This window comes from Flocculibacter collagenilyticus, assembly GCF_016469335.1.
In the GTDB taxonomy this organism is placed as follows: domain Bacteria; phylum Pseudomonadota; class Gammaproteobacteria; order Enterobacterales; family Alteromonadaceae; genus Flocculibacter; species Flocculibacter collagenilyticus.
In genome coordinates this window covers 1,383,902-1,499,244 of record NZ_CP059888.1, presented here as the reverse complement: position 1 = coordinate 1,499,244, position 115,343 = coordinate 1,383,902, and the positions used below count along the sequence as shown (strand labels likewise).

100 protein-coding genes, 20 tRNA genes and 2 pseudogenes (1 of these 122 cut by a window edge) are annotated in these 115,343 nt (G+C 39.9%); 56 read left to right on the top strand and 66 right to left on the bottom strand.

Annotation, left to right across the window (positions count from 1 at the left end; genetic code table 11):
* Positions 1 to 41 precede the first annotated feature (41 nt).
* The 9 genes from lon to HUU81_RS06620 form a co-directional block, all read right to left on the bottom strand.
* Entirely contained in the window at positions 42 to 2,390 is a 2,349-nt protein-coding gene (gene lon / locus HUU81_RS06660; protein WP_199611457.1) for an endopeptidase La, read from the bottom strand.
* A gap of 133 nt (positions 2,391 to 2,523) precedes the next feature.
* On the bottom strand, positions 2,524 to 3,804 hold the full coding sequence (gene clpX / locus HUU81_RS06655; RefSeq protein WP_199611456.1) for an ATP-dependent protease ATP-binding subunit ClpX: 1,281 nt from the start codon (positions 3,802 to 3,804) through the stop codon (positions 2,524 to 2,526).
* 74 nt (positions 3,805 to 3,878) lie between these two features.
* A complete protein-coding gene (gene clpP / locus HUU81_RS06650) occupies positions 3,879 to 4,511 on the bottom strand; it encodes an ATP-dependent Clp endopeptidase proteolytic subunit ClpP (RefSeq protein WP_199611455.1) in 633 nt (210 codons plus the stop codon).
* A gap of 88 nt (positions 4,512 to 4,599) precedes the next feature.
* A complete protein-coding gene (tig, locus tag HUU81_RS06645; RefSeq protein WP_199611454.1) occupies positions 4,600 to 5,907 on the bottom strand; it encodes a trigger factor in 1,308 nt (435 codons plus the stop codon).
* 248 nt (positions 5,908 to 6,155) lie between these two features.
* Positions 6,156 to 6,232: transfer RNA gene (locus HUU81_RS06640), tRNA-Pro, on the bottom strand.
* A gap of 18 nt (positions 6,233 to 6,250) precedes the next feature.
* Positions 6,251 to 6,335 (bottom strand) — tRNA-Leu (locus HUU81_RS06635).
* 5 nt (positions 6,336 to 6,340) lie between these two features.
* Positions 6,341 to 6,416 (bottom strand) — tRNA-His (locus HUU81_RS06630).
* Between the two features lie 9 nt (positions 6,417 to 6,425).
* Positions 6,426 to 6,502, bottom strand: a tRNA-Arg gene (locus HUU81_RS06625).
* Positions 6,503 to 6,527: 25 nt separating this feature from the next.
* Positions 6,528 to 6,604 (bottom strand) — tRNA-Pro (locus HUU81_RS06620).
* Positions 6,605 to 6,986: 382 nt separating this feature from the next.
* Here HUU81_RS06620 and folD point away from each other — a divergent pair.
* Complete coding sequence (gene folD / locus HUU81_RS06615) at positions 6,987 to 7,841, top strand: bifunctional methylenetetrahydrofolate dehydrogenase/methenyltetrahydrofolate cyclohydrolase FolD (protein ID WP_199611453.1); 855 nt, start codon at positions 6,987 to 6,989, stop codon at positions 7,839 to 7,841.
* An 87-nt stretch (positions 7,842 to 7,928) separates the two neighbouring features.
* Here the strand turns inward: folD and cysS are convergent, their stop codons facing one another.
* Positions 7,929 to 9,320: a cysteine--tRNA ligase gene (cysS, locus tag HUU81_RS06610; protein WP_199611452.1), complete on the bottom strand. Its 1,392-nt coding sequence runs from the start codon at positions 9,318 to 9,320 to the stop codon at positions 7,929 to 7,931.
* A gap of 278 nt (positions 9,321 to 9,598) precedes the next feature.
* Here cysS and HUU81_RS06605 point away from each other — a divergent pair, with 278 nt between their 5' ends.
* Positions 9,599 to 10,090 (top strand): peptidylprolyl isomerase, encoded by a 492-nt coding sequence (locus HUU81_RS06605; RefSeq protein WP_199611451.1) that lies wholly within the window; start codon positions 9,599 to 9,601, stop codon positions 10,088 to 10,090.
* Between the two features lie 123 nt (positions 10,091 to 10,213).
* On the top strand, positions 10,214 to 10,969 hold the full coding sequence (locus tag HUU81_RS06600) for a UDP-2,3-diacylglucosamine diphosphatase (RefSeq protein WP_199611984.1): 756 nt from the start codon (positions 10,214 to 10,216) through the stop codon (positions 10,967 to 10,969).
* On the opposite strand, the gene HUU81_RS06595 is transcribed toward HUU81_RS06600, so the two are convergent.
* Entirely contained in the window at positions 10,962 to 11,621 is a 660-nt protein-coding gene (locus tag HUU81_RS06595) for a tetratricopeptide repeat protein (RefSeq protein ID WP_199611450.1), read from the bottom strand. The two genes, HUU81_RS06600 and HUU81_RS06595, sit on opposite strands and share 8 nt — an antisense overlap.
* 229 nt (positions 11,622 to 11,850) lie before the next feature.
* On the opposite strand from HUU81_RS06595, the gene HUU81_RS06590 reads away from it, so the two are divergent.
* Positions 11,851 to 12,234: a GntR family transcriptional regulator gene (locus HUU81_RS06590; protein ID WP_199611449.1), complete on the top strand. Its 384-nt coding sequence runs from the start codon at positions 11,851 to 11,853 to the stop codon at positions 12,232 to 12,234.
* A 40-nt stretch (positions 12,235 to 12,274) separates the two neighbouring features.
* Complete coding sequence (locus HUU81_RS06585; protein ID WP_199611448.1) at positions 12,275 to 13,123, top strand: hypothetical protein; 849 nt, start codon at positions 12,275 to 12,277, stop codon at positions 13,121 to 13,123.
* A 123-nt stretch (positions 13,124 to 13,246) separates the two neighbouring features.
* Here the strand turns inward: HUU81_RS06585 and miaE are convergent, their stop codons facing one another.
* From miaE to HUU81_RS06555, 6 genes are all read right to left on the bottom strand, one after another.
* Positions 13,247 to 14,005: a tRNA isopentenyl-2-thiomethyl-A-37 hydroxylase MiaE gene (gene miaE, locus HUU81_RS06580; RefSeq protein WP_199611983.1), complete on the bottom strand. Its 759-nt coding sequence runs from the start codon at positions 14,003 to 14,005 to the stop codon at positions 13,247 to 13,249.
* Between the two features lie 266 nt (positions 14,006 to 14,271).
* Positions 14,272 to 15,555 (bottom strand): ATP-binding protein, encoded by a 1,284-nt coding sequence (locus HUU81_RS06575; protein WP_199611447.1) that lies wholly within the window; start codon positions 15,553 to 15,555, stop codon positions 14,272 to 14,274.
* 3 nt (positions 15,556 to 15,558) lie between these two features.
* Positions 15,559 to 16,296: a response regulator gene (locus tag HUU81_RS06570; protein ID WP_199611446.1), complete on the bottom strand. Its 738-nt coding sequence runs from the start codon at positions 16,294 to 16,296 to the stop codon at positions 15,559 to 15,561.
* Positions 16,297 to 16,335: 39 nt separating this feature from the next.
* Positions 16,336 to 17,520: a serine hydrolase domain-containing protein gene (locus HUU81_RS06565; RefSeq protein ID WP_199611445.1), complete on the bottom strand. Its 1,185-nt coding sequence runs from the start codon at positions 17,518 to 17,520 to the stop codon at positions 16,336 to 16,338.
* A 216-nt stretch (positions 17,521 to 17,736) separates the two neighbouring features.
* Positions 17,737 to 18,132 carry a DUF3019 domain-containing protein gene (locus HUU81_RS06560; RefSeq protein ID WP_199611444.1) on the bottom strand — a complete coding sequence of 132 codons (396 nt, stop codon included), beginning with the start codon at positions 18,130 to 18,132 and terminating at the stop codon, positions 17,737 to 17,739.
* 16 nt (positions 18,133 to 18,148) lie between these two features.
* Positions 18,149 to 18,922, bottom strand: a complete 774-nt coding sequence (locus HUU81_RS06555; RefSeq protein WP_233520588.1) for a MipA/OmpV family protein — start codon at positions 18,920 to 18,922, stop codon at positions 18,149 to 18,151.
* A 609-nt stretch (positions 18,923 to 19,531) separates the two neighbouring features.
* Here HUU81_RS06555 and HUU81_RS06550 point away from each other — a divergent pair.
* The 5 genes from HUU81_RS06550 to HUU81_RS06530 all read left to right on the top strand — a co-directional run bounded on the left by HUU81_RS06550 (position 19,532) and on the right by HUU81_RS06530 (position 25,102).
* Positions 19,532 to 20,128, top strand: a complete 597-nt coding sequence (locus tag HUU81_RS06550; RefSeq protein ID WP_199611443.1) for a Yip1 family protein — start codon at positions 19,532 to 19,534, stop codon at positions 20,126 to 20,128.
* A 216-nt stretch (positions 20,129 to 20,344) separates the two neighbouring features.
* The gene (locus tag HUU81_RS06545) at positions 20,345 to 21,973 is read left to right on the top strand and encodes an AMP-binding protein (protein WP_199611442.1); all 1,629 of its coding nucleotides are present in this window, start codon (positions 20,345 to 20,347) and stop codon (positions 21,971 to 21,973) included.
* 22 nt (positions 21,974 to 21,995) lie between these two features.
* On the top strand, positions 21,996 to 22,295 hold the full coding sequence (locus tag HUU81_RS06540) for a DUF6506 family protein (protein WP_199611441.1): 300 nt from the start codon (positions 21,996 to 21,998) through the stop codon (positions 22,293 to 22,295).
* 28 nt (positions 22,296 to 22,323) lie between these two features.
* Entirely contained in the window at positions 22,324 to 23,583 is a 1,260-nt protein-coding gene (locus HUU81_RS06535; protein ID WP_199611440.1) for an iron-containing alcohol dehydrogenase, read from the top strand.
* 367 nt (positions 23,584 to 23,950) lie between these two features.
* Entirely contained in the window at positions 23,951 to 25,102 is a 1,152-nt protein-coding gene (locus tag HUU81_RS06530) for a putative porin (protein ID WP_233520587.1), read from the top strand.
* 65 nt (positions 25,103 to 25,167) lie between these two features.
* Here the strand turns inward: HUU81_RS06530 and HUU81_RS06525 are convergent, their stop codons facing one another.
* The 7 genes from HUU81_RS06525 to HUU81_RS06495 form a co-directional block, all read right to left on the bottom strand.
* Positions 25,168 to 25,467 carry a DUF6482 family protein gene (locus tag HUU81_RS06525; protein ID WP_199611439.1) on the bottom strand — a complete coding sequence of 100 codons (300 nt, stop codon included), beginning with the start codon at positions 25,465 to 25,467 and terminating at the stop codon, positions 25,168 to 25,170.
* Between the two features lie 239 nt (positions 25,468 to 25,706).
* A complete protein-coding gene (locus HUU81_RS06520; protein ID WP_233520586.1) occupies positions 25,707 to 26,855 on the bottom strand; it encodes an acyl-CoA dehydrogenase family protein in 1,149 nt (382 codons plus the stop codon).
* Between the two features lie 59 nt (positions 26,856 to 26,914).
* The gene (locus tag HUU81_RS06515) at positions 26,915 to 27,676 is read right to left on the bottom strand and encodes an SDR family oxidoreductase (protein ID WP_199611438.1); all 762 of its coding nucleotides are present in this window, start codon (positions 27,674 to 27,676) and stop codon (positions 26,915 to 26,917) included.
* 34 nt (positions 27,677 to 27,710) lie between these two features.
* Complete coding sequence (locus tag HUU81_RS06510; RefSeq protein WP_199611437.1) at positions 27,711 to 28,835, bottom strand: enoyl-CoA hydratase/isomerase family protein; 1,125 nt, start codon at positions 28,833 to 28,835, stop codon at positions 27,711 to 27,713.
* 104 nt (positions 28,836 to 28,939) lie between these two features.
* Positions 28,940 to 29,938, bottom strand: coding sequence for an oxidoreductase (locus HUU81_RS06505; protein ID WP_199611436.1), 999 nt, complete (start codon positions 29,936 to 29,938; stop codon positions 28,940 to 28,942).
* Positions 29,939 to 30,013: 75 nt separating this feature from the next.
* Positions 30,014 to 33,394 (bottom strand): methylmalonyl-CoA mutase family protein, encoded by a 3,381-nt coding sequence (locus tag HUU81_RS06500; RefSeq protein ID WP_199611435.1) that lies wholly within the window; start codon positions 33,392 to 33,394, stop codon positions 30,014 to 30,016.
* Between the two features lie 262 nt (positions 33,395 to 33,656).
* Entirely contained in the window at positions 33,657 to 34,841 is a 1,185-nt protein-coding gene (locus tag HUU81_RS06495) for an acetyl-CoA C-acyltransferase (protein ID WP_199611434.1), read from the bottom strand.
* Between the two features lie 367 nt (positions 34,842 to 35,208).
* Here HUU81_RS06495 and HUU81_RS06490 point away from each other — a divergent pair, with 367 nt between their 5' ends.
* The 9 genes from HUU81_RS06490 (at position 35,209) to HUU81_RS06450 (ending at position 45,159) form a co-directional block, all read left to right on the top strand.
* The gene (locus HUU81_RS06490) at positions 35,209 to 35,649 is read left to right on the top strand and encodes a MerR family transcriptional regulator (RefSeq protein WP_199611433.1); all 441 of its coding nucleotides are present in this window, start codon (positions 35,209 to 35,211) and stop codon (positions 35,647 to 35,649) included.
* On the top strand, positions 35,646 to 36,815 hold the full coding sequence (locus tag HUU81_RS06485) for an isovaleryl-CoA dehydrogenase (RefSeq protein ID WP_199611432.1): 1,170 nt from the start codon (positions 35,646 to 35,648) through the stop codon (positions 36,813 to 36,815). Before HUU81_RS06490 ends, HUU81_RS06485 begins: the two co-directional genes overlap by 4 nt.
* Positions 36,816 to 36,984: 169 nt before the next feature.
* The gene (locus tag HUU81_RS06480) at positions 36,985 to 38,592 is read left to right on the top strand and encodes a carboxyl transferase domain-containing protein (RefSeq protein WP_199611431.1); all 1,608 of its coding nucleotides are present in this window, start codon (positions 36,985 to 36,987) and stop codon (positions 38,590 to 38,592) included.
* 32 nt (positions 38,593 to 38,624) lie between these two features.
* Positions 38,625 to 39,431, top strand: a complete 807-nt coding sequence (locus HUU81_RS06475) for an enoyl-CoA hydratase/isomerase family protein (protein WP_199611430.1) — start codon at positions 38,625 to 38,627, stop codon at positions 39,429 to 39,431.
* A 24-nt stretch (positions 39,432 to 39,455) separates the two neighbouring features.
* Entirely contained in the window at positions 39,456 to 41,468 is a 2,013-nt protein-coding gene (locus HUU81_RS06470; RefSeq protein WP_199611429.1) for an acetyl-CoA carboxylase biotin carboxylase subunit, read from the top strand.
* 14 nt (positions 41,469 to 41,482) lie between these two features.
* The gene (locus HUU81_RS06465; RefSeq protein WP_199611428.1) at positions 41,483 to 42,418 is read left to right on the top strand and encodes a hydroxymethylglutaryl-CoA lyase; all 936 of its coding nucleotides are present in this window, start codon (positions 41,483 to 41,485) and stop codon (positions 42,416 to 42,418) included.
* Between the two features lie 61 nt (positions 42,419 to 42,479).
* Positions 42,480 to 43,178 (top strand): CoA transferase subunit A, encoded by a 699-nt coding sequence (locus HUU81_RS06460; RefSeq protein ID WP_199611427.1) that lies wholly within the window; start codon positions 42,480 to 42,482, stop codon positions 43,176 to 43,178.
* Between the two features lie 11 nt (positions 43,179 to 43,189).
* Positions 43,190 to 43,846 (top strand): CoA transferase subunit B, encoded by a 657-nt coding sequence (locus HUU81_RS06455; RefSeq protein ID WP_199611426.1) that lies wholly within the window; start codon positions 43,190 to 43,192, stop codon positions 43,844 to 43,846.
* Between the two features lie 197 nt (positions 43,847 to 44,043).
* Positions 44,044 to 45,159 carry an SEL1-like repeat protein gene (locus tag HUU81_RS06450; protein ID WP_199611425.1) on the top strand — a complete coding sequence of 372 codons (1,116 nt, stop codon included), beginning with the start codon at positions 44,044 to 44,046 and terminating at the stop codon, positions 45,157 to 45,159.
* An 82-nt stretch (positions 45,160 to 45,241) separates the two neighbouring features.
* Here HUU81_RS06450 and HUU81_RS06445 read toward each other — a convergent pair whose 3' ends face one another.
* Positions 45,242 to 46,906: an ABC transporter ATP-binding protein gene (locus tag HUU81_RS06445; protein WP_199611424.1), complete on the bottom strand. Its 1,665-nt coding sequence runs from the start codon at positions 46,904 to 46,906 to the stop codon at positions 45,242 to 45,244.
* A gap of 443 nt (positions 46,907 to 47,349) precedes the next feature.
* Between HUU81_RS06445 and HUU81_RS06440 the strand changes: the two genes are divergently transcribed.
* Entirely contained in the window at positions 47,350 to 47,859 is a 510-nt protein-coding gene (locus HUU81_RS06440) for a SulA-like leucine-rich domain-containing protein (RefSeq protein ID WP_199611423.1), read from the top strand.
* 201 nt (positions 47,860 to 48,060) lie between these two features.
* Here the strand turns inward: HUU81_RS06440 and fba are convergent, their stop codons facing one another.
* The 9 genes and pseudogenes from fba to HUU81_RS17415 form a co-directional block, all read right to left on the bottom strand.
* The gene (gene fba / locus HUU81_RS06435; RefSeq protein WP_199611422.1) at positions 48,061 to 49,098 is read right to left on the bottom strand and encodes a class II fructose-bisphosphate aldolase; all 1,038 of its coding nucleotides are present in this window, start codon (positions 49,096 to 49,098) and stop codon (positions 48,061 to 48,063) included.
* A 136-nt stretch (positions 49,099 to 49,234) separates the two neighbouring features.
* The gene (locus HUU81_RS06430) at positions 49,235 to 50,416 is read right to left on the bottom strand and encodes a phosphoglycerate kinase (RefSeq protein WP_199611421.1); all 1,182 of its coding nucleotides are present in this window, start codon (positions 50,414 to 50,416) and stop codon (positions 49,235 to 49,237) included.
* A gap of 92 nt (positions 50,417 to 50,508) precedes the next feature.
* On the bottom strand, positions 50,509 to 51,528 hold the full coding sequence (epd, locus tag HUU81_RS06425; RefSeq protein ID WP_199611420.1) for an erythrose-4-phosphate dehydrogenase: 1,020 nt from the start codon (positions 51,526 to 51,528) through the stop codon (positions 50,509 to 50,511).
* Positions 51,529 to 51,599: 71 nt separating this feature from the next.
* The gene (tkt, locus tag HUU81_RS06420) at positions 51,600 to 53,591 is read right to left on the bottom strand and encodes a transketolase (protein WP_199611419.1); all 1,992 of its coding nucleotides are present in this window, start codon (positions 53,589 to 53,591) and stop codon (positions 51,600 to 51,602) included.
* A 285-nt stretch (positions 53,592 to 53,876) separates the two neighbouring features.
* The gene (locus HUU81_RS06415; RefSeq protein WP_233520585.1) at positions 53,877 to 55,445 is read right to left on the bottom strand and encodes a DUF3369 domain-containing protein; all 1,569 of its coding nucleotides are present in this window, start codon (positions 55,443 to 55,445) and stop codon (positions 53,877 to 53,879) included.
* A 317-nt stretch (positions 55,446 to 55,762) separates the two neighbouring features.
* The gene (locus HUU81_RS06410; protein WP_233520584.1) at positions 55,763 to 56,173 is read right to left on the bottom strand and encodes a type 2 periplasmic-binding domain-containing protein; all 411 of its coding nucleotides are present in this window, start codon (positions 56,171 to 56,173) and stop codon (positions 55,763 to 55,765) included.
* Positions 56,174 to 56,183: 10 nt separating this feature from the next.
* Complete coding sequence (locus HUU81_RS06405; protein ID WP_199611418.1) at positions 56,184 to 57,344, bottom strand: porin; 1,161 nt, start codon at positions 57,342 to 57,344, stop codon at positions 56,184 to 56,186.
* 194 nt (positions 57,345 to 57,538) lie between these two features.
* Positions 57,539 to 57,643, bottom strand: a pseudogene (locus tag HUU81_RS17600) (SEC-C metal-binding domain-containing protein); the annotation flags it as partial.
* Between the two features lie 75 nt (positions 57,644 to 57,718).
* A pseudogene (locus HUU81_RS17415) lies at positions 57,719 to 58,261 on the bottom strand (YecA/YgfB family protein); the annotation flags it as partial.
* Between the two features lie 241 nt (positions 58,262 to 58,502).
* On the opposite strand from HUU81_RS17415, the gene metK reads away from it, so the two are divergent.
* Positions 58,503 to 59,654: a methionine adenosyltransferase gene (gene metK / locus HUU81_RS06395; protein WP_199611417.1), complete on the top strand. Its 1,152-nt coding sequence runs from the start codon at positions 58,503 to 58,505 to the stop codon at positions 59,652 to 59,654.
* 98 nt (positions 59,655 to 59,752) lie between these two features.
* The gene (pyrC, locus tag HUU81_RS06390; protein WP_199611416.1) at positions 59,753 to 60,787 is read left to right on the top strand and encodes a dihydroorotase; all 1,035 of its coding nucleotides are present in this window, start codon (positions 59,753 to 59,755) and stop codon (positions 60,785 to 60,787) included.
* Between the two features lie 49 nt (positions 60,788 to 60,836).
* Here pyrC and HUU81_RS06385 read toward each other — a convergent pair whose 3' ends face one another.
* The 3 genes from HUU81_RS06385 to HUU81_RS06375 form a co-directional block, all read right to left on the bottom strand.
* Complete coding sequence (locus tag HUU81_RS06385; RefSeq protein WP_199611415.1) at positions 60,837 to 61,286, bottom strand: globin family protein; 450 nt, start codon at positions 61,284 to 61,286, stop codon at positions 60,837 to 60,839.
* A 140-nt stretch (positions 61,287 to 61,426) separates the two neighbouring features.
* Positions 61,427 to 62,434 carry an ABC transporter permease gene (locus HUU81_RS06380; RefSeq protein ID WP_199611414.1) on the bottom strand — a complete coding sequence of 336 codons (1,008 nt, stop codon included), beginning with the start codon at positions 62,432 to 62,434 and terminating at the stop codon, positions 61,427 to 61,429.
* Entirely contained in the window at positions 62,434 to 63,318 is an 885-nt protein-coding gene (locus HUU81_RS06375) for an ABC transporter ATP-binding protein (protein ID WP_199611413.1), read from the bottom strand. Before HUU81_RS06375 ends, HUU81_RS06380 begins: the two co-directional genes overlap by 1 nt.
* A 229-nt stretch (positions 63,319 to 63,547) precedes the next feature.
* Here HUU81_RS06375 and rsmE point away from each other — a divergent pair, with 229 nt between their 5' ends.
* On the top strand, positions 63,548 to 64,294 hold the full coding sequence (gene rsmE / locus HUU81_RS06370; protein ID WP_199611412.1) for a 16S rRNA (uracil(1498)-N(3))-methyltransferase: 747 nt from the start codon (positions 63,548 to 63,550) through the stop codon (positions 64,292 to 64,294).
* 20 nt (positions 64,295 to 64,314) lie between these two features.
* Here rsmE and HUU81_RS06365 read toward each other — a convergent pair whose 3' ends face one another.
* Positions 64,315 to 65,451 carry a serine hydrolase domain-containing protein gene (locus HUU81_RS06365; protein WP_199611411.1) on the bottom strand — a complete coding sequence of 379 codons (1,137 nt, stop codon included), beginning with the start codon at positions 65,449 to 65,451 and terminating at the stop codon, positions 64,315 to 64,317.
* Positions 65,452 to 65,686: 235 nt separating this feature from the next.
* Here HUU81_RS06365 and gshB point away from each other — a divergent pair, with 235 nt between their 5' ends.
* From gshB to HUU81_RS06335, 6 genes are all read left to right on the top strand, one after another.
* A complete protein-coding gene (gene gshB / locus HUU81_RS06360) occupies positions 65,687 to 66,652 on the top strand; it encodes a glutathione synthase (RefSeq protein WP_199611410.1) in 966 nt (321 codons plus the stop codon).
* Between the two features lie 124 nt (positions 66,653 to 66,776).
* Positions 66,777 to 67,334: a YqgE/AlgH family protein gene (locus HUU81_RS06355; RefSeq protein ID WP_199611409.1), complete on the top strand. Its 558-nt coding sequence runs from the start codon at positions 66,777 to 66,779 to the stop codon at positions 67,332 to 67,334.
* 56 nt (positions 67,335 to 67,390) lie between these two features.
* Positions 67,391 to 67,837 (top strand): Holliday junction resolvase RuvX, encoded by a 447-nt coding sequence (gene ruvX / locus HUU81_RS06350; RefSeq protein WP_199611408.1) that lies wholly within the window; start codon positions 67,391 to 67,393, stop codon positions 67,835 to 67,837.
* 29 nt (positions 67,838 to 67,866) lie between these two features.
* Positions 67,867 to 68,877, top strand: coding sequence for an AEC family transporter (locus HUU81_RS06345; RefSeq protein ID WP_199611407.1), 1,011 nt, complete (start codon positions 67,867 to 67,869; stop codon positions 68,875 to 68,877).
* A 54-nt stretch (positions 68,878 to 68,931) separates the two neighbouring features.
* On the top strand, positions 68,932 to 69,618 hold the full coding sequence (gene nfi, locus HUU81_RS06340; RefSeq protein ID WP_199611406.1) for a deoxyribonuclease V: 687 nt from the start codon (positions 68,932 to 68,934) through the stop codon (positions 69,616 to 69,618).
* Positions 69,619 to 70,032: 414 nt separating this feature from the next.
* Positions 70,033 to 70,140: a hypothetical protein gene (locus tag HUU81_RS06335; protein WP_233520612.1), complete on the top strand. Its 108-nt coding sequence runs from the start codon at positions 70,033 to 70,035 to the stop codon at positions 70,138 to 70,140.
* Here HUU81_RS06335 and HUU81_RS06330 read toward each other — a convergent pair.
* From HUU81_RS06330 to HUU81_RS06305, 6 genes are all read right to left on the bottom strand, one after another.
* Complete coding sequence (locus HUU81_RS06330; RefSeq protein WP_199611404.1) at positions 70,117 to 70,995, bottom strand: hypothetical protein; 879 nt, start codon at positions 70,993 to 70,995, stop codon at positions 70,117 to 70,119. The genes HUU81_RS06335 and HUU81_RS06330 overlap by 24 nt on opposite strands.
* A gap of 64 nt (positions 70,996 to 71,059) precedes the next feature.
* Positions 71,060 to 71,920 carry a hypothetical protein gene (locus HUU81_RS06325; RefSeq protein WP_199611403.1) on the bottom strand — a complete coding sequence of 287 codons (861 nt, stop codon included), beginning with the start codon at positions 71,918 to 71,920 and terminating at the stop codon, positions 71,060 to 71,062.
* Positions 71,921 to 71,947: 27 nt separating this feature from the next.
* A complete protein-coding gene (locus HUU81_RS06320) occupies positions 71,948 to 72,433 on the bottom strand; it encodes a hypothetical protein (RefSeq protein WP_199611402.1) in 486 nt (161 codons plus the stop codon).
* Between the two features lie 28 nt (positions 72,434 to 72,461).
* Positions 72,462 to 72,992, bottom strand: coding sequence for a hypothetical protein (locus HUU81_RS06315; RefSeq protein WP_199611401.1), 531 nt, complete (start codon positions 72,990 to 72,992; stop codon positions 72,462 to 72,464).
* A 12-nt stretch (positions 72,993 to 73,004) separates the two neighbouring features.
* Positions 73,005 to 73,487: a hypothetical protein gene (locus HUU81_RS06310; protein ID WP_199611400.1), complete on the bottom strand. Its 483-nt coding sequence runs from the start codon at positions 73,485 to 73,487 to the stop codon at positions 73,005 to 73,007.
* A gap of 11 nt (positions 73,488 to 73,498) precedes the next feature.
* Positions 73,499 to 77,500 (bottom strand): contractile injection system protein, VgrG/Pvc8 family, encoded by a 4,002-nt coding sequence (locus HUU81_RS06305; protein WP_199611399.1) that lies wholly within the window; start codon positions 77,498 to 77,500, stop codon positions 73,499 to 73,501.
* Positions 77,501 to 77,840: 340 nt separating this feature from the next.
* Between HUU81_RS06305 and HUU81_RS06300 the strand changes: the two genes are divergently transcribed.
* Positions 77,841 to 78,287, top strand: coding sequence for a hypothetical protein (locus HUU81_RS06300; RefSeq protein ID WP_199611398.1), 447 nt, complete (start codon positions 77,841 to 77,843; stop codon positions 78,285 to 78,287).
* Here the strand turns inward: HUU81_RS06300 and HUU81_RS06295 are convergent.
* The 3 genes from HUU81_RS06295 to HUU81_RS06285 form a co-directional block, all read right to left on the bottom strand.
* Complete coding sequence (locus HUU81_RS06295) at positions 78,268 to 78,540, bottom strand: CBU_0592 family membrane protein (RefSeq protein ID WP_199611397.1); 273 nt, start codon at positions 78,538 to 78,540, stop codon at positions 78,268 to 78,270. The genes HUU81_RS06300 and HUU81_RS06295 overlap by 20 nt on opposite strands.
* A gap of 166 nt (positions 78,541 to 78,706) precedes the next feature.
* Positions 78,707 to 79,834: a PilT/PilU family type 4a pilus ATPase gene (locus HUU81_RS06290; RefSeq protein ID WP_199611396.1), complete on the bottom strand. Its 1,128-nt coding sequence runs from the start codon at positions 79,832 to 79,834 to the stop codon at positions 78,707 to 78,709.
* 54 nt (positions 79,835 to 79,888) lie between these two features.
* Complete coding sequence (locus tag HUU81_RS06285) at positions 79,889 to 80,974, bottom strand: type IV pilus twitching motility protein PilT (protein WP_199611395.1); 1,086 nt, start codon at positions 80,972 to 80,974, stop codon at positions 79,889 to 79,891.
* Between the two features lie 47 nt (positions 80,975 to 81,021).
* Between HUU81_RS06285 and HUU81_RS06280 the strand changes: the two genes are divergently transcribed.
* The 6 genes from HUU81_RS06280 (at position 81,022) to HUU81_RS06255 (ending at position 85,375) form a co-directional block, all read left to right on the top strand.
* Entirely contained in the window at positions 81,022 to 81,726 is a 705-nt protein-coding gene (locus HUU81_RS06280) for a YggS family pyridoxal phosphate-dependent enzyme (protein ID WP_199611394.1), read from the top strand.
* 54 nt (positions 81,727 to 81,780) lie between these two features.
* On the top strand, positions 81,781 to 82,323 hold the full coding sequence (locus tag HUU81_RS06275; protein WP_199611393.1) for a YggT family protein: 543 nt from the start codon (positions 81,781 to 81,783) through the stop codon (positions 82,321 to 82,323).
* A 195-nt stretch (positions 82,324 to 82,518) separates the two neighbouring features.
* On the top strand, positions 82,519 to 83,286 hold the full coding sequence (locus HUU81_RS06270; RefSeq protein ID WP_199611392.1) for a ferredoxin--NADP reductase: 768 nt from the start codon (positions 82,519 to 82,521) through the stop codon (positions 83,284 to 83,286).
* Between the two features lie 111 nt (positions 83,287 to 83,397).
* Positions 83,398 to 83,829, top strand: coding sequence for a DUF4426 domain-containing protein (locus HUU81_RS06265; RefSeq protein ID WP_199611391.1), 432 nt, complete (start codon positions 83,398 to 83,400; stop codon positions 83,827 to 83,829).
* A gap of 261 nt (positions 83,830 to 84,090) precedes the next feature.
* Positions 84,091 to 84,450, top strand: coding sequence for a dihydroneopterin triphosphate 2'-epimerase (folX, locus tag HUU81_RS06260; RefSeq protein ID WP_199611390.1), 360 nt, complete (start codon positions 84,091 to 84,093; stop codon positions 84,448 to 84,450).
* 22 nt (positions 84,451 to 84,472) lie between these two features.
* A complete protein-coding gene (locus HUU81_RS06255) occupies positions 84,473 to 85,375 on the top strand; it encodes a TIGR01777 family oxidoreductase (RefSeq protein WP_199611389.1) in 903 nt (300 codons plus the stop codon).
* Positions 85,376 to 85,386: 11 nt separating this feature from the next.
* Here HUU81_RS06255 and HUU81_RS06250 read toward each other — a convergent pair whose 3' ends face one another.
* From HUU81_RS06250 to HUU81_RS06240, 3 genes are all read right to left on the bottom strand, one after another.
* On the bottom strand, positions 85,387 to 86,043 hold the full coding sequence (locus HUU81_RS06250; protein WP_233520582.1) for a phosphatase PAP2 family protein: 657 nt from the start codon (positions 86,041 to 86,043) through the stop codon (positions 85,387 to 85,389).
* A 209-nt stretch (positions 86,044 to 86,252) separates the two neighbouring features.
* Complete coding sequence (locus HUU81_RS06245) at positions 86,253 to 88,790, bottom strand: ABC transporter permease (RefSeq protein ID WP_199611388.1); 2,538 nt, start codon at positions 88,788 to 88,790, stop codon at positions 86,253 to 86,255.
* Positions 88,780 to 89,490, bottom strand: a complete 711-nt coding sequence (locus HUU81_RS06240) for an ABC transporter ATP-binding protein (RefSeq protein WP_199611387.1) — start codon at positions 89,488 to 89,490, stop codon at positions 88,780 to 88,782. Before HUU81_RS06240 ends, HUU81_RS06245 begins: the two co-directional genes overlap by 11 nt.
* Before the next feature lies 1 nt (position 89,491).
* Here HUU81_RS06240 and HUU81_RS06235 point away from each other — a divergent pair, with 1 nt between their 5' ends.
* A complete protein-coding gene (locus HUU81_RS06235) occupies positions 89,492 to 90,184 on the top strand; it encodes an arylesterase (RefSeq protein WP_199611386.1) in 693 nt (230 codons plus the stop codon).
* Between the two features lie 218 nt (positions 90,185 to 90,402).
* Here the strand turns inward: HUU81_RS06235 and HUU81_RS06230 are convergent.
* The 7 genes from HUU81_RS06230 to gltX form a co-directional block, all read right to left on the bottom strand.
* Positions 90,403 to 90,478 (bottom strand) — tRNA-Glu (locus tag HUU81_RS06230).
* A gap of 238 nt (positions 90,479 to 90,716) precedes the next feature.
* Positions 90,717 to 90,792, bottom strand: a tRNA-Glu gene (locus HUU81_RS06225).
* A gap of 129 nt (positions 90,793 to 90,921) precedes the next feature.
* Positions 90,922 to 90,997, bottom strand: a tRNA-Glu gene (locus HUU81_RS06220).
* 129 nt (positions 90,998 to 91,126) lie between these two features.
* Positions 91,127 to 91,202: transfer RNA gene (locus HUU81_RS06215), tRNA-Glu, on the bottom strand.
* A 129-nt stretch (positions 91,203 to 91,331) separates the two neighbouring features.
* A tRNA-Glu gene (locus HUU81_RS06210) sits at positions 91,332 to 91,407 on the bottom strand.
* 65 nt (positions 91,408 to 91,472) lie between these two features.
* Positions 91,473 to 91,548, bottom strand: a tRNA-Ala gene (locus HUU81_RS06205).
* Positions 91,549 to 91,779: 231 nt separating this feature from the next.
* The gene (gene gltX, locus HUU81_RS06200; RefSeq protein ID WP_199611385.1) at positions 91,780 to 93,186 is read right to left on the bottom strand and encodes a glutamate--tRNA ligase; all 1,407 of its coding nucleotides are present in this window, start codon (positions 93,184 to 93,186) and stop codon (positions 91,780 to 91,782) included.
* Positions 93,187 to 93,380: 194 nt separating this feature from the next.
* On the opposite strand from gltX, the gene HUU81_RS06195 reads away from it, so the two are divergent.
* From HUU81_RS06195 to HUU81_RS06165, 7 genes are all read left to right on the top strand, one after another.
* Positions 93,381 to 93,456, top strand: a tRNA-Val gene (locus HUU81_RS06195).
* Between the two features lie 24 nt (positions 93,457 to 93,480).
* A tRNA-Val gene (locus tag HUU81_RS06190) sits at positions 93,481 to 93,556 on the top strand.
* Positions 93,557 to 93,581: 25 nt separating this feature from the next.
* Positions 93,582 to 93,657 (top strand) — tRNA-Val (locus tag HUU81_RS06185).
* A gap of 40 nt (positions 93,658 to 93,697) precedes the next feature.
* A tRNA-Val gene (locus tag HUU81_RS06180) sits at positions 93,698 to 93,773 on the top strand.
* Positions 93,774 to 93,811: 38 nt separating this feature from the next.
* Positions 93,812 to 93,887, top strand: a tRNA-Val gene (locus HUU81_RS06175).
* 162 nt (positions 93,888 to 94,049) lie between these two features.
* Positions 94,050 to 95,708, top strand: coding sequence for a response regulator (locus HUU81_RS06170; protein ID WP_199611384.1), 1,659 nt, complete (start codon positions 94,050 to 94,052; stop codon positions 95,706 to 95,708).
* Between the two features lie 153 nt (positions 95,709 to 95,861).
* A complete protein-coding gene (locus tag HUU81_RS06165) occupies positions 95,862 to 96,224 on the top strand; it encodes a hypothetical protein (protein ID WP_199611383.1) in 363 nt (120 codons plus the stop codon).
* Between the two features lie 200 nt (positions 96,225 to 96,424).
* Here the strand turns inward: HUU81_RS06165 and HUU81_RS06160 are convergent, their stop codons facing one another.
* The 7 genes from HUU81_RS06160 to dnaQ form a co-directional block, all read right to left on the bottom strand.
* Entirely contained in the window at positions 96,425 to 96,667 is a 243-nt protein-coding gene (locus tag HUU81_RS06160) for a Rossmann-fold NAD(P)-binding domain-containing protein (protein ID WP_199611382.1), read from the bottom strand.
* Positions 96,668 to 97,140: 473 nt separating this feature from the next.
* A tRNA-Asp gene (locus HUU81_RS06155) sits at positions 97,141 to 97,217 on the bottom strand.
* A 26-nt stretch (positions 97,218 to 97,243) separates the two neighbouring features.
* Positions 97,244 to 97,320 (bottom strand) — tRNA-Asp (locus HUU81_RS06150).
* Between the two features lie 45 nt (positions 97,321 to 97,365).
* Positions 97,366 to 97,442 (bottom strand) — tRNA-Asp (locus HUU81_RS06145).
* 22 nt (positions 97,443 to 97,464) lie between these two features.
* Positions 97,465 to 97,541: transfer RNA gene (locus tag HUU81_RS06140), tRNA-Asp, on the bottom strand.
* A 99-nt stretch (positions 97,542 to 97,640) separates the two neighbouring features.
* On the bottom strand, positions 97,641 to 99,101 hold the full coding sequence (locus HUU81_RS06135) for a TIGR03503 family protein (RefSeq protein ID WP_199611381.1): 1,461 nt from the start codon (positions 99,099 to 99,101) through the stop codon (positions 97,641 to 97,643).
* Positions 99,077 to 99,796, bottom strand: a complete 720-nt coding sequence (gene dnaQ, locus HUU81_RS06130; protein ID WP_199611380.1) for a DNA polymerase III subunit epsilon — start codon at positions 99,794 to 99,796, stop codon at positions 99,077 to 99,079. Before dnaQ ends, HUU81_RS06135 begins: the two co-directional genes overlap by 25 nt.
* 218 nt (positions 99,797 to 100,014) lie before the next feature.
* Between dnaQ and rnhA the strand changes: the two genes are divergently transcribed.
* The 3 genes from rnhA (at position 100,015) to rlmA (ending at position 102,443) form a co-directional block, all read left to right on the top strand.
* Positions 100,015 to 100,479, top strand: coding sequence for a ribonuclease HI (gene rnhA, locus HUU81_RS06125; RefSeq protein WP_199611379.1), 465 nt, complete (start codon positions 100,015 to 100,017; stop codon positions 100,477 to 100,479).
* A 390-nt stretch (positions 100,480 to 100,869) separates the two neighbouring features.
* Complete coding sequence (locus HUU81_RS06120) at positions 100,870 to 101,538, top strand: energy-coupling factor ABC transporter permease (RefSeq protein ID WP_199611378.1); 669 nt, start codon at positions 100,870 to 100,872, stop codon at positions 101,536 to 101,538.
* A gap of 38 nt (positions 101,539 to 101,576) precedes the next feature.
* Positions 101,577 to 102,443 (top strand): 23S rRNA (guanine(745)-N(1))-methyltransferase, encoded by an 867-nt coding sequence (gene rlmA / locus HUU81_RS06115; protein WP_199611377.1) that lies wholly within the window; start codon positions 101,577 to 101,579, stop codon positions 102,441 to 102,443.
* Positions 102,444 to 102,452: 9 nt separating this feature from the next.
* On the opposite strand, the gene yfbV is transcribed toward rlmA, so the two are convergent.
* Positions 102,453 to 102,899, bottom strand: a complete 447-nt coding sequence (yfbV, locus tag HUU81_RS06110) for a terminus macrodomain insulation protein YfbV (protein ID WP_199611376.1) — start codon at positions 102,897 to 102,899, stop codon at positions 102,453 to 102,455.
* 261 nt (positions 102,900 to 103,160) lie between these two features.
* Here yfbV and HUU81_RS06105 point away from each other — a divergent pair, with 261 nt between their 5' ends.
* The 9 genes from HUU81_RS06105 to HUU81_RS06065 all read left to right on the top strand — a co-directional run bounded on the left by HUU81_RS06105 (position 103,161) and on the right by HUU81_RS06065 (position 113,707).
* Positions 103,161 to 104,363, top strand: coding sequence for an acetate kinase (locus HUU81_RS06105; RefSeq protein WP_199611375.1), 1,203 nt, complete (start codon positions 103,161 to 103,163; stop codon positions 104,361 to 104,363).
* A 25-nt stretch (positions 104,364 to 104,388) separates the two neighbouring features.
* Positions 104,389 to 106,536: a phosphate acetyltransferase gene (gene pta / locus HUU81_RS06100; protein WP_199611374.1), complete on the top strand. Its 2,148-nt coding sequence runs from the start codon at positions 104,389 to 104,391 to the stop codon at positions 106,534 to 106,536.
* A gap of 324 nt (positions 106,537 to 106,860) precedes the next feature.
* Positions 106,861 to 107,253, top strand: a complete 393-nt coding sequence (locus HUU81_RS06095; protein ID WP_199611373.1) for an ACT domain-containing protein — start codon at positions 106,861 to 106,863, stop codon at positions 107,251 to 107,253.
* A gap of 72 nt (positions 107,254 to 107,325) precedes the next feature.
* On the top strand, positions 107,326 to 107,874 hold the full coding sequence (locus HUU81_RS06090) for a PTS sugar transporter subunit IIA (protein WP_199611372.1): 549 nt from the start codon (positions 107,326 to 107,328) through the stop codon (positions 107,872 to 107,874).
* A 38-nt stretch (positions 107,875 to 107,912) separates the two neighbouring features.
* Positions 107,913 to 108,272, top strand: coding sequence for an ArsC family reductase (locus HUU81_RS06085; RefSeq protein WP_199611371.1), 360 nt, complete (start codon positions 107,913 to 107,915; stop codon positions 108,270 to 108,272).
* Between the two features lie 8 nt (positions 108,273 to 108,280).
* Positions 108,281 to 109,426 (top strand): succinyl-diaminopimelate desuccinylase, encoded by a 1,146-nt coding sequence (gene dapE / locus HUU81_RS06080; protein WP_199611370.1) that lies wholly within the window; start codon positions 108,281 to 108,283, stop codon positions 109,424 to 109,426.
* A 27-nt stretch (positions 109,427 to 109,453) separates the two neighbouring features.
* Entirely contained in the window at positions 109,454 to 110,164 is a 711-nt protein-coding gene (locus HUU81_RS06075; RefSeq protein WP_199611369.1) for a M15 family metallopeptidase, read from the top strand.
* Positions 110,165 to 110,303: 139 nt separating this feature from the next.
* Entirely contained in the window at positions 110,304 to 110,486 is a 183-nt protein-coding gene (locus HUU81_RS06070) for a DUF2897 family protein (protein WP_199611368.1), read from the top strand.
* Positions 110,487 to 110,719: 233 nt separating this feature from the next.
* A complete protein-coding gene (locus tag HUU81_RS06065) occupies positions 110,720 to 113,707 on the top strand; it encodes a TonB-dependent receptor (RefSeq protein WP_199611367.1) in 2,988 nt (995 codons plus the stop codon).
* 152 nt (positions 113,708 to 113,859) lie between these two features.
* Here HUU81_RS06065 and HUU81_RS06060 read toward each other — a convergent pair whose 3' ends face one another.
* Positions 113,860 to 115,343: the 3' portion of a S9 family peptidase gene (locus HUU81_RS06060; RefSeq protein ID WP_407644846.1), read on the bottom strand. It continues 637 nt past the right edge of the window; only the last 1,484 of its 2,121 coding nucleotides appear in the window; the start codon falls outside the window, past its right edge; the stop codon is at positions 113,860 to 113,862.

Genomic DNA, 115,343 nt, shown 5'->3' with positions numbered 1-115,343 from the left:
CTTAAGCACACTTTTTTTCGTTTTTTTTGCAAAATTCGTTGTTATTGCTCAATTTTAAAGCCTTCTGGCGGCTCTTGGAGGGCAATTTCGAGAACTTCGTCAATCCATTTAACAGGGATGATTTCTAAATCACCTTTCACATTATCTGGAATTTCTTTTAGATCGCGCTTATTTTCATCAGGAATTAAAACGGTTTTAATTCCTCCTCGATGCGCTGCAAGCAATTTCTCTTTCAAACCACCGATAGGAAGTACTTCGCCTCTTAAGGTGATCTCACCCGTCATTGCCACATCTGCACGCACAGGATTACCCGTTAAGCATGAAATTAACGTTGTTACCATTGCAATACCTGCTGAAGGGCCATCTTTTGGCGTAGCGCCTTCTGGTACGTGAACATGAATATCACGCTTTTCATTAAAGTCCGTATTAATACCCAGCTTTTCTGCTCGGCTTCTAACAACAGTCATCGCGGCTTGAATTGATTCTTGCATCACTTCACCAAGTGAACCCGTAAAGCTAAGCTTACCTTTGCCAGGCACCGCAGCCGACTCAATCGTTAGTAAGTCTCCGCCAACTTCAGTCCAAGCTAATCCTGTTACTTGACCAATACGGTTATTCTCTTCTGCTTTACCGTAATCAAAACGTTGAACACCTAAATATTCTTCTAGATTGTCATCCGTTACAGCTATTTGCTTAGTAGACTTTTCAAGCAGAATTTTCTTAACGACTTTACGACAAATTTTTGAAATTTCGCGCTCTAAGCTACGCACACCCGCTTCACGCGTGTAATACCTGATAATGCCGATAATTGCACTTTCAGTGATATCAACTTCTTCTGGCTTTAACCCGTTACGTTTAATTTGCTTTGCAATTAGGTGACGCTGAGCGATATTAAGCTTCTCATCTTCAGTGTAACCAGACAGTCTAATCACTTCCATACGATCCAGTAATGGACCTGGAATGTTCATGCTGTTAGACGTAGCAACAAACATAACATCAGACAAGTCGTAATCCACTTCTAGGTAATGATCATTAAAACTTGTATTTTGTTCAGGATCTAGCACTTCTAAAAGTGCAGATGATGGGTCGCCACGCATATCAGAAGACATTTTGTCTATTTCATCTAATAAAAATAGTGGGTTTTTAACACCCACTTTAGACATCTTTTGAATAATCTTACCCGGCATTGAACCGATATACGTTCGTCTATGGCCTCTAATCTCTGCTTCATCACGCACACCACCAAGCGCCATACGAACATATTTGCGGCCAGTAGATTTAGCAATAGATTGACCCAAAGAGGTTTTGCCCACACCTGGTGGACCTACTAAGCAAAGGATTGGACCTTTTACTTTATTAGTTCTTTGCTGAACGGCAAGGTATTCGACAATACGTTCTTTAACTTTTTCTAAACCGTAGTGATCAGAATCAAGAATATCTTCTGCTTTTGATAAGTCTTTTTTAACTTTGCTACGCTTTTTCCATGGAACGCTGATCATCCAATCAATATAACTGCGTACAACTGTTGCTTCAGCTGACATTGAAGACATCATTTTTAATTTTTGTAGTTCAGCCGTTGTTTTCTTTTCGGCTTCTTCTGGCATTTGCGACTCTTTAATTTTTTGCGCTAATGCTTCAAATTCGTCAGGCGCATCGTCTAGTTCACCTAGTTCTTTTTGAATTGCTTTCATTTGCTCATTCAAATAGTACTCACGCTGACTCTTTTCCATTTGCTTTTTAACACGGCTGCGAATTTTCTTTTCTACTTGAAGTAAATCAATTTCGCCTTCCATTAACGCCATTAAGTACTCAAGGCGCTCTGTTACATCAAAAATTTCCAACACTTTTTGTTTGTCTTCAATTTTCAATGGCATGTGCGACGCCATCGTATCCGCTAACCTTGCAGGGTCATCAATACCTGTAATTGAGGTGAGTACTTCAGGCGGTATTTTTTTATTAAGCTTTACATAGCCTTCAAACTGGCTAATGGCTGAGCGGATAAATATATCTTGCTCACGTTCATCGATATTTTCACTTACTAAGAATTGTATATCTGCAGTAAAAAAGTCGTCTGTGTCTTTAAATTTTTCAATTTTAGCGCGTTGATTGCCTTCAACCAGCACTTTTACAGTACCATCTGGTAATTTAAGTAACTGTAGAATATTGGCCACAGTACCTACTTCAAACATATCTTCTTCTTCTGGCTCGTCTACTGACGCATCTTTTTGTGCCAAAAGGAAAATTTGTTTATTGGTATTCATTGCGGCTTCTAAACAACGAATAGATTTTTCGCGGCCGACAAATAAAGGGATAACCATATGCGGATATACAACTACATCGCGCAAAGCTAATACTGGAATTTCAATATGATCCGTACGTTCAAGCGTCATGATAATTCTCGGAATCTTTAATTTTATGAAATGACTTGGAAAAGTATATGGGGATATGTTCAAAAACTTCAACGTAAAAAACAAAAAAGGAGCTATTGCAGCTCCTTTTTGGATGATTTTTGTACGAATTTAACTATTCAGAAACAGCTTGCTGCTTTTCATTGTTCTCGTAAATCATAATTGGCAACGATTCGCCTTTAATTACTGTTTCATCAACAACAACTTTGCTTACGTTTTCCAATGAAGGTAATTCATACATTGTTTCAAGCAGTACGCCTTCAACAATTGAGCGTAAACCACGAGCTCCTGTCTTCCTTACCATTGCTTTATTCGCAATCGCTTTTAGGGCGTCTTCTCTAAACTCAAGATTAACACCTTCCATCTCAAACAAGGCTGCATATTGCTTAGTTAACGCATTTTTTGGCTCTTGTAAGATTTGAATTAAAGCGTCTTCATCTAATTCAGTTAATGTAGTCACTACAGGTAAGCGCCCAATAAACTCTGGGATCAAACCGTATTTTACTAAGTCTTCTGGCTCAACATCTTTGAAGCTTTCGCTAATGCTACGCTCACTGCTAACGCCTTTAACATCAACACCAAAACCAATACCAGTGCCTTTAGCGCTACGCATTTCAATCACTTTATCTAAGCCTGCGAATGCACCGCCACAGATAAATAAGATTTTTGATGTATCAACCTGTAAAAACTCTTGCTGAGGATGTTTTCTTCCACCTTGAGGAGGAACTGAAGCCACCGTACCTTCAATCAGCTTAAGTAGCGCCTGCTGAACGCCTTCGCCAGAAACATCACGTGTGATTGATGGATTGTCTGATTTGCGAGAAATCTTATCAATTTCATCAATGTACACAATGCCTCGCTGTGCTTTTTCAACATCGTAATCACACTTCTGCAATAACTTTTGAATGATGTTTTCAACATCTTCACCAACGTAACCAGCTTCTGTTAGCGTTGTTGCATCTGCCATAGTGAAAGGCACATCTAGCAAACGAGCTAACGTTTCAGCAAGTAATGTTTTACCACTACCTGTTGGGCCGATAAGTAAGATATTACTTTTATCTAATTCGACTGCACTTTCAGGACCAGAGTTTTTTAGTCGCTTATAATGATTATATACAGCTACAGATAACACCTTTTTGGCGTGCACCTGCCCTATTACATATTCATCCAAGTGTGAACGAATTTCCATTGGTGTTGGAAGTTTTTCTTCGTCACGCTTGTTTGGTGCCAGCTCTTTTATTTCTTCACGAATAATATCGTTACACAGCTCTACACATTCATCACAAATGTAAACAGAAGGACCAGCAATAAGTTTTTTTACTTCATGCTGACTTTTGCCACAGAATGAACAATAAAGCAATTTTCCGTTGTCACCATCATTTCGGTTTTCGGGCATGCAAGTACCTCTTAACTAGCACTATCAAATCGGTAATAACTATATTATTACCTCGATTTGAAAGGTTAACAAACTTATTTTGTTTCTCTATGCGTTAATATGGAGTCAACTAGCCCATAATCAACCGCATCTTGTGCGCTCATAAAGTTGTCGCGGTCTGTATCTTGCGCAACTTTTTCGATATCTTGACCAGTATGATCAGCAAGTAGTCTATTTAATTTATCTTTAATGCTAAGAATTTCTTTAGCATGTATTTCAAAATCTGATGCTTGGCCTTGGAAACCACCGAGTGGTTGATGAATCATTACGCGTGAATTTGGTAAGCAAAAACGCTTCCCTTTTTCACCAGCAGAAAGTAAAAATGCGCCCATACTTGCTGCTTGCCCCATACATACTGTACTAATATTTGGCTTAATAAATTTCATGGTGTCATAAATTGCCATACCAGCAGTTACTGAGCCACCTGGAGAGTTAATATAAATGAATATGTCTTTTTCAGGGTTTTCTGATTCTAAAAATAATAACTGCGCAACAATCAGGTTCGCCATATTATCTTCAACTTGCCCAGTTAAGAAAATAACACGCTCTTTTAGCAATCGCGAATAGATGTCAAAAGATCGCTCACCTTTCGCTGTTTGTTCAATGACAACAGGAATGAGTGCACTTAGAGGGTCTGTGACCGAACTCTTTTCTGAGTTTAAAATCATATAGTTATGCTTCCCTTAAATAAAAATGGCCCGTTTAATACGAGCCATTTAAACCATTGCTTCAATCAGAAGTCAACAATTATCATCATTATGCAGCTTGAGGGTTCATTACTTCGTCAAACTTAGCTTTTGTTTCTTTAACCTTTGCTTGGTCTAAAAGTAACTCAACTGCTTGCTCTTCAAGCGCTACGTTGCGCATTTGCTGCATTAATTCTGCGTTGTTGTTATAGTAATCAACAACTTCTTGCGGGTTTTCGTATGCAGAAGCCATCGACTCGATTAACGCGTTTACTTTTTCTTCGTCAGCTTTCAATTCATTCGTCTTGATCACTTCACCAAGTAGTAAACCTACTTTAACGCGGTCTTTTGCTTGCTCTTCAAACAACTCAGCTGGAAGCTCAGGCATGTTTTTAGGATCTACTTGACCACCAAAACGTTGCATTGATTGCTTACGCAAGTTATCGATTTCTTGATCAACTAGTGACTTAGGTAGTTCAACTTCGTTTTCAGCGATTAAACCTTTGATAACTTGTTCTTTAACCTTAGTTTTGATTGCTTGAGCAAGCTCACGTTCCATGTTCTTACGAACTTCAGCACGTAGCGCTTCTACACCACCGTCAGTAACACCGAACAATGTAGCAAATTCATCATCTAACTCTGGTAACTTTTGCTTTTCAACTAAGTTTACTTTGATGTCGAATTTAGCTTCTTTACCTTTAAGGTTTTCAGCATGGTAATCTTCAGGGAAAGTTACTTCGATCGTTTTTTCTTCGCCCGCTTTAAGACCAGTTACACCTTCTTCAAAGCCTGGGATCATTCTACCAGCGCCAATTTCAAGGATGAAGTTTTCAGCTTTTCCGCCTTCAAACTCTTCACCGTCAATTGAACCAACAAAGTCAATGCTTGCACGTTCGTTTTTGCCAACTTTGCCTTTTTTCTCAACCCAAGTAGCATGTTGCTTTCTTAGCGTGTCCATCATGTTGTCAAGGTCTGAATCGTCGACTTCCACAACAGGTTTTTCAACTGCAATTTTTTCTACATTTTTAACTTCAACAGTAGGATAAACTTCAATTGTTGCAGTGAATTCTAAATCTTTACCAGATTCATTAACCTTAGGCTCAAAATAAGGTGCGCCTGCTGGGTTAATTTTTTCAGCAATAATTGCTTCAACGTAGTTGCGTTGCATAAGATCTGTAGCAACTTCGTTACGTACTGCATCACCATAACGCTTTTGAATAACACTTACAGGAACTTTACCAGGACGGAAACCGTCAATTCTTTGAGTTTTTGACAATTGGCGAAGACGATTTTTTACTTCAACATCAATTGAATCAGCTGGTACTGAAATAGTAAGACGGCGTTCTAAACCTTGAGTCGTCTCAACAGAAACTTGCATCTTTTTACCTCGATTTAATCATTCGGCGATATCGTTCGCCCTTCCTTTCCTAATTAATTTACACTCTTTTTATAGGTCAACAAAATTTAACTTATGAGTGTCTACAATAACTAGATATAAAATTAAGACGCGGCATTATAGCTAGGTTATATGCAGTAGTCGAGAGTAAATAATAGAAAAATGCTAAGGCTATTTTAATTTTTTAATAAAGAGAAAATAAGATAAGAAAGAGATGGCCATCAAGAAGATGGTCGGTGTTGCAGGATTCGAACCTGCGACCCCTTCGACCCAAACGAAGTGCGCTACCAAGCTGCGCTAAACACCGACAATTTGTATATATAAATGGTGCGGACGGAGAGACTTGAACTCTCACGCCGTGAAGCACTGGAACCTAAATCCAGCGTGTCTACCAATTCCACCACGTCCGCAAGGATGGGGCGACTGATGGGGATTGAACCCACGACAACCGGAATCACAATCCGGGGCTCTACCAACTGAGCTACAGCCGCCACTGTGTATGGCGCGCCCGGTAGGAGTCGAACCTACGACCCACGGCTTAGAAGGCCGTTGCTCTATCCAGCTGAGCTACGGGCGCTCAATACTCACAACTTAAGAGAAAATGGTCGGTGTTGCAGGATTCGAACCTGCGACCCCTTCGACCCAAACGAAGTGCGCTACCAAGCTGCGCTAAACACCGATTTAATTCAATCGCTCTCTCGTTGCGACGGGGGCGGATATTACAGACTTGGTATTTTCACGTCAATGACTTTTTTAATTTTTTTATTCTATTTGCTTAGTTTTAAAACAAACGTTCAAATGTTATCCAAACACAATTGATTTATGTTCAAAATACGTTCAATTCCTTTAAATATCAGCAAAATCTTCTTTTTTGAGTCACTCGATAGCCTTTAAAAAGCATGAACCTCAATTTATGCGTAATTTTAACCAGTTAATTATTTTTCTTCGCTTATATTCATGAGAAAATAGCCAGCGATTTTTGTTAATCCACCCTACACTCACTTCATTCACTTTTATATACATATATTAGTGAATCGAAGTTATACAATTAAGGTTTAAAGATGTCAGCGCAAATTATTGATGGTAAAGCAATTGCACAAACATTAAGGAACAACGTAGCAATTACTGTTGCCGATCGTGTACAGAAAGGAAAAAAAGCTCCCGGCCTTGCAGTAATATTAATTGGTTCTGATCCGGCCTCACAAGTTTATGTTGGCAGTAAGCGTAAGGCATGTGAAGAAGTTGGTTTTGTTTCTAAATCATATGATCTACCACCAGAAACAGAACAAAAAGCGCTATTAGCATTAATTGATGAACTAAATGCTGACGATAGTGTTGATGGCATTTTAGTACAACTACCACTGCCAAAAGCGTTTAATACTGATCAAGTTATTGAACGTATTGATCCGCATAAAGACGTTGATGGTTTTCATCCCTACAATATTGGCCGCCTAGCCCAGCGTATCCCAACGTTACGTCCCTGCACTCCCAAAGGTATCATGACGTTAATTCAGTCAACGGGCCAGTATCTAAAAGGTTTAGATGCGGTAATTGTTGGTGCGTCTAATATTGTTGGTCGTCCAATGTCGATGGAATTACTATTAGCAGGCTGTACAACCACGGTATGCCATAAATTTACTAAAGATCTTGAAAGCCATGTAAGACGAGCTGATTTACTGGTTGTAGCGGTTGGAATTCCTGAATTTATTCCCGGTGAATGGATTAAAGAAGGGGCTATTGTTATAGATGTGGGCATTAACCGACTTGAGAACGGTTCACTGGTTGGCGATGTAAGCTTTGAAAAAGCAGCAGAGAAAGCAGGTTTTATTACTCCTGTTCCTGGTGGCGTTGGCCCAATGACCGTGGCTAGCTTGATTGAAAATACGCTAGAGTCTTGCGAAAAGTACCGCGATTAACATCTATTGCCCAATTTTAAACACTTTAATGTAGAAGAGGCGCATAATGCGCCTCTTCTTATTATATAACCTTTATTAGTGGGTTATTTACGCTTTTCTCCAAGTGGTACCTTCTGCACTATCTTCAAGTACAATATTCATTGCAGATAACTTATCACGTGCATCATCAGCTGCGGCCCAATCTTTACTTGCTCTGGCATCGTTACGCTGTTTAATTAACGCTTCTATCACGGCTACTTCGTCATCGTCAGAGCCTGCTTTTAGAAAATCATCAGCAGACTGTTGTAATAACCCTAATACAGTGCCAAGTTTAACCAACATCGCTGCAGCTTGCTGCGCCTTTGCAGCATTTTCGTTGCGGTTTAAATTAATCTCTTTTGCAAGCTCAAACAACACTGGCATCGCTTCAGGAACATTAAAGTCATCATTCATTGCTTTTTCAAAGCGCAAAACATATTTGTCCATTTCGCTATTGGCAGCGTCTTGATGCGCGGTTAAATCAATGCCTCTTAATGCAGTATATAAACGCTCTAACGATGCTCTTGCTTGGGTTAAGTTATCTTGCGAATAATTCAATTGACTACGATAATGACCCGACATTAAGAAAAAACGCACTGTTTCTGCATCAAATTCTTTTAATACATCACTAATTGTAAAAAAGTTGCCTAGCGATTTTGACATCTTTTCTTTATCTACTTGTACCATGCCCGTATGAATCCATGTATTTACATATTGGCTGTCGTTTGCGCAGCATGACTGCGCTATCTCATTTTCATGATGAGGAAATTGTAGATCTGAACCACCACCGTGGATATCAAAATGTTTGCCAAGGTGTTTTTCACTCATTGCAGAACATTCAATATGCCATCCAGGACGACCATCTCCCCAAGGAGACTCCCACTTAGGTTCATTTGGCTTGGCTAATTTCCATAATACAAAGTCTAATGGATCATCTTTACCTTCGCTTACCGCCACACGAGCACCAGCTTGAAGCATATCTAAATTTTGCTGGCTTAACTTTCCGTAATCATCATATTTACTCACGTCAAACAAAACGTCTCCGTTACCCGACACGTAGGCATACTCTTTGTCGATTAACGTTTGAATGATGCTAATAATCTCATCAATATGGCCAGTTACTGTTGGCTCAATATCAGGTGGTAACATACCTAAATCTTCAAAGTTCTGATGCATGATTTGGGTATAACGTGCGGTGAGCTGGTCACATGTTTCATTATTTTCTGCCGCACGAGTAATTATCTTGTCGTCAACATCGGTAATATTACGTACGTATGTCACATCGTAATTTAAATGGCGTAAATAACGTTGCATAATGTCGAACGACACATAAGTTCTTGCATGCCCAATATGACAATGGTCGTAAATGGTTACTCCACATACATACATGCCAACCTTGCCCGCTTGCAATGGTTTGAAGAGTTCTTTTTGGCGTGTAAGCGTATTGTAGATTTGTAACATTTACGTTTTCCTTTAATTTAAATGACTGCTAGATAACGACTAATGCCGTTTCTTTGGACTTTATGGGTAGTTAGTAAAATAAATATTCTACCAACACACAACTAGCTCGCGATTCTATCACCAGTAATACAGTCAATCTAGCTAAACTAAGTACTTTTAAAAGCCCCGCTAATAACCTGTGTAGTAAACACTGATTTAACCTTCTTTTGCCTTACCTCTTTCAGAATAATTGATAAGCAGCTAAAATAATTTCTTTTAAATATTCCTTAGAGAGAAATATGGTTACGCTTAAAACAAACTTTGGCTCAATTAAACTAGCACTTTTTGAAGACAAAGCGCCTGAAACAGTGGCAAACTTTTTAGCTTACGCAAAAGAAGGCTTTTACGATAACACCATTTTTCACCGTGTTATTGATGGCTTTATGATCCAAGGCGGTGGCTTTGAGCCAGACATGACTCAAAAAGACGCTAAAGATCCTATCAAAAATGAAGCTAATAACGGCGTACAAAACAAAGCGTTCACTGTAGCCATGGCAAGAACGCCAGATCCTCACTCTGCTACAGCACAGTTTTTTATCAATGTTTCAGACAATAACTTTTTAGACTTCAGAGCAGAAACACCTGATGGCTGGGGCTACTGTGTATTCGGCGAAGTTGTTGATGGCAAAGAAGTTGTTGAAGAAATCAAAAACGTACCAACTGGCACGAGTGGTTTCCACCAAGATGTACCTGTAACTAACGTGATTATCGAGTCTGTTGAAATCGATTAATCTACTTAGTTTAACTATTATTTCAATATAAAATAATAGTGCTTTTCGATTAGCTTTTACTTAGCCATAACTAAAAGCTAATCACCACCACTTCCAACTTTATTGGTATTCCTACGTTAATTTATTATGCGCTATACCCTTTTTATTGCTGATCTGCATCTAACTGAAAGTCGTCCAGATATCACTGCATGCTTCTATTCTTTTTTAGAAGAGCATGTCACATCTAATTGCGATGCCTTGTATATTTTGGGTGATTTTTTTGAGGTGTGGATAGGTGATGATGAACAGTCAGCATTGCAGCAGACTATCGCCAACAAACTAAACTACATCAGCAGCAATATTTGTCCGGTATTTTTCATCCATGGTAATCGTGATTTTCTTTTAGGAAAAAAATACGCCACACAATGCGGAATGACATTATTACCGGAAGAGCAATTGATTAATTTATATGGCGAACAAGCGCTGATTATGCATGGCGATCAACTGTGTACTCAAGATATAAAATACCAAAAGTTTAGAAAGCAATCTCGCTCTAAATGGTGGCAATGCATCATGCTTAATTTACCGCTATTTTTGCGCAAGCGTATCGCACGCAACGCCAGAATGAAAAGTAAAGAATCACAGCAAGGTGTTGATCTAAACTTACTTGACGTAGTGCAACATGATGTTGAAGTTGTGATGGATAAATATGATGTAAATTTACTCATTCACGGTCACACTCACCGCCCGGCGACTCACAATTTTACTGCATATAAGAACAGTAAAACTCGTATAGTGTTAGGCGACTGGTACACTCAAGGTAGTTATTTAGTAGTTTCTGAGCAAGAAAAACACCTTGTATATAAGCCGTTCAATCGCCCAGATACCTACCCTAATTGACTAGTTCTTTGTTTACCTTGGCAAGCACTTCATCAATTTCTAAACGTCGATGCTTATCGACTAACGGCCTTTCCATTTGCGCTGTAGCATTTTTAGCAATTAATAAATACTTTTTAGCCTCATCGTATTTATGTTTCTTAAACAAGTATTCACCATAAAAAAAGTTTGCATCCATTCCATTCGGATTAAATTGTAACGCCTTTTTTAGCAAGCGCTCCGCTTTATTATCATCACCAAACGAAATGGGTTTACCAGGAACTCGATAATATAATGCCCCCAAGCTAATATAAGCGGCACCACCTAATGCGCTATCATTGATGTGTAATGATCTTTCTAATGACTTTTTGGCCTTCTTAGCCAATTTTAAGGCGCTAACACCCTCTTTAACCCCGGCATAACTCGACTCGATAATGCCTCGCCAAACCCACACCTCTGCTTGTTTTGGATGCTGCTTCACTAACTTAACTATATCTTTTAGTAAATCTTGGTAAGCACGCTGTTGTTCATCTCCCTTAAGAGTGAATTCTACTTTTGCCCATTCATGTTTGATGTTTTGCAGCGCGTCACTTGAATTTGAATGAGCATAAGCAGCAATCCCTACAAATAAAATTGCCCACATTATCGATATACCAGTGATTTTTAATAGCCTCATAAGAACCTGCTTGCAAGTGTGTTGATTTTTATTATGACTCATAGCTTAGTGCTTAATTAAAAAAACAGGTACAAATAAACCGTAATTAACATTTAAATCATGAAAAATGTCGACTTACCAATTGTCTATTTTTCACCCATAAACCTTGCGTTTATAAAGAACCAGTTGTACCATTGTTACTAGTGGTACATGTTAAACATTTAAATACACAATTAACAAAGTTGAAATAATGCAAATATTGATTGATATAGATGCGCCGATGCCTTTGTACTCACAACTCATCCAGCAAATTAAGCAGGCAGTGCTGCAAAAAAAGATTAAAACTGGCGATGCACTGCCCTCAATCAGACAGCTGGCAAATGATTTGGATGTTAATAACAAAACCGTTGCTAAAGCATATCGGCTGTTAGAGCGAGATTTGGTAATACAAACAAAAGGGTATAGAGGAACTTTTGTTCATCCGGAAGCCTTTGCAAATTGCCAAACCAATTTAGGCGACCTTGCAACAGAAAAGCTTCAAAAAACAATTTCAGCATTAAAAAGTGAAGGTGTTACAGATTCAGAAATTCGAATCGCATTTGGCAACTTAATGAATAATCGTATTAAACAATAATATTTTACTTTTACGTAAAACAATTCAAAAGGAAAAGACGATGAACATTGAAGTACTATTTTATATTCTATTTTTCGCCCAAATAGTGATCATTTCTCACTATTACCCCAGAAAATTTTTAGCGATAACACGCGATATTATACGAACGCACCCACCAGAAGAATATCCCAAATTATACCCATTGCCGTTAAGTGTACTAGAAAGAAAAATGCGGTTTTATAGTGACTTAAATTTAACGGCCTTATTAATAGGGCTTGGTATTTTAATTCATGGCATTACTGCCTCAAATGGTCAGCTACTTAATTGGGATAATGGCACTGTGATTACAGGCTACATTTTTATACAAGTTATTCCCATACTATACGCATCATATGCAGGCTGTGAATATTCCAAAATAATGAAGCTTTCGAATAAAAGTAACAAGCGCTATGCAGACTTAACCCCCAGAAAATTATCTCATTACGTTAGCCCATATTATTTATATGCCGCTGGTATCTGTTATCTATTATTTATCGCACTGGTCGTATATTTTATGTATCACCCATTTGATGGGTTTGCAGGTCTAGGCAACATTGCGGGTGTCACCTTTTTAAACCTATTTTTTGCCACGCTTATTTTACGTCAATTATATGGCAAAAATAGTGTTCCTCTTATGTCGTCACAAGATAAGTTTTTACAACTTCAAAACTCAATAAAAATTGCGGTGTTTGTAAGCATCGCAATGACTGTTCATATTTCATTAAGCATTATATTTTCGGCAGTTAATCAACCGCAATTACAAGACTCAATGCACAGCCTTTATATGTTGGTGATATTTATCTTTGCGTGTAAACACATCAAAATAGACTTATTAGATTTTGATGTTTACAAAGAAAAAAGTGAAAGCTAAAGCAAGTAAACGCTAGCCTACGAAGAACTTAAACGGCGACTAAGTTAGACAATGAATGACGACCAATAACAGCCCAGAATAAAAGCTGTTATTGGTTATTAATGCTAAAGGGTGTGAGGGTGCTTAAACTGGTAAGCCACTGTGAAACTTAAAGTCTTCATCTGGCGATGAAATCAAATCAGCTTCTACCTTGCCAAAGTAAGCTACCCTTTCAGAAATATCATGGCCCGCAATTTCTTCTGCTAACGTTAAATAGTCTTGGTAATGACGCGCTTCTGAGCGAAGTAATGAAACATAAAAGTCGCCCAAGCGTTTATCAACGTGTGGCGCTAGTTTAGCGAAACGCTCACATGAACGGGCTTCGATGTAAGCGCCGCAAATTAACTTATCAATTAACGTGTGAGGTTCATGATTGGTAACGTGAGTCAACATCCCTTTGGCATAGCGGCTAGAGCTGATGTTTTCATATGGGATATCGTATTCATCCATGATCTCTAAAACTTGATAAAAGTGATGCAACTCTTCTTTGATTAGCAGCACCATTTTATTGATCAAATCTTGGCCGTAGGGTGTGCCAGACTTAGGCAGCATTGCTTTGGTTAAATTATTGTATTTAGCCAAATCTTTCCAGTCACCTTCTTTCCTATAAGAAAAGTCCTCAAATGGCTTTAACCAAGCTAGCAAGGCATCACCACTTTCTTTATCAACGGCATACTTACGTATCATAAACATCGCACTTTGGGCAGCCTTGAGTTCGCATACTAGATGATCTAATAGCAATGTTGGGAGGTTTTCTTCTTTTATGGCTTCCTCGATCCATTCGGTAGGAGTTTCACACCCCAAAAACCCCTTGATCGGCTTTAATAATTCTTCCAATTTTATATCTCTTGGTGAGTGGCTGTGTTTAGACAGTTGCTAAATTTCTAACGTTATAATTGGGCTGCATTCTACCACAAACAAGAATAATGTTTTTAACAAGGATCAATAACTACGAGCAAATATTGCCATACTTGCGACGATAGGTTGATGTTATCGCCTCACTGTTTAATCATGAGTGCGCCACTTATTATCTGATTTCTTGAGTAACGCTATAAATGAAATACTGAAATACACCTACCTGCCAGTAGTCGATACCATTTGAATTCAGGTTAATTGTTCTTAGGAAATACTATCTTAAATTCAGCGCCAGAAAGTTCATGAGAGTCGCCAATGACTAGAACAGCGTTATGCCAATCAAGCACTCGTTTTACAATCGCTAGTCCAACTCCATGCCCTTTATGGCCTGCCCCACCTCTCACTCCACGAATAAACGGCTTAACTATTTGTTCTCGCATTTTTTCGGGTATCCCTTCGCCGTCATCAGAAACTCGAACAACAAAAGCATCCCCCTCAACGTCTATATCAACGTTTACCCTGCTTTGCCCATAATTGATGGCATTTTGAATAATATTATTAAGCGCCATCTTTAAGTAATGTCTATCGGCATTTGCCGTCATTTGTTGCTCATTACAGTTAAAACTAATTTCAACTGTATCGCATTGTTTGCTGTCAATGCATTCATTGAGCAATTGAGTAAGTTCAACGGGTACTTTTTTGAGTGTCAACGTTTGTTGGTCAAGCCTTGCAAAATTTAACAGCGCTTCTACAAGCGAGGTCATTTCGTCAACATCTTTGCCAAGCTTTTGCTGTAGCCTTATACGTTGTGCGCTATCTTCAACCTCCTCTAAGGTATCAAGACCAAACCGAATCCTAGCTAGCGGCGTTCTTAAGTCGTGTGACACTGCGGTACTCAATAATTTCACATCACCAACCAAACTATTAATGCGTTTTGCCATCGTATTAAACTCAAGTTCGATATCTCGGATATAAGATACGGAGTGAGTTGAAATTTGCTCATCTAACTTGCCATTGCCGAATGACTTGGCTGCCTTTCTCAATGAAGATAATTGCTTTAGTAATGGGTAAGCCCAGATCAAAAATAATAAAACAAGTGATACGTAAAACGATAAGGTCAACATGTATTGCTGATCTGTATATTTACTTGCCTGTGATAATCGCGGGAATTCAAACACCAAAATTTGTTGCTTGTTACTAAGGTAAAAATGCAGCAATTGGCTGTGCTGTGTTTCTAAATTTACTAGCTCGCCCTGCATGAGTTGCTCCATAAGCGCTCTTGGTAATGCGACCTCTTCTAACTCATTAATATAAATAGTGTACTGACTGTTTGTTGGCCAATGAGATAAAAACTCGTTAATGTTTGACGTTGAGTCAATCACTGTAGCCAAGTCTCTTCCTATTCCTTCAGCCATTTCGATCGTTGTTACGGATCGATTTTCTTGTTGGTATTGCGCGTATACCATATCGAAAAGCCAGCCCAGACTAACCGTTGCTAAAACAGTAACCGTTATTAAAGATATAAGTAGATAGCGCATTAGTTACCAAGCACTTTTAACTAACAAATAACCTTTACCCCATACGGTTTTAATACGGTATGGCTTAGTCGCGTTATCTTTAAGCTTTTTTCGCAACTTAGAAACGATTAAATCAACCGTACGATCGAAGCCGTCGTAATCGAATCCTCTTAACGATTGAATTAACTCGTCACGAGTAACCGTATTACCAGCACGCACTGCAAGTGACCATAACAAATCAAATTCATTCGAAGAAATATCTACTACGGCATCATTCAGTTCAACAGAGCGCGCTTGCTTATCTATCTTAAAGTTTCCGTATTGAATAGTCTCTTCACTGCTTGTATCGTCCTCTGTACTCTTTTGACTTTGCTGGATGAGTGTTTGTCGCGCTAAATTCTTACGAATTTTAGTCGCAAGTACATTGGCTCGAATAGGTTTAGTGAGATAATCATCTGCCCCCATTTCCAGGCCAAGTACTTCATCTAGCTCTTCGTCTCTTGCCGTCACCATCAGAATAGTATTTGTAAAGTCAGGTCTAACGGCTTTTAACACATCAATACCATCCAGACCAGGTAACATGCCATCAAGAATAACGAGGTCTGGATTATGCTCTTTAATAAAAGGTACAGCTAAATCTCCACGGTCGATAACAGTCACTTGATAGAGTTTCAATTCTAAGTACTCTTTGACCCAATCAACCAAACTAGCGTCATCTTCCACGATTAAAATATGAGCGGTATATTGTGTTGTTTTTGTCATTTTTATTTTACTTACTTCTTTAGAGCGTACCCTAATCTATTATTTTAATTCATTATTTAAGATAGCGTGCACGACTTTATCTGATTCAACTTCACATTGCACATTTAAACCACAGTTGAAAAAGGCGGTGATACTAGTCTGTGTCTCTGCAATGAAAATATTAGTTGTAGAATACCCCGCTTCAATGCCTCCGTGATGATAAACGGTTTTATTATTAATTCTTTCTTTGTAAATTCCTAAGCCATATTCTTGAGCCTCGCTAATTTTGACCAACGACGCCTGTTCAAAGAACTTGCTTTGTACCTCTTGAGAAAATACAGAGTCAGGCGAGACAATATGTTTGAGTAGCGCCGCTAAATCTTCAACATTAGACCTTAAAGGTGCGTCGGCATAACCTATAGACTCGTAAAATGGTTTAGTATTAAGCGTACCAAATGTGTCGTGCTGGTAATACCCCGAAATAATATCGCCCACTTGCTTTTCTACACCGCCATAAAAGCTACTGTTCATGCCTAGGGGTTCAATGATTCTCTCTCGCATAGCAGCTGAGTGGTGCTCCCCTAACAACTTATCAAGAATTAACCCAACTAATAGATAACCTGTATTGGAATAGTTAAATGCTTCACCTGGCATTGCATAGGCAGGTTTATTTAACGCGAAAGCCAATGCAAACGGGTCTAATTTAAGCTGAGATAAATCTGAAGTTAACAGCGTACTGTAGTAATCGGTTGCTGTTTGTTCATCTAAATAGTTGTAAACACCTGATGTATTATTAAGCAATTGCCTAATGGTGATTTGGTCACTGTTTTCAATTTGGCTTAGTATTTCAGCATCTAAAAAAGTATTTATCTTAGCGTCTAAGCTAAGCAAACCCTCTTGTTCTAGCAATACCGTTAATAATGCTGTGAGCTTTTTTCCTGCACTGCCTGTAGGCATAACATGATACGTTTGCATTGGGGTCTGAGTTTCAATATCTGCAAGTCCAGCAGCCCCTAAAAATCTAGACTCTGGCGTCTCCACCAATAAAACAATGCCAGGTACCGCGTCGGAAATGGCGCTATCAATAGCAGCTTGATAGTCAAATGATTGCTGTACTTCCTCGGGTGCTTTAACTATTTCCGCAGTACTATTAGATGTATTACTACTACCACTGTCACAACCTGTTAATAGTGACAAGCTCATCAACATTGCTACCAAGCCGTTTTTACCGTTAATCTTATTCATTTCATTCTTCCTTACACATTAGTTTTTGTTTGACGTGATAAGGTTAAAACGATTGAAATTGATTTGACGTATAGAGATATTTAAAAATGTAGCTTTTTGTACAATTCAAATAATTTAAGAGCTGAACTAGCTGAAATTGAAGCCTCTAAACTCAAAAAGCACACTAAGTTGCTACTCAATGCGCTTTTTCATTGTCTTGAATAAGTAGGGTAAAAATTAAAATATTCGCCAAGACGCGTGTGAAAACTTCTCTTTTTTATATACCCAAGCCAAGGGGAGTGTACTACTAACGACTACTTGCCCACTTTTAGCTTTCTTCAATGAGTATGCAACATCATCATTCATTTCCACTTCCTGAGAAAATGCACCTTGCTTAGTGGAATACCAGCATTGAAGCGGTTTTTTCTGCAACGTAGAGAATAGACAATAATCTCCAATATCAGATACTTGCCAAACAACCGATACACTTACATAACAAACTTCACCTTGCTTCAAAGACACACATTTAGTTGGCTTAATTGTCAACGTTGGTAAACTTGCAGGCTCTTTTGCTTGTATAAATAAGGACGCACCAGCCAAACTAAAACAAATCAGTAATGTAAATGAATTCATAACTTTATTTTTGATATTAGAATACATACTTTACTACCACGGCTGCTTTAACGACTCTATTACCATCAACCAGCGGGCTATCAGTAATGCCAGTGGGTAAGAGCGTAGTTCTAGCAAATGCCTCAAAAACCCAATGTTCATTAATCGGATAACTCGCACCTACTTGGCCTGTATACTCGAACCCAGCATCGCCTTTATAGGAAGGCAAACCTTCAAATTCATTTTCATTTACCCCATAAAAATAATTAACAACGCCTTCGTTGCGATACTCTATGCCAATACTTCCATAAACATCCCAGTTATAATATTGGTAATTCTGGCTTAGCCAAGCAGAAGCGTATAAACCAACATCAGGATCACCACTCGCGCCAGCAACAATAAACTTCAAATGAGTCTGATCAAAGTCCCCTAAAATCCTCAATCCAAGTTTAGAGTGACTCTCTCTCGTACTGACACGCTCAGTGCCAGGTACCTTATGCTCAAGATCTCTATGGTTCATTGCCAGTTGTATGTCATATGACCAGTTTTCGGTATTGAGAAAGTTGTAGCCCAAAGAAAGTACTGTGGATTGCTGCTTTGAAGTCCCATGAGGTAACTCAACAAAAACACCGTATAATTGATACCGACCATTCACATACAGATCCAAGCCAGAATCATCTTCATTGTCAAAAATAAACGGGTCAGATTCATGACCTTGACCTACCCCAAAATCAAGATAGCCTCCGTCTCGAATATTCTTCTCAGCTGCTGAAGCCTGAGAAAAAATCATCAATGTGCTAAAGCTAAACACACGTAAAATTATCGTAAAAAGCAATTTAAATTTATGCACTATTCTCTTCCATTTAAAACGAATTATTGTGAGCAAAGGGTATCAAGGCAACTTTGAATAGGACGTATAGATTTGTGAGAAACTGTATGGAAATGTACTTCATGGTAGAAAAATCTTATAAGATAACTATCGTTAGAAAATAATATCAATTCCTATACTATTAAAATTTATAACTTTTTTCCATTTATACCTACATACTCATTATGATTGACTGTAGATAAATATCGCAGAAGCGAATAGTCAATGATCTAGACTATGATGCCCAACAAAATAATAATGACTCATTCCCCCATAATAATATTTCCCTAGCCATACTACGGATTGATTAATACTGAACCATCACCTCTTACTTGAAGGTGCGGCTGTTATTGTGCAAGAGCTTCTCCCCAGTTGCTTTGGATTTTGGATATAGTTTGGCGGAAAAAGCCAAGAAATGATTTCTTGACGTGAGCTTTTAAATAGGTCATAAATTAAACTAGAGTTGCATAAAAAGCAGCCAAGTGATTGCACTTTACCCATAGTTTGGCGGGAAATAGTGCTTTAGGGGAAGTTACTAGAAGGAATGGCAATATGATTTTAAACCATCTATGGGGATTATATGCCCACCCAGTTGAAGAGTGGCATACTATTGACGAACGTCATGAATCTTTTAAATACAGTATGTCTCATATACTGTTAATTGCGTTAATACCCTCAATTTGCGGATATTTTTCTGCAGTACACATTGGCTGGAGTATTGGTGTTGGTGATCCAATTAAAATAACAGCCGACAGCGCCTTATATTTGTCCGTTGGGATGTACTTTGCGTTAATAATAGGTGTATTTTTACTTGCTTATTTAGCGCATTGGATGGCACACACCTTTGGTGCTGAGCCAACCTATACACAAACATTAGAGTTAGCAGCTTACACTGCAACACCAATATTTATGTCAGCGATTAGCGCGCTATATCCTGAGCTATGGTTTGTTATGCTAGCTGGGCTTGCGGGTTTAGCTTACTCTGTGTATTTGCTTTATTCTGGCGTCCCTATTCTTATGCATATTCCTGAAGATCGTGGGTTTATTTATGCAAGTTCGGTGGTCACTTGTGGCTTAATTTTACTTGTGTGTATTTTAGCAGCAACAGCAACTCTATGGAGTTCTGGTTACATGCCAGTTTTTAACTAATATTTACTTGATGGGAATCGAATTTAGTCAGAAAACATTTTTAGAATAAAAATTGTTTTAGTTTTTCCTAGTTGTTTTGGAATGTTGTTATGAAACAAACGTGATACCGCCCACATAATATGGGCGGTTTTTTTATACTTATTGCTTGCTAACCAATTAAATTTAGTACATAAATTGTATATCCCAATAATAAAAACAACGTAAGGGAAAATAACTATGGCAACGTTTGATCAATTAAGCGACATTAAACTAGCGGAACACGAAACGCTTATTCAACTTCTTAATGATACCTTCGAGAAATATTCAAACAAACCAGCATTTCACTGTTTAGGCCAAACACTTACATTTAACGATATCGACCAAAAATCAAAAGCGGTCGCGGCTTGGTTTCAAGAAAACACAACTTTAAAACAAGGCGATAGAATTGCCATTCAATTACCAAATTTAATTCAATTTCCGATTGTGGCATATGCGGCCATACGTTGCGGCTATATATTAGTCAATACCAACCCGTTGTACACGCCAAGAGAGATGCAGCACCAATTTAGTAATTCAAATGCAAAAATGCTGATAACGTTAACCAGCAACCTCTCTAAATTTGAAGAAATTGCAGACCATACTGGCATAGAATATGTCATTACAACGTCACCTACTGATTTAATTGATCTAAAAAACAGCAGCTCTATAAAGGCTGAGAGCGGAACCAGCGTCAGTAATAAACCATTTAACTTACAAACATTAACCAATATATTAGTAAGTGACTGCACCGCTAATTATCAACAGCCACAATCTAACAACCAAAACGATATTGCATTATTACAATATACTGGCGGAACCACAGGTCCAGCTAAAGCAGCATCGTTATCACAGGCAAATGTGTTAAGTAATGTAAAACAATCATATTCACGCCTTGGGGATGCATGTAAGGAAGGAGAAGAAGTATTCGCCTGCCCTCTTCCTGTTTACCACATTTATGCATTTACCGTTAACTTACTGCTATTTTTCTCTCGTGGTAATTTAAATGTGCTTATTCCCAATCCTCGTGATATGGACGCATTCATTAATACCCTTAGTCAATTTAAAATTACGGGTATCTCTGGCATCAATACGTTATTTGTAGGGCTGTGTTATCACCCAAATATAAAACAAATTGATTTTACACAATTACACTTTTCTCTATCAGGTGGAACAACGCTTACCCCTATTGCAGCAAAACTATGGAAAGAAACAACGGGCTGCACCATTACAGAAGGGTATGGCCTGTCAGAAACATCACCGGTGCTTACTTTAAACCCACCGGGACACGAAGTGATCGGCTCTGTTGGCTTGCCACTCGTTGGTACAGAAATTGAAATTTGGGATGACAATGGCAAACCAGTCGCGCAAGGTGAAGAAGGAGAGCTTGTTGCGCGTGGTCCACAAATCATGTTGGGTTATTGGCAAAATGAAGAAGCAACAAGCACAACGATTACGCCAAACGGCTGGCTAAAAACGGGTGATATTGCGGTGAAGCTTAATAATGGGTATATAAAAATTGTCGACCGTAAAAAAGACATGATCATCGTTTCCGGCTTTAATGTTTACCCTAACGAAGTTGAAGCAGTATTAACAATGCACGATGAGATAGCGGAAGCTGCTGTTATTGGTGAGGCTGACGATCACAGTGGAGAGTGCGTAGTGGCGTATGTAGTGGCAAAAGCAGGCGCGGAGGTTACAGCACAAGCCATTATCGACTTTTGCAAAACCCAGCTAACTGGTTACAAAGTGCCTAAAAAAGTTAATTTAGTTTCTGAACTACCTAAATCTTCAGTAGGCAAAATTTTACGAAAAGACCTCAGAAAATAAAGATAACTAAAGGAATGCGTATATGAAGCTAAACCATTATGGGTTTATTGTTTTAGCCCCTGACTATCAGCCCAATCAACAACAAGCACAACTAAAAAATGAGGTGTTTCATACAGAAATTGTTGGTGTAAGCTCTGTTGAACATGCCATAGACGAAGCAAAAAAGATGATTGAACGCGGCACCCAACTTATTGAGCTTTGTGGTGGTTTTGGTGAAGATAAGGCCAACCAAGTAATCAATGCTTTAGATACACATGTGCCTATTGGGTACGTTGGCTTTTCTGCCAACGAGAATACAAAGTTAACACGCTTATTAGAATGATTTTTAAATTAAATGCAGGATGTAGTAGATGTCGCTTTCAATAAAGGTAATGTTTTATAAAGGCTTAACAAAACTAACAAAGTTTATTTTTACCTTTGTGGCTATACCAAAACCCACTGTATTTGTTGGCGATAAATCAACTGAGCAACTGTGCAATATGGTAGCTCAATTCAACCTGAAACGTACTTTAATAGTAACTGACAACATATTAGAAGAGCTTGGGTTAGTAGCAAAAGTTGAAAGTGCTCTTAACGAAGCCGGTGTAAACGCCGTTGTATATAATGGTGTAACACCAGACCCAACATTTACCATAGTGGATGAGACTGTTTCACTATTAAGCCAACATAACTGCGATAATATTATTGCGCTAGGTGGCGGTTCAGCTATTGATGCAGCAAAAGTGGCTGCACTTTGTGCAACTAATCCAAATCGAGATGCCAAAAAACTTGGCGGGTTTTTTAAAGCAAAACACCGAGGATTGCCACTGTTCGCCATTCCAACAACCGCAGGAACCGGCTCAGAAGTCACTATTGCAGCCGTTGTATCAGATCCTATTACGCACGCCAAAGCGCCAGTAGTTGACACAAAAGTTGTGCCGCTCGCAGCTGCGTTAGATCCAACAATTATGATAGGGTTGCCCTCACCTATTACTGCGGCAACAGGTATGGACGCCTTAACACACGCAATCGAATCATTCCTAGGCAAATTTGCTACAGCAGAAACTGATAGTTATGCATTAGCTGCAGTCACCATGATTTTCAATTACTTACCACGTGCATATAAAAACGGGGAAGATATTGAAGCGCGAGAAGCTATGGCATTAGCCTCTTTTTATGCCGGGCTTGCTTTCACTCAGGCTAGTGTCGGTTATGTTCATGCTATTGCTCATAATTTTGGTGCAAAATATGGCACTCCACATGGCTTAGCTAACGCAATTGTGCTGCCTTATATTCTCGATTATTACCAACAAGACTGTAATGAACGCTTAGCCATGCTATCACTTACCATAAATCCTATTAAAGAAAGTATCCCTGTCTCGGCACAACTGCAATCCCTTACTCAAGCAGAAAAAGAGGTTCTTGCACAACAATTTATAAATGATGTGAAACAGCTAAATGCAAGCATGAATATTCCTAAGCAGTTAGATGCATTAAAAGAGCAAGATATTCGCCTTATTGCTAAAGCGGCGCTAAAAGAGGCCCACCTTCAGTACACATATCCAGTTCCTAAGTATATGGATATAACCACCTGTGAAAGTATCATTCATCAGATGCTTCCATCAGTTTGATATACGTATTTGCTCAAAACTCAGGGAACTCTTTAATACACAAAAATATAAAGGAATAAATTGTTTTTTATCAGAAATATCCTACCTTTAACACTTAGAGCGTTACGTACTTTCAAAATATGTGATTATACGGTTAGCCATCGCTCTGAATAATTACAGCAGTAAAATTGGAAGCTAATATAACCCTTTAATCAAGCTCAAATTAAATGAATTAAAACACTAGCGCATTATTGGTTGGCTTTAGTAAGTGTCAACATAGTGAATGAACAAGTCTGTTAATGTGTTCCTAACTTAAGTCGCATGCACTAGTAATTTTCCACATCAGTAATAATGCAGTAGGTGATGACTAACTCTTAATGGAGCAACAATGATGCATTCAAGACTTTCGTTATTAGCCCTAGTGGCAACAGGCGCCTGTTTTTCAACTCACTTATATGCAGAAATTGATATCTCGGGGTATGGCTCTATCGTAGCTGGAAGAACACTAGGTACGGTTGAAGATCCATTAAACCCCGGTCAAGAAAGAGATGAAATTTTAACAGCAGACTTTTACGATGTTGGCCAATATGACAATGACTTCTCGTTTAAGCCTGAATCTGTTTTCGGTTTGCAATTTAGAGCAGATCTAGGAGAGAGCTTAGCGGTTACCGCTCAGCTCGTCGCGAAAGGAACGGATGATTTTGAACCTGAATTTGATTGGTTTTATCTAACATATCAAGCAACCGACGATTTAACCTTAATGGCGGGGCGCAGAAATATTCCGATGTATTACTTTTCAGAATTTTCTGAAATAGGCTATGCCTACCCTTGGGTGCGTCCTCCTTCAAACTTATATTGGTGGCAGGTTACTCAGTTTGATGGCTTTCACGCAATGTACAGCTTCCAAACGGGCGATTATTCTAATGTAATCACCGTATTTTATGGAAATGAAACATCAAACGATAATAAAGAATTAAAGTATTACAATCGCCTGTATGGCGGTAATGCACAAGCAGTTAATGAGTTTTGGAAGAACATAATTGGGTTTAACTGGAACTTTTCTGGCGACTTTTTTGACTTGCGTTTTGTTTATTTTGAAAATGATAGAGAGCGTACCACCATTAATGCCGATGGCTCAGCGACCGATTCCGATCCATTCACCCAAAAATTTATCGGATTGGGCGGTACAGCAGACCTTGCACAGTTTACCATTTTATTTGACATGAACCTTGTTGAATACACTGACGCAGTGGGCACTGAATATCCGACTTATCTAGTCTCAGTCGTTTACAACATTGATGAGTTTCACCCCTACATTAGCTACTCGAAAGCAGATCACGAACGAACTAAAGGGCTTGCCAGAACTGAAAACTTAGAAGAGCATTACATGCTGAGTTATGGTATTCGTTATGATTTTCATTCAAATGCGGCATTAAAGGTTCAGTACGACAAATTTGTTGATCAAGGTGATAAAGCAACTGGCTGGGCGTACCATGGAGATTCAGAAACAATCACAATTGGTGTAGATTTTACATTCTAGAACCGAGGGCGTGTTGACCTTTCGAGATTGTACTATCAATCTCGAAAGTCACCTCTACATTGGGGTTATTGAAGCGTGATCTTTATTTTCGCCGTATTATCCCCATCCACTTCCTGACCGCACATCTCATCGTAAGCAGACTGATGAACTAAAAACGCTCGCTTAACACGGCATTCATTAAAGGCATTCTTCACTTCTTCAATGCTGTGAAATTTTAATATTTTTCTGTTTTCATCAAAAACGTACGCAGTAAAGTCGTTATATGACACTTCTACCAAATATTCACCATTTTCAAATGAGTGAACATTCATTGTATCAAGTACCACATCATCATAATTTAGATTTGAATAAATATGCTTTCTCATGGTTTCCCCTATAAAATAAAAAAGTATGAAAACAGGTCTTAGTACGTGAATAAATATCGTTAGCTCAATTCACACATATACACATACGTAACCTTGTAAAATAAGAATAGCTGAAATATTAGTTTTAGTGAGTAATTCGAGCGGAAGATTGATAGCTGTGAGAAAGTACCAGTTTTAACATAGTCTATAAGTGACAATGGTATTGCACTATCGTCACTTATAAACAAGCACTATAAATATTAGCGCCCTAAAATAGAACGACTAATGATTTCTTTCATGATTTCAGATGTGCCACCATAAATTGTTTGTACACGTGCATCCAAGAAGTAACGCGATATTGGATACTCTGTCATATAACCATATCCACCGAATAACTGTAAACAGCGGTTGGTGACACTAAATTCCATTTCTGTGGCTGAGTATTTCGCCATACTCGCTTGTTCAGTAGACAATGCTTTATTTGCTAATTTTTGCTTGTATGATTCAATCACCACACGATGCATTTCAATTTCTGTTGCCATTTCAGCAATTTTAAAACGTATGTCTTGAAGCTTAGAAAGCGTAGCACCAAATGCTTTTCTTTCTTTAACGTAGTCTGTAGTTAAAGCAAGTGCGCCTTCAGCGTGTGCCGTAGCCACACATGCTAATGCTAAGCGCTCTCTAGGTAACTCTTCCATTAAGTTGAAGAAACCTTTGTCTATTTCGCCTAACACGTGCTCTTCAGTCACTTCTACGTTATCGAAAAATAACTCTGATGTGTCGCCAGCATGCTGACCAATTTTGTGAAGGTTTTGGCCGCGCGAGAAGCCTGGCATGTCTTCATCAATTAAAAATAACGTTAAGCCTTTTGCCGTTGCAACCTCTAAGTTAGTCTTGGCTGCCACAATATAAAGCTTAGAGTTTTGACCATTAGTGATAAACGTTTTAGAGCCGCTAATAGACCAACCTTTATCGGTTTTAGTTGCGGTTGTTTTCATACCCTGCAAGTCACTACCCGCTCCTGGCTCTGACATACAAATAGCACCAATGCATTCTCCGCTTACCATTTCTGGCAAGTATTTTTGCTTTTGCTCTTCCGTACCTTTGTTAAGCACGTAATGTGCAGCAATATCTGCATGTACCACTAAATTGGTTGATAATGAAAAGAAGCCTGCTTTCGCGATTTCTTCGGCAACTACCATATTAAAATTAAAATCTACGCCAAACCCGCCGTACTCTTCAGGTATATCACAACACAATAAGCCTTCTTCACCCATTTTGTGCCATAACGATTTTGGAATAATTTTATTTTTTTCCCACTCTTCATAAAAAGGTGCAATTTCGTTTTCGATAAACTTTACGACCGTTTCGCGAAAAATATTTAGCTCTTCGTTGTAACTTGAATCCACTGTTTTACCTATATTTGTTTCGTTAATTGTTAGAGCAAACTGGCCTAGCTAAGGCAGAGTTACATTGCTATGCCGCCGTCAATTTCAACTACGCGCCCTGTAAAGAATTCATTTTCAAAAATATACTTAGCGGTATGCGCAATTTCGTCAGCCTCACCTAAGCGACCTACTGGCTTCATCTTTTCAAGGCGTTCACGCATTTCAGGCTTCATGGCATCTGTCATTGCGGTACGAATAACGCCTGGTGCTATAGCACCAACGCGAATACCATGGCGACCTAGCTCTCTTGCCCAAGTTACCGTCATTGCAACCACACCCGCTTTTGATGCTGAGTAGTTTGTTTGTCCCATGTTACCCGCGCGCGCAACAGAAGACATATTAATTATCACGCCTTTATTGCCAGCTTCTATCATGTGCGCTGCCGCTTCTCGGCCACAAAGAAATACACCAGTTAAGTTAACATCAATGACTGACTGAAATTTTTCTAGCGACATTTTTGCCACAACCTTACCGTCTTTCGCTTTAACAAACATGCCATCACGTAAAATACCAGCATTGTTAATTAGACCGTGAATGCCATTAAAGTCATCATTGATTTTTTTGAAGGTTTCTTCTACTTCGGCTTCTTCAGTTACATTTGCAACATAGCTTTTCGCAGTAACACCTAATTCTGTTAGCATATTTACACTTTCATCAAGCATCTCTTGATTCATATCGATAAGAGCTAAATTTGCCCCTTCTTTAGCAAAGTTAACTGCCATTGCACGCCCTAAACCTTGGCCGCCGCCAGTAATTACTATTGTTTTATCTTTTAACTGCATGTAATTTGCCTTTCTATTTTGCAATTTTCTATATTTACGTTAATTCTGCAAGCGGATGATCAGCCTCAGACCATGGGCTGTCAAACAATTGCTTTATTTCTTCATCCGGTACATCGTGAACCGTTTTATATTTCCAATTCGGCTGATGGTCTTTATCAACAAGTAACGCACGAACACCTTCAACAAAGTCACCATTATGTGCACATCTTAGCGATAGCCCTAGCTCCATTTTAAAGCAAGCTGGCAAAGAAATTTTCCTGCCCTGCTCAACTAACTTATAAACTACGGCAGAAGTAACGGGACAACCACCAGCAAGTTTATGCTTTGCTTCATTCAACCATTTATCATTCGTTTTCAGGCCTAAAATGTGCGAAACCATCGCTGATGCTGTTGTCATGTCAGACAATGGCTCTATCTCGTCACTATGTTTTTTTAAATTTGATGCTGGTATATGCTGCGAGCTGTCACTTTCAAAACTCAATAGTAAATCGCTCACTTTTTGATGATTAAGCGCAACGGTACCGCCCCACTTCACAAATAATAACGCCTCAATAAACTGGCCAAAGCGATCATTCTCGACAAAGTAGTCAGCTAAATCTGCATACTTTGCATCTGCAGCATTGATTGATGCGCCTGTTAATCCTAGAAATAACCCCATTGACTTAGGCATACGATTAAAGAAGTAACTCGCCCCTACGTCTGGATATAAGCCAATGGTCGTTTCAGGCATCGCTAACTTAGATGTTTCTGTTACAACACGATGACTGGCACCCGCCATTAAACCTAGTCCGCCTCCCATTACAATACCGTGCCCCCAAACAATTAGAGGCTTTGAGTAAGTATGGATTAGGTAATCCAGTTTGTACTCAGCCGTAAAAAATGCCGTTACTTCAGGGGTAAAGCTATACTTGGGCCCAGCCTGCACTTGTGCTGCCAACGTTTTTACGTCTGCCCCTGCACAAAAAGCAACATCAGAGCTGCTGTTCATTACAACTAGTGCAACATCTTTATCTTGATCCCACTCTACCAATTGATTTGAAATTGCTTCAATCATGTCATGCGTTAACGCATTTAAACGTTTTGTGGCATTCAGCGAGATCATACCAATTTTTTTATCGTTAACTGACTCTAATGTTTTACATATAATCGTTGAATCCATGCTACCAATCCCTAATTAATCGACAGTATTTTTCATTTCTTATTTTGGCTATGTTTATCATCAACAAACGACTAAGATAATAACGGTTAAACGAGCCTATTTATTTAGAGCGTATCATCTATTTTTACGACTGTTCGACCTGTTACAGTACCCGCAATATAGTCGTCAAACACTTCTGGTAAGTTGTCAAAATCAATGGTTCTTGGTGCAATACGTTCAAGTTGAGAAGGCTTCAAATCTGTCGCCAATCGCTGCCATGCTTTATCACGCACCGACAGTGGCATTTCTACCGAGTTAATCCCTAACAAGCTCACACCGCGGAGAATAAACGGCATCACTGTTGCGTTTAATTTAAAGCCACCCGCTAAACCAATCGACGCTACATTTCCCCATGGTACTGTAGTACTAAGTAGCCAAGACAATGTTTTTCCACCCACATTATCTACCGCGCCACCCCACTGCGCTTTGTCTAATGGTCGCTGTAACATTTCCGTTTCGTGTCGGTTGATAAGTGTAGTCGCACCTATAGCATGAAGATAGTCGGCTTGTTCCATTTTTCCGGTCAGCGCATGAACTTCGTAACCTAATTTGGCGAGCATATTAATTGCGAAGCTACCCACTCCGCCCGTTGCTCCCGTTACTACTATCGGTCCTCTTTCAGGCACCTGCCCGTTATCTTCCATTCGCTGCATAGCAATTGCTGCAGTATAACCAGCCGTACCAATAGCCATGGCATCCCAGAGTGTCAGTTCGCTTGGTAATGGCACAACTGAATCTGCTTTCACTCGTGCATATTCAGCATAACCACCGTCATACAGCTCTGAAAGCTGTGCACCACATACCAATACCTTATCACCTTCAACAAATCTTGCATCGGTAGATGCCTGTATCACTCCAGATAAATCTATCCCACCAACCAAAGGATAAGTGCGTAATATCTTGCCTTTACCTGTAGCTGCTAGTGCATCTTTATAATTTACCCCAGAATAAGCAACCTTAATGACAACCTCACCCTCGGTTAGGTCATTAAGCTTAATACGCTCAAATTTAGCTTGAATATTGTCGTCAACTTGATGGATACGAAAAGCGTTAAAGTCGTTCATAACAGTTCCATATTAACTTATTCCAATAAATAAGCGCCCAAAGGCGCTTAAGTATTCTTGTTTATATCAACAAAATTACATATTACGGCGATATTGTCCGCCCACTTCAAATAGCGCATTAACTATTTGACCCAGTGAACACACTTTACATGCTTCCATTAACATATCGAAGATATTGCCATGTTGAATCGCTGTTGCTTGTACTTTTTTCAGCATCACTGCAACCTCATCTGCATTACCGTTATGTAACTCGGCTAACATCTCAATTTGATAATCTTTTTCTTCAGTCGTTGCGCGGATAACTTCTTGCGGCAATACCGTAGGAGAGCCTTTTGAACTTAAGAAGGTATTCACACCTATAATTGGGAATTCCCCAGTATGCTTTAAGTGTTCATAATACAAGCTTTCTTCTTGTATTTTACTACGCTGATACATGGTTTCCATTGCACCAAGTACACCGCCACGTTCAGTAATACGATCAAACTCGGTTAATACTGCTTCTTCAACTAAGTCGGTAAGCTCTTCAATAATAAATGCGCCTTGAATTGGGTTTTCGTTTTTCGCCAAACCTAACTCTCGGTTAATGATTAATTGAATTGCCATTGCACGACGCACACTTTCTTCCGTTGGTGTGGTTATGGCTTCGTCGTACGCATTAGTATGCAATGAATTACAATTGTCGTAGATTGCGTATAACGCCTGCAAAGTAGTACGAATGTCGTTAAAGTCAATTTCTTGCGCATGTAACGAGCGACCACTAGTTTGAATGTGATATTTCAACATTTGCGCTCGGCTATTCGCACCATATTTCATTTTCAATGCTTTTGACCAAATACGGCGAGCAACACGGCCAATAACCGCATATTCTGGGTCAATACCATTCGAAAAGAAGAAGGATAAATTAGGACCAAAGTCATTAATATCCATACCACGGCTTAAATAATACTCTACAAAGGTAAAGCCATTAGCCAGTGTAAACGCTAACTGCGATATCGGATTCGCACCTGCTTCCGCAATATGATAACCAGAAATAGACACAGAGTAGAAGTTACGTACACCGTTCGCGATGAAGTTTTCTTGTACATCGCCCATTAAACGCAACGCAAATTCGGTAGAGAAAATACACGTATTTTGTGCTTGGTCTTCTTTTAAAATGTCTGCCTGAACTGTGCCGCGCACTTGCGTTAGTGTACGAGCTTTGATGTCTGCGTACACATCTTCTGGTAACACTTGATCGCCAGTTACACCTAGCAGCATTAGCCCTAAGCCGTCATTACCTTCTGGCAAGTCGCCTTGATAAGTAGGGCGAACCGAGCCTTTTTGCTGGTAAATTTTAGCAATGGCCTTTTCAACGTCTTTTTCTAAGCCTTGTTCTTTAATATACAGCTCACACTGTTGGTCAATAGCCGCATTTAAGAAAAAGCCAAGAATAATCGGCGCAGGACCATTAATGGTCATCGACACTGATGTTTTAGGATCGGCTAAGTTAAAACCAGAATACAGCTTTTTAGCGTCATCTAAGCAACAAATTGAAACGCCCGCATTACCGATTTTTCCGTAAATGTCAGGACGAATACCCGGATCGTTTCCATAAAGTGTGACTGAATCAAACGCTGTTGATAAACGCTTTGCAGGCATGCCTAGCGAAACGTAATGGAAACGACGGTTCGTTCTTTCTGGACCACCCTCACCCGCAAACATTCGCGTTGGATCTTCCCCTTCACGCTTAAAGTTAAATAAGCCAGCAGTATAAGGAAATTCACCTGGAACATTTTCTTGTAAATTCCATTTCAGTAAATCACCCCAAGCTTCGTATTTAGGCAATGACACTTTTGGAATATCAGTTTGCGAAAGTGATTTCGTATGGGTTTCAATATTGATATCTTTGCCACGCACTTGGAAGGTAAATACAGGCTCTTTGTACTTTTTAACCTTGCTTGGCCAGTCTTCAATAATCTTCATGTTTTTCGGATCTAGCTCTAGTGCTTGCTGTTCATACAGCGCCTCTAGTTGCTTAGCTAACTCTGCTGAAGATTCAATGTTGGAAGACTTAGCTACCTCGAGTGCTTGCTTAATGCCATATAACTTTTGCGCAACGTCTCGCTGTTCTTCAACCCATTTATCATAACTACGGTTATTTTCTGATATTTCAGACAAGTAACGATTTCGACTCCCTGGGATCACAGACGCTTTATCTTCTAGCGTTCCTTCAATGTCTAATCCTTTAGATATTTGAATATCTGTTTTGTCTGCAATTTTTGCAATCACCGCATTGTACAGCTTAGTCATGCCGCGATCGTTAAACTGAGATGCAATCGTGCCAAATACAGGCACTTCATCGTTGCCAGCTTCAAATAAACCATGATTACGTTTGTATTGTTTAATCACATCACGCAATGCGTCTTGTGCACCACGTTTATCAAACTTGTTCACGGCAATAATGTCGGCAAAGTCAAGCATGTCAATTTTTTCTAATTGCGTTGCTGCGCCGTATTCTGGTGTCATTACATACAAGCTTGTGTCTGAGTGCTCTTCAATTTCTGTGTCTGACTGGCCGATGCCTGATGTTTCTAAAATAATTAAGTCAAAATTAGCGGCTTTTAACACTTTAAGTGCATCATTTACATGTGCAGACAAGGCTAAATTAGATTGTCTCGTTGCTAACGAGCGCATATAAACACGTCCATTATTTACCGCATTCATACGAATACGATCACCTAATAGCGCGCCGCCCGTTTTTCTTTTGGAAGGGTCAACTGAAATAATTGCGATGTTTTTATCATCAGTATCCATTAAAAAGCGACGAATAAGCTCGTCAACCAGTGACGACTTACCTGCGCCACCCGTACCCGTTATCCCTAACACGGGTGCTTTATTATTTTCGGCAAGTGCACGAATGTCATCTAATAGCGCTTTATTTTTTTCAGGGGCGTTTTCAGCAGCAGAAATAACGCGGGCAATTGAGTTTACGTTACGCTTAGCAATGTTATCTAAGTCATCGGCTTGTACGTTTTCACCCGTAGCAAAGTCGCAACGTTCAAGCATGTCGTTGATCATGCCTTGTAAGCCCATCTCGCGGCCATCATCTGGCGAGTAAATACGGGTAATACCGTATTCATGCAGCATTTTTATTTCATCTGGCAGGATCACTCCACCACCGCCGCCAAAGATCTTTATATGTTCACAACCGCGTTCTTTTAGTAAGTCATACATGTACTTGAAGTACTCGTTATGCCCACCTTGATATGACGTCATTGCAATCGCGTTGGCATCTTCTTGAATTGCGCAATTAACCACTTCTTCTACACTGCGGTCATGGCCTAAGTGAATAACTTCTGCACCCGTTGACTGCAAAATACGACGCATAATATTAATGGCTGCGTCATGCCCATCAAATAAAGAGGCTGCGGTAACAACGCGCACTTTATTTTTTAATGAATACTTGTCTTGATTCATAATATTTCAACTTACTCGTTTGTACTTAAAGCAACGTCGCCTAAGTAAAAAATTGAATAGCGATTAAACATTAAACAGTGTTGAATACTTCATCTACAGTCACGCGCTATACAAAATAGACATCGAATTATTAGACGTCGGCAATGCCCAACTTCGTGAATAGAATAGAACATAGCGAACAGATCAACACTCTTAGTTAGCTTGATTGCAAAAAGCGCATTAACAAATGTTATGCGCTCAGAAATTAAATAACGCGAATGCGTTATAATACTTCAATTGCAACCGCTGTTGCTTCACCACCGCCAATACATAACGATGCAACACCCTTGGTTAATCCTTTATCTTTAAGTGCATGAATAAGTGTAACCATGATACGTGCGCCAGATGCACCAAGTGGATGACCAAGTGCACATGCACCACCATTAACGTTTACTTTTTCAGCAGGTAAATCTAATTCAACCATTGCTGCCATTGTTACCATCGCAAACGCTTCATTAATTTCAAACAAGTCAACATCTTGCGCATTCCAACCTGCCACTTCTAATACTTTTTGCATTGCACCAACAGGAGCAACAGTAAATTGATCAGGCTGTAAAGAGTTTGTCGCGTGCCCAACAATTTTAGCGAGCGGCTTTAAGCCGCGCTTTTCTGCTTCTGAAAGAGACATCATCACCATTGCCGCCGCACCATCGCTAATCGATGAAGAGTTTGCCGCAGTAATCGTGCCGTCTTTTTTGAATGCTGGTCTTAGCGAAGGGATTTTATCGATTTTAGCGTTACCCGGTTGCTCATCTATTTCAACCGTTACATCACCACGTCGTGTTGAGTAGGTTACTGGTGCAACCTCATTGTTAAAACGACCTGCTTCTATTGCATCTTGAGCGCGAGTTAGTGAGCGAATCGCATATTCATCTAGTTGTTCACGAGTGAATTCGTACTTATCAGATGTTTCTTGAGCGAAACATCCCATTGCCTTACCTTGATATGCATCTTCTAATCCATCAAGGAACATATGATCTTTTACTTCTCCATGCCCCATACGCATGCCACCGCGAGCATTTGGCAGCATATATGGTGCGTTCGTCATGCTTTCCATCCCGCCAACTACAGCAACATTTAAGCTACCAGCTGTAATTAAGTCATTCGCTAACATTGCCGCTTTCATGCCTGAACCACACACTTTATTAATAGTAGTTGCACCGGCTGATACAGGTAAATCAGCTTTTAAAGCTGCTTGGCGTGCTGGCGCTTGGCCTAGTCCTGCTGGTAAAACACATCCCATGATGACTTCATCAACATCATTACCGCTCACACCCGCACTTTCCATTGCTGCTTTAATCGCAACTGCACCTAAATCTGGCGCTGGCACTGATGATAAACTCCCTTGAAATCCACCCATAGGTGTTCTTTTTGCACTTACAATAACGATAGGATCTTGGTTAGACATGGTGCTCTCCCCGTGTTGATTTGAAAAATTATTTTTATAATTGGGCTGAGCATACACAAAATTTTAAGTTGACGCCAACGTCAACTTAAACACTGCAAAATACATACAAGACAAGTCAAAAACACATTTACCTTATTAAACAATTAGTTATATGTTTAGTAAGATTAAACTAGGTAATCACTTTACACATATTTTTACTAGACAGTTATATTGTAAGTCAATGTAATTAAAGGTTTATCTGTACTAAAGCACATATAGAACAAATTAAACTGCCTTTCACTGATCCGGCCTGTTAATGCAATTTCAGGTGCTTTACCTTTACGTAAACTTCCTCTATATTTAGCACCTGTTTTTGAGGAAGGATTAAATGACAAGCCAACAAGAGATAACATTCTCCATCAGTGATTTAGCGAAAGAATTTGACATCACTACGCGAAGTATTCGTTTTTATGAAGACCAAGGCTTATTAATGCCCTCTCGTAGTGGTCAAACCCGCATTTATAGTAAGCGGGATCGTGTTCGTTTAAAGCTGATATTACGTGGGAAGCGGCTGGGGTTTTCGTTGGCTGAAACAAAAAATTTATTCGAACTCTACGATGCAGATCAAGGTAGCGCAATTCAGTTAGAAACCATGCTAACGATGATTCAAGAAAAAAAAGAGCGCCTGCATCAACAAATGGACGATATTAAAGTAGTACTTATGGAGCTAATCACCGCTGAACGGCGTTGTTTAGAGTCGCTTACTAACCTTTCAGAAGAATTTGACGTGAATATTGACGTGAATAACAACGAGGAAAAATTATCATGATCTCAAGATTTAGTTCTCTAAACTTTAACCTAGGCGAAACGGTCGACATGATCCGTGATCAGGTCAACGCATTTGCTCGCGATGAGATCGCGCCTCGTGCAGAACAAATTGATATTGATAACGAATTTCCTAATGAGCTATGGCAAAAATTTGGTGACATGGGTTTATTAGGTATGACTGTTGAAGAAGAATACGGCGGTTCAGGTTTAGGTTACATTGAGCATGTAATTGCAATGCAAGAAATTAGCCGTGCTTCAGCATCAGTTGGCTTAAGCTACGGTGCACACTCTAACCTGTGTCTTAATCAATTACGCAAAAATGGTACTCACGAACAAAAACTTAAATATTTACCTAAGTTATGTTCTGGCGAACATATTGGCGCACTTGCTATGTCTGAGCCAAATGCGGGTTCAGATGTAGTGAGTATGAAATTGCGCGCTGAGAAAAAAGGTGATCGTTACATCTTAAACGGTAACAAAATGTGGATCACTAATGGTCCAGATGCAAACACCTTCATCATATATGCCAAAACCGACGTTAATGCTGGCTCTAAAGGCATCACTGCGTTTATTGTTGAGCGCGACTTCCCAGGATTTTCTCGCCATCAAAAACTTGATAAATTAGGAATGCGCGGCTCGAATACCTGTGAGCTAGTATTTGAAGATTGTGAAATCCCTGAAGAAAACGTGCTAGGTGAAGTTGGCAAAGGCGTTCGTGTACTTATGTCAGGCCTAGACTACGAGCGCGTTGTCTTGTCTGGTGGCCCACTAGGTATTATGGACGCTTGTATGGATAGCGTTGTGCCTTACATTCACGACCGCCAACAGTTTGGCCAGTCAATTGGTCAATTCCAGCTAGTTCAAGGCAAAGTGGCCGACATGTATACACAAATGAATGCTGCCAAGTCTTATGTTTACTTAGTTGCTCAAGCCTGTGATCGCGGTGAAACAACACGTAAAGATGCAGCGGGTGCTATTCTATATTCAGCTGAATTAGCAACTAAAATGGCACTTGACGCAATTCAATTACTTGGCGGCAACGGTTATATCAACGAATTCCCTACTGGCCGTTTATTACGCGACGCTAAGTTATACGAAATTGGTGCTGGCACGTCAGAAATTCGTCGAATGCTAATTGGCCGTGAGTTATTCAACGAGTCAAACTAAGTGCATCAATGAGCTTATAAAGCTAGAAATACAGTAACGATAAGGTCGGACGAATGTCCGACTTTTTGGTAACTATACCCAGAACGACTTATCACATTACGCATGTCTTCAAGGGTATAAAAAATATAAAAAATTGTCGGGATATACCCGAATTACCAAGGAAAATCACATGGCGAAGATAGTAAGTAAAATTAATACTCGCAGCCAAGACTTCGAACATAATGCGAATGAAATGCAAGCCATTGTAGACGACGTACTTACAAAGCTAGAAACAATTAAACTTGGCGGTGGCGAAAAGCTTAAACAGCGTCATGAATCTCGTGGCAAATTATTTGTACGTGACCGCATCGAAAAACTACTCGATGTAGGTTCAGCATTTCTTGAAATTGGTCAATTTGCTGGCTTTGAGTGTTATGAAGATTATGTGCCCGCAGCAGGTGTCGTAGCAGGCATTGGCCGTGTAAGCGGCATAGAATGTATGATTATTGCAAACGACGCCACCGTTAAAGGAGGCACTTACTATCCGCTTACTGTGAAAAAGCATCTTCGCGCACAAGAAATTGCCGAACGCTGCCACCTTCCTTGTATTTACCTTGTAGACTCTGGTGGTGCAAACTTGCCTCGTCAAGATGAAGTATTCCCAGATAAACTGCACTTCGGTCGCATTTTCTTCAACCAAGCTAACATGTCTGCTAAAGGTATTCCTCAAATTGCAGTTGTAATGGGGTTATGCACAGCAGGCGGTGCTTATGTCCCTGCAATGGCAGACGAAAGCATCATCGTGAAAGAACAAGGCACTATTTTTCTTGCCGGGCCACCATTAGTAAAAGCAGCCACAGGTGAAGAAGTATCAGCAGAAGAGCTCGGCGGTGCAGATGTGCACTGTAAAACGTCTGGTGTTGCCGATCACTACGCCTTAAACGACGAACATGCACTGCAAATTGCCAGACAAGCTGTTTCTCGTTTAAACAAAAGCAAAAAAGTAGATTTAGACATTAAAGCGCCTAAAGAACCAGCATACGATCCGAAAGAAATTTACGGCATTGTTGGTACTGATCTTAAAAAGCCGTTTGATGTAAAAGAAGTTATTGCACGTATTGTTGATGACTCAGATTTTGATGAATTTAAACAATTCTACGGGTCGACACTGGTTTGTGGATTTGCTCGCATTTTTGGCTACCCTGTCGGCATCGTGGCGAATAATGGCATATTATTTTCTGAATCAGCACAAAAAGGCGCACACTTTATTGAGTTATGCTCTCAGCGCAAAATTCCTTTGCTTTTCTTACAAAATATTACCGGTTTCATGGTTGGTAAAAAGTATGAAGCCGAAGGTATCGCCAAACACGGTGCCAAAATGGTTACCGCAGTATCTTGTGCCAAAGTACCTAAATTTACTGTACTCATTGGTGGCTCTTACGGTGCTGGTAACTATGGTATGTGTGGTAGAGCTTACGACCCAACGATGATGTGGATGTGGCCTAACTCGCGCATTTCAGTAATGGGTGGTGAACAAGCGGCAGGCGTCATGGCACAGGTTACGAAAGACGGCATGGCCAGAAAAGGACAAACATGGACCGCAGAAGAGGAAGCTGCATTTAAGCAACCTATTACTGAGCAATATGAAGAACAGGGTCACCCTTATTATGCTTCAGGTCGATTATGGGATGACGGCATTATTGATCCAGCTCAAACTCGTATGGTGGTTGGCTTAGCGTTATCAGCCTCGTTAAATGCGCCAATTGAAGACACCAAGTTTGGTGTGTTCAGAATGTAATTACGCCATTAGGCAAAGGAAATTCACTGATTATGAATACACCTCTACACACTGAAAACACAGTTACGGTAGATATTACCAATTCAGGCGTTGCCACGGTTACACTGAACAGACCCGACAAACATAACGCATTTGATGATAGCGTCATTGCAGAGTTAACCGCCGCTTTTAATCAAGTTGCTAACAACCCTAATGCTCGCGTAATGGTATTAGCATCTACAGGAAAAAGCTTTAGCGCTGGCGCTGATTTAGCTTGGATGAAGCGCATGGCCAGTTACTCGTATGAAGAAAACTACAAAGACGCCCAAGCGCTAGCAGAAATGTTACGAGTACTTAATTTTATGCCAATGCCAACCATAGCAAAAGTGCAAGGTGCTGCATTTGGCGGTGCTGTAGGGCTTGTATCATGTTGCGATTTAGCCATTGCCAGCGAAAAAGCGAGCTTTTGCTTAAGCGAAGTAAAAATTGGCTTAATTCCCGCTACTATCAGTCCTTACGTGGTTGATGCAATTGGCTTACGTGCTTCAAGACGCTACTTTATGACTGCTGAACGTTTCTTTGCCAATACTGCGCAATCATTAGGGTTAGTCAGCGAAGTAGTGGCACCAGAAGAATTGGATAATGCAACCGAACAAATGATCAACACGCTGTTAAACAACAGTCCAGCAGCAGTTAAAGCAGCAAAACAACTGGCATTTGATGTTGCACACCAAACAATTAATAGCACACTGATTGATGATACCAGCGAACGTATTGCATCAATACGTACATCTGATGAAGGCCAAGAAGGTTTAACCGCTTTCTTAGAAAAACGTCAACCAGCTTGGCAAGCGCAATAACAAGCAATATTGCAGGAGAGAATTATGTTTAAAAAAATATTAATCGCAAACCGTGGTGAAATTGCTTGTCGCGTTATAGAAACGGCTCATAAACTTGGCATTCGCTGTGTAGCCGTTTATTCAGATGCAGACGCAAATTCAATGCACGTTGCAATGGCAGATGAAGCATTCCATATTGGCCCTGCCCCAAGTAAAGATTCGTACTTACGTGCTGATAAAATTTTAGAAGTAGCAAAAAAATCTGGCGCAGAAGCCGTTCACCCTGGTTATGGCTTTATGTCGGAAAACCCAGAGTTTGCTAAAGCATGTGCCGACAATAATATTGTATTTATTGGTCCGCCAGTTCCAGCCATTGAAGCGATGGGCTCTAAAAGCGCAGCGAAAGACATTATGAGCAAAGCCAATGTGCCTTTAGTGCCTGGTTATCACGGTGACAACCAAGACCCTGCTTTTTTAAAGCAAGAAGCCAATAACATTGGTTACCCAATGTTATTAAAAGCTGCATTTGGTGGTGGCGGTAAAGGCATGCGAGTTGTATGGCAAGAAAGCGAGTTTGATGATGCACTGGCTTCTGCGAAACGCGAAGCTATTAATGGTTTTGGTAACGACACCATGTTAATGGAAAAATACCTAACCAAACCTCGCCATGTTGAAATACAAGTATTTTGTGACAACCATGGTAATGGCATTTACCTTGCGGAGCGTGACTGTTCAATACAGCGTCGTCATCAAAAAGTGATTGAAGAAGCACCAGCGCCGGGGTTATCTCAAGAGATCAGAACGGCAATGGGTGAAGCTGCAGTGCGCGCAGCGCAAGCTATTAACTACCAAGGTGCGGGAACCGTTGAATTTTTGTATGACGAAGACGGTTCATTTTACTTCATGGAAATGAATACCCGACTTCAGGTTGAACACCCTGTTACTGAAATGATCACAGGACAAGACCTTGTAAAATGGCAGCTACTTGTTGCCTCTGGTGAAACATTACCTTTGACTCAAGACGAGGTCACGATTGAAGGCCATGCATTTGAAGTACGCGTGTATGCTGAAGATCCTGAAAACGACTTCTTACCTGCAACTGGTAAATTAAACTATCTCCGCCAGCCTGAACAAAGTCAGCACGTACGTGTTGATACAGGTGTACGTGAGAATGACGAAGTGTCTGCCTTTTATGACCCAATGATAGCAAAGCTAATTGTTTGGGATGAAAACCGTGATCGCGCCTTACAGCGTATGCTTAGGGCATTAGACGACTACCGTATTTCTGGAGTTAAAACTAATCTACACTTTTTGTCTAGCTTACTTGAACATCCTTCATTTAAAGATGTTGAGTTAGACACTAACTTTATTGAAAAACATAAAGACACACTGCACGCGCCAGCAAAACAAGCCGATACCCAAGCACTAGTGATGGCCGTATTATATTTACTGCTAAACCAAGCGAAATGTAATCGAGATTCTGCAAACGACTCATTCGACCCTTACTCTCCGTGGCATGGCTTTACTGGCTGGCGAATGAATGAAAATCAACAGTATAAAATTCAATTAACGGATGAACATAATGTTGAACACTTCATTGCTGTTGAACAAGTCGGCACACAATTTGTGATCACCGTTGACGGTACCGACATTACTGCAACAGGCACGCTAGATGATGACCACCTAAAAGCAACAATAGGTGGTCACAATATGAATGTACTTATTGCCGAGAAAGATAATCAAATTACCGTGTTTAATAAGCAAAACATTGTTACATTCACCAATACACTAAGTAGTGAAATTGTTGTTGAAGATAATGCTGGGCAAGGCGGTCTTACAGCCCCAATGAACGGTACTATTGTTTCTGTGCTTGTTAAACAAGGTGATGAAGTAAAAGCAGGTCAAAACCTCGTCATTATGGAAGCCATGAAAATGGAATACACCATCACTGCTCCAAGCGATGGCAAGGTAGAAGAAGTGTATTTCACTGACGGTGATTTGGTCGCAGACGGTGCAGAATTACTTTCAATCGCTGCAACTGAACAAGCAAACAAATAGACCGGAGCTATTACATGTCATTACAATTATCTGAAAAGACTAATGAAAAGCTACCAGCCACGGTTAATATTGTTGAAGTGGGCCCACGAGACGGCCTACAAAATGAAAAACAGCCCGTTGACGCAGAACATAAAATAGCACTTGTACACAACCTTGCTGATGCGGGGGTAACCTATATTGAAACGGGCGCTTATGTGTCTCCTAAATGGGTGCCACAGATGGGAACGACAACCGAAGTATTTGCCGGGATCACGCAACAAGAACATATAACCTACGCTGCATTAACTCCAAACCTAAAAGGGTTAGAAGCCGCGTTAGCATCAGGCGTTAAAGAGGTAGCCATTTTTGGTGCTGCCTCAGAAGCGTTCAGCCAAAAAAACATCAATTGCTCCATTGAAGAAAGTTTTGAACGTTTTGCTCCTGTTGTAGAAAAAGCGTTGGCCAAAGGTGTAAAAGTGCGTGGTTATGTGTCGTGCGTACTGGGCTGCCCGTACGAAGGCGACATTGATATACAGCAAGTTGCACGTGTTGCTAAAAAACTGTTTGATATGGGCTGTTATGAAATTTCGCTGGGCGATACCATAGGTGTAGGCACGCCAGATAAAGCCAAAGCGATGATTGCTGAGGTAGCTAAACAAGTACCAGTAGAAAAATTAGCCGTACATTTTCACGATACTTATGGCCAAGCATTAGCAAATATTTACGCTGCATTACAAATGGGGGTTAATACCGTTGATAGTGCCGTAGCAGGTTTAGGCGGCTGTCCTTACGCTAAAGGCGCCTCAGGTAATGTTGCAACAGAAGATGTTGTGTACATGCTAAATGGGCTAGGCATTAAGTCAGGTATAGATTTAACGAAACTGGCTAAAGCGGGCTGGCATATTAGCGACACGCTGAATCGTGCACCAAGTTCAAAAGTATCTGCTGCGTTAAGAGCAGCGCAAGAATAATAAAAAATTGGACGAGTAATCTATTCGTCCATCTCTTAATTCAATTAAAGGGGATTAGCAAATGGCAGGTTTCGACAAGGTAGTAACTAGCTATGATGAAGCCATGGCAGGTCTGAACGACAATATGACAATTATTGCGGGCGGGTTTGGCTTATGTGGTATTCCAGAAGGTCTTATTGCTCAAATAAAGAAAGTGGGCACAAAAGGTTTAACCATCGTTTCTAACAATTGTGGCGTAGACGGTTTTGGCTTAGGTGTTTTGTTAGAAGATAAACAAGTAAAAAAAATGGTGTCGTCTTATGTTGGCGAAAATGCACTATTTGAAAAACAATTACTTGAAGGTGATTTGGAAGTTGAACTTACTCCTCAAGGCACATTAGCAGAAAAAATGCGTGCTGGTGGTGCTGGTATTCCTGCATTCTTCACAGCAACTGGCTACGGCACTCCTGTTGGCGAAGGCAAAGAAGTAAGAGAGTTCGATGGCCGTAATTACATTATGGAAGAAAGCATCACGGGCGACTTTGCAATTGTTAAAGCGTGGAAAGCAGACCGCTATGGAAACTGTATTTATCGCCATACTTCAAAAAACTTTAATCCACTTGCCGCCACAGCAGGCAAAATTACCGTTGTTGAAGTTGAAGAAATTGTTGAGCCTGGTGAATTAGAACCGAGTCAAATTCATACACCTGGCATCTACGTAGATCGCGTTATTCAAGGCACGTTCGAAAAACGTATTGAACGTACTGTTTTAGCTAAATAAGGGAATTAACCATGGCATTATCAAGAGAACAAATCGCAATGCGAGTCGCCCAAGAGTTCAATGACGGTGACTACGTAAACCTAGGTATTGGTATCCCTACTCTTGCAGCGAACTACGTACCTGATGATATTGAAGTGATGCTGCAATCAGAAAATGGTTTATTAGGCATGGGGCCATACCCAACTGAAGACCAAGTAGATGCAGACATGATAAACGCAGGCAAAGAAACAGTGACTGCTATTACGGGCGCATCCATTTTCGATTCTGCTGAAAGCTTTGCGATGATCCGTGGCGGTCATGTTGATATTACCGTATTAGGAGCATTTGAAGTTGATCAACAAGGTAACATCGCTTCTTACATGATCCCGGGTAAATTAGTAAAAGGTATGGGCGGTGCAATGGACTTAGTTGCAGGTGCTGAAAATATTATTGTTACTATGACGCATGCTAACAAGCATGGCGTATCAAAACTATTACCTGAATGCACGCTACCATTAACAGGCGTTAACTGTATAACCCGCATTATTACCGATTTAGCCGTGCTAGAAGTAAAAGATGGCGCATTTGTATTAAAAGAACGCGCTCCAGGTGTATCGGTGGACGAAATTAAAGAAAAAACAGCAGGTAAGCTTGTTGTTGAAGGTGATATTCCTGAAATGAAGCTATAAGCTAGCCTTAAGTAGTATTCCTACCTATTTCTAATAAAAGGAGCATCTCGCTCCTTTTATTATTTGCCACTAAGCACTCCCAACATAAATAAACTAAAATAAATCTAAAGCTTATATTCACATTACAGATATAATCATTAAGGCGTGTTTTATGCCTTAGTCGTTAATAGGTTATTTAATAAGGGTTCAAAGCAAATATGTCTGACAAGCAACAAATCACCGATGAAGAGTCGCATGAAAATCAAGTCGAGACAGATGATCTGTTATTAGATGACGAGCAAGCGCCTTTTCAGAATGAAGATGAAATGCTTGAAATGATGCTGGAAACTGAAGACGAGGCTGCTTCTGAAGCACTCATGCTAGATGAAGAAATTGAAACAGACGCAAAAGCAGAGATGAATGAAGACCTCGAAGATACTCTACAAGAGAGTCTTGCCAATGCCGATACCGAAGCTCCCCTTTCTGATGAACCCGCTGAAAAGTCACTCATAGACGCGATAGAAGAACCTGTAGAAAACGAGTTAACGCTTGAAGATGATACGGCTGAAGCAATGTTAGCAGCACCCGAGGACGAAGCCCCTGCTGAGGATATGCTTTTAACGGTGGAAGAAAGCGAAAAAGAAGCTACTGAAAGTGAACAGCCAGCCCAACAGTTAGACGATGAAAATGAACTTGCGCCAATAGAAGATAATGCGCCCGATTCGCCTACGTCGCTTGACGATTCAAATCACACTGATCAAACAGGCCGCCTACTGAACGCGTTAGTCAACTTTACCCACTCAGTGAATAGCAATATCAGCGCCCGACAAGCGAATTTGCCACAAACCAATGAAAATAACGTTACCACGCCAACAAGTGTTAATAATATTGAAGAAATGACGCTAGCTGAAATTGAAACATTGCTTATTGATAATATGGAGAAGCTAACAGCGTTAATTTCAGCCCCCATTAATACCTATAATGTGCAAGTTAGCGCCAACGATCCTAGTAAAGAATTTGCCACCGCTATCCATCACTATAAAAACGAAATGTTTCATAAAGCCGCTAAGTGGATGCGTAAAGCCGCAATGAAAGGTCACGTAAAAGCACAGTTTTATCTGGGCATTATGTTTTTAAAAGGTGAAGGTTTACCTAAAAGTATTTACCATTCATATTCATGGTTAACCCTAGCCGCTTCACAGGATAACCAAGAGGCGTTAGCCGCGAAAAGTCAGCTAGAAAAAAAACTAACATCATTGGAAATAAATTCAGCCAGTAAATTAGCTGCTGAGCGGTATGAACAGATCCACAATTTTTTGCAAGGTTATAACTAATTTCCTTGCACACATTTGGCCAGTACCGCTCGCAGTTCATCAATGCTTTTATATTGTAACTACCTAATGAGTTAAAGCTGGCTTAATTAGCGCCTGCGTTCACAATAACACCGTCTTTTATTTCAAGAATGTCATCATCTGGGTGAATGAGCTCTCGATGATGGCTAATCATAATCACACGCATTTTACGTGCTATTTGACGCAGTAATACCATTAGCTCGCTTTTATTTTTACTGTCTAAAGCCGAGGTTGGCTCATCCAGTAATAATACTTTAGCTTGGCGTAGCATAGCTCTAGCAATGGCAAAGCGCTGCTTTTCTCCTCCAGAAAATTGATGAGCTTGCTCAGAAATCACTTGATCTAAATTATGATCAATCCTATCCAGCCATGCCTGTAAGCCAACAGACATTAAGATTTCTAGCATTTCTTCATCACTAATGTTTTCTGACAAACCCAACGTTAAGTTTTGACGAATGCTGGCATGTAATAGCTTTGGCTCTTGATCAACCCAAGCAATGGCTTGGCGAACTGAATGAAGATTATATTCACTCAATGTTTTGCCATTAATTAAAACATTATTATAAGTTTCTGGATAAAACCCTAAAAACTGGTTAAGCAATGTACTCTTACCACTGCCACTTTCTCCTAGCACTACCGATAAGCCCGAAGAAGTAAACTGGTAACTAATGTCTTTTAAAATATATTTGTCATCTCTAACAAAAGTGAGATCTTTCAAGGCGAGTTCTAAAACATCGTGAAGTAATTCCGGTGCATTATTACTCTCAACTGGCATTTGGCTAATCTCTGACAAACGGCTCGCCGCACCCATCGCTTTATTTAAGTTACTAAAGAACATCGCCATGGCCATAAGTGGAAACGTGAGTCCAAATAAATAAAGCAAAAAAGCAGTAATAGTACCTAACGTCATCGAGCCTTGTTTTAGCCAGTAGGCTGAAAAAGCTAAAATGGCAATCATGCTTATCATCAATACTAAATTGGCAATTGGCCCAATAATTGACAGTATTTTTGTAGCCCGCATTTCTTGGTGAAAACACTCATTTAATAACTCATTTGACTGTTTATGTAACTGACTACTAGCGTTATGAGACTTAATTAGCTTGCTGTAGCGTAACCATTCCGTTGTATATTTAAGTAAATTAGCTTCCGCTGCCTGAGTCTTTTGACCAATATTATTCATCATTAAAGCGATAGGCGTAATAATAATGAACCCTGCGAACACACAGCATACTAATACTAAAGTCAGTCGCCAATCTAAAGTAAACATAATGGCAATAACTGCAAACAGTGATATTAGTCCACTTAGCAGCCCCACTAAATCTTCGGCCAAAACATTTTTAACTTCTTTAGAGTCATTAACAACACGCGCACCTAATTCTGCACTATGCTCAAAGTCTAAACTTTGGCTTTGCGTGTGCAATAGTCGCCCTATAAGACTAAAACGTAAGCGAAAACTAATTTGATGCCCTAATCGGCCACCAAACCAGCCTAATATAGCTTCAAAACAAGCAGCAATAAGCACAATAGCAACTAAGCCTAAAATGATGCTGGTTTCAATGCCTTCACTACTGATTGAGTCAACTAGGTAGCTCGAGTACAAAGGTAAAACTAACTCGAATGATGTAGCAATAATGACTAACAGGCCAAGTAGAATAAATGATTTTTTAGATGGCTTATGTGGCGACAAAAGCTTCCACAATGATTTTGAATTCCCTACTGCTGGCTCCATAAGAACTTCCTTTTTAATTACCCCTAATTCAGGGTGAAAATTTAACTAAACGTTAGTTGATCGTACAACTAAAAACTATTAGGACGAGGGCTAGCGTGAAAAATTAGTTGATTTAATTAACGATGTCTATGCCTTTTTCTAATAAAAGGATGCCAATCCACAGCATAGTTAGTTGCGAGTATTGCCGAGTCAGGACATAGAGCAGTCGGCCAGCATTGCGAATTCAAACAATACCTAATCATCAATCACAAATATATAAAGCCAACAATTATGGCTGAAGAATTGAGATTTATACCAGACTAGGGGGTTTTATAGTTGGAGAATTCACCGAAGCTTTTTGAATTAAGAGCAGCGAAACAGTAAAAAATAGCTTGCACACAACAACTGTATGAACTACTGTATATATACTGTATTTTTAAACAGTGTTTCAACTGGAGCTATTTATGAACGTTGTAGAACATAACAATAATAACAACTGTAATATCAACTGTGAAAATAATCAGCATTCGTTATCGAATGGCATAGCAACAAACAATGTAGTCCAACTCATTAAAGTTGAAGATGAGCTATCCGCTACATTCGAACTGATCAAAATAGTAAAAAAGCACGCTCACTCTAAAAAATGGACACTATTGATAGCTCCTGAGCATGTGCCTAGTAAACAGCTATTAAACAGCTGTAGCGTGAACTTTGAGCATGTATTAGTTATTCACGAAAAGCAAATAACCAACAAATTAGACGTGATCCGTAATGCACTTAAATATGGTACTTGTAGCGCAGTTGTCACTTGGATGGATGTGTTTACCACAGACATGCTCAACGAATTAAATCACCTAACAAACGCGTCAAGCTGCGCATTTTACGCACTTAATAAGCAAACAGTGCCAATCAGCAACGGACCTATTCATACTCATACAGTGACCAACAGCCACTCTATAGCGCAGACATGCTGATGCATTGTCGTCAAATCAATCAGAGTTTCAGGTAGACAACAAAAAATTGCCCGGGGCGCAGCTATTTTGCTTACTAATTTTTTAGCTGCGCCTCTTTTTAATTGTTCTTTGCCGTATGCAAGCCATAAAAAAACCAGCACATAATGTGCTGGTTTTTTTCACTTCTATTATATGTAGTAATGACAAGCGCATACTTGTAATTTACTTATAAAAGCTAACCATTTTTTCTAGTGAAATTGGTTTAATTTTAGACGCATTACCGCTAGTACCAAATGACTCATAGCGTGCTTTAACAATTTCGTACATTGCTGTAGTGGCTGCTGATAAATATTTACGTGGATCAAACTCGCTTGGATTTTCAGCTAAGAAGCGGCGGATAGCACCTGTAGAAGCTAAACGTAAATCAGTATCAATATTTACTTTACGTACACCATGCTTGATACCTTCTTGAATTTGCTCAACCGGTACACCATACGTTTCAGGGATTTCGCCACCAAATTGATTAATAATTTTTAACCAGTCTTGTGGTACTGAAGATGAACCATGCATCACTAAATGCGTATTTGGAATACTTTCATGAATCGCCTTAATTCTATCAATAGCAAGAATATCGCCTGTTGGTGGGCGAGTAAATTTATACGCACCATGCGATGTACCACATGCAATTGCTAAGGCATCAACACCTGTTTTTTCTACAAAATCTTTCGCTTCTTCAGGATCAGTTAACATTTGCTCTTGGCTTAATGTACCTTCAGCACCTATTCCGTCTTCTTCACCTGCTTGACCCGTTTCTAATGACCCCAAACAACCAAGCTCGCCTTCTACAGAAACACCACACGCATGCGCCATTTCAACTGTTCTGCGGGTTACATCAACATTGTACTCGTACGATGATGGTGTTTTACCATCTTCCATTAACGAGCCGTCCATCATTACAGATGAAAAGCCTAATTGAATTGAGCGTTGGCAAACAGCTGGTGATGTACCATGATCTTGATGCATTACTACTGGAATATGTGGAAACTCTTCAGTTGCCGCTAAAATTAAATGACGTAAGAATGGGGCTCCAGCATATTTTCTTGCACCTGCTGACGCCTGAACAATTACAGGGCTATCAGTTTCGTCTGCCGCCTGCATAATGGCACGCATTTGCTCTAAATTATTAACGTTAAAAGCAGGGATCCCGTAGCCATGCTCAGCAGCATGGTCTAGCATTTGACGCATTGAAATTAATGCCATTGTTGCAACTCCTAGTTGTTTTAATGTTGATACTTTAAATGTAGGGTAAAAGTATCTTAATAATATTTGCGCGCAAATATGCGCTTAAAATAAATTGTTCTTAACTTCTTATTACCTAGGTGCTTACCCAAGTAAATTATTTCGCTGCGCGCTCTTCGAGTATAGCAACCGCAGGTAATGTTTTACCTTCTAAAAACTCTAAAAACGCACCGCCGCCAGTCGATATATATGATATCCGGTCAGCTAAATTGTACTTATCGATGGCAGCTAATGTGTCACCGCCACCAGCAATAGAGAATGCATCGCTTTGGGCTATTGCATTAGCAATAGTTTTGGTGCCCTCACCAAACTGGTCAAACTCAAATACGCCCACCGGACCATTCCACACAATTGTGCCAGCAGACTTTAAAATCTCTGCCAAGTAGTTAGCCGACTCTGGACCAATATCAAATACCATGTCGTCACTTTCAATATGTGAAACAGGCTTAATACTTGCCGCAGTCGTTTCTGAGAACTCTTTACCGGTAACAACGTCAGTTGGTACTGGAATTTCACCATTATTTGCTTGTGCAGCCTGAGTTAAGCGCGTTGCGTCTGAAACTAAATCAGCTTCATAAAGTGATTTACCCACATCATGACCTGCCGCAGCAATAAATGTATTTGCAATACCGCCACCAACAACAAGCTGATCTACTTTACTAGAAAGTGATTCTAACACCGTTAGCTTAGTAGACACTTTTGAGCCACCCACAATTGCTACAAGTGGGCGTTTAGGGTTCGCCAAAGCTTTTGATAACGCATCTAATTCGGCTGCTAATAACGGGCCAGCACAGGCTACATCGGCATATTTTGCAACACCATGAGTTGAAGCTTGAGCACGATGAGCAGTGCCAAATGCATCCATTACAAATACATCACACAATTGTGCATATTGTTTTGCTAGCTGATCATCATTTTTCTTTTCACCAGCATTAAAGCGCACATTTTCTAGTACTACTAATTCACCCGCTTTTGCATCAGCAATTCCGTCTAAGTAATCACTTTGCAATGATACTGGCACATCTAACGCAGACGCTAAATAATCAACCACAGGTTGTAATGAAAATGCTTGTTCAAATTCACCCTCTGTTGGACGACCTAAATGAGACATCACCATCACAATTGCACCTGCATCTAGGGCATGTTGAATTGAAGGTAATGCCGCACGAATACGTGCATCTGAGGTTACTTTGCCGTCCTTAATTGGCACATTTAAATCTTCTCTAATTAAAACGCGCTTGCCTGATAAATCTAAGTCAGTCATCTTAATTACGGTCATGATTATTCCTTTGAGTTATATAATTTTATAGGGTTTAATTTTTTATTATTTGCGCTTTTTATTACGCCTTTTATCACGCTTTGTTTTGGTCGTTATGAATTGTGCACCTTCATAATCGCCATTGTGGTGTCTAACATTCTATTGGCAAAGCCCCATTCGTTATCACACCACACTAATAATTTAGCTAAATGTTTATGGCTCACTCGCGTTTGCGTACCATCAACAATGGCAGAGTGTGGATCATGATTAAAGTCAACCGACACCAATGGCTCTTCGGTGTAACCTAGAATGCCTTCTAAGCGTTGATTTTGCGCTTGTTTAATTGCGTCATTCACTTTTTCAATGCTTGCATCAGATTGAAGTGAAACACTCAAGTCCATTGCTGTCACGTTAACAGTGGGCACACGTACCGAGATTGCCTCAAAGCGGCCAGCGAATTTAGGCATAATACGCTCTATTCCGCGCGCTAATTTGGTATCCACAGGAATGATAGACTGACTTGCTGCTCGGGTTCTTCTTAAATCTGGATGATAGGCATCAATCACTTGTTGATCATGCATGGAGGCATGAATAGTAGTAATTGTGCCGCTTTGCACACCGAAAACATCATCTAAGGCTTTAATAACTGGAACAATACAGTTAGTTGTACATGAGCCGTTAGAAATAATGCGATCCGCTTTCGTTAATTCTTGATCGTTAATACCAAAAATAATAGTTGCGTCTACATCGTTATCCGCAGGTTGCGAAAACAGTACTTTTTTAGCGCCATTGGCAATATGCTGCTCTGCGTGCTCACGACTGTGATAAACACCTGTGCATTCAAGCACAACATCAACATCATACTTATCCCACGGTAAAGCGGATAAATCTTGATGGGCTAATAATGGAATTGAGTCACCTGCAACAATTAAGTTGTTATGTTCAAGTTCAACTGAAAAGGCGAACCGCCCATGAGAGGTATCGTATTTTAATAAGTGCGCAATCCCTTCTGGTTCCGCAAGCTCATTAATAGCAACAACACGAAACTGATCATTCTGACCACTCTCATATAGTGCTCTTACAATATTTCGGCCAATACGACCAAAGCCATTAATGGCAATATTTATAGGCATTCAAAAAGTCTAATACTGTTTAACATAGCGTTGATAAAAAACAGGCGACAATATTGCCGCCTGATTGACTGTTAAAGTAGTGCGAGTGATTTCTTCACCACATTTTCAGTAGTAATACCAAAGAACTCAAATAGCTCTCCAGCTGGTGCTGACTCACCGAAAGTAGACATACCTACAATCGCACCATTTAAACCAACATATTTGTACCAGTAATCTTCAATAAGAGCTTCAACTGCAACCCTAGCAGTAATATTTGAAGGTAGTACACTTTCTTTATACTCAGCGTCCTGCGCATCAAACACATCTGTTGAAGGCATTGATACCACACGAACGCGTTTATCTTGTTCACGAAGGATTGCAGCCGCTTCCATCGCTAAATGCACTTCTGAGCCTGTTGCAATCAAAATTAATTGTGGATTTTCATCATCACTTAAAATGTAACCACCACGCTTAATATTTTCTACTTGCTCAGCTGTACGTTCTTGCTGCGGTAGTGCTTGTCTAGTAAAGATAAGCGTTGTAGGACCATCTGTACGTTCAATCGCAGATTTCCAAGCCACTGCTGATTCAACTGGATCACACGGTCTCCAGTTATCTAGGTTTGGCGTTACACGTAATGCAGCCACTTGCTCTACAGCTTGGTGTGTAGGGCCGTCTTCACCTAAACCGATTGAGTCGTGGGTGTATACAAAAATAGCGCGTTGCTTCATAAGCGCAGCCATTCTCACTGCGTTACGCGCGTATTCCATAAACATCAAGAATGTTGCACCGTAAGGAACAAACCCGCCGTGAAGCGCAATACCATTCATCATGGCAGACATACCAAATTCACGTACACCGTAAAATATGTAGTTGCCGTCTGCATCTTCTTTAGTTAACCCTTTCGCGCCGTCCCAAAGGGTTAAGTTAGAACCAGCTAAGTCAGCAGAACCGCCCATAAACTCTGGTAATAACGGGCCAAATGCATTTAAACAGTTTTGCGATGCTTTACGCGTCGCAATTTTTTCAGGATTCGCTTGGAGTTTTTCAACGTACGCTTGAGACTCTTCTGCCCAGTTTTCAGGTAATTCACCACTGGTTCTGCGCTTAAACTCTGACGCTAATTCTGGGTGCGCTTCAGCATACTGTGCGAATAAATCATTCCACTTAGCTTCAGCCGTTTGCCCTGCTTCTTTCGCATCCCAATCAGCATAAACGTCTGCTGGCACTTCAAACGGCGCATGGTTCCAGCCTAAAAATTCACGTGCTGCTTTAATTTCTTCATCACCTAGTGGTGCGCCATGACAATCGTGGCTGCCTGACTTATTAGGCGAGCCATAGCCAATTACTGTTTTAGTACAGATTAACGTTGGTTTGTCCGTCACTAAACGCGCTTCTTCAATAGCAGCTTTTACTGCATCAGAATCATGGCCATCTACATCACGAATTACGTGCCATTGGTAAGATTCAAAGCGTGCAGGAGTGTCATCACTAAACCAGCCTTCTACTTCACCGTCAATTGAAATGCCATTGTCGTCCCAGAATGCAACTAATTTGCCTAACCCTAGCGTACCCGCTAGTGAACAAGCTTCATGTGAAATCCCTTCCATCAAACAACCATCACCTAAAAATACATAAGTGAAATGGTCAACAATATCAAAATTAGGACGGTTAAACTGTGCAGCAAGTGCTTTTTCAGCAATAGCCATACCTACCGCATTGGTGATGCCTTGGCCTAATGGACCTGTGGTGGTTTCAATACCTGGTGCATAACCATATTCAGGGTGGCCTGGTGTTTTTGAATGTAATTGACGGAAGTTCTTAAGCTCTTCAATTGGAAGATCATATCCCGTTAAATGCAAAAGCGAATAAATCAACATTGAACCATGACCATTTGATAGTACAAAACGGTCACGATCAGCCCAATTTGGATTAGTAGGATTGTGGTGCATATAATCACGCCACAGTACTTCGGCTATATCAGCCATCCCCATTGGGGCGCCTGGGTGGCCTGATTTTGCTTTTTGAACAGCGTCCATACTTAGTGCACGTATTGCATTTGCATTTTCTTTACGAGATGGCATTTTGACTCCAACACACAGAAACACAATCATTATTATCGAATGAAATGATGTGTTTTAAGTTATAAGAATTCTTGTAGAAAAGTGGCGGTATTTTCGCTTAATCAGAAAGCTTAATCAAATAAATATCACAAGATTAATCGACTAAACTGTAAACTTTCTAGTAAGTCGTGTTTTATATATCAATAACAGTATATAAAACACGACTTATAAGTATTTGGAGTAGAGAAAAGAAAGATTAGGTGTATCTACGATAACAACATAATACAGCCAGATAATACAGTCAGGCTATCGATTTTCTAAATCACCGGTTGCGATTTCCATATCAGGATCTGGAAATGCGTCTCGTATCGCTAAAAATTCGTCTAGATTTTCTAGCAAAATATCAACTAATTCTGGATCGAAGTGTTTTCCTTTTTCTTTTTCTAGTAAATCGAGAACCTTTTCCAAAGGCCAAGCAGGCTTGTAACAACGGGAACTGGCCAGCGCATCAAATACATCAGCTAATGCGGTAATTCGACCGACGATATCAATATGCTTACCTTTTAACCCCAAGGGGTAACCGCTACCGTCGTACTTTTCATGGTGCTGCTGCGCTATTTTAGCGCCAAGTTGCAAAATTTCATTTTGTGATTGAGACAAAATGTCGTAACCCAACTGTGCATGGGTTTTCATCACCTCCCACTCTTGCTCGTCAAGCTTTGCGGGCTTATTTAAAATTTTATCTGGGATCCCTATTTTTCCTACGTCATGCAACGGCGATGCAAGTTTTATTTGCTCTGATGTGTACTCACCTAACCCTATATATGTTGCTAACATATAACTGTAGTTCGCTACGCGCTTAACATGACTACCTGTTTCTTTTGAGCGCCTTTCTACTGCTTCCCCAAGAATATAACTTAACTCTTTTTGCGAAGACTTCACCACTTCACGCATGCGAATATTGTCATACGCCACAGCTATATTGTTGGTAAAAAACTCAAGAATGTCATGCTCTTCCGGTGTAAGCTCATCACCATGACTAACATAAAGTAGATTCTCCAGCCCTTTTCTTGTAATAAAGTAGCCAACAAAATGCTCTGGGGAATGGATTGAACATCGCTCATTATGCGCCCTAACAAACAACTCATTAATTTCAGAAGGAACGCTTGCCTGACTTACGTCTTCAACCGACTCGTCTGATACTGCCAAAATATCTAAATCTAACACGTCAGGTTTATCGGTTGCACTTACCGCTGCACAGCATAAAATTTTGCGATCGCTAATGCCCAGCACATTTGCGACTTGCGACAATACTGCAGAGGCAAATTCAGTAATGGTATTACAATCTAAAAAGTTGATGGTAGCGTTGATAATGCGCTCTAAACCCGTTTTGTGCTTTTCTATTGTCACAATATCTCGGTATGAGCGCAGGGTTGAAAACATGAGTGTGGTTAATTTTCGATCTGTTAATTCAGTTTTATGCTTATAATCATTGATATCATACTCTCTAATCACTGAAGACTCTGGCGCTTCTCCGGGTTGCCCTGTACGCAAAACCAAGCGAATGATGTGATCATTCAGATCTTTTCGAATATATTTAATTAAATCTAACCCTGCATGAGACGTTTCCATCACAACATCAACAAAAGCAACACAGAAATCATGTTGTTTAAGTAATTCTTTAGCCTCAGCCGCAGAGTGCGCGCTATAAAAGTCTAAACGCCTATCATCTAACTGAAAGTCGTTTAGTACTAATTTAGTAATTTCGTGAACGTCAGGTTCGTCGTCAATAATCAACACTTTCCAGGCGGGCTTGGAAAATAGCATTTCTTCAGGTTGGCTATCATCGTCGTCACAAAATAAAAAGTCTGACACGCTACACTTCTCCTAACTGTTTGATAATACGATTATAGACCTTGATTCACACCTAGGGGGAAATACAATCTAAAATTTAAGAAAGGCATATTTAGCAGTATAGTCCAGCTAATAAAACTAGCCATTGTTGCACCAAAAAGCTGATAAAAAAGAAGAGACTAAAAACGCTCGTTTTGTAAGAAAAAGCTGTAATGCTTCACCCAACTATATGCTATTTAAAACTGCCAACATCTGATGCTATCTAACCAATACGTACAACAGTATTGGTTAGATTACACGTATAAGAGAGCTAGCGAGTAAACACATTAAATACAAGTTTAAAACTTACCTAACACCTTCACGTCACCCGTTACTTTGTCACTAGAAACAAAGCCAATCATGCTTGGATTGGTACTAATTAGCTTGATCATTTCCTCTTCGCTATCCATGGCTCTTGGCGGTGTACCCTTTCCAGTAAAAACCAGTTTTGACCAATATGCTTTAAGTTGACTGGATGATTTATTCAGCACATTCTTATTAAACTCTTTAGTTGTATCGCTTGACTCAGCCAAGCTGATAGGCACAACTTGGCTGCCATCTGGAAACGACTTTGCTTTACCAAGAAATATTCTTGATATAGCACCTTCATCCATTGTATTAGCATTAGATGGGTGAACGATAACCGCAACTTCAGCAAATACTGAATGACTAATTAATGCAGCAAATATGAGTGGAATTGATTTTTTCACAATTTTCCCCTTAAAAAACAAAGTCAAAACCAAAAGTAACAACTGTTACGTCACCATCACCGTCAGGATCACCTTTAAATACAGGGTTTGGCTCTAAGGTAAATGGGTTATAGCCTGTATCGTCAAACTTAGATATTTCAACTTTAAATGCGACGTTGGTCATGAAGTCATAGCGTAAACCAATTGCGGTTGTATCGTGCGACTCCCAAGGCTGATCTAAGTCAAACTTAGAGTATAAAAGGTAGGCTTGAAATTCGTCCCAGCGGTAATCAATACTGGCAAAATAAGACTTATAAAATGGCTTATACTTGTTGTATTCCGCAAAAAACGAAAAATCACCTAGGGAGGCTTTTACGGATACATCAAAAAACGAAATGTCATACTCTGTATCCGCTGCAACCAATAAATCGCCATTGCTATCAACTTTCCCCGTAGAGCTCGGATAAGTATTATTTAAACCTACTATTGGCGCTAACCATGCAGGCAAATGTCGTGTTTCAAACATCTCACCTTCAACATAAGAGCTTCGAATTACAAAGTTGTTCATGTCAAAGTTAACAACAACGCCTAGTAAGTCTTCAAAATCTCTATCTATTTGATCTGGAAATAAATAGCTCATTAACTCAACATCGTCGTTTTTTTCTTGACCGTACAAAAATGTTAAATCTAAGGTGTAATCGCTAATACTAAAGCTTTTTAGATATCGAATACCGTTGTAATTTGTTACATCTAACGAATAGGTATCTGAAGGGATCCTTACCCAAGGGTAAGCATAGCCAACATCCATAAATTCAGAGAAGTGATAAACAGGTACTCTCATTCGCCCTATTTGCACCGCACTTGTGTCGGTTATATCGTAGGTGAAATATGCCCAGCCAATTTCTGTATCAAAATCGTTTGCACCGCGCATAAGTAACTGTGTTGTGGCAGACATTTTTTCATTAATTCTGCCAGTTATTTGTATTCCCAGCCGTGTTTCTTGGCCAAAGTCGAGATCACTGTCTTCATAGATGGCTAAATTGGGGTACTCCGCAATATAACCATCACCGTCTACAACACTCGCTCCTATTACAGAACCAAATCCATTAATGGATATTGAATCTGAAATATTTGCATAAGCCGGAACTACCATAGAAGAAAGCAATACAGTGGTAAATATGTTCTTTCTCATATAACCCTCGGTTTTTATAAACGCTTTATTGTCACTGCATGTAAATTGCTTGAAACTTCGTACAAAAGTATAGTTTACATTTAGTTACTCGCCACTTATATCAACCGTTATGTGTTTGTTTCTCCTCAGTCTTGTTAAACACATGTACTTCCTTGTTCCTAAAACCTATATGAATATTGGATGATGTGCATGCACTAATGCATCGCACAGCACTTTTTATATTTTTTTCCGCTACCACAATGGCATGGGTCATTCCGTCCTATTTTCTTGTCACTGCGTACGAATGTTTCCATTTGATCTGGCAAAAAGTCCACTAAGCTATCGGCCAGTGCCACATACATAGCCAGTGCCTGCGGCAACGTTTCGTATGCATCCTGTAGATTATCTCTTAGCTGGCTTCTACTATCTTTCTCTGCGTCTTCAAGTGCTAACGGTATATCAGCAAACGTAGCAATAAGTGAAAGTAGACCAACTAAATCCTCCTCCATGCTCGACTCCGCGACATCTTTATATTGTTCTGATGCTCCCCCCCACGCTTTATTCCAGGTAGGCTCAACAAATGTGTGCCCCAATAACATACCGTTGCACCAATCTGACAACTCATCATTAGACTCATCTGCACCTTTAAACGTACATGCAGGAGGTAACGATATTTCTCCCTCACGTTGTTGATTTGCATAAAAGTGAAATAAACTCATTAAACAACTGACCAACTGTTCTGCCTGCTCTTCAGAAAGGCTGGAAGAGTGCTGAAATACGCATGCCATCCATTCATTTGGGGTGGGAATTTCTGGTGAACTCGCTATCGCAAAAACAAACCCATGAATTTGATAATAAGGCCGTAACTCATTATCAAGTTGCAAACACAACGTGCGTAGCGTTTCTTCCTGATGCTGATCAAAATGCTGTAATGTCATGACTTAACTTCCTAAAATATGCTTATTTACAGCATAACAATAGTTACTCTGTTGTTGCTACACCCTTTACTTAAACGCAAGTTATTCTATATATATTAAGGATGTAAAAAAGAGCTAAATAAAAAATAGCCGTCCAGACGTAAAATTTTACTAGGAAAAAACACCCACTTTGCATTAAAATTACCCCTTTATATTATTTGAGCGCGATATTGCGCAATTAACAACTTAGAAGATGAGGCTCATGGCAAGACATTTATTCACTTCTGAATCAGTATCTGAAGGCCATCCGGATAAGATTGCAGATCAAATTTCTGACGCAGTACTAGACGCAATTCTAGAGCAAGACTCAAAAGCACGTGTAGCGTGCGAGACGTATGTTAAAACTGGTATGGTGATGGTTGGTGGTGAAATTACCACTAGCGCTTGGGTTGATATTGAACAAATTACCCGAGACACCGTTCGTGAAATTGGTTATGTGCATTCAGATATGGGTTTTGACGCCGATTCGTGTGCAATATTAAATACTATCGGTAAGCAATCTCCAGACATTAACCAAGGTGTTGACAGAACAAGCCCAGCCGAGCAAGGTGCAGGTGACCAAGGATTAATGTTTGGTTATGCGTGTAACGAAACAGATGTATTAATGCCTGCGCCTATTACTTATTCTCACCGTTTAGTAAAACGCCAAGCAGAAGTACGTAAAAATGACACTTTGCCATGGTTACGCCCAGATGCAAAATCTCAAGTTACTTTTGCTTACGAAAATGGTAAACCAGTTGGTATTGATGCCGTTGTACTTTCAACTCAACATTGCGACTCTATTGAGCAAAATGACTTAATTGAAGCTGTAATGGAAGAAATCATCAAGCCCGTTCTTCCTGCCGACTTATTAAACAAAGAAACTAAGTTCTTTATTAACCCAACAGGTCGATTTGTAATTGGTGGCCCAATGGGTGACTGTGGTTTAACAGGCCGTAAAATCATTGTTGATACCTATGGTGGTATGGCAAGACACGGTGGCGGAGCCTTCTCAGGTAAAGATCCATCAAAAGTTGACCGTTCAGCAGCATACGCAGCCCGCTATGTAGCTAAAAACTTGGTTGCAGCAGGTCTAGCAGATAAAGCCGAAATTCAAGTTTCTTACGCGATTGGGGTTGCAGAGCCAACTTCAATTAGTGTTGAAACATTTGGCACTTCTAAAATTGATGAAGATAAATTAATTACGCTAGTGCGCGAGCATTTTGATTTACGCCCGTACGGTTTAATTCAGATGCTTGATTTAGAGCGCCCTATTTACCAACCAACAGCTGCTTACGGACACTTCGGCCGCGAAGAATTTCCTTGGGAAGCAACTGATAAGGTTGAAGCATTAAGAGCATCAGCCGGACTGTAATTATCATGTCTGCTTTTAAATAAATTAAAAATGCCAGTCTAATGTAGACTGGCATTTTTTTAAGCGTTAAATAATTCCTTAAATTAGCAAGGTTTAATATGACTGAAATAACGATTCAAGCGCCTGACGACTGGCACTTACATTTTAGAGATGGTGATATTCTTGAAGAAACAGTAGCAGCGACAGCACGTTGCTTCAAACGTGCCATTGTAATGCCAAATCTTGTGCCTCCTATTACCAACGCAACAAGTCTTAGCGCATATAGGCAACGTATTTTAGATGCTCGACCTTCAGGTAGTGATTTTGAACCTTTAATGACCATCTATTTAACTGACAACACAAGTGTTGAAGACATTTTAGCTGCCAAAAACGCAGGTGCAGTTGCCGCTAAACTATACCCTGCAGGTGCAACCACCAATTCTGACTTAGCTGTTACAGAGCTTGATAATATTTTTCCAGTATTTAAAGCCATGGCAGAAAATAACATGCTGCTGTTAGTGCATGGTGAAGTAACAGACAGCCACATTGATATTTTTGATCGTGAAAAAGCGTTTATTGATAAACATTTACAACGAATCGTTGATGCTTTTCCAACGCTAAAAGTGGTGTTTGAACACATCACTACCGAAGACGCCGTTAATTTTGTCATGCAAGCGTCAGATAATGTTGCTGCAACCATTACACCACAGCATTTAATGTTGAATCGCAATGATTTATTGGTAGGTGGTATTCGCCCACATAACTATTGCTTGCCTGTTTTAAAGCGCAATACTCATCAACAAGCACTAAGAAAAGCAGTAGCAAGTGGCTCGCCTAAATTCTTTTTAGGTACCGACTCAGCACCGCATGAAAAAGATAAAAAAGAAAATGCATGTGGTTGTGCTGGCTGTTACAGCGCTTGGAGCGCACTAGAACTATATGCTCAAGTGTTTGACGAGCTAAATGCACTGGATAAATTTGAAGGATTTACTAGTCATCATGGCCCCGACTTTTATGGTCTGCCAAGAAATACGGGAACCGTAACCTTGGTTAAAGAATCTTGGACCATTCCAGAGCAAATTACGTTACCCAATGGCAATCCAATTGTGCCATTTTTTGCTGGTGAAACGGTTGCTTGGTCTGTAAAGAAGTAATCGCTAAAACCGAATATGAGCCAACCTAAATACCATCACATTGGGTTATTTAGTGTTGGCTTTCTTTCCACGTTAAATAACTATTCGTTGAAGCGTGTGCCCCAGCAAGCATAACGTTTTGAATATGCCCATATGCCTCAGCCCAAGCAGATTCAAGCTCATCATCAAACGTCTCTGCTCCTAGACCTTGTTCCAACGTGTAAAGTAAAGCTTGTGCAACGGTGTCATAATCCTTGTCTTGAACTTGATAAGCTAGATGGCGCCGCCCTAACAACCATATCTCAGCCTCTAACTTCTCAAACTGCGCTAGTCCTTCTACAACCGTGGTTAACATAGTCATCAGTTTTACGCCTTGCTCGTCCATATCTGTGCTGAACAATGCACGAAGGCTGCTATCTAACTCGAATAATCGCGCATAAAATATTTCGCTAGCCTGTTTAGAAATGGGAACAACTTGTTGCCATGAAGCTTGAATGAGTTCTATTTGTCTTGGTGTCATTTCAACAGATATCCAATTAGTGCATTTATATCAGTATAGATACCTACAAGTACCTATTACAGTGTAGCTGCAAACTGAAAAACCGCTATATCTTCACCCTAGCCGGTACACTGTAAAAACACTATCACGGCAACGACGAGTTAACGGCCGTCACCTTCCCAGCGAAACAAAACCGCGGCTAACCCGGTAAACAGTACTGTCATTCCAAGCAAAACCGTAACATGATATTGAATATCAATTAAACTATCGCCATTACTCATTACCGCTCGAGCGCCCTCCACTAAATGTGTAAGTGGCAAAAACTGCGCAATAATGTGTAAAAAACGTGGCGCCCCCTCAAGCGAAAACCACACGCCAGATAGAATCATCATTGGCCAAGTGGCCATATTTAATAGGCCTCCTGTTAACTCCTCACTTCTACTTCGCGAGGCCAGTAATAAGCCAAGGGCAATCATTGCCAACGCTCCTAAAATAGTAATAATCAGCAAGTCAAAGTAGCTACCAATCATGTAGAAATCGAACACTAAGTCACAGCCCACATAAATAATTGCGACAATCGCCAACACGATGAGCAAACGCGAGAAAACTTGTGCACTGATAAATTCTAAAGCGCTTAACGGCGTTGCTTGTAAACGCTTCAGTACTGAGTTTTTACGATATCGAACAATCACATAGCCAACACCAAATAAACAACTAAACATCATATTCATGCCTAAGATACCGGGTAGCACCCAATCTAAGTATCTAATCTCTTTACCTTGGGTGGCAATTCGCTGGTATTCAGGCTCAGCTTGTAGCAGTAACTTTTCAACAATGTAGCCTTGTGGCGATGTTTCGTTAATCCAGTATTGGCCCTCGCTAAAATTAACTAGCAAATCTAAACTGTGCTGCTGCAACTTTAACAGGGCTTTTTCTTTGTCTTTATATGTAACAAAGCTAATGTATTTGGTGCTTAAAAAAGTACTTTTATTTGAATATCCATCGGCTTGAACAATACCAACTTTATATTGTGCTTTACCGTCACCTGAAAAAATAACAGCAAAACCCACAACAAGTAGAATAGGAAAAATAATATTCCAGCCTAATGACGCTTTGTCGCGCCAAAACTCTAAATTTCTAGCATAAAAAATAGCCCAAAAGCGTTTCATTAAGCGTGCCCTCCCAAGCCATGCCCTGTTAATTTGATAAATAAGTCATCAAGGTTTGCTGATTTAACGTGCAGGCTTTCTAATGAAATACCTTTCTTAAGTAATGTGGTTATTGTTTGTTCAACATTATCTGAGGTTATTTCAATAAACCCCTCATGTTTTTGATAGATTAAATCTGAAAGCTGCTCAGCATTGATATGCTTATCGGACAAACGGATAAGCGCACCTGAAAAGTGTTCCGCTAACAAGTTTTTAGGGGTGTTATGCGCAATGATTTCGCCCTGCTCCATAATCACTATATCGTCACATAAGTATTCAGCTTCGTCCATGTAATGCGTAGTAAGTACAATGGTTTTGTTCTGATCTTTTATGCGTTTAATTAAATCCCAAAATGAACGTCTAGCGTGTGGGTCTAAACCCGTTGTCGGCTCATCAAGAAAAATTAATTTAGGATCATTTACTAAAGCTAAAGCAAGTAATAAGCGCTGCCGTTGTCCACCTGATAATTTACGATGGTCTTGATTCAAAATTGGCTCTAGATTACATAAATGAATGAGTTGATCTAATGACATCGTTTTTGGGTATAAAGCAGCAAACATTACCAACGTTTCTTTTACTGTTAAGTAATCTTGCAATGCAGTATGTTGGAATTGAATGCCTAATTGCTGATATAAAGATTGAGTGGCAGGCTCACCAAAAATAAAAATGTCGCCTGATGTTGGCTTAACAATACCTTCTATCATTTCTAGTGTGGTTGTTTTTCCCGCACCATTGGGGCCTAACAAACCAAAGCAAATGCCTTCGGGTACTTCAAAACTAATGTTATTCACCGCTTGTAAAGGCGGATAAGATTTAGACAAGTTTTTAACTTCTAATATAGGCATGAATGTTTACAGTCCTGTTCGCAAACTGAATAATACGCCCGTGGCAGGCAATGTTTATAAGCTAAACACGCGTTTTTATATCTACGCTAAGCAAAGCTTTTACAACTATACATAACTGCTTGTAATACTTAAACAAGGTAAGCGCGATAAACCACACTTTTCAAATGGAAAATTACAAGCCTCCTTGCTATGATCGCCGTTAATTCATCACTGTTAAAAAGCTTATTACATGCGCGCACCAAGAATATTTCACCCTGAAGCCATTCAATTAAACCAACCTACTACTTTGACTGACGATGCTGTTGGCCATGTTGGCAGAGTATTAAGGATGAATGTAGGTGATCACATTCGCTTATTCCATAACGCTAACACCTTTAGTGAATCGGGTGAGTTTTTAAGTGAAATCGTAGAAGTTTCAAAAAAGAAAGTGGTTGTAAAACCTATTGAGTTTATTGCGAACGACGTTGAGTCACCCTTAACGATTCATTTAGGTCAAGGCATATCACGCGGTGACAAGATGGAGTTAACCATTCAAAAAAGTGTTGAGTTAGGCGTGACTGAAATCACGCCACTCTTTAGTGAGCGTTGTGGTGTAAAGTTATCCGGCGAGCGGCTAGAAAAAAAGCTTTCACAGTGGCAAAAAATTGCAATTAGCGCATGCGAACAATGTGGCCGTAATGCCATCCCTGTGATTCACCCTCCAATGCAATTTAACGAGTGGGTAAGCAAAAACACAAACGAGCTAAAATTAAACCTTCACCCTCGCGCCAAAGACACTATTAAAACCATTGGTATGCCAAACCATGGCGTGCGATTTTTAGTGGGACCAGAGGGAGGACTGTCAGAATCAGAAATCGATCTTGCAAGCGCCCAAGGTTTTAAAGAAATACTTATTGGTCCCCGCGTGCTGCGTACCGAAACTGCTGCGTTAACTGTAATTACTGCGTTACAGGTTCAATACGGTGATTTAGCCTAATCGCCGATAAACATTAATGTTTAAATAAACTTACCACTACGATGTTTTTTTATTACTCGATTTAAAAACTCAGTGGTAAGTTCATTAATTAACCCCGTGCCAGCATTAATCGTAATACTTAATCCTATATTTAATCGCGGAAGCACTACAATATCGGCTCGATAACCTTCTACCCAACCGCTATGATAAAAAACTTGTTCACCATCATAGTCGTAAATACGCCAACCCAACCCATAATGTGCATCTTTCAGTTTTTTCTTCCATACTCGGCGTTTTAATTCTTTTTTAGTTTCGGTAAGTGCCGTTGTCTGGCGTTGTAGTGTTTTGTCAGAAAGCACATGTGGATATTCGCCAAGCTGCGCTTTAAGCCATTGCACCATGTCCGATGCACTGGCATTAACACCAGCAGCAGGAGACACTTTGTAATAATTAGGTTTTAACTTGGTGGTCACCCACTTCCGATTTCTAACCTGTACATGTGGATGAGCGTAATTGTCATCTTTCACCATGTCTTGATAGCCAATTGACGCGTATTGCATATTAAGTGGCTTAAAGATGGTCTCTTTAATCCATGTTTCATAGGGTTTACCTGTACTTCTTTGGGTTACCTCACCAATTAAGCTAAACATCACGTTTTGATAGCCATAGCATTTACCCGGTTCACAAATTGGTGAAACATCCATAAGCTTGGTTACAATATCCGGATAACTCATTCTAGATTCGATTAGATTGTCATATGCATTAGGCACTAACCCACTTGAATGGCTTAATAAGTGATACACCTTCAGATCTTCGGCATATTTTCCTAACTTAAAATCAGGAACATATTTTGTGATGGGATCGTGTAGTAAAAAAGAGCCATTGTTGGCCAATTTGCTAGCTAACGAACCTGCAAATGTTTTAGAAACAGACGCTAAACGAAAGCGTGTATTTGCGGTGACTTTATTCCCGCCTTTCATTTTAGTTTTACCTAAACCTAGCGCAACCGAGCTATATTTAGGGTTGACTACTGCCACAGCGGCACCGGGAATATTCTTACTTTTTATTTTTGTATCAACATGATGAATGTAAGAATCTACAAAATGAGTCCAATTATTAGGGCTAGCATAAGTGCTCCATGAACACAGAAATACTGCCAACCAACCACAAAAACGCATTACAAACCTATCAATCTTTTTCTTATTATGCGCGGCATTGTAACACCATATTTATCTAAAGTAATTGCAGACAAAGGGTTTAAAAGTAGTGCATTAAAAGCTAACTTTTGGCTATTTCAACGCTTAGCTAACGTAAAGTTGAAAAAATTGCTCTATTTTTATCGCTAACTGATTGTATTTTAGAAAATAGCGCCCATATTTTACGGTTATACAATTCTTACGCAAAAATTACGTTATGACTATAAAACTCGGCATCGTGATGGATCCTATTCAGGACATCAATATAAAAAAAGACTCTAGTTTCGCCATGCTGCAAGAAGCACAACAACGTGGGTATGAGATTCATTATATTGAAATGAATGATCTGTTTTTAGACAACGGAATTGCCTATGCCGACACTAAAGGATTAAGCGTTCAGTACGATGAAGAAAGCTGGTTTGAATTTACCAGCCAACAAACCATTCGCTTATCAGATTTAAACGTTATTCTAATGCGTAAAGACCCGCCGTTTGATACAGAATTCATTTATGCCACCTACATTCTGGAACGTGCTGAATTAGAAGGCAGCTTAATTGTTAATAAGCCACAAAGTTTGCGCGATGCAAATGAAAAGTTATTTACTGCTTGGTTTCCAGAATGCGCAGCAGACACATTAGTCACGCGCGATGATAAAAAAATTCGTGAATATTTAGCCAAACATGGCGACGTAATTATAAAGCCATTAGATGGCATGGGTGGTGCGTCAATTTTTAGAGTAAAAAAAGACGATCCAAATGTTGGTGTCATTATTGAAACATTAACAAATCATGCCCAACGCTACACCATGGTACAAAAGTTTATTCCTGAAATTTCTCAAGGTGATAAACGCGTATTAATGATTGATGGTGAGGTCGTTCCATACACGCTAGCAAGAATACCAACCAAAGGTGAAACACGCGGAAACTTAGCCGCTGGTGGGCGTGGTGAAGCCAGAGAACTAACTCCTGAAGAGCGCGCCATTGCAGAACATGTTGGCCCAACACTAAAAGAAAAAGGGCTGATTTTTGTTGGATTAGACGTAATAGGTAACAAACTGACAGAAATTAACGTTACGTCACCAACCTGTATTAAAGAGATTGAAGCGGCATTCGACATTAGTATTACTGGTATGCTGTTTGACGCAATCGAAAAACGCTTAAGCGATAAAAGGGTTACGGGCTAATTGCCCATAAACCTACTTATTTTACCCAAAGCAGTAACAGATAATTACTGCTTACAAAGATAACCTACCGTATCGATTACTATATGCCATACTTAAGCAATTATTTATCATTAAGGCACTGTAAATGGACAATTTTGAAAACCATTTTTTGATCGCGATGCCTTCATTAAATGACCCGTTTTTTCATCGCACCGTTACTTATATTTGCGAACATAATAAAGACGGCGCAATGGGGTTAATTATTAATCAACCAACTAATTTAACCGTTAGCGAATTACTAGAACAAATTAAAATTGAAATAAACGACAAAACCCAAGCTGGTAAAGCCCCTGTTTTTAGTGGTGGCCCTGTTCAAACCGACCGTGGTTTTGTGCTTCATTCACCACAAGAATGTTGGAATAGCAGCCTACAACTCAGTGGTGATATTATGATCACCACTTCGAAAGATATACTTGCCAGCTTAGCATCAGAGCAAGGGCCAAATAAATTTCTAGTCACACTTGGTTATGCCGGTTGGGGCGCGGGACAATTGGAAAAAGAAATTGCAGAAAATTCATGGTTAACCCTACCCGCAGATTCTGAAATTTTGTTCGACACCCCAACCAAAGATAAATATGAAAAAGCCGCTGAAAAGCTCGGCATTAATATTTGGCAAGTTTCGAATGACGTAGGCCATGCTTAAATATATTATTCGTCAATAATTAGACCTAAGCTCCACAGATTAATGTAAGTAAACACATGACAAAGAAAAAGTTTAAAGAAAAAGGCCAGCGCACCGCGCTGGCTTTTGATTTTGGTACAAAAAGTATTGGCATCGCGGTTGGCCAAGAAATTACTGCAAGCGCAACTCCTGTTACTGCCATTAAAGCGCGCGATGGCATTCCCAACTGGGATGACATAGAAAAAATCATCAACGAATGGCAACCAGACGTATTAGTGGTGGGTCTACCGTTAAATATGGATGGCACTACGCAAGAAGTCACATATAGAGCAAAAAAATTTGGTAATCGCTTACATGCCAAATTCAAAGTGCCATTAGAAATGCATGACGAGCGCCTATCTACTGCTGATGCTAAAGCAGATTTATTTTCAACCGGCGGTTTTAAAAACTTAAGCAAAGGCAATGTAGACTCTGCTTCAGCATGCGTTATTTTAGAAAGCTGGTTTGAAGCCCAGTACAGTTAAATAACACAATTAGATAAAGGTAGGGTATCTTGCATACGGTTTTACTCGTTGCTCCATTAGCGCTAATTTGTTTATTGGGCTTTATTTCAGTAAAAGTAAAGTTGTTTGATCAAACACAAACAAGTGGTATTTCCAAGTTGTGCTTTACCCTGCTCATTCCTTTATTTTTATTTAAAAGCACCTACTCAGCTGACTTAAACCAGAACGTCAGCTTAGGTTGGTTTCTCTCGTTTTACCTACCCGTAATACTCGTTTATGGATTAGTTTACATAGGCTATCAATGGCAACTGTCACGCCAAACAACAAGCCAAGTACAACACTCGTCATCTATTAACACACGTTCGGCCGTATCAGCATTAACAGCTAGCTACTCAAACACCGTATTAATTAGTATTCCCATTTTAATAAAGCTATTAAACGAAGAAGTTGCAGGCCTAGCATTTGTATTAATCGCATTCCATAGTGCCGTGCTATTCACATTAACAGAAATGCTAGCAACAAACCGCACACGCCCAACACCAACAAACGCTTCATCAAATAGCTCAACCGCAGTTAGTGCCATCAAAAAAATTAAAATGCACAGCTATCAGTTTCTTAGAGGCTTAAACAATCCTATTGTGATTAGCATTAGCTTGGGCTTGATTGCTAATATATTAAATTTTACGTTTCCTAAAGCAATGTTACAGGCCCTCACAATGATGTCTCAGGCTGCAGTACCTTTAGCGTTATTTTCTTTGGGCACATCAATGTATTTTTTACCACTCAAAGGTAGTTGGGTTCAGGCAGTGCTTTTAAGTGCCATAAAGCTATTAGCGCTACCTTTTATCGTATACTTAATGGCGCAATATGTATTTGATCTTAATAATATTCAAACACTCATCGTTGTACTTTTAACAGCCAGCCCTACCGGGATTAATGCTTACCTCATAGCAGCAAAACATCAGCAACAACAAGCCGTCAGCGCCACAACCGTGATCGTTTCAACCGCAATATGCTTAGTGTCTATCGTATTTTGGGTAGAATTAATTAGTAATCAGTAACCAACAGCTGTGGTTAAACGTTTTTATAATAAATAAGGAATATAGTACTCGATTATGCAGCCAGTAATACAACACTCATGGGATATATCAGAAAATGAAGCCATAATACTTCAACAGCAGCTAGCACCAAAAGTTATCCAAGACGATCATTTTGAAGGTATCAATCTTGTCGCAGGCGTGGATGTTGCTTATGCCAAAGAGAGTGATGAAATGATTGCTGCTGTGGTCATGTTAAATGCACACACTCTAGAGATAGTAGAAACGGCTACTGCAACTCATCAATCTACATTTCCCTACATAGCAGGTTTATTCTCATTTCGAGAGATTCCCGTTTTACTTGAAGCTATTGCTAAACTACATCGCAAACCCGACTTGATAGTGTGCGATGGTCAAGGCTATGCGCATCCCAGAAGGTTTGGTTTAGCTTGTCACTTAGGCGTTTTGTTTGACCTTCCTACCATTGGCTGCGGGAAGACTCGATTACTTGGCGAGCACAAGGAAGTTCCCTCTGAAAGAGGGCAATACGAATTTTTAGAAGACAACCGCGAGGTTATTGGAGCAGTACTTAGAACTCAAACTAATATTAAGCCCGTTTACGTGTCTGTTGGTCACCGAATGAGCTTACCAACAGCGATAAATTGGATACTTAAACTAACACCTAAATATAGGCTGCCCGAAACAACTAGAACAGCCGATCAGTTAGTCCGAAAAACTCAAAAAGAAGCGTTAGATCTTAAGTAGCATCCTCACTGTTAAAGCTATTTTGTTAGCTTGGCGCTATTTAAACACTGTTGAATCTTTCCTCTATCGTATTTCGTACACTTCCCATATTTAACTCAAATATTGAGAGAGTTTTCTAATGCAATTTCTCATATTCTTGGGGTGGTAGCTTATAAAATAACTCTTGAGGTCGATCATGGAAGTATACGATTATCCGACTATCTATTCATGTTTCCCTACCGCGGCTATCTCTTTTTAAGAATATTTGACTTTAAGGGAGTCATAACTTGGTTTGTAGCTAAGTCATCTAAAAGCATGTCAAACATTGTTTATGAAGAAAATAAGTTATTAGCGCGGAACTTAGAACGCAAACTAATGTAAGCTGTTTGTGTGTCAATTGGTCACCGTATAAGTTTACCAGCGTCAATAGAGTGGATGTTGAAATTAACACCCAAACTCAGGCTACCCGAAACGACTAGGGCAGCAGACCAGTTGGTATGTAAAGCTCAAAAGCAGCGCTTAACTGATCTCCTCTTGGTTTAAAATCACTTTGCAATTAGCGTTATTTTGCTTGAAGGCTTGTATGCACTGTTTAATATCATTTCTCTTACCTTTTACTGTCAACACTTCTAACTTAGCTTGTTTAAAAATATTAAGAAGTTTATTTGAGGTAAGAGCTACATTAAACAGTATTAAATGAGTTAATGACTTTAACTCAGAGCTGTTAATCATTTCTTCCATTAACTCATCAGTTAATGCGTTTCCCGAGAGATGTAGCCTCTGATTGGTAAATTTTTTAGTTAGAAGTTCAAGATTTATCTCTGGTAATAAGAGGTGGTTCGAAATATCCTCTTTTAAAGCGCTAATATCCCCCTTGGCAGTAACGCGAGAAGTAAAGTCATTTTCATCACATTCTAATCCAAACTTGTATTTTCCTACGTGAGTAAGGCTCGCTAAAGCTAATGAGTTGTTTTTTCGCCATTCGACTTCATTTGCTCTGGTTAAGTCATTAAATCCTATATGCTCAATTTCGCCAGATTTAAACCATGATATGGTAGAAACTTGTATACCATTAACATATTCATGTTTTCCAGTAAGAATATCATCTTCAAAATCATAGGCTAAGCCGTTGTAGGGGTCCCCTCTAAAATTAAGTGGCTCACCGCTATAGCTATCGCTAGCGGTTAAAGTATCGTAGTCAACAACCACTTCATTAGCGCTATTAACTCTGCGTAAATCCTGTTCTTCAGGCTGGCTATTAACGTACAAACCTTGGTAGTAACGATTTACCTCTACTCTATTACTTAGTAATTTGTAGCTAATTCCCGTGAATAACTCTTCTCTAAGATACTCTTTCCCCATACAAGTAGTCAAAATAGAATCTTTTACTCGTTTCATATCTGTTCTTACCTTAGTGGTAAAATTATCTTCGGATTACTCTAAGAGTTTTAACAATTAACGTTCATTCATTGAGTATTAGTGTGCAATCTGGCGTTTTATCTAGGTGTACTCTAATTAATGGCATTAAATTTGGGCAGCCAGTGATATCAAGTATTTCTATTTTATTTAGCTCTAATATCTTACTTAGGTACGAGCCTGGTATGGTAGTATGGAATAAAGTTAATTGTGAAAGGCTGTTTATGCTAGAGAAGTCGACAAATGTTTGAATTAGCTTTTCAATATTTCCAGAAAAGAATACCTTTTCGCTCAAACGTTTTTTCTTAGACAGATCATCACTTATATAATGTAAAAGCTCTTCTGTTTTAAGGTCACTAATGAATGACTCAACATCATTTTCTCCACATATACTTTCGATATATCCTTTAGCATCATATTTTATTCTGACGCTATACGTATCTGTGCGAAGGACATCTAGAAAAGACAAGTGCCCGTCTTTTGTCCATTCTACTTCTAAGAATAAAGGCTGTTTATCGCACTCTAAAGCTTCTATTTGGCCAGACATATACCAAGAAATTGTTGCTATGCACATTCCGTTTTGATACAGATGTTGTCCTGTACAGAATTCATTTTCAAATTCTAGTGCTACTCCATTGTATGGTTGACCCAGTAATATAAAAGGCTCGCCTGTATAGCTGTCACTAGGGGTTAATCGCTCGGCACTAACAGTGCTCGTTTGTCCACCATTTATGTTAAATAAAGGTAACTCCTCTGGAGTGTTGTTTACATACAACCCTTGAAAGTATCTTTTAGTGTTAAGATAGTTGCTATCACTTATTCTATAGGCGAATCCAATAAAGGGCTTATTTTTGAAAAAATGTTTTCCTTCTCTTTTTTCTAAGGCACTACTCTTTATTCTTAACATTAGTATTTTCTTCCTGTTACTTTTATACTAAGAACAGCTAACAACCTCTTTGATTTTCATCAACATATCTCTTTCAAGCAAAATATCATCAGGTAACCAGAAATCTTGATAGTGTGTTGTTGTATGCGCTCTATCATGGCGATCATAATTGGTTATCCTAAAGCCTTTACGTCCTTTAGCGCCTACGTTCATTTCGCGAAACACACCTATTTTCTCACCATCAATTGTTTCTTTGTAGCTATATACGCCAGAAGGTAAACCTCCAAGACTAGCGCTTTTCCAAAATTTTTGCTCTATTACATCAACTAGCCACTTCACAGCCTTTGGGCGCAACTCGATTTGAGTAGCGTAAAAATTCTCAAAGTCAGGCTTTCCCCACTTGGCTTCAGACAAAATAGTTAATATAACTTCAGGCTCACCTTTGATAATAAAGTAGTCTTTATTTTCTAAGTTATCGTGTAGTTGGTAATAGATGCTGAATCTAGCACTTAAATTTAAAGGGTTTATTAGCATGAATTAGTGTTTATGCAACTTCATATTATTAAAGTGTTCCATTCTTATATTTTTCTGCAAGCTCTTTCCATGTGTCATAAAAACCACCGTGGAAGAAGTAGCTGTCGGAAATGTCACAAGATTGATTTAAGCTGCCTCTTCCATGCTCTTTTCTACTGTAATTGTCTATAATATAGCCTCCTTCATGTCTTTCATTGCCAGCGTGCATTAACCGCCCAATAGTTAGTTGTTCACCAGCTATAGTTGCTTTTGGAGAGACTATTTTGCCAGCTGCAAAACCTCCTTCAGAAGGTGATTCTATGAAAAACTCAAATGTTTCGATAAACCAAGGTAAAATTTTTAATGGTGCATCAAACTGTAATACAGCTAAGCTCTCCTGATCAATATTTGGAGCGTAAACCCAATACCTAATAACGGAAAGGTGATCCCCTTGAACGTAAAAAGCATCAAATCGTTCAGGGAAATTAAGCTTATCTTCAATGACGGTTAGTTCTCGAACTCCACTTGGAGGATTCACAGGATCAGTTATTTCAATAACAGGCTTTAAGAAGTTAGTCATTATCTTTATTTGTTATGGCTTAATTGATTTCAACGTATCGAGCAACTTTTTATCAAGTAATAATTTGTCCGTAAGATAGCCCTCTTGAAATTTTTCGTCTGCATAAATGAGGCTATGACGACTAAAGTTTGCTATGCGAAAACCATGTTGGCCTCTTGCTCCAGTATTCATTTCTCTGGCAATGTAGATCTCTTCGCCTTCAACGACTTCTTCATAACTATATACACCAGAAGGTAAACCACCTAACTCTGCACTTTTCCAAAATTTATTTTCTATTGCATCCGCAAGCCATGATGCAGCTTTGGAGGGTAATTCAAATTGAAAAACCTGATATCCCGGAATATCTTCACCAAATTCATCTGCATCGCAGACATATAAAAACGCCAAACTCGTGTCAAATTGAACCAAATAGAAATTTTTATTTTCATAGCCGTTATCAGATTCGTGAAATAGTATTTTTTGAGATTCCATTAAGTTAAATGGGTTGATTAACATATTTGTTTTCTCTATTTATTAGTAGGAATAGCGTTTTTTAAAGTCACAGCATTACCAAGTTGGTTAATTTTTAAAGGGTCACGCTCAAAGGTAAATGTTTCAACTACACCGTATTCTTGATGGATTGATTTTCCCCATACCGAAGCTTTATCAATTTCGGTTAAACCATTACCTGAAAAAAGTGTATTAGCACCAAACTGGTTCATAACTCTATGTCTGGCTAATAACACTTGCCGCTCATGCCTTGTAAGATTGCTTATAAATCTTTTAAATCTATCACCATCATGAATACTTTTCCCCGTTTTTAAATACTCTTGTACTGTATCAGCAAACTTTTGACTCAACTCTGGCGTCATAGCCTTTTGCATAATGTCTGGTTCTGTAATCCCAAGCGTATTAAAGTCTTGTACAATTTCTCGATTTCCAAACTCCGTCATATTTTCATAAGTGGGAATAAATGTTTCGCGTTCAGCTGCTTTGGGCATGTTCTCCATATCAATAATCGCCAAGGTAAAGACTTGATCTGGCTCGTAGTCATCGATACCAAACAAAGCTGCTAGCAAGTGTGGATCTGAGTCAGCATTTTCCATGCATTCAAATGTTGTTGCCCAATAGGGAGCTCGACCTGTATCTGGGCGTGCGAAACCGAGAGTGTCTTTTGGCACGTCTTTAACATCACCAAATATTAATCGAACAAAAAATCGATTATTAGTTACACCTTTAGCAGCCATTTGCTTTAACTCATCTTGAGTGAAGTTTGGCTCATATCCATTAGCTATTAAGCGCTCTCTGGCGGCTTTAAGTCTTAACTCTGCTTCTTTTAATGATTTCGGTTCAGGCTTTTTGTTCTTAGTTGATGTTTCTAGTTCATCATCAACACGCGGTTTTTGATCGATAAGTTCGTTATCTGTATTGCCGTTATTTACACGGTTTAACCTTTTTAACTTAATCGCCTCAGCTAACTTTGCCAGTGCTGTACCTGCATGTGCAAAGTAGCGTGACTTTGCAACGGCTGAAATGGCAACGCCTGCACCGTAGGTGGCAAGGGCAAGTATAATTTCTAGCGCTAACTTACCAGCCATTTTTATTTTTTCTACGCTGCTGTGCGCATCAAAATAATCGTAAGGGAATTGCGTTAAGATGATTCTGGACTCTTCATCTTGCGCTATCATACATAAGGTTTTAAATGCCTTACTAAGGGTATCAAATGATTGCTCAGCACTTTTTGCTAATTGATTAAACTCTTTACGTAAGCCGTTAACATCACCGCGTGCCACATAACCTAATAACCGCCATGCTGCAGCACCTATATCATAAACCGTATCTACTCCTAACTCGACCAGCTCAGCAATCCCTGTAACAATCGTTTCGCCTTGCTCATATAGCCCTGTTAAGAATGCACCTGAATAAATAAGCCCTTGGTATAAATAATTCTCCTGCTCTAACACTTCTTCTTGAATTTTTGCCTGAGCGCGGATTTCTTCAACCATGGCGCTGAGATTTGTGCGCAGCTCTTGTCTTAGTGTCTCTATATCGCTATCACTTGCCCCTGAATATTCAACAGCAAAGTTACCGGGTGGCACGTTTTCAATGGTCGCAATACCATTGGTTAATGTACCGTTGTAACGTTTTTGATTTGCATGTGTAACCACATAATTAATATCTTCTACTGGCATGCCATCGGAATAAAAGTAATTTAGTGTAATGCTTTTATCTGCTAACACGGCTAGCCCATCATCATCTATATCAAAGCTTGTAATCGCAGGGAGGTTAGGGGGTGACACCGTACTCGGTGCACTGGCCATCTCTGGTCCACTAATTTGATAATCCACAGTTCCATCAAACACAATACTTTGGCTGTTTAAAGTCAGCATATCGGTACCGATGAGGCTAACGTTGCCTTGGCTGTCGAGCTTAATTTCTCCGCCTTGGTTGTGCAGGCGAATGTCACCTTGGCCTGTGCCTTTAATGGTGATATTGCCATCCACCTGTAACACAGTGCTGCCTTGCGGTACGCTGAGGTTAATAGCGCCGTTGGGGGTGTTGATGGCAATATCGCTGTTAGCATGGGCATTCACACTGCGACCACTTAACCAGCTGATATCGGCGTTGGCGGTGTGGGTTTGGCTGCCGGTGTGCGTGTCTAACGTGGTGGCGGCTTGATAATGCATACTGTCTTTGGCGGTGGTTTGGCTAACCTTGCCAGTAACATCAATGCATTGATTGCCGTGTACCACATAACGTACATCGGCCTCTTCTGCGTGCAGGCATAAATCGGTGCCTGCATATAAATTCACACTGCCAAACCGACTCACCCATTCCAACATGGGTTGAGTACTGCCATTTAACACAATGTGCTGCGCACTTTGCTCTGGGGTTACCCCTAAGGTGTGTAATAAAATTTGCGGGGCGGTGGGGCTGTCATCAAATAATAGTTGATGGCCTGCACTGCTGGTCAGTCGGTTATGGTGTGGCGTGGCTGAAGTCACCACGGAGGGTTGGGCTTCGTTCATGCAAAACCCGACAATATAACTCTGATTGGGGTCGTTGTTCATGCAGCCAACCAGTACTTGGCTGTCGTTGACTAAAGGAAAATGCCAGCCTGTGGCGTGTGGTTGATTGGCACAGGCATACATGGCGAGCTTTTTGAGTGGTCGCCCACCTTGGCCAACTGCACGTGCTGTATCATCAAATGCTAACCGCGTTATATAGTCACCCTGAGCGGTTAATTGGGCATACTGACTGGGTGACTCAACACGCGCCGAAAATAACATAGGTTTATCAGTAGGACGTGGCATGGTTGATTTATACGGCGTACTACGGGGAATACAGGTAACCGTACAACTGTGCTTACTTAAGCCGTCTTGGCGTGATTCATCAGCAGGTTGTTGACTGGTGTGCGACACCTTAATACATAAGTAATCGCCACTGGCATTTAAGCGTGAGCGGTCATCAAGGGTAAAGCTACATCCGGCAAAGATATCTGGCACATTACCGGTGAGTGTCAATGTGGTGGCTAAGGCTTGTTGAGCGAGGCTTTGATGGGTCGCGAATGATGCGGCGGCTGATACCGTTTCAGCGACTGGCTCATAATGGGCAAGGTGCTTACCTTGGCCTGCCCGAGCGGCATTAGCACGCGCAGCCGCGGTGTCGTTATTAGGATGACTGCCATGACGCAGTGGCGGGTGCGACAACGTAGTGGTGGTCACTCGATTGGCGGTATAGCGGCATCGTTCTTCGATACTGTTAAAGCCAACAAACGGCAGGCGTGCTCGGCCTTGTGTTTGGCTACTGGTATTAGTACCAGTATTGGTATTGGCATCCCCATGATGCTCAGAGCTTTTATCAAGCTGTAATCCCGCACGGTCAAACCCATACGAAGAATACACGGCAATGGCCGTACGAGATAAATACGGGCTACGTAAATTGCCATCACTGATGACCAGTATTTCTTGCTGATGCTGAGTTTCAAACCAATACAATAAGCCGTATTGCGCCACAATGCGTTGAAACAACTGATAGTTTGATTCCATGGCCTGCACAAACTGCGGACAACCGGGAAGCGATTGCGACAAGCGCCACTCTATTTGGCTAGGGTGATAACCCGCTTCACTGGCTAAACAAGTTAACAAGGTAGCAACATCGGTATCAACAAACACCCGACTGTGCTCGGTGCCTTGGAGTGCTTCTAAGCGAGAGGTTAAGGTAATAGCAAAACGACGATAGGGAACAGGCACGTGATGGGTGCTGCTATTAGACAGCATAAAACGGCCACGTGCTTCCACTTCGCACACCGCGCCCGCTAACATACGGGAGTGGCCGTCTGGGGCAATAAACTCCAGCACCACGCTTTGACCTAATATAGAAAAACAATCAACCGTTTGAGGGACTTCTATCCAAACACAATAACGAAATGCACCGTTTAACTGCTCTTCGCCTGCCACATGCATCACCGATAAACGCGAATCTAAACAATGCAACGCAATGCGCGTACGTGACAGGTCCTTTGTCATGGGGAATACCTCTGTAAACAACGATTGAAGACAAGTAAATATGGGGTGCGAATGTTACGGAAATTAATTTACATTGCAACATGTATTTCACAAAAATATTCATTTAATAGTATTGCTGGATGCTTTTTCTATAAAACAATAATATTGTTAGTTATTCCATTTAATCATAAAAAAGAGAAGGATTAATGTTGGTGTGACGATGCATAGATATGCGGATAATCCTTCATAAAAGTTATAAGTTCGAGCATTTACATTTTTTATAAAAGCTCTATGCTTATTCTTGTTGCTGAAAAATCAACCGTTTTAACAGCCCATATAATAAAAATAATTAGGCGAATATATGTTGAATGCTAAAGCACTGCTAGAAATAAGTGATGAACAATTAAACCTACGTGAGCACGGTGTGTTTACATCAAATGCTCAGAAGAGTGAGGAGCACTTAACCTCACCGCTTGCAGCAAAGTTAAATAATGACAAAAACTCTTCTTTTAGTCATGAGACCTTGCAAGAGTTTATGCTGTACGCAGAAACCCGATTTCCAGACTACTTTTCTGGTGCAGAATCAACACTACTTCCTACGGTTAAAGAAATTTGTGAACAAGCGCTTCGTTACGGACTGACTAATAAGAGCGATCTCGCCTGTGCAATTGACATGAGCATACTGTACGGAATTGATTTTTATGAGTCGATTTGGGCGAGGGATATTTTTTCAGTACCTGAATTAACGGGTACTGAAAAAATGCAAATGCTAAGGCGCAGGGCGCTAACTAAGCTACCTGACTTTTAGTTTGTGCGCTTTGTGGCTTTCTATTTTTGTATAACTTATACAATCCAACTAAAGATGCGGCTATCCAAAATATTTCAATTACAAAGCTCGCTAAATTAAAGTTAATACATAAGCTAATTAACAGTAAGATAGCGCCTATCAGATTCATTAGGTTATAAACTAGCCCTTTTGGGCTAACTTTGTCTAACTGGATTAAAAAGAATGCCAATACAACCAAAAAAGTGCCCGACATACCAATAATATCTGCAAACATTTACTACTCCAAACAGGTTAATACTCATCATTTTGTTTGAAAATGAGTATGAAACGACTTTAACCCGGCTCGGTTCCTTGGAGGCAACTCTCATCCATGAGGCGAAACAGCGCGCTATTCTATTGAAGTAGAAAAAAAATGCAATAACTCTACAGCTAGAATCTGTTTAATCTTTGTTTTGATCACCTAGTCCATCAATGGTCACACCTTGCAAATAGCCTGAACCGCCCTGTTCGTTAGATCTTAGTTTAATCATCAAGCGTAAGTCATTAGGCGAGTCAGCATGGTGTAGCGCATCTGCATAACTGATTTTGTTTTTGTCATATAACTCAAACAATGCTTGATCGAATGTTTGCATACCCAGTTCGCGTGATTTAGCCATGACTTCTTTGATAGAACCAATTTCACCTTTTTTGATTAACTCAGCAATCATTGGGGAGTTTAACATGACCTCTATTGCAGCTGCGCGACCAACACCATCGTTAGTTTGTACCAATTGCTGAGCAACTATAGCGCGTAAATTTAACGCTAAGTCATATTTTAATTTATCGTGCTTTTCTTTGGGCACAAGATGCATGATGCGGTCAATTGCTTGGTTGGCATTATTTGCGTGCAAGGTTGCCACACATAAATGGCCTGTTTCAGCGAATGATAATGCATGCTCCATAATTTCTTGCGAGCGGATCTCGCCAATTAGAATCACGTCTGGCGCTTGGCGTAAAGAGCTTTTCAAAGCAGCATCAAATGATTCAGTATCTAAACCAACTTCACGTTGAGTAATAATGCTTTTTTTATGCTCATGCACAAATTCTATAGGATCTTCAATCGTTAAAATATGTCCTCTAGAATTACTATTACGGTAACCTAATAGCGCGGCTAATGAAGTTGACTTACCGGTGCCAGTACCACCAACAAATAGTACTAAGCCACGCTTAGACATAATCACTTCTTTTAAAATAGAAGGTAAACCTAAGTCATCTGCATCCGGAATGGTGGTTACAATTCTACGAATAACCATGCCAGGATTATCACGCTGCCAAAAAGCAGAAATACGAAATCGCCCTGCTTCGTTAGCAATCGCAAAATTACATTCTTTATTCTCTTCAAATTCAGCGCGCTGTTTAGCATTCATAGAACCGAAAACAATATCTGACGCTCTAACAGGATCAAGAATAAGATCATCTAATGGCCTTAATTCACCATTAATTTTGGCACTAACAGGCAAACCTACCGTTACAAACAAATCTGAGCCACCAGCATCGACCATGCTTTGTAACATATCTATAAATTTCATTTTACCTCCTCACTAAAGTGGCATGAATGACACCTTAACGATTAACTTGTTAGCTTAGGCGCCGCCAAAACCGCCGCCCATACCACCACCCATGCCCATGCCACCACCAAATAAACTTTTATCTTGGGCTTTAGCTTGTGCATCTTGTTGACTAATTAAGCCACGGTTAACTAAATTAAGTAGGCATTGATCCATGGTTTGCATTCCATGAGATGCACCAGTTTGAAGTGACGAATACATTTGCGCCACTTTATCTTCACGAATAAGGTTACGGATAGCAGGTACACCAATCATAATTTCGTGTGCGGCCACTCGTCCTCCGCCTGTTTTTTTTACCAGTGTTTGTGAGATTACAGCGCGCAACGATTCTGACAACATTGAGCGGATCATGGCTTTTTCTTCACCTGGGAATACGTCAATAATACGGTCGATTGTTTTTGGCGCTGAGGTGGTATGCAGTGTGCCAAACACTAAGTGACCCGTTTCAGCTGCGGTCATGGCTAAACGAATTGTTTCTAAGTCACGTAGCTCCCCCACTAATATAACGTCTGGATCTTCACGAAGTGCTGAACGCAGCGCATTACTAAAACTATGTGTGTCACGATGAACTTCACGCTGGTTAACTAGGCTTAGTTTATTTTCATGTACAAATTCTATTGGATCTTCAATGGTAAGAATATGGTCGTGTTTGTTTTGATTAATATAATCAACCATCGCCGCCAAGGTAGTTGATTTACCCGAACCCGTAGGACCGGTTACCAATACTAAGCCGCGGGGATTATCTGAAATACTCTTGAATATATCTGGCGCACCAATGTCGTCTAGCGTTAACACTTCGCTTGGAATGGTTCGGAACACTGCGCCTGGGCCACGATTTGTATTAAATGCATTCACACGAAAACGTGCTAAATTTGGTACTTCAAAAGAAAAGTCGACTTCTAGGTTTTGTTCGTATTCTTTGCGTTGTTTATCGTTCATAATATCATAAACAAGGCCATGCACTTCTTTACTATCAAGTGACGGTATATTGATACGGCGAACATCGCCGTCCACACGGATCATAGGGGAAACATTAGCTGATAAATGTAAATCCGATGCTTTGTGTTGCACGCTAAACGCGAGCAATTCAGTAATATCCATTGCGTATTAACTCCAATTTAATGGTACTAGCTTTATAATTGAAAAATATGAATAAAATAGCAGATAGACTCGATTCCGCCTATTCAAAAATTACTTCTGCTGCCAAAAAATCTGGCAGACCAGCTTCTGACATCACACTTCTTGCCGTCAGTAAGACCAAGCCTATCCCTTTAATTGTAGAAGCTTATGAGTTTGGGCAACGTAAATTTGGCGAAAATTATGTGCAAGAAGGAGTAGAAAAAATACACCATTTTGCTCAGCAAAACAGCTTTGCTGATATCGAATGGCATTTTATTGGCCCCCTACAGTCAAATAAAACCAAACTTGTCGCGACCCATTTTGACTGGGTGCAAAGCGTAGATCGCGAAAAAATAGCCACTCGCTTGTCTGAACAACGCCCCAACAATAGTCCAAAGCTAAATGTGCTTATACAAATTAACGCTAATGATGAAGCATCCAAGTCTGGCATTCAATTTAACGATGTAGAGGCGCTTGCAAGTACAATTGCAGCACTACCCAATTTAACGCTGCGCGGAATTATGTCAATTCCCATAAAAACAAATGACACCATGGCATTAAATAAAACTTTTACTAAGTTAAAGGATTGTTTTGACAAACTTAAATCCCAATATGATAGTGTAGATACGCTTTCAATGGGTATGACAAATGATATGGACTTAGCCATTGAGCACGGTTCAACAATGGTAAGATTAGGTACTGCTATTTTCGGTGAGCGTGAAAAAAGCGAATAATAAAACTGCTCGTAGATACTTGTATAAGAAAAATTTTAACTTAAGAGACTCAATATGAATGCAATTCGCTTCTTGATTGACATTGTTTTTGACCTTTATTTAATGGTTGTAATGCTACGTTTTTGGCTTCAACTTGTTAGAGCCGATTTTTACAATCCGTTTAGCCAATTCATTGTAAAAGCCACCAACATTTTTATTATCCCGCTAAGAAAAGTGATCCCTGGCTTTGGTGGAATGGATATCGCTTCAGTTGTATTAATGTTTATCGTGGCAGCAGCAAAAATCATCGTACTTAGCTTAATATTTGCTCCTTCGCTAAATCCAGTGGCTATTGCTATTGGGGCTTTGTTGGTTATTATTAAAGAAGCCTTCAACCTTGTATTTTGGGTAGTAATTATACGTGCTTTAATGAGTTGGGTAAGCCAAGGTCACAATCCTATTGAAATGGTATTGCATCAATTAACAGAACCGTTGTTACGTCCTATTAGAAAAGTTATTCCACCGATGGGCGGGCTAGATTTATCAGTAATGGTGTTTTTACTCGCACTCATGTTTTTTAAAATACTCATGGAAGATTTATTCAGAGGTTTTTTCTAGCGCACTAGCCTAATATAGCGTGTAGGCATGCGTGACTACACGCTAACCAGAAATGGATAAATTTAGGGCATGTTACTTGTGCCACTGTTTGTTTATGCCAGATACAAGGCATTATTTACTGTTCAAACCATTTAACTTGATAAATATCACCTAAGAGCATAATAAAAGTAGATGTAACGATACCAAGGAACATTCATGTCTAATGAATCTGCGTTAAAGAACTTTGTTAAAGGTCAAGTCACTAAAAAAACTCAATGGAATGAATCGCTCTTCAGTCTTGAAGTAAGCGCTGAGATTGCGCCCTATATTGCTGGTCAGTTCTGCAAACTTGCGTTGCAAAATGGAAATGGCGATTGGCTTAGACGAGCATATTCATTTGTTAACCCGCCCAGCACGTCTACCCACGAATTTTTGATCACCGAAGTAAATGACGGCGGCTTATCCCCTCTTTTAGCTAAACTTAATGTAGGTGACGATATTTGGTTAACCGAAAAGTCATCTGGTTTTTTAACCATTGAAGAAATTCCAATGGACAGAGAAGACTTATGGCTACTTTCAACCGGTAGTGCAATTGGACCATTTCTATCCATTCTCGCCGATACCAATACTTCAGAGCGTTTTCAACGACTTGTGCTGGTTCATGCCGTTCGTTATCAGCAAGACTTAGTGTATAAAGAATTAATAGAAAAACTTAAACAAGAGCTTGGCGAGCGCTTTAGTTACATCCCCGTTGTATCTCGGGAAGACTACCGAGAAGCTTTATTAGGACGCATTCCCGTGTTAATCGAAGATGGGCAATTATTAGATAAGGCAGGTTTTACCTTTTCACCAGAGACGAGCTTTTTCATGATTTGTGGCAATCCAAATATGGTAAAAGACACCACTAACGTATTAATTGAACAAGGCTTCGAGAAAAACTTAAGACGAAAACCTGGGCATATAGCTACCGAGAACTATTGGTAGATAACCAGAAAAATTAACAAAAACAGACAAGATTTGTGATTATCAACTAGCACAATTTCTTGAATAGAAACTATAATAAGAACACTTACTTGGTGTTTCAGGCATAAGAAAATGAAATTGATAAAAACCTGTTTTATATTACTTTTTTATTTACTCAGCGCTCACGTTAGTGCTGAACAAATGGAAAAACTAGGCAACTTTGAAGTGCATTATATTGCTTTTGGCTCAACCTTTATCACGCCAGAAATTGCCAGAGCCTATAAGCTTGAGCGCAGCAAGTATAATGGGCTGATTAATATTTCCATCCTAGATACTACACAGCGCGGTAAACCGTCAGTTAAAGCAAAAGTAACAGGGTTTGGTAAAAACTTATTAGGTCACAAAAAAGATTTAAATTTTAAAGAAATCGTGGAAGGTGATGCCGTTTATTACATTGCTCAAATACGTTACACCAACGAAGAAATGTTTTTATTTAATATTGACATAGATACCGAAAAAACCGACCACAAGCTTACTTTTAGTCAAAAATTTTATGTAGATTAAGGCTGAGTGTAGTTTAATTATAAAGCTACAGCATCTAGTTTAGTGCGCAGTCTAGTTTAATGTGCAGTGTCTAGCTTAGTGTAATTACGTAATACACTAAGCTGCCCTTCTCTTCGTTATATTTCTATCTATTATTTTACTAAAAACAGCTTCCACTGATTATTTACTCAACACAATATTACCCAATATCTTTTATTACAGTTAGTTTTGAATTAATTCAAATAGTTACTAAACTTACTCTTAAAACTTAAGAGCGAAGTAATGTCTAACCAAGCCACAATAAAAATTAAGAATTTGCGCCTTCGTACGTATATCGGCATCAAAGAAGAAGAGATGAATAACAAACAAGATGTCATTATCAATGTGATTATTCGTTATATCGCCGATAAAGCCAGCCATTCAGATGCAATGGAAGACGCATTAAATTATCGCACCATTACAAAAAATATTATTAACAAAGTGGAATCTTCAAAGTTTCACTTACTAGAAAAGTTAACCAGCGATATTCTAGATATCGCTTGTGAGCATGAGTGGGTCACTTTTGCTCAAGTTGAAATTGATAAGCCTCATGCACTTCGGTTTGCAGATTCAGTATCATTAACACTGACCAGAAATAAATGATCTTTTTTTAGGAGGAAAAATTGTGAATATTTTGATTACAGGTGGCACCGGCTTTATAGGCTGCGAGCTAACTAAACACCTTAAAAATCATAATTATTTAACGATTTTAAGCCGTCATCCTGAAAAGGTGTACCTTAGAATTGGTCACGATGTAAAAGCGGTAAGCACACTTGACGGCGTAGACTTTGACCAGCTTGACGCAATTATCAATCTAGCTGGCGAACCCATTGCAAATAAACGCTGGAGTGAGCAACAAAAACGAAAAATAACTAAAAGCCGTTGGCACCTAACAGAGCAAATAACCAAAAGAATACAAGAAGCCACTAGCCCACCTCATACGCTGTTGAGTGGCTCTGCTGTTGGTTACTATGGCCGACAAGGCCATGTTCCCATTACTGAAGATTTTGACCGCTGCCACCCAGAATTCAGTCATGAAGTTTGTAAAAAGTGGGAAGAACTCGCGATGGCAGCTCAATCAGATCGCACTCGCGTTTGTGTACTAAGAACGGGCGTAGTGTTAGGCCCAAAAGGCGGAGCACTAAGTAAAATGCTACCTGCTTACAAGGCATGTTTAGGCGGCCCAATTAGCTCTGGTAAGCAAGTTATGAGCTGGATCCATTTGAATGATACGGTGGCCGCAATTTTGTTCTTACTGGAAAATCGTCATTTAAATGGGCCATTTAATTTAACAGCGCCTAACCCTGTTACCAATAAAGAGTTCAGCCATATTTTATCTAAAACCTTATCTCGCCCTGACTTCTTAACCATGCCTAAGTTTGTTATGGAAACATTATTTGGTGAAATGTCCGAACTACTACTGTACGGACAAAATGTTCACCCTAAGCGCTTGCAAGATGCTGGGTTTAGATTTCGATTCGGCTCATTAAACAAAGCGCTAGAAAATATTATTCATGGTAGGCATTAGCATAAATCAATTTACTCAGCATCTGGCTTTTCCATTTTGCCAGACGACTGCATTGAACGAATGACTAAGATAAATAACAAAGACCAAAATAACCCGGCAGCCCAACCTGCAATCACATCTGTTGGCCAGTGCACGCCTAAATAAACTCGGCTTATTCCAATTACAACACTCAAAATTATAGCCGCACTAAACAAATAAACCTTAGAGCGTTTACGTGACTGTATTTGTGAAAGCATACTGGCAAGGGATAAATAAACCATGGTAGACATTAGCGAGTGCCCGCTGGGAAAGCTGCTGGTATATACTTCAGTTGCATGCGGCACAATATCTGGGCGCGGCCTTGTAAAGCCATACTTCAAGCTGAAGCTAACGAACGTTCCACTAGCTATTGCAATGAAAAGAACAAGCGCTGATTTTTTCTTATGTTCTAGTAATAAATAGCCAACTGTAAGTAGTGAAATAAGCATTAAAATCCCCACTCCACCCAGCGCAGTAAAATCTCTCATTAATTCTTCAAACCATCCGGGGCCGATGGGGTTCGATAAATCATTAGGATCACGCAGCATCAGCATTATGTAGCGATCAATAGCTTGAGTCTCTCCAGTAAATACGTGCACTGCAGTTTCAATAAATAGCCACAAACAACCTGCAATTAAGCAATATATCAAAAACTCTTTTTTCGCATGATGAGCCAGTCTATTCTGCCTAGCTCGATTAAGTAAGCTATGTGTAATATTGATAACAGACTCCTACAAGCAAATTGATTCAGATACTATATAACATTGCACTTATTCTCTAACTTTCAACTATTTAGGCAATTATTTTACAAGGCTCATACCAGTGAGCCTTGTATTTCATTTGCATAATAAGCACTTTATTAGGCAATCAGCCTTAATAATTGCGCTGTTTTCACCGTCATTAATTTCGCTGTAAGAACTAATCCAACAATACAAACAAATAAGCCACCTACAATTGGCCCTATCCACCATAATTGCCAATGAATAGTGGCAGACATATCAAACATTTGCGTTTGTAGTACTAGCAACACTAGCTCTGTCGCAAACGTTGCGATGACCCCAGCAATAAAGCCAAGTAAAAAGAACTCAAAAGTAACGCTCTGCTTAATAAGACTGCCTCTAGCGCCTAATGCCCTTAGGATAACCAACTCTTGTCTGCGCTCTTCAAGCGAAGCCTGAACCTGTGCTGTAAGTACTAACACACCTGCAATCACCACAACGAATAATACAAATTGGATGGCGAGTGATACCTGCTCAATAACCGATTGCACTTGTTCTAGAATTTTGCCCACCTCTATGACACTTATAGTGGGAAATTGCAGCAGTAATTGATGAATTAACTGTGCATTTTCTTGTTCTAAGTAAAATGCGGTAATGTAAGTGGCAGGAAAACTATCCAGTACATTGTTACTTAAGATCATAAAGAAATTAGGCTGCATACTATTCCAATTAACTGATCTGATACTGGTTACCGTCACTTTTGCTTCAGTTGCACCAATTAAAAAAGTAAGCTCGTCGCCTAAATTGATTTTTAATGACTTGGCAATTTCTTCTTCTACTGACACCTCAGCTTGTACAGAATCTCCATGCCATTTCCCAGTTAATATTTTATTGTTATCTGGTACTTCAGTACGCCAAGTAAGGTTAAGCTCTCTACCAACACCTAAGCGCTGGCCTTGCTTCGACTTATCATCATCTTCCTTGGTCACTTTATCATTCAACTTTTCGTCACCTATTGCTACTAGGCGACCGCGCACAACTGGATAAAGCCCTTCAGTTTGAATTTGATTGCTTGTTAGAAAGTCTGACACCATTGGCATTTCTTGTTCGCTAATGTTCACCAAGAAGTGATTTGGTGTACCTTCTGGTAGTTGCATACGCCATTCATTAATAATGTCATTCTTCAAAACAAATAGCGTTAACAATAGTTGTATAGCAATAGTAAAGCTGATCATTTGAACGCTGTTAGCTTTTGCTCTTCGCTTAATTGAAGCCATGGCCAATGAGAATGGATTGCTGGTTTTCATGCCAATGGCTCGCCCTGTGTTGATCAGCAAATAACTCATACCAAGCAATATTCCAACAATTAATACACCACCAAAGAATAAAATAAGCGTTAGCTTAAGTTGCTGACTAAACCCCCACATAAGAATAAAAATGGTCAACATGGATAACACCGCATGCCACGCAGATAAGCCAATATCATCACCACTATCTCGGCGTAACACTCTTAATGGAGGGATCTCTAACAATTTGATGATCGGGAATAAAGAAAACATCACCGAGCAAAGCACACCTGTAGCAATCGATAAAAGATACGGTCGTAAGCCAATACTTGGTAAAACCGCCGGTAAATACTCACTCATCGCTTTCAATGCGCCCGCTTGCGCGGCCAAGCCGATTAACAAGCCAAAGAATACTGACACGGAGGTTAACCCTAGTAAGTGTGCGAAGTAAATCCTTCTTATTTGCTGCTTTCCTGCGCCTAACGTTTTAAAAATAGCGACTGGATCGTAATGACGTTGACAATAACGGTTAGCGGCTACCGCAAGCGCTGTTGCCGCAAGCACGATACCTAACAGTCCAGCTAATAATAGGTAACGTTCAGAGCGCTTAAGCGCACCAGACAATACATTGGTGCGATCTTTTACACTGATTAATGATTCGTTTTCAGACAGCTTTGGCTTAATTTCATTACTAAAATTTGTAATGTCTTTTTCTTTACCCGCAAGGTACATTTGATAAGTAAGACGACTACCCGGCTGAACAACCTTTGTTTTTTCAATATCTTGGTAGTTCATCATAATACGTGGCGAAGTGCTAAATACACTCATCGGCGCATCAGGCTCTTGAATAATCATGCCGGCCACTTTTAATTTAGCAAAGCCTATTTGAACCTCATCACCAACCTTTACCTTTAATGCGTAAAACAATCGCTTTGCCAACCATACATGCCCAACCTCTGGGATAGCCTTTGCAACATACGCAGTGTCGTTTAAATTAGCCGCAATCTGAATATCCCCTCTCAGTGGGTAACCTTCACTCACCGCTTTTACATTACTTAATGACATTTCCTCTTGGTGAACAACCATTGTTGAAAAAAACAGGGCGTCTACCGTATTTAAGTCATTAGCTTTAGCTAATTGATGATACTCAGGGTTAAGTGGCCGTGAGCTTCTTACTAATCGATCAGCTGCAATAAACTCTGCACTTTTATCTAAAATTGCACCTTGAATCCGCGAAGTAACAGAGGTAAGTGTAAATACAGTCATTACTGCCAGCATAATAGCTAGCGCAATAATGGTTAACTCACCACGCTTTAACTCTCTTTGCAGTAACTTATAAGATAAACCCAGCCACGGCTTGTTTTTCGGCTCAAGCTTAGCATTAGCCTGCATAACGATTTTCCTCACCCAGATCTTTTAATTCACCCCCTGTCATTTCTAAGCGTCTTTGGCAGCGTTGTGCTAATTCATTATCATGTGTCACTAAAATCAATGTGGTTCTATATTTTTCGTTTAGCTCAAATAACAAATCCTCAATTAAGTGACCATTTTTTGTGTCTAAATTAGCTGAAGGCTCGTCTGCGTAAAGAATATGTGGTTTAGAAATAAAAGCACGGGCAATCGCTACACGCTGCTGTTCACCACCTGAAAGCTGATTCGGATAATGATCTAAGCGATCAGCCAGTCCGACTTGAGAAAGCAGACCTTTTGCCTTTTCCATCGCATCGTCGTCACCTTTTAACTCTGCCGGCAACATAACATTCTCCAATGCCGTTAAGCTTTGAACCAACATAAACGACTGAAAAATAAAGCCGATGTATTGCCCTCTAAATTGCGCTCGCTGTTCCTCATTCATTTCATGCATAGCTTGGTTATGCACAATTATTTTTCCAGATGTAGGTTGATCTAAGCCCGCCAGTAATCCAAGCAATGTAGACTTACCAGAACCTGACGCGCCTACTACCGCAACCGTCTCCCCCTCTTTCACTTTGAAGTTAATATTTTTTAATATTTCTAATTCCCCTTCACTAGTGGGCACGACTTTATTAAGATTGCTAACTAAGATCATATTTAAATCTGATATTTTGGACATAATGAGACACTTATTAATTAATGCATTTACATTTACTTTTATTACGCTGGTAAGCTTGCTATCAGTTCATAGCGTTGCACAAGACAATCACATAAATAAACAAGGTCTGCAACAAACAGCTATCAACAACCGTATTGTTATACTAGGTGACAGCTTAAGTGCAAGCCTAGGAATGAAACAAAATGAAGGCTGGGCACACCTACTTAATCAACATTTTCAACAGCAAAAACTTAACTCTTTAAGTATAGAATTAATCAACGCAAGTATCAGCGGTGAAACGACAGGAGGCGGTTTAGCTAGGATAGACAACGTTCTGAATAAAACCAAACCCGATTATGTACTTATAGAGTTAGGCGGTAATGATGGCTTAAGAGGGTTTCAAATAAAAACAATAAGAAACAACTTGTTACAAATCATCAAAAAAGTAAAAGCTGCTGATGTTAAACCTATTCTAATGCAGATCCGTATTCCACCCAATTACGGCCCCGTTTATAACCAACGATTTGAACAAGTGTTCACATCCATTGCTGAACAAGAAAACATTCCACTCATGCCGTTTTTTATGGATAAAATAGCCATTAACCCCGATTTTATGCAAAATGATGGCATACATCCTAACAAACAAGCTCAGGCTATTATTAGAGATATTATGAAAGAGTCCATTCTTAATGTAATTAAGCCCGAGCGTTCTTAATAAATGAGTTTATTTGAAAGATAGATTTGAAGGATAAATTTAAAATAATGTAGCGCACTATAAAGCTAGCTTAGCAATGTTGGGTTAGCTTTTATAGCGCATATTTATTTCTAATAAACTGACCCACTGCCTGATTAAAAGGTTAACACTATTTAGAGCGAATCAGTACAAACAAAAAAGCCGAGCTAAGCTCGGCTGTTTTGTACTTATAAAATAAGTGGCGTCCCCTAGGGGATTCGAACCCCTGTTACCGCCGTGAAAGGGCGGTGTCCTAGGCCTCTAGACGAAGGGGACGCAGAATTCTTTTCATACCCGTCTCATTTGAAGATGCAGCGTTGTTAGCTTCGCTCTTTCACCTCAATCATTTAGTTAGTCTAAACTCATGAGGATTCAGTTGCTTGCCGCCTAGCTGCTTCTTCAACTGCTATGGGTATATATATTCAAATTCGTTGTCACTAGGACTGGTTATTTTAACTCTTACCATACGAGTTTCACTATTTTATTAGCACTTACCCTGCCTTAGCAAAATAAGTGGCGTCCCCTAGGGGATTCGAACCCCTGTTACCGCCGTGAAAGGGCGGTGTCCTAGGCCTCTAGACGAAGGGGACGCAGAACTCTTTGCTATATACCGCTTACACCGCATATAAAAATTCGTTGTCACTAGGACTGGTTATTTAAACTCTTACCATACGAGCTTCACTATTTTATTAGCACTTACCCTGCCTTAGCAAAATAAGTGGCGTCCCCTAGGGGATTCGAACCCCTGTTACCGCCGTGAAAGGGCGGTGTCCTAGGCCTCTAGACGAAGGGGACGCAGAATTCTGTGCTATATACCGTTTACACCGCATATAAAAATTCGTTGTCACTAGGACTGGTTATTTTAACTCTTACCATACGAGCTTCACTATTTTATTAGCACCTACCCCGCCTTAACAAAATAAGTGGCGTCCCCTAGGGGATTCGAACCCCTGTTACCGCCGTGAAAGGGCGGTGTCCTAGGCCTCTAGACGAAGGGGACGCAGAATTCTTTGCTATATACCGCTTACACCGCATATAAAAATTCATTGTCACTAGGACTGGTTATTTTAACTCTTACCATACGAGTTTCACTATTTTATTAGCACTTACCCTGCCTTAGCAAAATAAGTGGCGTCCCCTAGGGGATTCGAACCCCTGTTACCGCCGTGAAAGGGCGGTGTCCTAGGCCTCTAGACGAAGGGGACGCAGAATTCTTTGCTATATACAGCTTACACTGCATATAAAAATTCGTTGTCACTAGGACATTTAATGGTGGAGCTATGCGGGATCGAACCGCAGACCTCCTCGCTGCCAGCGAGGCGCTCTCCCAGCTGAGCTATAGCCCCATTTGGCTATTTTCGAGCAACAATGCTTTTTAACACATCACCCCCGAAACGCGGAGCGCATTCTATGCAGTAGGGAATTTTATGTCAACAGTTTTTTTATTAATAACTATTGTTCGCTACTTTCTTAATCAATCTACTTAAAAGTTGAACAATTTAGCCTGCATTTCACTATTTTCATATATTTTAGTATGGGTTAATGAACGGATGCAGGCTTTTTAGCAAAGCGATTAACTAGGCTTGCTGCTCTCTTTCAGCAATAAACGCTAACGCTTTATCAATGCGAGTAAGTACATCTTCTTTTTTGATCAATTCAATTGTCACATCTAGCGAAGGAGAGTTACCCGCTCCGGTTACTGCAACACGTAAAGGCATACCTACCTTACCCATACCTACTTCAAGCTCTTCAGCGGTAGTATTGATCGCTGTGTGAATCGCTTCTGCATTCCAATCTGCAAGTGCAGCAAATTTTGCCTTAACTGTTTCAAGCGGTTGCTTAGCAACAGGACGTAAATGTTTTTTCGCAGCTTTTTCGTCAAACTCACTGTAGTCTTCATAGAAATATCGGCTAATTTCTGCCATTTCTTTCAATGTTTTAACACGATCAGCTTGTATGCTTACTACTTTAGAAAGTGCAGGACCGTTTTCTGTATTAATAGACTGATCAGCAAAGTGCCAAGCTAAATGTTCTGCCACATGCTCAGGATCAGACTCTTTAATATAATGCTGATTTATCCAGTTTAATTTTTCAGTATTAAAAGCCGACGCAGATTTACTAACCCCTTCCAAGCTAAATAGTGATTTCATTTCTTCCAGGGTGAAGATTTCTTGGTCGCCATGTGACCAGCCAAGTCTAACTAAATAATTAAGTAATGCTTCAGGTAAATAGCCATCGTCACGATATTGCATCACACTTACGGCGCCGTGGCGTTTCGATAACTTTTTACCATCGTCCCCCAAAATCATAGACACATGAGCATACACAGGAATAGGTGCATTTAGCGCTTTTAAAATATTAATTTGGCGCGGTGTGTTATTAATATGGTCTTCACCACGTATAACATGCGTCATCTTCATGTCCCAGTCATCCACCACAACACAAAAATTATAAGTTGGAGAACCGTCAGTACGCTGAATAATTAAGTCATCTAATTCGGTATTCGCAATTTCAATTTTGCCACGAATTAAGTCGTCAATAACTACCACACCATCGTCAGGGTTTTTAAAACGAATAACAAAAGGCCCTTCTTGCTCTTCTGCATCACGGCATTTACCATCGTAACGCGGCTTTTCGCCCTTCTCCATTTGCTGTTCACGTAACTTCTCAACACGCTCGTGCGAGCAATAACATTTATACGCTTTATCTTCTTCAACTAATTGCTGAACCAACTCTTTATAACGGTCAAAGCGTTTTGTTTGGTAATAAGGCCCATGATCCCACTTTAAACCTAGCCATTCCATGCCTTGCATAATGGCATCGATAGCTTCAGGTGTAGAACGTTCAAGATCGGTATCTTCAATACGCAAAACAAACTCACCACCCATGCGCTGAGCATATAACCAAGAATATAATGCGGTTCTAGCACCACCTACGTGCAGATAGCCAGTTGGGCTAGGTGCAAATCGTGTTACGACTGACATGTGACTTCCTCGACAATTTTAGTTGGCGGTATTTTATCAGTGCCTAAGTGAATTAACAGTGATAACTCTGCTATTTCTTAATTAAAGTTAGAAGAAATAGCAAAACTGATTATAAATGATGCAATTAAACCTAAAATTCAAAATTATTGTTGACACTGTTTCATACCTCCCTATAATACCGCCCCACAAAGCGAGGACGCTTAGCTCAGTTGGGAGAGCATCGCCCTTACAAGGCGAGGGTCACTGGTTCGAGCCCAGTAGCGTCCACCAAATCCGCTTTGAGTAAGAAACCCCGGACGTATAGCTCAGTTGGGAGAGCATCGCCCTTACAAGGCGAGGGTCACTGGTTCGAGCCCAGTTACGTCCACCATTCTTACTAGTACAAAATATCCCATGGACGCTTAGCTCAGTTGGGAGAGCATCGCCCTTACAAGGCGAGGGTCACTGGTTCGAGCCCAGTAGCGTCCACCAATATTTTGTACCATGTTTTAAAATATTAGATATATCCCATGGACGCTTAGCTCAGTTGGGAGAGCATCGCCCTTACAAGGCGAGGGTCACTGGTTCGAGCCCAGTAGCGTCCACCATATTTATCGAAGATGTTTTAAAACAATATATATCCCATGGACGCTTAGCTCAGTTGGGAGAGCATCGCCCTTACAAGGCGAGGGTCACTGGTTCGAGCCCAGTAGCGTCCACCACTTCTCATATCCAACTTAAATTATTCTATTTATCCTTAAGTCACTATTTTTATTAAACTTAAGCAATAATTAACTAATTCCTCACTCTGTGAACATTAGACGCTGTTATTCTTGAACAAATCCAACTACTATATCTTTACTAGATAAATAAAGTGGATTTCAATGACCGTTAGCTTCGCCTCAGACATTAACATTCTCATCATCGACGATCAACCGCTAGCTCAAAGCTACATGCGTTATTCGTTGGAAAGTTTGGGGTATAGAAATGTGGCTATTGCTGAGAAAGCTGAGCGCGCGATCCGTTTATCAAGAGAGCGTAATTTTGATTTGATGATCTGCTCCTTTAATCTTCGCCATGGTAAAGACGGCTACCAACTTTATGAAGAATTAAAATCAAAAAAGCTGATCAAACTCACCACTGCATTTGTTTTTATTAGTGCCGAAACTGATACCAGCTTAGTTCATAGTGTCGTTGAGCTTCAACCAGACGACTTTTTAGCTAAGCCATTCACGTTAAAAGAACTTGGTTCAAGACTTGATCGCGTACTTAACCGCAAGCACATATTACGACCAATTTACCAATTTATTGATAGCGAAAATTATTCTGCGGCAATTCGACAAATTGATGACTTCTTAGAAAATGAAACATACGCCAAGCTACTCCCTCTCCTACTTCGCTTAAAAGGTGATATTTTATTAAGAATATTTGACTGGCCCTCAGCGATTACTTTTTTTGAAAGCATATTAGAAGTACAAAAATTTGCTTGGGCAAGAATTGGGTTAGTAGAAGCATTGGTGAATAATCAAGAAGATGAACGTGCAATGCTGCATTTAAAACAGATGATCGAGCGTCCTGAAACAAAGCTGATTGCATACGATATGCTAAGCCAACTGCAATTTAAAAATAAAGAATATGAAGAAGCATTTAATCATTTGCAAATTGCAGCACAAATGTCACCCCGTAACTTATACCGCCAAGAAAAACTCCTTAACTTGTCGCGAATAACGCATGACTACGAAGCGCAGTTTAAAACGTCTAAAGATATTGTGAAATTTGCTAAGCACTCAATGCATGAACAACCCTCAATTTATCTAAACGTAGCCAGAGCAAGTATTGATTATGCTCAAACCTGCTTTGAAGAAGACACAGTTCGAATTCTAAGACATGCCACCGACTATTTAGCAGAAATGAAAAAAAACTTTCCAAATGCTGATACTGAAGAGCAAATTACCTGTTTAACTGCTCGCCTACTTTATTTAAAAGACGAAAAAGTAAAAGCAAAACAGCTCATTCACCAAGTGATGAATCAAGATGAAGCGCCTATCGAATCAATTGAAGATGAACTTGATAAGGCTAAAGCACTTCATGAACTTGGCTTTCACGACAAATCCAAGCAACTATTTGAACGTATAGAAGAATACTGCCTCAGCACACAAACAGGTAGTAATGGCTTAACAGAATATATTCAACAAGAAAAACAGCAGCGCGAAGAAATTACCGAAACACCCAAAGAGCTTAATAATAAAGCCGTTAACCTATACAGCCACGGTAAATACAACGAAGCATTTAATGCGTTTCTGCTGGCCTTTAAAGTAATGCCCAAAAATACCAGTATTTGCTTAAACTTATTACAAACAATTTGTGATGCACCCAACATTAACGTGAATGCAGAAGATGTTCATCACTTAATTGAACGCTGCATTAACGTGATTGATGATGTTGGCTTAAACGATGAGCAAACGTTGAGGTACAATAAGTTGACTGAGCGCTTAAAAGATAAAGCTAACATCCCATTCAGCAGTATTAATGTGACCGTATAAAACTTTATACAACCCAATGTAGCTAATTTTATTCAGTAAGTATTCAGGTTTGCTTTATTAAGCTGTTATCAACAACAGCCCCAACCGAGGAATAAAAGCGTGTTCACTAAAATTAAAAACCTCATTCTCATCTGCGCTGCCCTATGTATTAGCATGCCTGCCAACGCAGAAGAAAGTGATGTACTTAATGTAGATCGCAGCGTGGCATCTTCACTAAAATTGTCATTTCCAAACGACAAAAGAATCGAGCCAAAAACTAGTGGCTTTAATATAGAAAACTACGTATTAATGAGCAATGAAAAAGGTGAACGCTGGGCTGTAATTACAGCTACCAATAAAGCTTGGGGCAGACGTTCATTAGAACATCATCACCTTATGGCGCTTTTCGCCAATGGCGAACGCAGCACACCACTTACCTATCGCTTAGATTTTGAAGCGAATGAAACACAATCCTTTACCGTAAGTTTTGGCGAAAATAAATTTCCAATTCTTTCAATTTATACCCGAAAGAATTAAGTGAAGAGGTCAAAAGCCATAACTTAGCTACTTCACTCCAGCAATGTCAATAAAAGCCTCTGTGACATAAGATGCGTCTGATAACAGCCAAACAATTGCACTGGCGACCTCGTCTGGAATAGCGTCTCTTTGTAATGACATAGTTGGGCTTAATCTTTTAACTCTATCAAGCTAGCCATCGTCCGGATGAATATCAGTTGCTATAAAATCTGAGTGCGCACAATAACACTGATGCTCCTGTCAACTAATTCTAGAGCAAGCCCTTTCGCTACTGAGTCCATTGCTTCGTCAGATTCTGACTCTGATTCCGCATCATCAACGCACTCAAAAGGCGCACAAGTTCTTAACGCAGTAGAAGGTACATTAGTAATTGAACCACCTACTTTGTCGCGATTAACGGATGCTTTAGAACAGAAAAATGTACTTAGTATATTTAAAGCCATGACTTTTAAAGCTGTGGCTTAAACTCAGACTGCTCCATATCACCGTACTTAGCTTTCTACTCGCAATAGGCTTTGCTTGACATGGTGTTTTGCGACACAAAGTCCTGGAATGGTCATAACACCTAATATCCCTTCCCTCTAAATGGCAAACACCTGACTTTCTGTGAATCTCGATTTTTTCATAATGTTCTCCATCTAAGGTTACTTTCAATGGAAAACTCTACTTTTGATATTCTGATTTTATGGGGGAGTGACAGTGACCATTAGCAAAAAACAAGACACCTATCGCATTTTTGAGCACACTTCATCAGCATTAACTGCACATACCGATACTTAGTAATGCGAACATATAGTTTGAAATTGATAAACAACTCTGCCCATGAAATTTAACGATTCTAAAAACCGTATCAGGCAAAAAAATATAATTAAATTAGATATGCTACTAGAATGGATAACAAGACAAAAAACATACATGGCGGAGTGGACGGGACTCGAACCCGCGACCCCCGGCGTGACAGGCCGGTATTCTAACCAACTGAACTACCACTCCGCATTGTAATGTATTTTAAGATTCGTTGGCGGAGTGGACGGGACTCGAACCCGCGACCCCCGGCGTGACAGGCCGGTATTCTAACCAACTGAACTACCACTCCACAAAGAATCTTATATCAATCTAAATCACTCTCAATACCAATCAATGGCGGAGTGGACGGGACTCGAACCCGCGACCCCCGGCGTGACAGGCCGGTATTCTAACCAACTGAACTACCACTCCAGAAAGCTTTTTAGATTGTAATTGGCGGAGTGGACGGGACTCGAACCCGCGACCCCCGGCGTGACAGGCCGGTATTCTAACCAACTGAACTACCACTCCGCGCAAACGTTTTGGAAACCGTGTTCCCTTAACGCGGCGGAGATAATACGGATCTGAGTATGTTGCGTCAACCCCTTTTTTTAACTTTTTAAGGGTTTTCTAATCATCTGGCATCGAAAGGTCTAAAATATCATCAGATTTACCGTCTTCTGGTGTTTTTTTAGTCTCTTTATTGTCAGAAGATGCATTTTCCTCTTCATCTTTTTTCTTCTTTTTGAATTTTGGCAAGGCGGGTAATTTAAAAGAAAGTGGTTTTTTTAGTATATAAATTCTTATTACTACATAACCGATACCTAATATGACTAAGTTACCAATTATGACCAATGTAATAATTACCCATAAACTCATTGTTTCTGGCTCTGGCTCTTCAGGGACAACTGCTTCTTGCTCACTTTTTTCTTCTACAGCCTCTTCTTCAGGAGAATTTGCTTCTGCATCAGACTCTAATGGCGACACATTAAAAGTAAAGGTAGGTAATTTTAAGATAAACTCACGGCCATTGGCGTTTTTACCAAACCCTTGAATATCTACTTTATACACGCCGTAATCATAATTAATAATATCTAGGGTGCGAGCTTCTTCAATTTTTTCAACAATAGAAAAACTTTGTATTTCGTTGTTAGGGTAATGCACTTTGCCTTGAAAGATCACTGAGGTTTTATCAACATAATCACCTAGTACTTCTAACGTCAGTACATGGTAATCATCAGCTTTATCTGTTTTCTCTACACTGACTTTAAATGGTGACGGATGAACGATAACCGGGTCCAGTTCAATTTCCCGGTGAAACATCGGCATTCTAATAATATATTGAGGGATCCACTCGCCGTCAGGGAATTCTAATTTCAATTCTCCAGTAAACACACCATCTTTAGGCCGCTCGTCATAGCCCTTACCATTATCTTTAAACTGTGCAAACTTCACCATGTCGGCACCAAAATTGGGGTAATCTGCATTATTAGTACTGATGAAATTAACATCCAGCTGTAATACATCATCAATTGCCCCTGCTCTGAAACGTTCACCGCCATTAGTAATATAGCCTGTCAGCTTAATAGACTCTCCTTGTATTAAAATTTCAGGAAGTGGCTCTGCATGCAGTTCAATATCGCTAATCACCATAATTTTACTACCCGGCAAAAGCTGACCGACCGCTTGCCAAGGCCCTGGTGTCGGATTTTTAAGACGAATTAAGTCATACGTTTTATCATCAAACCATTCAATTTCACCCGTTACTGCCATCGTGGCATATAACTTACTGCCATCTGGTTTAACTAAAATAACTGGCGGCGAACCTGGCTCACGAAAAAACAACATTGTTACTTCATCAACTTCGTGATCTATACGAAAGCGATTTTCAAGTAGTGGGATTTGATTGCCAAGATCTTGGCCAAGTAATTTTACGTTTGGTGAGATATTGGCTGATTGATCAGCTTGTGCATGCACGCTCTTAATGAATAAAAAAGCGATTACATTCAGCAGAATTAACAGCCACGCAACCCTACTGCGTGACAGTAGCCTGTTGGTTTGATGGTTTAATTGTCTGGTACTGCTCGCCACAAACAACTTCCTCCTTTATTTTCAACGATATCTAGCCTTGATTCGTGGGCCAGTAATTCATCATTAGTCGCTTTTATTATTTTTAATGGCGCACGATTACTGTCTAATCTGCGAATACCTGCTTCTTCTCCACTTTGGTTTTCGTCACCATGATTTAATTTTAGCTTCTTCTGCCCCCCTGTCATCGACAGATAAACATCAGCGAGAATTTCGGAATCCAGTAACGCGCCGTGAAGCATACGATGAGAGTTATCTATGCCATAACGACGACACAACGCATCAAGGTTATTTTTTTGGCCCGGATGAAGCTTTCTCGCCATCGTTAGCGTATCAACCACAGTGCAATAATCTGTGGTTTGTCCCCAAGATGGATTAAATAGCTTAAACTCGTGATCCATAAAGCCCACATCGAACGGAGCATTGTGAATAACTAGTTCAGCACCGTTTATGTATTCAAAAAAGGCAGTAGCCACTTGCGCAAATACAGGCTTATCTTGTAGAAATTGATTAGTTATACCATGTACACCTATGGCTTCTTCTTCAATAAAGCGCTGTGGATTGACATAACAGTGAAAGTTATTACCCGTAAAACGTCGATTAACAAGCTCAACACATCCTATTTCTATAATACGATGACCTTGTTTTGGGTCTATCCCTGTTGTTTCTGTATCCAGTAATATTTGGCGATGACTCATGCTTTTTCTTTACCTATTCATTTTGCAATTAGATTATACTGCTGCATGTAATTTATAAAGCTACACTCGGGATTATTTGCATTGCTTGCGCTATTTTATCTAACTCCCGCAAAAATATTTATCAATATATGTTTAAATATTTGGTTATGTTAATAGTAGCTAATAAATTTACTACGCTGCACATCTCTTTCTGATTGAATTAAAATATGGATGAATAAATGTTAAAAGACGTGAAATTATTCACAGACGGCTCTTGTCTTGGAAATCCTGGCCCTGGTGGTTATGGGGCTATTTTATTTTATAAAGGGCATGAAAAAGAGCTTGCTAGAGGCTACGAGCTAACGACGAATAATCGTATGGAGTTACTAGCATGTATTGAAGGTCTAAAAGTATTAAAAGAGCGCTGCAACGTAACGCTAACCACAGATAGCCAATACGTCAGGCAAGGAATTACCAGCTGGATCCATGGTTGGAAAAAAAATGGATGGCGAACAAGCAGCAAACAGCCGGTTAAGAATGTAGATTTATGGAAAGCATTGGATGCGGAGTCACAAAAACATAATATCCAATGGAATTGGGTAAAAGGGCATTCTGGTCATCCTGAAAATGAACGCTGTGATGAATTAGCTAGGAATGCCGCTGAGTCTAGTACGTTAATACCTGATGAAGGTTATATTTCCTAAGCTATTCTGCCCATAAAACTATCAAATACAAAATATGAGTTGAGCCGCACATATGTTTAGCTTAACTCACTTCACAAATTTAAATGAAAATGGCCTAGCACGATTAATCCCATAGCAACGTACTTTAATGCTAAAGCGCAGCACTAAATAACCTAATCCCTGCATATAATGTGATTAACATGCACAATAAGCTGGCTACCAGTGATGCAATTGCTAAATATTTACTGACCATTACTACTTACAACCTATAATTATGAGCTAACAACAACTAATAACATGTATTACTGATGCGTTTGCTTCCATTAGCTTGTATTCAAGCTTGGAAATGCGCAGATCATACGCGCATATTAGTGAGAAGTGGTCTGAGTAGATTTGGAGTCACGTAATTGAATGGTGAACGAGTTAAATATTTTTCATATCGCGTCATTAATCATTTATATAGTTTTCGTAGTTAAAGCACAAAAACCTAACTTGATTAGTTCGCTAGTGCAAGACAGTAACGGTACTAATCGGCTGTTTGCTGCCGTTGCTGTAACTGCCGTACTGTGGAGTTTTGATGCTGGTATATATCCTTTACTAAGCGTGCATTTGCTTGCATCTACCGTTACAACACTGATGTTTGGTTGGCGATTAGCATTAATTGTTCAACTTACCGTCATAGTGTTATTAGTCCTAACAGGACAAATTGCTTGGCAGCATGCTGGTATGACGGGGTTATCTGACTCTGTCGTTACTGTCGGGCTAAGCTACTTTATTTATATGTTAAGCTATCATTACTTACCACGTCACTTTATTGTATATGTGTTCGTTTGTGGTTTTTTTGCTGCTGCATGCTCAATGATTGCCCATATGTTATTCACAACCACTTATTTAGTGCTACTTAATGACTATTTTGGGCAGTACGATTGGCCTATAATACGCGACAATTATTTAATCCTGACATTACTTACTTGGTTTCCAGAAGCATTTTTAAATGGCATGTTGGTAACATTGCTAGTAGTTTACAAGCCCGACTGGATGAGTACGTTCTTCGATTCTGAATATTTAAATAATAAATAATTACTTTTATAACATTCCTTTAGCAGAGATTTATTTTAGTGACCGATATAGTCCAAACCAAACTCAGTGCACCACATTATCGTTGCCCGTTATGTAAAGAGCCTTTGTCACTGATTGAAAACAGTTTCAAATGCTCGAACAATCATAGTTTTGATAAAGCGAAAGAACAATATGTAAATTTACTGCCTGTGCAGCAAAAAAACTCTCTGCAACCGGGTGATGACAAGTCAATGGTGCTGGCAAGAAGAACATTTTTGTCGTTAGGTTATTACGATAAACTTCGGGTTGAAGTAATTAACATCATAAAAAGCACTTTATCAAAGCATGATCAAAGTAATGAAGCTACTAATTTATTGGACTTAGGGTGTGGCGAAGGGTTTTATACCGCACTTTTCTCTAAAGAGTTACAGCAACTCAACTCTAGTAGTACAGCATATGGCATCGATATTTCAAAATCAGCCGTAAAATATGCCGCCAAACGCGACAAACAAAGCCATTATTGTGTGGCTACCAATGCTAGCCTCCCGTTTAATGATGGTTTCGCTGACATAATAACTAACGTTTTTGCGCCTATTGATGCAACAGAGTGCGCACGTATTCTTAAACCAAAGGGAGAATTGGTGAGAGTGTCGCCCGGCCCTAAACACCTTATTGAATTAAAGTCAGAAATTTATGACACTCCTCGGCTACACAAAGCAACCACGGAACCTGAAGGCTTTAAACAAACTGATAATGTTCAGGTAAGCTATCAAATCGCGTTAACCGACCCGCAAGCAATTGAAGCATTAATCGATATGACACCGTTTGCGTGGAAAATATCTACCGAAAACAAAAAACGCTTGTTAAATGAACAAGCGCTTTCATTGTCATTAGATTTTGTGATTGATGTCTATCAGGTTGCGTAGCGAAGTAAACTAAAATAAGTCTTTGGTGAAAGCCTTGTCCATTTCATCAAAGGCACGCTTTAACAGCATGGCTAGCTCAATGTATTTCGGTCTCGCCTTTGCGGTGCTTAACTGACAGCCTTGCTCTTTCATCTTTTGATAAACTTCTTTATACCAAAGCGCCGTACTAGGCGGTAATAACGTATTCGAACGTTTACCTAACCAAAGCAAGCCTTGCACAGGAATTGAAAGAATAAATAAAGCAAAGGTAATTGCTTGTGGTAAATATTCAGTGCCCAAATACTGATACTGAATAAAAACCGACATCACTGCCACCATAGGCAACACGTTAATTGCAAATTGAGTTGCTTTAATAACTCGGTATTCCGGAAAATACGTTGCTAACTCACTTCTCATTGGCCACATTTTGCTATAAGACTGACCATCTCTTATAAGTGACATCAAACTCTTAGGCATACACACCTCTATCATTGTCACAGAACACTACTATTTATTCTACTTCAAGTAGTCAAAATCGCAAACCCAGCGTCCTGTACTTATTCTGCAGGAATACGCGTAAAAGCACCTTTTGGGTCAATATCTCTTCAAGTAAAACATTTAGCATGTAACACTTTTACAAGCTAACCGTGCAGAGAACTCAAATTGTGTTTAAAATAAATATACCTGCTAAGCACATCATCATTGTGCTCTCTTATTCATTAAACTACTTGGAATATTATGACTGAAACTTACGCTTTAGTTCTTAACTGTGGTAGCTCTTCTTTTAAATTTGCCATAATTAACGCCAATACTGGCGAGTCTGCATTGTCTGGGCTTGCAGAATGCTTAGGCAGTGAAGAGGCGCGAATAAAGTGGCATTACCAAGGCGAAAAGCAACAAGAAAACCTTACTAAAAATGCGGCGCATCAAGAAGCCATTACGTCGCTAGTCAATATTATCAAAAGTAATCATTTAGAAAGTCAGCTTAGTGCGGTAGGCCACAGAGTCGTCCACGGTGGCGAAAAGTTTACTTCATCAGTAGTGATTACCGATGATGTACTCTCTACCATTTCTGACATGGCTAGGTTAGCTCCGCTTCATAATCCAGCAAACTTAATTGGGATAAAAGCTGCGCAACGTGCCTTCCCTACTCTTCCACAAGTAGCCGTATTTGATACTGCATTTCACCAAACTATTCCTGAATGTGCATACCTTTACGCCCTTCCCTACAATTTATATGAAGAACATGGCGTTCGCCGGTATGGCTTTCATGGTACGAGCCATTACTATGTAACGGAACAGGCAGCTAAGATTTTAAATAAACCCACGTCTGAAATTAATGTAATCAGTGCCCATCTGGGTAATGGCTGCTCGGTCACTGCGATTAAAAATGGTCAGAGTGTAGACACAAGCATGGGGCTCACCCCTTTAGAAGGGTTAGTAATGGGAACCCGTAGTGGCGATTTAGACCCTGGCCTATTCAACTACTTAACCCAACAACTTTCTTATTCTGCTGAACAAGTGGATGCTTTACTCAACAAAAAAAGCGGTTTACTTGGATTATCAACATTAAGTAATGACTGTCGCACACTGGAAGAAGCGATGGAACAAGGTAATACACAAGCAACACTTGCACTTACTGTTTTTTGTTATCGTTTAGCGAAATATATCGCCTCCTACACAGTGCCGCTTGGCAAACTGGATGCTGTAATATTTACAGGTGGAATTGGTGAAAATTCAGCGTTCATTCGCGAAAAAGTGCTTAGTCTGCTTACTATTTTTGGTTTTGAAGTAGACAATAATGCAAACTTAGCTGCGCGTTTTGGCGCACAAGGCTGTATTACTTCGGCCACCAGCCCACTAGCACTGGTAATTCCCACCAATGAAGAATGGGTAATTGCTAAAGATGCATTATCGCTGGCACATTCTACTAACCATTAACATATTTACTTAAAAGGATATAAATATGGCACCACGTATTATGCTTGTTCCTATTGGGACTGGCGTTGGCCTCACCTCGGTAAGTATGGGGTTAGTACGCGCAATGGAGCAAAAAGCGGTTAATGTAAATTTTTTCAAGCCGATTGCACAGCCACGAAAAGGCGATACCGGCCCCGAGCGTTCAACCGAGATCATAAGAAAAAGTAGTACGCTTACTCCCGCCGTCCCGTTAAAACTTTCTTATGCAGAACAAATGATTGGTGATGGTCGCGGCGACGAATTATTAGAAGAAATTATTGGCCGGTTTGAATCGAGCATCGAGTCAGAGCAAATTGTTGTTATAGAGGGCATGGTTCCCACAAGAAGACAGCCTTATGCAGGCAGAGTTAATAAAGAAATTGCAAATGCCTTAGGAGCTGATGTGGTATTTGTAATTACACCTGGGGTAGATACCACAGAGCAGCTTGAAGACCGCTTAGAAATTGCAGCATCAAACTATGGCGGTATAAAAAGCGGTAAAGTAATTGGGTGCGTATTTAATAAAGTAAACGCGCCTACTGATGAAGAAGGCCGCGCCCGTGGTGACTTATCAGAAAAATTTGATGACAGCCAAACACAAGCCGAAATTGACCGAATAAGCAGCATTCCGTTATTTAGGAAAAGTAATTTTAAACTACTTGGCTGTATTCCTTGGAATTTTGACTTAGTAGCCCCTAGGGTGAAAGATCTTGCACGTTATTTAAATGCAACAGTGTTAAACAAGGGCGATTTGGAGCACCGACGCTTACGTTCAATTAATTTTTGCGCCAGAACCGTAACGAATATGCTAAGCCACTTTAAACCTGGCTCGTTATTGGTCACTCCAGGGGATCGTAGTGACGTAATCGTTGCTGGTTGTTTATCTGTAATGAATGGCACCAAAGTTGGCGCAATTTTACTAACGGGAGGAATAGAACCTGAACCAAGTATTATGAAACTGTGTGAACATGCTTTTGAAACTGGCATACCATTACTGATGACAGACTCAGACACTTGGAAAACCTCTATTCTGCTGCATAACTTTAATTTAGAAGTGCCAACTGATGACGAGCAGCGTATCGAAAAAGTAAAAAACCATACTGCACAAGCAATCAATCCAGACTGGCTTGATAGTCTGACTCAGCAGGCAGTGAAAGTGCGAAAAATGTCGCCGCCGGCATTTCGATATATGCTAACAGAGCGTGCCCGCAATGCAGATAAAACTATTGTTTTACCTGAGGGTGACGAGCCTAGAACAATCAAGGCTGCTGCCATGTGCGGCGAGCGAAAAATTGCGCGAACCGTATTATTAGGCAAAAAAGAACAAATTATTCGAATTGCCGATCAACAAGGGGTGATGCTAAACGATTATGTATCCATTGTTGACCCTGATTCAGTTAGAGAAAGGTATGTAAAACATTTAGTAGAGTATCGAAAGCACAAAGGCATGACTGAAGTTGTTGCACTTGAACAACTTGAAGATAATGTTGTGCTTGGCACTATGATGCTTGCACTCAATGAAGTGGATGGTTTGGTGTCAGGTGCTGTACACACCACGGCAAATACTATAAGACCTCCACTCCAATTAATAAAAACATCACCTGACAGCAGTTTAGTTTCATCAATATTCTTTATGCTGTTGCCAGATCAAGTTCTAGTGTATGGCGACTGTGCTATTAATCCAGATCCAGATGCAGAGCAATTGGCCGATATCGCGATTCAGTCTGCTGACTCTGCTGAAGCATTTGGTATTCCACCACGTGTTGCCATGATCAGTTACAGTACAGGTAGCTCTGGAAAAGGTGCAGACGTCGATAAAGTACGAAAAGCAACCGAGCTTGCTAAACAAAAAAGGCCCGACCTTATCATTGACGGTCCACTACAATATGATGCCGCCATCATGAAAAGTGTGGCATTAAGTAAAGCACCTGACAGCCCAGTTGCAGGGCAAGCAACGGTATTTATTTTTCCAGATTTGAACACAGGCAATACAACCTATAAAGCAGTGCAAAGAAGTGCCGATTTAGTGAGTATTGGCCCAATGCTGCAAGGTATGAATAAACCCGTAAACGACTTATCTCGCGGCGCCTTAGTTGAAGATATTATTTATACTATTGCGTTAACGGCAATACAGGCGAATCAAGAAAAGAAGTAGTACATAACATTATGCTTAAGGCACTTATTAATCGTATCTGATAGGTGCCTAAATACGTTATATTTTAAAGGTGACAATAATTAAGCAAACCATTAGATCATCTTTTAAAGCCAACAAATACAGTAACATAAATAATTAATACGCCGTAACTAACAAACTTATCCACAATTATTGTGGACAACATTTTTCAAACCAAAAAGTTACGTTTAGCTTTAGAGATACCGAGCAATTTATGTTACTTTTAGAAACACAAGTAAACTTAATCGATTTATATCATTTGAGTCGATTAATGTAAGTACGCTAAATAACTATAAGAGTAAAGTAATGTCTAAACAAACTCTTGAATTGCTCACTGAAACATTTCGTATACATAGTTTACCACCCGGTAGAGCTGTACCGTCTTGTGTATTTGAAAGCCCTATTTTTTTTATTGGCAAAACATTTGACGAACTTTCAATAGTTTGCCCTGAATCGATTGAGGTCGATAGCCTTGAATCTGAAGGTGGATGGGGAGCGCTAGAAGTGCTGGGGCCATTAGGGTTTTCTCTTACGGGTATTTTGTCTAATATTTCAGGCGTGCTCGCAGCACAGAATATAAGTATCTTTGCAATATCAACATTTGATACCGACTATATTTTAGTTAAACAAGTTACAATGTCTCGTGCGATATCGGCATTACGCAAACAAGGCTACACAGTTTTAACGGAACACAGTTAAGAAAATTAGCTAACCCGATAATAGAATAAGCATCGTCTCATCACACAAGTAATCATAACAAACGAGAAATACATGCAGTTTTTAGAGAAAGTAGTGAAAGTAGATAGTGTAAATAAGCAAAAAGGCTTTTTTGTTTTAGCACCGCTTTCCGGCAATGTATTATCACTAGACGAAGTGCCTGATCCCATTTTTCAACATCGAGTGCTTGGAGATGGTATAGCTATCGAGCTCTCAGGTAACCAAATGTGCTCACCTGTGAATGGTATTATTACTGAGCTATCAAATAGTTGTGACAGGGTACAACTGCAATCTGACAAAGGACTGAAGATATTAATACACATAGGCTTAGGCACAAGTACATTAATGGGGCAAGGGTTTAAGCAATTAATAAAAGAACAACAAAAAGTGAAAGCTGGACAACCTATTCTTCAATACGACATTAGACTTATTCAACAACACGCATCGTCACTGTTAAGCCCAGTTATTATTACCAATTCAGATAAAATCGGCTCTATTTTTTGCGATAAACAAAGAGTCACAGCAGGAGAAGATATACTTTTTGTGGCCGCACCAAAAACATCCTCAGTAAAAAGCAAAGCCAAACGCGAACAAGCAAAATAAACGTTTATTTTTAATCATTAGCATTCATCGGAAAAAACATGACAAATAGTACAACCACGCTTTACGGCATCAAAAACTGTGACACTATCAAAAAAGCAAAAAAGTGGCTTGAACAGAATAATATAGATTACACTTTTCATGATTACCGTACTGACGGTTTAACTGAAAACTTACTCACTACTTTTGAAGCAGAGTTAGGTTGGGAGTCACTATTAAATAAACGTGGTACAACCTTTCGCCAATTGGATGATAGCCAAAAAGAGAGCTTAGAGCGTGATCCAGCATTGGCATTAATGTTGGCTCAACCTGCGATGATTAAGCGCCCAGTACTGGTTACAAATAGCCAATACCACTTAGGTTTCAAGACTGCTCAATACCAAGTCATTTTCGAAAAGTAATCATATTCATGGAAAAACAACACCTATCATCACCGGTTATTGAGCTAGCTGAGCAGTTAATCGCACGTGAATCCGTTACACCGAATGATGCGGACTGCCAAACTATCATGGCAGACCGACTAGCAAAATTAGGCTTTCACAATGAGTCAATGCCTTTTGACGACACATTAAATCTGTGGTCACGAAAAGGAACTGAAACACCTGTTTTTTGTTTTGCAGGCCATACTGATGTGGTGCCTACAGGCCCTGAATCTGAATGGGACACGCCACCATTCACCCCTACACTCATTGATGGTTTTTTACATGGTAGAGGCGCAGCAGACATGAAAGGCAGCTTAGCTGCAATGATTGTTGCAACTGAGCGATTTGTTAATGAACACCCTGCTCACAAAGGTTCAATCGCGTTCTTAATTACCAGTGACGAAGAAGGTCCATTTATAAATGGAACAACACGGGTAATCGATACGTTAGAAGCCAGAAATGAAAAGATTGACTTCTGTATTGTGGGTGAACCAAGTAGCACTGACTTTGTAGGCGATGTTGTTAAAAATGGCCGCCGTGGTTCATTAACTGGAGAATTAACTGTTAAGGGTATTCAAGGGCACGTTGCTTATCCTCATCTCGCTAAAAATCCTGTTCACAACGCATCACTGGCACTTCATGAAATGTCAGAAATAACATGGGATAACGGCAACGAATACTTTCCACCTACGAGCTTTCAGGTATCAAATATACATGCTGGGACAGGTGCAGGTAACGTGATACCTGGAAAGTTAGATGTGATGTTTAACTTTCGATATTCGACTGAAGTGACTGCTGATATCCTCATACAACGTACAGAAGCACTGCTCAATAAACATCATTTAGATTACGATATTAAGTGGACATTTAATGGTCTTCCTTTCCTAACTGATCACGGTGATTTACTTCATGCAGTTAACTATGCAGTAGAGAGTGTAAATCAAAAGCCGCCACAATTGCTGACCACAGGCGGCACCTCCGACGGTAGATTTATTGCACCAACAGGCGCTCAAGTCATAGAGTTGGGCCCATGCAATGCCACCATCCACAAAGTAAACGAATGTGTTGCTGTAGATGATCTGGAAAAATTAGTACATATGTACCAAGGTATACTTGAACAACTACTTACTTAGTGTGCACTTAAAAGATAGGAACAAACCATGACCGACTCTGAATTGCAGCGTGTATCCGCTTATAACATCGCCCAAGATCTGACCGGTCATACAACTGAGCATCTTGTCTCGTTACCAAATGGCCACTTTGTTCACAAAGATGTGGCCGATCCTTTTAGTGCATTACAGCAGGCTGCTGGCTCAGCAGGTTTTGATTTGCAATTAATTAGTAGTTTTCGAGCATTTGACAGACAATTAGCCATATGGAACGGAAAGTTTTGTGGCGCAAGGCCTGTATTCGACTTATACGGGGCTCAATTAGATATGAATACATTATCTGATTGGGATAAATGCAAAGCGATCATGCTTTTTTCAGCGTTGCCTGGCACGAGTCGCCATCACTGGGGAACAGATTTCGACTTTTATGACCACCGCTCGTTACCAGAAGATTATAGTGTGCAATTGGTTGCCCAAGAGTACACTGAAGATGGTCCCTTCCAAGGACTAACCCAATGGTTAATTCATCATGCAAGAAACTATGGCTTTAGCTTTCCATATAAAAGCTTCCGTGGAGGCGTTGCAGCCGAACCTTGGCATATCAGCTACCATACTCTCGCTAACACTTTTCAAAAAAAACTCGATCACGATACCTTGTGGCAAATTTTAATTGAGCACGATATCGAAGGAAAAGCAGCCTTACTCCAAAATATCGATTTTATTCTAGAAAATTACATTCATAATATTCATACAATCGGCTAGAAAAACAGAATAAATGGGTGCTTACAGCTTAATTCGTCAATTAAATTTTCAGCAGCACCTATCCTTAATATAAGCATCAACAATAACTGTACGCCAAGTTCACGTTGAACTTCAAACAACTCCTAACATAGGCTCTTAAATGAACAATTACATGATCATATTAATTATTATTTTAGTATTAGCTGTGGTGGTAGGTAACATCATGTTATTAAAACACACCGCAAAGTTAGACATGAAAAAGTTTAACCAAGATCCTATAAAAAAAGCGGAAGATAACCTTAAGAAGCAATCACGAGAAGATGATAAACCATCCAACAATTGAGATATACATATAACCCATTTAGATTAAAATGTAACAAGATATACAATTGAAACATTTTAGAAAGGAATAAATCTTAATAAAAATCAAAGACTAAATGGAAAAGTAAGCTTTTTCAAAAAAATAAAGCTTAAATTTTGCACATTTTGTAACACTTAACTACATTCAATAGGTCACTGATTGTTCAATCACCAAGGTGACAAATAAAAAGAATAATAAATAGTTAGGGATATAAAATGAAAAATGCATTTCAAAAAAGCGTAACAGCATTAGCTGTTGCAGCATCATTAAGTATTATTACCCCCTCTCATGCAGCGTCAAACACTCAAGGTGGATTAGTGGGTCAGGCTGTTAACGATGTGGGACAAATTATCAGCCAAGCTAGCGTCACTGTTAGAAATTTAGATACAGGGTTAACCCGCACCGTTACCACTGACGATAAAGGAATATACCGCTTTCCTCTGTTGCCAGCAGGTGACTATGAAGTTTTTGCGGAAAAACAATCACTCGGTGAATCTAACCATCAAAAGGTAAAAATTCGAATAGGGCAAAATGCTAGCCTCAATTTATCATTTTCAGATGAAGAAATTGAAGTTATTGAAATTGCAGGCGGCAGCATAACAATGATAGACACTAAAAGCAGTGAATCTGTCATGATTATGGACAGCGCGACCATTGAGCGCTTGCCCGTGGCGCGCGATGTGACCTCTGTTGCCCTATTGGCACCAGGTGTTACTCAAGGTGATTCCGCATTCGAAGGCGATAGTAAGTTAGCCTCATTTAGTGGCTCATCTGTAGGTGAAAATGCTTACTATATCAATGGACTTAATACTACAAACTTTAGGAATGGCTTAGGTGGCTCGCAGGTGCCATTTGAATTTTATGAGCAATTTGAAGTTAAAAGTGGTGGATATGGTGCTGAATATGGTCGCTCTACCGGTGGTGTAGTAACAGCAATTACTAAGTCTGGGGGTAATACAACAAAGTTTGGCTTCTCAGCTTATTACGAACCGGATGCATTGAGTGAAGATAAACCTAACGTATTCAACGCTGCAGGCGAAGAAGTACAAATCGGCGATCAAGATGAAAAAGATGAATATGATTTCAATGTTTACTCATCTGGCGCCATTATAAAAGATGAGCTGTTTTATTATGTATTGCTCAACCCAAGATCTCAAAACAAAAAATATAACTCATCCACTCTTGGCTCTACTAATTATTATGAGCGCGACCAAAGCTCGTTATTCTGGGGGTTAAATCTAGATTGGTATATCAATGATAACAACATTGTAGAATTTACCGCATTTAGCGACAAACGCGAAGAAGACCTTATAACTTCCACTTGGGATAGAGCGACAAACACCATTGTTGATGACTCATCTGCAAAGTCTTTGGAAGAACGCGGTGGTGATAACTACGCCTTAAAATACACGTCAATCATTACAGATGATCTACAAGTAAGTGCACTTGTTGGCTTAAACCGATATGACAGAACAGATAGTAGTGAGTTCGATACGACTTGTCCTTGGGTTTATGATTCGCGTGACGGTGGCCTTACTAAAATGGGCTGTTGGGCTACCGCAAACACAGTTACGGCTGATGACGAACGAAAAGCCTTACGCATCGATGTAGACTACAACATTGGTGATCACGCACTTCGTTTTGGGTTAGATTTTGAGTCTAATACCATCAATAATATCGAACAATATTCTGGTGGTCGATATTACCGTTACTTTACCGCGGGTGAAGGCGGTGCGTTTAACGGTCAATTAGCTGAAGGCGAAGAGTACTACCGTTTAATTGAACGAACCAGTAATGGGTCATTTGATACTGATACAACAGCGCTTTATTTCCAAGATACTTGGCAAGCTACTGACAACTTGGTGCTAACCTTAGGTGTTCGTAATGAAACGTTTGACAATATGAATATTGAAGGCGATTCATTTATTAAGGTCACTAATCAATGGGCGCCTCGAATTGGTGCATCATGGGATGTTAATGGTGATGGCGAAACGAAAGTGTACGCACACTTAGGGCGTTATTATTTGCCCGTCGCGGCAAACACAAATTTACGTTTAGCTGGCGCAGAGCTATATACTCGTCGCTACTTTAAACTCGATGGCTTGACCGCTGACTCGACGCCAACCAATGATTATTATGATGATATAACGGGCACAACCAATGATCATCCAAATCAAATTGGCGCAACCACTGTATACGATGATGGTATAGTTGCTGATACAAGTTCAATTGTTGATGCGAATATTAAGCCTATGTATCAAGACGAATTGATTGTTGGCTTTCAACATCAATTGAATGATGATTGGACTATTGGCGTACGCGGCACCTATCGAGATTTAGCAACATCAATTGAAGATATTGCTATTGACGCAGGTTTGCAGCGTTACGCAGATGAAAACTCTGGTGTCGACCTAGAACTGGGTGGTTTTGATTATTATGTACTTACCAATCCTGGTAACGACATGCAAATAACAGTAGATGCTGATGGCGATGGTGAGCTAGACAACATTACCTTAACTGCAGAACAACTTGGATACCCAGAGGCTCAACGACAATATGCTGCATTAGACTTCATGTTTGAGCGAGCATGGGATGGAAAATGGATGTTGCAGGGTTCTTATACATGGTCGCATAGCTGGGGTAACTCAGAAGGTGCAGTGCGTTCAGATAATGGCCAAGATGATTCTGGTTTAACAACTAACTTTGACCAACCAGGGTTAACTGATGGTGCGTATGGCAACCTACCAAATGACCGTCGTCATCAAGTAAAACTATTTGGTGGATATTCCATTACTGAAAATCTTACTTTTGGTGCAAACTTCTCGTGGCAAACGGGTCGTCCACTAAATGCATTCGGTTACCACCCAACCGATGACTTTGCTCAAGCTTATGGCTCTGAATCTTTCTATAAAAATGGCCAACTTGTTCCACGCGGTAGCCTAGGCAATCAACCTAGTTTCTGGAGCATGGATTTAGCCGCTAAATACGCTATGGAAATCCAAGGTGCTGATGTCGTGTTTGCACTCGACGTTTTCAATGTGTTTAACAATGATACTGTTAGACAAACATACGAAATTGCTGACTCAGAAGATTCTGGACACTTTGAAGGTGTAGGTACACATCCTACTGATGAGTATTTTGGACTAGCAGACAACCATCAAACACCAAGATATGTACGTTTAAGTGCAACGGTTAGGTTCTAATTAGTTACAAATAGTTAGATCAATGCACGTAAAGCCCCGCTACTTAGCGGGGCTTTTTATTACCACCAAACAAAAAATCTGTTACAGGGTCAAAAAAGCCAGTGCTGTACACTGGCTCAATCAGGTTCGTTCAACACTAAAGTGTAACTTTATTATTCACTTTCTGGTTTTAGGTAAGTATCCATCCAGCTGAAAACTTCACCATACCAGTGCTTAAGGTTTTCTTTATTTAATATCCAGTGATTTTCATCTGGATAAACAACCAGTTTCGAAGGAACGCCTTTACGCTGCAACGTTGTGAACGCGGCCAAGCTTTGTGCATAAGGTACACGATAATCTTTTAAGCCTTGAATAACTAGCATTGGCGTTTTCCAGTTATTCACGTAATTGGCAGGATTAAATTTAGTATAATCTTCTGAACCATCAAATACTGGGCCACCCATGTCATGTTCTGGAAACCACAGTTCTTCTGTGGTGTTATAAAAGCTGTTCATGTCGAATAAACCTGCATGATTCACTAAACACTTAAAGCCATCACTCCAGTTACCCGCTATCCAGTTCATCATGTAGCCACCATAGGAAGCGCCCAACGCACACGCGTTATTTGCGTCTAACCAAGGTTCCGCTTGCGTAATATGTTGAAAACCTTTTTTAAGATCTTCTAGTGGTTTTCCGCCCCAGTCTCTTGAAATAGAGTCAGTAAATGCTTTGCCATAGCCTGTTGAGCCATGGAAGTCGATCATTACCACGCCATATCCCTTCGCAGCCCATAGCTGTGCATTCCAGCGAAAATGGAACATGTTGCCAAAAGAGCCTTGTGGACCACCATGAACTAAAAATGCCACAGGATATTTTTTACCTGCTTGATAATTTGCAGGCTTTAGCCAATAACCATAAACCGTTTCGTCATTCCAACCTTTAAAGTTAAATTGCTGGTACTCACCAAACTTAATATTGTCTAACTTATCTTTGTTAACATCGGTTATTTGACGGATATTGTTTCCTTCACGACTAATCATGTAAACATCTTTAGGATGTGACAAGCTATGTTTAGTGAACAATAAGCTGTCGCCAACAAGCTGTACATCTGACGCATAACCAGAAGAGTAGACTTTTCTAACATCACCAAAATTAGTGCTAATTTCGTAAATGCTACGCTGACCAATATCTTGCGCTGTTACATAAAGCGTACGATTGTCTGCGGCGAAAGTCATAGAAATTACAGAACGGTCCCAAAGTGGTGACACCTCTTTAGTGACCCCTGTTTTTAAGTCTTTAAGCATAATTGCGAAGCGATCAGACTCGTAAACTTCTTCTTTCATGGCCGCATACGCCATAAAACGACCATCTTTAGAGAACATGGGGTGGCTATCCCACGCTTTATTTTCTGTAGTCAAATTAACTGCATCACCACCTTCAATTGAAACCTGATACAAGTCAAAATTAGTGTGCATCGGCTGCTGGTTATCTGGCTTCTTCGCACTAAATACAATGTTTTTACTGTCTGGCGTAAAGGCAACTTCTTCCATTCCAGAGAATGGTTTAGCCGGAATGTCAGTATTCCAACCCTGTTGTAAATCGACTGCTTCAGTAATTTTTTTATTGCTACTTAATGGCGCTAACGAGGCGACAAAAA

Bases quoted from the DNA above. Each gene is read 5' to 3' on its own strand.
- lon (WP_199611457.1), bottom strand. From the start codon at position 2,390: ATGACGCTTGAACGTACGGATCATATTGAAATTCCAGTATTAGCTTTG.
- clpX (WP_199611456.1), bottom strand. From the start codon at position 3,804: ATGCCCGAAAACCGAAATGATGGTGACAACGGAAAATTGCTTTATTGT.
- clpP (WP_199611455.1), bottom strand. From the start codon at position 4,511: ATGATTTTAAACTCAGAAAAGAGTTCGGTCACAGACCCTCTAAGTGCA.
- tig (WP_199611454.1), bottom strand. From the start codon at position 5,907: ATGCAAGTTTCTGTTGAGACGACTCAAGGTTTAGAACGCCGTCTTACT.
- folD (WP_199611453.1), top strand. From the start codon at position 6,987: ATGTCAGCGCAAATTATTGATGGTAAAGCAATTGCACAAACATTAAGG.
- cysS (WP_199611452.1), bottom strand. From the start codon at position 9,320: ATGTTACAAATCTACAATACGCTTACACGCCAAAAAGAACTCTTCAAA.
- HUU81_RS06605 (WP_199611451.1), top strand. From the start codon at position 9,599: ATGGTTACGCTTAAAACAAACTTTGGCTCAATTAAACTAGCACTTTTT.
- HUU81_RS06595 (WP_199611450.1), bottom strand. From the start codon at position 11,621: ATGAGGCTATTAAAAATCACTGGTATATCGATAATGTGGGCAATTTTA.
- HUU81_RS06590 (WP_199611449.1), top strand. From the start codon at position 11,851: ATGCAAATATTGATTGATATAGATGCGCCGATGCCTTTGTACTCACAA.
- HUU81_RS06585 (WP_199611448.1), top strand. From the start codon at position 12,275: ATGAACATTGAAGTACTATTTTATATTCTATTTTTCGCCCAAATAGTG.
- HUU81_RS06575 (WP_199611447.1), bottom strand. From the start codon at position 15,555: ATGCGCTATCTACTTATATCTTTAATAACGGTTACTGTTTTAGCAACG.
- HUU81_RS06570 (WP_199611446.1), bottom strand. From the start codon at position 16,296: ATGACAAAAACAACACAATATACCGCTCATATTTTAATCGTGGAAGAT.
- HUU81_RS06565 (WP_199611445.1), bottom strand. From the start codon at position 17,520: ATGAATAAGATTAACGGTAAAAACGGCTTGGTAGCAATGTTGATGAGC.
- HUU81_RS06560 (WP_199611444.1), bottom strand. From the start codon at position 18,132: ATGAATTCATTTACATTACTGATTTGTTTTAGTTTGGCTGGTGCGTCC.
- HUU81_RS06550 (WP_199611443.1), top strand. From the start codon at position 19,532: ATGATTTTAAACCATCTATGGGGATTATATGCCCACCCAGTTGAAGAG.
- HUU81_RS06545 (WP_199611442.1), top strand. From the start codon at position 20,345: ATGGCAACGTTTGATCAATTAAGCGACATTAAACTAGCGGAACACGAA.
- HUU81_RS06540 (WP_199611441.1), top strand. From the start codon at position 21,996: ATGAAGCTAAACCATTATGGGTTTATTGTTTTAGCCCCTGACTATCAG.
- HUU81_RS06535 (WP_199611440.1), top strand. From the start codon at position 22,324: ATGTCGCTTTCAATAAAGGTAATGTTTTATAAAGGCTTAACAAAACTA.
- HUU81_RS06530 (WP_233520587.1), top strand. From the start codon at position 23,951: ATGATGCATTCAAGACTTTCGTTATTAGCCCTAGTGGCAACAGGCGCC.
- HUU81_RS06525 (WP_199611439.1), bottom strand. From the start codon at position 25,467: ATGAGAAAGCATATTTATTCAAATCTAAATTATGATGATGTGGTACTT.
- HUU81_RS06515 (WP_199611438.1), bottom strand. From the start codon at position 27,676: ATGCAGTTAAAAGATAAAACAATAGTAATTACTGGCGGCGGCCAAGGT.
- HUU81_RS06510 (WP_199611437.1), bottom strand. From the start codon at position 28,835: ATGGATTCAACGATTATATGTAAAACATTAGAGTCAGTTAACGATAAA.
- HUU81_RS06505 (WP_199611436.1), bottom strand. From the start codon at position 29,938: ATGAACGACTTTAACGCTTTTCGTATCCATCAAGTTGACGACAATATT.
- HUU81_RS06500 (WP_199611435.1), bottom strand. From the start codon at position 33,394: ATGAATCAAGACAAGTATTCATTAAAAAATAAAGTGCGCGTTGTTACC.
- HUU81_RS06495 (WP_199611434.1), bottom strand. From the start codon at position 34,841: ATGTCTAACCAAGATCCTATCGTTATTGTAAGTGCAAAAAGAACACCT.
- HUU81_RS06490 (WP_199611433.1), top strand. From the start codon at position 35,209: ATGACAAGCCAACAAGAGATAACATTCTCCATCAGTGATTTAGCGAAA.
- HUU81_RS06485 (WP_199611432.1), top strand. From the start codon at position 35,646: ATGATCTCAAGATTTAGTTCTCTAAACTTTAACCTAGGCGAAACGGTC.
- HUU81_RS06480 (WP_199611431.1), top strand. From the start codon at position 36,985: ATGGCGAAGATAGTAAGTAAAATTAATACTCGCAGCCAAGACTTCGAA.
- HUU81_RS06475 (WP_199611430.1), top strand. From the start codon at position 38,625: ATGAATACACCTCTACACACTGAAAACACAGTTACGGTAGATATTACC.
- HUU81_RS06470 (WP_199611429.1), top strand. From the start codon at position 39,456: ATGTTTAAAAAAATATTAATCGCAAACCGTGGTGAAATTGCTTGTCGC.
- HUU81_RS06465 (WP_199611428.1), top strand. From the start codon at position 41,483: ATGTCATTACAATTATCTGAAAAGACTAATGAAAAGCTACCAGCCACG.
- HUU81_RS06460 (WP_199611427.1), top strand. From the start codon at position 42,480: ATGGCAGGTTTCGACAAGGTAGTAACTAGCTATGATGAAGCCATGGCA.
- HUU81_RS06455 (WP_199611426.1), top strand. From the start codon at position 43,190: ATGGCATTATCAAGAGAACAAATCGCAATGCGAGTCGCCCAAGAGTTC.
- HUU81_RS06450 (WP_199611425.1), top strand. From the start codon at position 44,044: ATGTCTGACAAGCAACAAATCACCGATGAAGAGTCGCATGAAAATCAA.
- HUU81_RS06445 (WP_199611424.1), bottom strand. From the start codon at position 46,906: ATGGAGCCAGCAGTAGGGAATTCAAAATCATTGTGGAAGCTTTTGTCG.
- HUU81_RS06440 (WP_199611423.1), top strand. From the start codon at position 47,350: ATGAACGTTGTAGAACATAACAATAATAACAACTGTAATATCAACTGT.
- fba (WP_199611422.1), bottom strand. From the start codon at position 49,098: ATGGCATTAATTTCAATGCGTCAAATGCTAGACCATGCTGCTGAGCAT.
- HUU81_RS06430 (WP_199611421.1), bottom strand. From the start codon at position 50,416: ATGACCGTAATTAAGATGACTGACTTAGATTTATCAGGCAAGCGCGTT.
- epd (WP_199611420.1), bottom strand. From the start codon at position 51,528: ATGCCTATAAATATTGCCATTAATGGCTTTGGTCGTATTGGCCGAAAT.
- tkt (WP_199611419.1), bottom strand. From the start codon at position 53,591: ATGCCATCTCGTAAAGAAAATGCAAATGCAATACGTGCACTAAGTATG.
- HUU81_RS06405 (WP_199611418.1), bottom strand. From the start codon at position 57,344: ATGAGAAAGAACATATTTACCACTGTATTGCTTTCTTCTATGGTAGTT.
- metK (WP_199611417.1), top strand. From the start codon at position 58,503: ATGGCAAGACATTTATTCACTTCTGAATCAGTATCTGAAGGCCATCCG.
- pyrC (WP_199611416.1), top strand. From the start codon at position 59,753: ATGACTGAAATAACGATTCAAGCGCCTGACGACTGGCACTTACATTTT.
- HUU81_RS06385 (WP_199611415.1), bottom strand. From the start codon at position 61,286: ATGACACCAAGACAAATAGAACTCATTCAAGCTTCATGGCAACAAGTT.
- HUU81_RS06380 (WP_199611414.1), bottom strand. From the start codon at position 62,434: ATGAAACGCTTTTGGGCTATTTTTTATGCTAGAAATTTAGAGTTTTGG.
- HUU81_RS06375 (WP_199611413.1), bottom strand. From the start codon at position 63,318: ATGCCTATATTAGAAGTTAAAAACTTGTCTAAATCTTATCCGCCTTTA.
- rsmE (WP_199611412.1), top strand. From the start codon at position 63,548: ATGCGCGCACCAAGAATATTTCACCCTGAAGCCATTCAATTAAACCAA.
- HUU81_RS06365 (WP_199611411.1), bottom strand. From the start codon at position 65,451: ATGCGTTTTTGTGGTTGGTTGGCAGTATTTCTGTGTTCATGGAGCACT.
- gshB (WP_199611410.1), top strand. From the start codon at position 65,687: ATGACTATAAAACTCGGCATCGTGATGGATCCTATTCAGGACATCAAT.
- HUU81_RS06355 (WP_199611409.1), top strand. From the start codon at position 66,777: ATGGACAATTTTGAAAACCATTTTTTGATCGCGATGCCTTCATTAAAT.
- ruvX (WP_199611408.1), top strand. From the start codon at position 67,391: ATGACAAAGAAAAAGTTTAAAGAAAAAGGCCAGCGCACCGCGCTGGCT.
- nfi (WP_199611406.1), top strand. From the start codon at position 68,932: ATGCAGCCAGTAATACAACACTCATGGGATATATCAGAAAATGAAGCC.
- HUU81_RS06335 (WP_233520612.1), top strand. From the start codon at position 70,033: ATGTTGAAATTAACACCCAAACTCAGGCTACCCGAAACGACTAGGGCA.
- HUU81_RS06330 (WP_199611404.1), bottom strand. From the start codon at position 70,995: ATGAAACGAGTAAAAGATTCTATTTTGACTACTTGTATGGGGAAAGAG.
- HUU81_RS06325 (WP_199611403.1), bottom strand. From the start codon at position 71,920: ATGTTAAGAATAAAGAGTAGTGCCTTAGAAAAAAGAGAAGGAAAACAT.
- HUU81_RS06320 (WP_199611402.1), bottom strand. From the start codon at position 72,433: ATGCTAATAAACCCTTTAAATTTAAGTGCTAGATTCAGCATCTATTAC.
- HUU81_RS06315 (WP_199611401.1), bottom strand. From the start codon at position 72,992: ATGACTAACTTCTTAAAGCCTGTTATTGAAATAACTGATCCTGTGAAT.
- HUU81_RS06310 (WP_199611400.1), bottom strand. From the start codon at position 73,487: ATGTTAATCAACCCATTTAACTTAATGGAATCTCAAAAAATACTATTT.
- HUU81_RS06305 (WP_199611399.1), bottom strand. From the start codon at position 77,500: ATGACAAAGGACCTGTCACGTACGCGCATTGCGTTGCATTGTTTAGAT.
- HUU81_RS06300 (WP_199611398.1), top strand. From the start codon at position 77,841: ATGTTGAATGCTAAAGCACTGCTAGAAATAAGTGATGAACAATTAAAC.
- HUU81_RS06295 (WP_199611397.1), bottom strand. From the start codon at position 78,540: ATGTTTGCAGATATTATTGGTATGTCGGGCACTTTTTTGGTTGTATTG.
- HUU81_RS06290 (WP_199611396.1), bottom strand. From the start codon at position 79,834: ATGAAATTTATAGATATGTTACAAAGCATGGTCGATGCTGGTGGCTCA.
- HUU81_RS06285 (WP_199611395.1), bottom strand. From the start codon at position 80,974: ATGGATATTACTGAATTGCTCGCGTTTAGCGTGCAACACAAAGCATCG.
- HUU81_RS06280 (WP_199611394.1), top strand. From the start codon at position 81,022: ATGAATAAAATAGCAGATAGACTCGATTCCGCCTATTCAAAAATTACT.
- HUU81_RS06275 (WP_199611393.1), top strand. From the start codon at position 81,781: ATGAATGCAATTCGCTTCTTGATTGACATTGTTTTTGACCTTTATTTA.
- HUU81_RS06270 (WP_199611392.1), top strand. From the start codon at position 82,519: ATGTCTAATGAATCTGCGTTAAAGAACTTTGTTAAAGGTCAAGTCACT.
- HUU81_RS06265 (WP_199611391.1), top strand. From the start codon at position 83,398: ATGAAATTGATAAAAACCTGTTTTATATTACTTTTTTATTTACTCAGC.
- folX (WP_199611390.1), top strand. From the start codon at position 84,091: ATGTCTAACCAAGCCACAATAAAAATTAAGAATTTGCGCCTTCGTACG.
- HUU81_RS06245 (WP_199611388.1), bottom strand. From the start codon at position 88,790: ATGCAGGCTAATGCTAAGCTTGAGCCGAAAAACAAGCCGTGGCTGGGT.
- HUU81_RS06240 (WP_199611387.1), bottom strand. From the start codon at position 89,490: ATGTCCAAAATATCAGATTTAAATATGATCTTAGTTAGCAATCTTAAT.
- HUU81_RS06235 (WP_199611386.1), top strand. From the start codon at position 89,492: ATGAGACACTTATTAATTAATGCATTTACATTTACTTTTATTACGCTG.
- gltX (WP_199611385.1), bottom strand. From the start codon at position 93,186: ATGTCAGTCGTAACACGATTTGCACCTAGCCCAACTGGCTATCTGCAC.
- HUU81_RS06170 (WP_199611384.1), top strand. From the start codon at position 94,050: ATGACCGTTAGCTTCGCCTCAGACATTAACATTCTCATCATCGACGAT.
- HUU81_RS06165 (WP_199611383.1), top strand. From the start codon at position 95,862: ATGCCTGCCAACGCAGAAGAAAGTGATGTACTTAATGTAGATCGCAGC.
- HUU81_RS06160 (WP_199611382.1), bottom strand. From the start codon at position 96,667: ATGGCTTTAAATATACTAAGTACATTTTTCTGTTCTAAAGCATCCGTT.
- dnaQ (WP_199611380.1), bottom strand. From the start codon at position 99,796: ATGAGTCATCGCCAAATATTACTGGATACAGAAACAACAGGGATAGAC.
- rnhA (WP_199611379.1), top strand. From the start codon at position 100,015: ATGTTAAAAGACGTGAAATTATTCACAGACGGCTCTTGTCTTGGAAAT.
- HUU81_RS06120 (WP_199611378.1), top strand. From the start codon at position 100,870: ATGGTGAACGAGTTAAATATTTTTCATATCGCGTCATTAATCATTTAT.
- yfbV (WP_199611376.1), bottom strand. From the start codon at position 102,899: ATGCCTAAGAGTTTGATGTCACTTATAAGAGATGGTCAGTCTTATAGC.
- HUU81_RS06105 (WP_199611375.1), top strand. From the start codon at position 103,161: ATGACTGAAACTTACGCTTTAGTTCTTAACTGTGGTAGCTCTTCTTTT.
- pta (WP_199611374.1), top strand. From the start codon at position 104,389: ATGGCACCACGTATTATGCTTGTTCCTATTGGGACTGGCGTTGGCCTC.
- HUU81_RS06095 (WP_199611373.1), top strand. From the start codon at position 106,861: ATGTCTAAACAAACTCTTGAATTGCTCACTGAAACATTTCGTATACAT.
- HUU81_RS06090 (WP_199611372.1), top strand. From the start codon at position 107,326: ATGCAGTTTTTAGAGAAAGTAGTGAAAGTAGATAGTGTAAATAAGCAA.
- HUU81_RS06085 (WP_199611371.1), top strand. From the start codon at position 107,913: ATGACAAATAGTACAACCACGCTTTACGGCATCAAAAACTGTGACACT.
- dapE (WP_199611370.1), top strand. From the start codon at position 108,281: ATGGAAAAACAACACCTATCATCACCGGTTATTGAGCTAGCTGAGCAG.
- HUU81_RS06075 (WP_199611369.1), top strand. From the start codon at position 109,454: ATGACCGACTCTGAATTGCAGCGTGTATCCGCTTATAACATCGCCCAA.
- HUU81_RS06070 (WP_199611368.1), top strand. From the start codon at position 110,304: ATGAACAATTACATGATCATATTAATTATTATTTTAGTATTAGCTGTG.
- HUU81_RS06065 (WP_199611367.1), top strand. From the start codon at position 110,720: ATGAAAAATGCATTTCAAAAAAGCGTAACAGCATTAGCTGTTGCAGCA.